Raw genomic sequence first — 110948 nt, 5'->3', positions numbered from 1 at the left:
CGAAACCAAGGGTTTCGACCTTAAACGCAGCCTGCTGGAGACCCTCGTCGCCGGCCTGCTGGCACTCATTGTGTTTGGCCCGGTCGTCGGCGTTGTGCTCGACGGCTACACCTTCAATGCCGAGCCTCGCCGCGTAGCCTGGCTGGTCGGCGGGGTGATGGTGGGGCGCTTCCTGCTCAGCCTGTTCCTGCAGAGCGCCGCTGGCGTGCGCATGCTTCAGGGCTTCGACAGCGGTGGCTCGGGTGTGCATGTGAACGCACCGGACTACAAGTCGCGCTTGCGCTACATCATCCCGGCGCTGGTGGTGATTGCCATCGTCTTCCCGATCTTCGCCAACAAGTACCTGCTGACCGTGGTCATCCTCGGCCTGATCTACGTGTTGCTGGGGCTTGGTCTTAACATCGTGGTCGGCCTGGCCGGCCTGCTCGACCTCGGCTACGTGGCGTTCTATGCCATTGGTGCCTACGGCCTGGCACTGGGTTACCAGTACCTCGGCCTGGGTTTCTGGAGCGTGCTACCCCTGGCGGCCATCGCCGCCGCGTTGGCGGGGTGCATACTGGGCTTCCCGGTGCTACGAATGCACGGTGACTACCTGGCAATCGTGACCCTGGGTTTTGGCGAGATCATCCGCCTGGTACTGAACAACTGGCTGTCGTTCACCGGAGGCCCCAACGGCATGCCGGCGCCTTCGCCAACCTTCTTCGGCCTGGAATTCGGCCGCCGGGCCAAGGATGGCGGGGTGCCGATCCACGAGTTCTTCGGCTTCGATTACAACGCCAACCTCAAGTTCGTGTTCATCTACGCGGTGCTGTTCCTGGTGGTGCTGGCCGTGCTGTACATCAAGCACCGCCTCACCCGCATGCCGGTAGGCCGCGCCTGGGAAGCGCTGCGCGAAGACGAGATCGCCTGCCGCTCGATGGGCCTGAACCACGTACTGGTCAAGCTTTCGGCGTTTACCCTGGGTGCCTCCACGGCCGGCCTGGCCGGGGTGTTTTTCGCCACATACCAGGGCTTCGTCAACCCGTCGTCGTTCACCTTCTTCGAGTCGGCGCTGATCCTCGCCATCGTCGTGCTGGGTGGCATGGGCTCGACCGTGGGCGTAGTGATTGCAGCGTTCGTGCTGACCGTGGCGCCCGAACTGCTGCGCAGCTTCTCCGAATACCGGGTGCTGTTGTTCGGCGTGTTGATGGTGCTGATGATGATCTGGCGACCGCGTGGGCTGATCCGCATCAGCCGTACCGGTGTGACCCCGCGTAAAGGAGTGGCGCCATGAGCGACGATATCATTCTCTCGGTCGACAACCTGATGATGCAATTCGGTGGCATCAAGGCGCTGAGTGATGTCAGCCTGAAGGTCCGGCGCAACCAGATCTTCGCCCTGATCGGCCCCAACGGCGCCGGCAAGACCACGGTGTTCAACTGCCTGACCGGCTTCTACAAGGCCAGTGGCGGTCGCATCGAGTTGAACGTGCGCGGCAGCCACACCAACGTCATCCAGTTGCTTGGCGAGCGCTTCCAGGCGGCGGACTTCGTGTCGCCGGCACGCTTTACCAACCGCTTGTACTACAAGATGTTCGGCGGCACACACCTGGTCAACCGCGCAGGCCTGGCGCGCACCTTCCAGAACATTCGCCTGTTCAAGGAAATGTCGGTGGTGGAAAACCTGCTGGTGGCCCAGCACATGTGGGTCAACCGCAACCTGCTGGCCGGGGTGCTCAACACCAAGGCCTACCGCAAGGCCGAAAGCGACGCGCTGGACCACGCATTCTACTGGCTGGAAGTGGTCGACCTGGTCGACTGCGCCAACCGCCTGGCCGGCGAGCTGTCGTACGGCCAGCAGCGCCGCCTGGAAATTGCCCGGGCCATGTGCACGCGGCCGAAGATCATCTGCCTGGACGAACCGGCGGCGGGCCTGAACCCCCAGGAAACCGAGGCCCTCAGCCGCATGATTCGTGTGCTGCGTGACGAGCACGACATCACCGTGGTGCTGATCGAGCACGACATGGGCATGGTCATGAGCATTTCCGACCATATCGTGGTGCTGGACCACGGCAACGTGATTGCCGAAGGCGCGCCGCAGGAAATCCGCCACAACCCGACGGTGATCGCCGCCTACCTGGGTGCAGATGAAGAGGAACTGGTATGAGTGCACCCATTCTGGAACTGAAGGACCTGGACGTGTTCTACGGGCCGATCCAGGCGCTGAAAAAGGTTTCGATGCACATCAACGAAGGCGAGACGGTCAGCCTGATCGGCGCCAACGGTGCCGGCAAGTCGACCCTGCTGATGTCCATCTTCGGCCAGCCCCGCGCTGCGGCCGGGCATATCGTTTATCGAGGCACCGACATTACCCGCAAGTCGTCGCACTACATTGCGTCCAACGGTATTGCCCAGTCGCCGGAAGGGCGCCGGGTATTCCCCGACATGACCGTCGAGGAAAACCTGATGATGGGCACCATCCCCATCGGCGACAAGCATGCCGCTGAAGACATGCAGCGCATGTACGAGCTGTTCCCGCGGCTGAAGGAACGGCGTACCCAGCGGGCCATGACCATGTCCGGTGGCGAGCAGCAGATGCTGGCGATTGCCCGGGCGCTGATGAGCCGGCCGAAGTTGCTGTTGCTGGACGAGCCCTCGTTGGGGCTGGCACCGATCGTGGTCAAGCAGATCTTTGCGACCCTGCGTGAGCTGGCCAAGACCGGAATGACCATTTTCCTGGTGGAGCAGAACGCCAACCATGCGTTGAAGCTGTCAGACCGGGCGTATGTGATGGTCAACGGGGAGATTCGCATGACCGGGACCGGGCAGGAGCTGCTGGCCAACGAGGAAGTGCGCAACGCCTATCTTGGCGGGCACTGAGTTACATCCGGGGCTGCCAAGCAGCCCCATTCCCATGTGGACAACTTGCCGCGCCTTATTCTCGATACACACCAACACTCCCTCGCAAGCCCTTGTTTCCACAGGCTTGATCTTGTCCACCGATAATGTGGAACCGCCTGTGGAAAACATGGTGGCATCTCGCTACAGCCCTTTGATACCAAGCCCTGCAGAGATGCGATCATTTTTTGATCACATGCTTTCTGTGGATGACTTTTCAGGGTTTTTCACAGGCCCCAAAGCACTTCGAAATCAGGGTCATAGCTGTGGATAACTCTGTGGGAAAACCTTGGACAGACTGCTGCAGGCAGCATGCTTGAAAGCTTTGCATCCTCACCGAGAAGATATCCACCGACCACACAACGCTGAAAGGGTTCCGCACTGTGGACGAGTTGCCCCCAATCCGTGGGGAAAGCCTTGTGGATAACATGCGCATAGCTCGCGCCGAGCCTTCTGCCGCAAGGGTTTGCCGTATATGAACAAAAAATGTACAGCGCCCCGAACGGCTTGCTGCCAGCGCGCCGCGCGGGCATGCTGCAAAGCTGCCGATGACAACCTACCGTGAGGAACAGAGCATGACGTCCACCGTATTCATCACTGGCGCCACATCCGGTTTCGGCGAGGCCACCGCCCGCCGCTTTGTCGAAGCTGGCTGGAAGCTGGTGCTCACTGGTCGCCGCAAGGAGCGCCTGGACGCCCTGTGCGCCGAGCTGTCGGCCAAGACCGAAGTACACGGCCTGGTGATCGACGTGCGTGACCGCAAGGCCATGGAGCAGGCCATCGCCAGCTTGCCGGCCGGGTTCGAGAAGATTCGCGGCCTGGTCAACAACGCCGGCCTGGCACTGGGTGTGGATGCGGCGCAGAACTGCAGCCTGGACGACTGGGAAACCATGGTCGACACCAACATCAAGGGCCTGATGTACACCACCCGCCTGCTGCTGCCACGCCTGATCGCCCACGGTCGCGGCGCGTCGATCCTCAACGTAGGTTCTGTGGCGGGCAACTACCCGTACCCGGGCAGCAACGTGTATGGCGGCACCAAAGCCTTCGTCGGCCAGTTCTCGTTGAGCCTGCGCTGCGATCTCCGTGGCACTGGCGTGCGCGTCAGCAACATCGAGCCAGGCCTGTGCGAGAGCGAGTTCTCGCTGGTGCGCTTCGGCGGTGACCAGGCCAAGTACGACGCCACTTACGCGGGTGCTGAGCCGATCCAGCCGCAGGACATTGCCGAGACCATCTTCTGGATCCTCAACCAGCCGGCGCACATCAACATCAACAGCCTGGAGCTGATGCCGGTGAGCCAGGATTGGGCAGGGTTCTCCATCGACCGTTCGGTCAAGGGCTGATCAACAAAGCGGGGCCGCTTTGCGGCCCATTCGCAGCACAAGGCTGCTCCTACAGGCATTGCGCAGGTTTCAGACGCACTGCTATCCCTGTAGGAGCAGCCTTGTGCTGCGAAAGCGTCAGTTCAGGCGCTGCAACCCTTCCAGGCAAGTCGCCAAATGGTAGGGCGTAGTCGATGGCATATCATGCCGGCTGACGTTGCCCTCACCATCCCGGCACTCATACCAGCCCGCTTCGCGCAAGAACCGCGCTTGCAGCGCCTGCAGCTGGTCAACCAGCTTCGCCTCACTCCCCGCGCGTAATACCAGCGCCCGCAGGTACTCCGCCTGGGCCCAGATGCGTTGTGTGGCATCCAGCACCCGGCCATCCACATCCAGCATCGCCAGCACCGCCGTATCCTTCACCCCGTACTGCTCGGCAAAGCCGAAAGCCCGGTCGATGGACGCATGCAACGGTGTGGCACGCAGCAGCGGTGACGTGTGCAGCAGGTAGAACCACTCAAACTGGTGCCCCGGCTCGAACCAGTTATCCACAGCCCCGCGTGGCTTTTCCAGCATCAGGCCATGGGCCGGTTCGACGAAGTGCGCCTGCAGCGCTTCACACAACTGCAGCAGCGACTGCTGGGTATGTTCATCACCACGCACCGCCAGCACCTGCAGGAACGCCTCGGCCAGGTGCATCTGCGGGTTCTGCAGCGGGCCGCTGCCCAGGTCGGCCCAGTCTTCATCCAGGCTGGCTTCGTACAGGCCGTCGTCACGGGCGAACTGTTGGTCGATGATGTCCAGCGCGGCGTTCAGGGTGGATTCCACCAGGCTTTCGCGCACCTTGCCCCAGTAGTGCGCGCAGGCAAACACGATGAACGCGTGGGTGTACAGGTCCTTGCGCCGGTCCAGCGGCTTGCCTTGGGCGTCGATGCTGTAGAACCAGCCACCGTGCTCGGCGTCGTGAAAGTGCTTTTGCAGCGAGCGGAACAACGCCGCCGCCCGCTCGGCTGCGCCCGGTTGCCCGATACGGCTGCTGAACAGGTACAGCTGGCGTGCGCAGGCCATGGCCCGATAGCGCTGCACCGGCAAGGGCTGGTGCTGGGCGTCCAGCGCCTCGTAGGGCAGGGCCAGGTCGGCATTCCAGCCCGGGCCTTCCCACAACGGCACGATGCATTCGGCGAAGTGCTGGTTGAAGCGGGCCAGTTCAGGCAGGGTGGGGCGGGGGTCGGACATTTCGGCGCTCGTCGCTGTCGGGCAGGGCGCCATGGTAGCAGAACTGGCGTTTTCAGTAGCCTGTGCCGGCCCATCAGCCCGGGTTGCCGAGCCCTTGCCAATGCCGCGCGCCGACGAAGATGAAGCGCAATTGCTGGGTGATCTTTTCCTGCGCCGTCAGTGCCTGTGGATAACCCGAATCGGGGCTGTCGATAAGCTCGGGCAGGGTCGCGAACACGGTCTTCACCACCAGGTCGGCCATCACTGCCAGCGCGGCGTTGTCCAGGTGCTGCCAGCGCTTCATGCGCGCCAGGTCGGTGGCCAGATCGTCGCTGATGTCCTGGCGCAGGCGGGCAATGGCCTGGCGCACGGCCTGTGAGCCACCGTATTGCTCACGGGCCAGAAACAGGAACTGCGCGCGGTGAGCAGCCACCACGTCGAGGAAAATGCGCACCGAAGCATCGGTGATGCCGCCCAGTTCGAATTCGTTCTGGCGCACCAGGCGGATTGTCTGGCGGAAGGTGGTGTCGATTTCGGCCACCAGGGCCAGGCCCAGGGCGTCCATGTCGGGGAAATGCCGGTAGAAGCCGGTGGGCACGATGCCAGCGGTCTTCGCCACTTCGCGCAGGCTGATACTGCCGAAACCACGGCCACTCTCCATCAGCAGGCAGGCGGCATCGAGCAGGGCCTGGCGGGTCTGTAGCTTCTGTTCGGCGCGCGGCAGCATGATGCGGGCTTCTATGACGGTAAGGCTGGGCACTCTAGATAAAAAAACAAAGCCCGGTCAATGGACCGGGCCTGGAGGGGAGCAAGCGGTGTGACAGAGGTTGTTCTTTTCGGCCATGGTGATCAGCTCACACGGCTGAGTTCAACCAGGCGATCCGAGCCACCTTCAGCAACGCGGCCAGCTTGTTCGATCAGGCGATCCGAGCCACCTTCGGCAACGCGGCCGGCTTGTTCTATCAGGCGATCCGAGCCACCTTCGGCAACGCGGCCGGCTTGTTCTATCAGGCGATCCGAGCCACCTTCGGCAACGCGGCCAGCTTGTTCGATCAGGCGATCCGAGCCACCTTCGGCAACGCGGCCAGCTTGTTCGATCAGACGGTCCGAGCCACCTTCGGCTACACGGCCGGCTTGTTCGATCAGGCGATCAGAGCCACCTTCGGCAACGGTTTTCAGCGGCTGGGCGATTTCGGCAGCGCTGGAGCGGGATTCGGCGGTCAGGTGTTGTTCGTCGGCTGGCAGGGCAAAAGCGTTGGCAGCCAGGATGGACAGGGTCAGGGTCAGCAGGTGGCGTTTCATGATTTCGGTGCTCCTCTCGGGGGCTGGAAAGTGGGTACGGAGCCAATGCTACGCTCGGTAACGCCAGAGAGAAGTTCATACGGGTAATGGTAACAATCGACCGCATTGATAGAGGTTGGCAACCGCTCTGGAAAGCGCTTTACCGCTTGGCTGAGGCTGACGTGAAGGTCCTGTTGACGGGTAGCAGGCAGCGCTTGACGCGACGTATTGCTGAGCAAAAGGCCAGGAAAACTTCGCTATCATGGCGCTCTCGATAAAACCCCACGGGTTTTCCACAGTCCGACATATTGACTGCCATAGCTGTACCCGTTTTGTGCCATGCCGCAAGGAGAATCACGCAATGACGCGTCCCGCCAGAATCCTCCTCTGGGCCCTCGCCACCCTGTTAACCCTGCTGGCGATTCTGGTGGTGGTGATCGCTACCTTCGACTGGAACCGCGTAAAGCCCCTGCTCAACGAAAAGGTTTCCGAGGCCCTGCACCGGCCCTTCGCAATCAACGGCAACCTGGCCGTGCACTGGCGCACCGAGCCTGAAGAGGGTGGCTGGCGTGCCTGGGTGCCATGGCCGCATTTCATTGCCGAGGACCTGACCCTGGGCAACCCGGAGTGGCTCAAGGAACCGAAGATGGTGGGCCTGGAGCGCGTGGAATTCCGCCTGGCGCCGTTGCCGCTGGTGTTCCAGCAGATCAGCATCCCGCGCATCGACCTGACCAAACCCACTGCCAGCCTCACTCGCCTGGCCGATGGCCGTGCCAACTGGACGTTCGACTTCGGCCCCAAGGATGAAAACGCAGAACCGTCCAAATGGCAGCTGGATATCGGTGCGATCGGTTTCGACCAGGGTAATGTCAGCTTCGACGATCAAACCCTGAAAACCAGCATGAAGGTGCAGATCGACCCGCTGGGCAAGCCGATCCCGTTCAGCGACATCGTCGGCAAGGCCAGCGCCGAGAAGGCCGGTGGTGCACAGGACTACGCCTTCGGGCTCAAGGCGCAAGGCCGCTACAAGGGCCAGCCGGTGTCCGGTACCGGCAAGATCGGCGGCCTGCTGGCCCTGCAGGACGCCAGCCAACCGTTCCCGGTGCAAGCCGACGTGCGCATCGCCGACACCCATGTGGTGCTCGCCGGCACCCTGACCGACCCGCGTAACCTCGGTGCGCTCGACCTGCGCTTGCGCCTGTCCGGCGCAAGCTTGGGCAACCTTTACCCATTGACCGGGGTGACCCTGCCGGACACCCCGGCCTACTCGACCGACGGCCGCCTCAGCGCCAACCTGCATGCACCGCAAGGCGCGACGTTCAACTACCAGGGCTTCAACGGCAAGATCGGTGACAGCGACATCCACGGTGACCTGGCCTTCGTCGCCAGCCAGCCACGGCCCAAGCTGTCCGGCAACCTGGTGTCCAACCAGTTGCTGTTCAAGGACCTTGCGCCGCTGATCAGCGCCGACTCCAACGCCGAGCAGAAGGCACGTGGTGGTGCCAGCAAGCAGCCAACGGGCAAGGTGCTGCCGGTTGAAGAATTCCGCACAGAGCGCTGGCGCGCGATGGACGCCGATGTCACCTTTGCCGGCAAGCGCATCGTGCATAGCACGCAACTGCCGTTCAACGACCTGTCGGCCCATGTGATGCTCGAAGACGGGCTGTTGCGCCTGGAGCCCCTGCGGTTTGGCGTCGCCGGCGGCAACCTGGCCTCCAAAATCCGCCTGGACGGCCGCAGCGTGCCCTTGCAGGGTCGCGCCCAACTGACTGCCCGAGGCTTCAAGCTCAAGCAGCTGTTCCCCACTTTCGCGCCGATGCAGACCAGCTTTGGCGAGTTGAACGGCGATGCCGACATCAGCGGCCGCGGCAATTCGGTTGCGGCCCTGCTGGGGACGGCCAATGGCGACCTGCGCATGCTCATCAACGATGGCGCGATCAGCCGCAGCCTCATGGAAATCGCTGGCTTGAACGTGGGCAACTACGTGGTCGGCAAGCTGTTCGGTGACGAGGATGTGAAAATCAATTGCGCAGCGGCCGATGTCGGGCTCAAGGACGGCCTGGCGACTACGCGGTTGTTCATCTTCGATACCGAGAACGCGATCATCTACATCAACGGCACGGCCAATTTTGCCTCCGAGCAGTTGGACTTGAAGGTGACCCCGGAATCGAAAGGCCTGCGGCTGTTCTCGCTGCGTTCGCCGCTGTATGTGCGCGGGCCGTTTGCCAAGCCGAGTGCAGGCGTGCAGGCGCTGCCGTTGGCACTGCGCGGGGCGGGTATGGTGGCGCTGGGGGTGGTGGCCGGGCCGGCGGCAGGGTTGCTGGCGCTGATTGCGCCTAGCAGCGGGGATGATCCCAACCAGTGCACGCCGCTGTTGCAGCAGATGAAGGCGGGCAAGGCGCCAGCTGAAGTGAAAGGCAAGAAGTGATGGGGGCCGCGTTGCGGCCCATTCGCGGCACAAGGCCGCTCCTACAAGGGATCGCTTTCCCCTGTAGGAGCGGCCTTGTGCCGCGAATGGGCTGCAAAGCAGCCCCTTGCGATTACAGCCCTTGCAGCAGGTCGGACATGTCGTCCGCGTGCTCTTCTTCCTGGGCCAGGATGTCCTCAAAGATGCGCCGGGTGGTCGGGTCCTTGTCGCCGATGTACTGAATGATCTCGCGGTAGCTATCAATGGCGATCCGCTCTGCCACCAAATCTTCCAGCACCATCTCTTTCAACGAATTCCCCGCCACATACTGGGCGTGGGAATTCTTGGTCAGGTTGTCGGGGTTGAAATCCGGCTCGCCGCCCAGCTGCACGATGCGCTCGGCCAGCTTGTCGGCATGTTCGGCTTCCTGGTTTGCGTGCTCCAGAAACTCCTCGGCAGCCGCGCTGGCCTTGATGCCACTGGCCATGAAGTAGTGGCGCTTGTAGCGCAGCACGCATACCAGCTCAGTGGCCAGCGATTCATTCAGCAGGCGCAGGATTTCCTGACGGTCGGCGTGGTAACCCTCGGTCACCGCGCCTTGCTCCACATGCTGGCGGGCACGTTCGCGCAGGGTTTTCACATCGGTCAGTTCAACATTGCTCATGTTTATCTCCATGCATATCAGGGTCAGGGTGGGGACGCAGGCTCACGCGCCGGGGACGGCGTCGCTGTCCTCTTGGCGTTGTTTACAGGTCTTGAATCCTTTGGCATCGACGTGGCCGGTGGCATCGAAGCGCACGTAGTAGGGCTGTTGCTTGCTGTCGCGGTTGAGGATGTAGTCGTTGCAGGTACCCCCGTGCGGCAGGTCGATCACGTTCGACGGGCTGCCGCCGATGGCGATGACCTTCTGCATGGTCATGCCGTGCTCCACCTGCTTGACCAGCGGTTCGTCGCGGTAGGTGACATAGTCCACCGGGTTTTCCGGGCGGCTGCCGCAGGCGGCCAGGGTGGCGCTTGCCAGAAGGATTGCCAGGGTCTGCTTGTACATGGTCCCGCTCCTTGCAAAGGGTCTGTGTGGTTTGGAACCACAGCGCGCGCCGGGAGTTCGATTGCGATGGTCATGATTGGCGCTGTAGTGTTGGCCGTCGTCCACGGAAAGGGGCTGGGGCAATGCAGCAGGAATTGGCCACGCGATACCCGTTGGTGCTGGTGCCGGGCATGCTCGGGTTTGTCCGGATAGTGCTCTACCCCTACTGGTTCGGCATCGTGCCGGCCCTGCGCAAGGGCGGGGCGCAGGTGTTCCCGGTGCAGGTTTCGCCGCTGCATTCCAGCGAGGTGCGCGGCGAGCAGTTGCTGGCGATCATCGAAGATATCTGCCAGCGCACCGGCGCCGACAAGGTCAACCTCATCGGCCACAGCCAGGGCGCCCTGAGCGCACGTTACGCAGCGGCCAAGCGGCCTGGGCGGGTGGCTTCGGTCACCTCGGTGGCTGGCCCCAACCACGGCTCGGAACTGGCCGACCACCTTGAGCGCACGGCCCCTGGCGATTCACCCCAGGGGCGCATCCTCAAGGCCGTGCTGCATGGTTTTGCCGTGTTGCTGGTGTGGCTGGAAACCGGCTGGCGCCGCGACCCGCTGCCGGTCGATGTGCACGCCTCGCACCAATCGCTGACCACAGACGGGGTGGCGCTGTTCAACCAGGCGTATCCACAGGGGCTGCCGCAGACCTGGGGCGGAGAAGGGGCCTATGAGGTCGATGGCGTGCGCTATTACTCGTGGTCCGGCACCTTGCAGCCCGGCCTGACTGACCAGGGGCGCAACCGTTTTGACGGCAGCAACCGCTTCTGCCGGTTGTTTGCGCGCGGCTTCGTCAAGGAAAAGGGCCATTGCGACGGCATGGTCGGGCGTTTCAGTTCGCACCTGGGGCAGGTGATCGGCGACGACTATCCGCTCGATCACCTGGATATCGTCAACCAGTCGCTCGGCGCCGTGGGCAAGGGCGCCGAGCCGGTGCGGCTGTTCACCGAACATGCAGCCCGGCTCAAGGCTGCCGGGCTTTAGTTCCAGGGCTTCAGCGGCGTATCGGCGTGGTCCAGCGCTCGGCCAGCACTACCCCTGCCAGGGTCAGCAGGCCCCCGACCAGGTGATAGCGCGCCAGTTGCTCGTCGAGCACCACGGCGGCGATCAGTGCGGTGATCAATGGCAGCAGGTTGAAGAACAGCGTGGTGCGGCTTGGCCCCAGCCGATGCACGGCCTGCATCCACAGCAGTGGCGCGATCATCGAGGCCAGCACGCAGGCGTACAGCACCAGGCCGATGTTATGGCTGTTCAGGCCGGTCTTGTCCGACAGAAGGAACAGCGGCAGCAGCACCAGGATTGCCACCAGCACCTGCAAGTAGAGCAACTGCAAGGGTGGCAGGCGCAACTGCCATTTCTTCAGCAGGAAGCTGTACAGCGCGTAGGCCAGGGTGGCCACCAGCATCAACAGGTCGCCGCCGTTCAGGCCCTGTTCCAGCAGGCTGGCGGGGTGCCCGGCACTGACCACTTCCAGCACGCCGAAAAATGACACCACCGCGCCCAGCAGGGCGCCGTAGCTCAGGCGCTGGCCCAGCCAGGCGATGGACAGCGCCAGCGACATCAGCGGCATCAGAGAGAGGATGATGCCCATGTTGGTGGCGCTGGTGATGCCGGCGGCGAAGTAGGCCAGGCTCTGGTACATCGCCATGCCCAGCACGCCCAGCACGAACACTTTGCCCAGTTGTGGGCGAATGGCTGCGCGGTTGCGCCATACGGCGGGCAGCAGGAATGGGGTGAACAGCAACCCGGCCAGCAGCCAGCGGTAGAAGCCGATCTCGGCAGGGTGGATGGCACCGGCGGACATCTTGGTGACCACAGTGTTGCCGGCCCAGATGAGGATGGCGGTGAGGGGGAACAGGTAATTCATGTAGCAGGTACTCGGTATGGCGGTTTTGGGGCGAGTCGTACTGATTGCGCGGTCCCTGTAGGAGCAGCCTTGTGCTGCGAAAGGGCCTGTGTGGGCGAAAGATCTTTCATGGCAGTGCCGGCCTCTTCGCAGCACAAGGCTGCTCCTACAGGGGCTCGGTGTGTCAGCAGGCCCCGGTGCCAGTCATTATCAACTGTCTGTCCATAAGCCTATACTTCTATCCAGACAACCCACCCCGCAAAGCAGACAGCATGCCGCGCAAATACCTCGATATCCCCCAATTCACCCAACTGCCGGCCTCGGTGTACTTCCGCCACGACGAGTTCGTTGCCGACACCCACAGCGCCGTGCACTGCCACGCCTGGGGCCAGCTCAACTACTCGGCTCACGGCGTGATGCACCTGGATGTGGCCGGCCAGCGTTTCCTGTCGCCGCCGCAATACGCCGTTTGGGTACCGCCCGATACCGAGCATGGTTGCTACAACCCTCAAGCCATCATCTACCGCTCCATCTATCTCGACCGCAGCCTGTGCGCAGCCCTGCCACCGCAACCCTGCAGCCTGATGATCAGCGATATCCTCAAGGCCATCCTTGGCGACTTCGCCCGGCGTGACCTGAAGGTGGCCGAAGACGAGCGCGACCAGCGCCTGGTGCAGGTATTGCTCGACCAGTTGCTGCTGGCGCCCACCCAAGCCTGCTACCTGCCGTTTGCCCACAGCGATGGCCTGCGGCAGGTACTCGACGGCCTCAGTGCCGAGCCCGGCGACAACCGCCCGCTGGCCGACTGGGCCGCCCGTGTGCATGTCAGCGAACGCACCCTGGCCCGCCAGTTTTTGCGCGAACTGGGCATCAGTTTTGGCGAATGGCGCCTGCGCCTGCGTTTTCTGCGTGCCATCGAAGCGCTGGAGGCCGGCCTGCCGATTCAGGCCATTGCCTTCGACCTGGGCTACAGCAGCGCGTCGGCGTTCATCGCCATGTTCCAGCGCCAGGCTCAGTGCACCCCCGAGCAGTACCGCCGGCAGGCACGGGCGGGGCGCTGAATTTCTTGGCTACACTCAGCTCGACCCCCGTGCGTCGGGCACGGAGCCAAGGAGACCACTCCATGAAAGTGCTGCAAATTCCATTGCTGGCGTTGGCGGTGTTGTTCAGCGCCCAAGGCTTCGCGGCCAATACCGCGCAGCAGGAAAAAATGAAAACCTGCAACGCCGACGCCACTGCCAAAACCCTCAAGGGCGATGAGCGCAAGGCCTTCATGAGCAACTGCCTGAAGAAAGACGTACCGCAAACCCAGCAAGAGAAGATGAAAACCTGCAACGCCGACGCCACCACCAAGGCCCTGAAGGGTGACGAGCGCAAGGCGTACATGAGCGACTGCCTGAAGAAGAAATGACCTGCGCCTATGCCTGCGCCGCCAAGGCTGGCAGACTGCGGGCACTCCCGCTGTCTGCCGTCGAGGCTGTATGACCTTTACCCCCCGTCAGATCACTCTGGCCAGCCTGATCATCGTCATGGCCGGCCTGCTGCTGGCTTTGCCCCTGAAGTTGTTGCCCAGCCTGCTGGCCGGCCTGCTGGTGTTCGAACTGGTCAACATGCTGACCCCGCGCCTGCAACCCCTGCTGGCTGGCCAACGCGCGCGCTGGCTGGCCGTGGCGCTGCTCGGTACGCTGGTGGTCATTACCTTGACGCTGTTGATTGCCGGTGCCTTCAGCTTTTTGTTGCACGAGGCGGAAAACCCCGGCGCCTCGCTGGACAAGTTCATGGCCCTGGTCGAGCGTGCCCGCGGTCAACTGCCGCCCTTCATCGAAGGCTACCTGCCCGCCAGTGCCGCTGAATTCAAGGTGGCCATCGGTGACTGGATCAAGAGCCACCTGAGCGACTTACAACTGGTGGGCAAGGGCATGGCGCACATGTTCGTGACGCTGCTGATCGGCATGATCCTCGGCGCGATCATCGCCTTGCAGCGTATCCCCGATGTTTCCCGGCGCAAGCCCCTGGCGGCAGCACTGTTCGAGCGCCTGAACCTGCTGGTGAAGGCGTTTCGCAACATCGTGTTCGCGCAGATCAAGATCTCGCTGCTCAATACGGCCTTTACCGGCATCTTCCTGGCGGTGGTGATGCCGCTGTTCGGCGTGCACCTGCCGCTGACCAAGACGCTGATCGTGCTGACCTTCCTGCTCGGCTTGCTGCCGGTGATCGGCAACCTGATGTCCAACACCCTGATCACCATCGTCGGCCTGTCGCTGTCGATCTGGGTGGCGGCGGCGGCGCTGGGCTACCTGATCGTCATCCACAAGGTCGAGTACTTCCTCAACGCGCGGATTGTTGGCGGGCAGATTAGCGCCAAGGCATGGGAACTGCTGTTGGCGATGCTGGTGTTCGAGGCGGCATTCGGGCTGCCCGGCGTGGTGGCGGGGCCGATCTACTATGCCTACCTGAAGAGTGAGCTTAAGCGGGAAGAGTTGGTCTGATTCTCTATTAGCCTGTACCGGCCTCTTCGCGGGTAAACCCGCTCCCACAGGTACTGCACAAGTCTCAAGTACTGTGCGATCCCTGTGGGAGCGGGTTTACCCGCGAAGAGGCCAGTCCAGGCCATAGAGATGAATCAGGCAGCGCCGTAACGCTTGCGGGCTTCGATGGCCAACCCGCTACCAATGCTGCCAAAGATGTTGCCTTCCACATGCCGCGCATTCGGCAACATCGCCGACACACTGTTGCGCAGCGCCGGAATGCCGCTGGAACCGCCCGTGAAGAACACTGTGTCAACCTGGCTTTCGCTCACGCCAGCCTTGGCCAGCAGCTCGTTCACGCTGCCGCGCACGCGCTCCAGCAAACCTTCGATCGCCTCTTCGAACAGCGCACGGGTCAGTTGTGCAGTCAGCTCGGGCTCGACGCGGCGCAGGTCGATGTGGCGGCTGTCCTGCTCGGTCAGCTCGATCTTGCTGGCCTCCACCTCCATCGCCAGCCAGTGCCCGGCGCGCTGCTCGATCAGCTTGAACAGGCGGTCGATGCCGAAACTGTCCTCGATGTCATAGCGCATGCTGCCCAGCGCCAGCTGCGACTTCTGCGAGTACAGGGCGTTGATGGTGTGCCAGGTGGCCAGGTTGAGGTGGTAGCTGGTGGGCATCAGCGCCCCGCTCTTCATGCGGCTGCCATAGCCGAACAGCGGCATCACGCCCTGCAGGCTCAGCTGCTTGTCGAAGTCGGTACCGCCGATGTGCACGCCGCCGGTCGCGAGAATGTCGCTTTGGCGTTCGGCGATCAGGTGGCGCTCGGGCGACAGGCGGATCAACGTGAAGTCTGAAGTACCACCGCCGATGTCGACGATCAGCACCAGCTCTTCACGGCTGATGCCCGACTCGTAGTCGAAGGCCGCGGCAATCGGCTCGTACTGGAACGAAACATCCTTGAAGCCGATCTTGCGCGCCACGTCGGCCAGGGTGTCCTCGGCTTCCTGGTCGGCAGCCGGGTCTTCGTCGACGAAGAACACCGGGCGGCCCAGCACCACCTGGTCGAATTCACGGCCAGCGGCAGCCTCGGCGCGCTTTTTCAGCTCGCCGATGAACATGCCCAGCAGGTCCTTGAACGGCAGGGCACTGCCAAGGACGCTGGTATCGTGCTTGATCAGCTTGGAGCCCAGCAGGCTCTTCAACGAGCGCATCAGGCGGCCTTCGTAGCCTTCCAGGTATTCGTGCAGTGCCAGGCGGCCATACACCGGGCGCCGCTCTTCGATATTGAAGAACACCACCGAGGGCAAGGTGATCTTGCCGTCTTCCAGGGCAATCAGCGACTCCACGCCAGGGCGGTGCCAGCCGACCGTGGAGTTGGAGGTGCCAAAGTCGATGCCCAGGGCGCGGGCCGGGGATACGTCAGACATGGGAAATCAGCTTCCGGAGGGAAAACGGCCGCGCAGTTTATGCCACTTGGCTACAGAATCAAGACCAGTCGTCTGCCATGGCGCAAACCCAAGGCGGTCTTGAAAGGCTATGCTTGACCCCTATCTTCTGTTGCAACACGCACATTCACATTGGTGATCCACAGATGGACTTCAAAGACTATTACAAGATACTCGGCGTAGAGCCCACGGCGGACGACAAGGCAATCAAGGCCGCGTACCGCAAGCTTGCGCGCAAGTATCACCCCGATGTCAGCAAGGAGCGCGACGCCGAGGACAAGTTCAAGGAGGCCAACGAGGCCTACGAAGTGCTGGGCGACGCGCAGAAACGTGCCGAGTTCGACGAAATTCGCAAGTATGGCGGCCAGCATGGCCGGCCGTTCCAGGCACCACCGGGCTGGGAGAGCCGCGGCGGTGGCGGCGGCTTCGAGAGCGGCGACTTCTCCGACTTCTTCAGTTCGGTCTTCGGTGGGCGGGGTGGCAACCCCTTCGGTGGCGCCCGGCAGCAGCAACGCAGTGCCGGCAGGCGAGGGCAGGATGTGGAGCTTGAACTGGCGGTGTTCCTTGAAGAGACCCTGAGCAAGGAGTCCAAGCAGATCAGCTTCCAGGTGCCGCAAACCAATGCCTTGGGCCAACGCACCGGCTTCACTACCAAGACCCTGAACGTGAAGATTCCGGCCGGTGTAACCGACGGCGAGCGTATCCGCCTGAAAGGGCAGGGCGCGCCGGGCAGCGGTGGTGGGGCCAATGGCGACCTGTTCCTGACCATCCGCATGGCACCGCACCCGCTGTTCGATGTCGAAGGACATGACCTGATCATCACTGTGCCGCTGGCACCGTGGGAGGCTGCCCTGGGCACCAAGGTGGCCGTGCCGACCTTGGAAGGCAAGATCAACCTGACCATCCGCCCCGACAGCCAGAGCGGCCAGCGCCTGCGCGTACCGGGCAAGGGCCTGGCGAACAAGAGCGGTGAGCGCGGCAACCTTTATGCGCAACTGAAAGTGGTCATGCCGCCGACCTCCGACGAGGCTGCCCGCGAACTGTGGACCAAGCTTTCCGAGAAAGCGGCGTTCAACCCGAGGACACAATGGAGTAAGTGATCATGAGCAGCACCCTGATCGTTCAATTGGACATGCGTACCTTGTGTCAGGAAGCCGATGTCACGGCCGACTGCGTGATCGAGATCGTCGAGCACGGCATTGTCGAACCCTCCGGGCGAACGCCTGAGGACTGGTTGTTCGACGATCAGGCGCCGTTGGTGGCCAAGCGCGCGGCGAAGCTGCACCAGGAGCTGGAACTGGAGTGGGAAGGGGTGGCGCTGGCGCTGGAGCTGTTGCAGGAAGTGCAGCAGTTGCGCAGCGAGAACAGCATGCTGCGCCAGCGGCTGGGCAGGTTTACCCAGATGTAAGGTTTGCAGGCCCGGCCTCTTCGCGGGTAAACCCGCTCCCACAGAGATCCCACATTGCCCAAGAGATGTGAGGTACCTGTGGGAGCGGGTTTACCTGCGAAGAGGCCAGCACAGCCGACATCAATTTCAGGTCGGTTCGGCCTCGGGGTTCAGCACCAGCTGCATGAAGGTCAGGTCCAGCCAGCGGCCAAACTTCACCCCCACCTGCGGCATCTGCCCGGTCACCACGAAGCCCAGCCGCTCATGCAGGCGCACCGACGCCGCATTGCCACTCTCGATGGCTGCCACCATCACATGCTTGCCACAACCGCGCGCACGCTCGACCAGCGCTGCCATCAACACCGGCCCCAGCCCTTTGCCACGCTGGTCGCCGCGGATATACACCGAGTGCTCCACGGTGTTGCGAAAGCCTTCGAACGGCCGCCAGTCGCCAAACGAGGCATAACCGAGCACGCCCGTGTCGTCCACCGCCACCAGGATCGGGTAACCCTGCTGGGCCCGCGCTTCAAACCATGCTTGACGGTTGCCGAGGTCAACCGGCGTTTCGTTCCAGATCGCCGTGGTGTTGCGCACCGCGTCGTTATAGATGTCGAGGATGCCCGGCACGTCGGTGGGCAGGGCGTCGCGGATTTCGTAACTCATGACAGCGTCTCGCAGGGTCGTTGCTTGCAGATTAAATGGTTACCAGGCCGCGCACACCTTCGGCTTGCATGTTTTCGCCGCGGCCATGCTGCACGATCTCGCCACGGGCCATGACCAGGTACTGGTCGGCCAGCTCTTCGGCAAAGTCGTAGAACTGCTCCACCAGCAGGATCGCCATGTCGCCACGCTGGGCCAGGCGGCGGATGACCGCGCCAATTTCCTTGATTACCGAGGGCTGGATGCCTTCGGTCGGCTCGTCGAGAATCAGCAGCCGTGGGCGGCTGGCCAAGGCGCGGCCGATGGCCAGCTGTTGCTGCTGGCCGCCAGACAGGTCGCCGCCACGGCGCTGTTTCATCTGCTCCAGCACCGGGAACAGTTCGTAGATGAAGGCAGGCACTTCGCGGGCCTCACGGGCCGGGAAGCGTGACAGGCCCATCAGCAGGTTTTCCTCGACGGTAAGGCGCGGGAAAATTTCGCGACCCTGGGGTACATAGGCGATCCCGGCCTGGACCCGTTGCTGCGGTTTGAGGCTGGTGATCGGCTTGCCCTCCCATTCGATGCTGCCGTCACGGGCGGGTACCAGGCCCATCAGGCAGCGCAGCAGGGTGGTCTTGCCCACGCCATTGCGGCCCAGCAGGCAGGTGACTTCGCCGACCTTGGCTTCGAAGGACAGGCCGCGCAGGATGTGGCTGCCGCCGTAGTACTGGTGCAGGGTGTCGATTTTCAGCATGTCATATCCTTGGTGTTTTTGTTGTGGCTGCACCGGCCCTTTCGCGGGGCAAGCCCGCTCCCACAGGTTCACCACAGTTTTTGAATGGATGATTTCCCTGTGGGAGCGGGCTTGTCCCGCGAAAGGGCCGGTGCAGGCTGCCTGAATCATCGGCCCAGATACACCTCGACCACCCGCTCATCCGCCTGCACCTGCTCCAGCGACCCTTCTGCCAGCACGCTGCCCTGGTGCAGCACGGTCACATGGTCGGCAATGCTGCCGACAAAGCCCATGTCATGCTCCACCACCATCAGCGAATGCTTGCCAGCCAGGCCCTTGAACAGCTCGGCGGTAAACTCGGTCTCGGCATCGGTCATGCCGGCCACCGGCTCATCCAGCAGCAGCAACTGCGGCTCCTGCACCAGCAGCATGCCAATCTCCAGAAACTGCTTCTGCCCGTGCGACAGCAAGCCGGCCTGGCGCTGGGCCAGGGGCAGCAGGCGCAAGGTGGTCAGCACTTCTTCGATGCGCTGGCGCTGCTCGCCACCCAGGCGCGCGGCCAGGCTGGCCCACACCGACTTGTCGGTCTTCAGCGCCAGCTCCAGGTTCTCGAACACCGTCAGCGCCTCGAACACCGTGGGCTTCTGGAACTTGCGGCCAATGCCGGCCTGAGCGATCTGGTATTCGCTCATGCGGGTCAGGTCGAGGGTGTCGCCAAAGTAGGCGCTGCCGGTGTCAGGGCGGGTCTTGCCGGTGATCACGTCCATCATCGTGGTCTTGCCGGCGCCGTTGGGGCCGATGATGCAGCGCAGTTCGCCCACGCCGATGTACAGGTTGAGCGCGTTGAGTGCTTTGAAGCCATCGAAGCTGACGCTGATGTCCTCCAGGCTCAGCACCGTGCCGTGGCGGGTGTCGAGGCCGGCCTTGCGGCTTTGGCCCAGGCCGATCGCTTCGCGACCACTGCCGAGGGTGTCGAACACAGGTTCGAGCATGAACTCAGGGTGTACCGGGGGCACGCCTCTCATGGCTGGCTCCTTTTCTTCAACAGGCCGACCACGCCCTTGGGCAGGTACAGGGTGACAAGGATGAACAGCGCGCCAAGGAAGAACAGCCAGAACTCCGGGAACGCCACGGTGAACCAGCTTTTCATGCCATTGACCAGGCCGGCGCCGAGCAGCGGGCCGATCAGCGTGCCGCGCCCGCCCAGGGCTACCCACACGGCGGCTTCGATGGAGTTGGTCGGCGACATTTCGCTGGGGTTGATGATGCCCACCTGCGGCACATACAGCGCGCCCGCCAGGCCGCACAGCACGGCGCTGAGCACCCACACCAGCAGCTTGAAGCCGCGTGGGTCGTAGCCGCAGAACATCAGGCGGTTCTCGGCGTCGCGCACGGCGGTTAGCAGGCGGCCGAACTTGCTGCGGGTCAGGCGCCAGCACAGGTACAGGCTGGCCAGCAGCAGGCCGACGGTGAGCAGGAACAGCACCGCGCGGGTGCCTTGGGCGGCAATGTCGAAGCCGAGGATGGTGCGGAAGCTGGTGAAACCGTTGTTGCCGCCAAAGCCGGTTTCGTTGCGGAAGAACAGCAACATGCCAGCGAAGGTCAGGGCCTGGGTCATGATCGAGAAGTACACGCCCTTGATCCGCGAACGAAAGGCGAACCAGCCGAACACCAGTGCCAGCAGCCCGGGCGCCAGCACCACCAGGCACAGGGCCCAGGCAAAATGCTGGGTACCGGCCCAGTACCACGGCAGCTCGGTCCATGACAGGAAGGTCATGAACCCCGGCAGGCCGTCACCGGCCGCCTGGCGCATCAGGTACATGCCCATGGCGTAGCCGCCCAGGGCGAAGAACAGGCCGTGCCCCAGCGACAGCAGGCCGGCATAGCCCCAGACCAGGTCCAGGGCCAAGGCGACGATGGCGTAGCAGAGGATCTTGCCGACCAGGGTCAGGGTGTAGGCCGACACCTGCAGCGCGTGATCCGCTGGCAGCAGCGACAACAGCGGCAGGGCCAGCAACAGCAGCACGACGAGGGCGCCGATGGCCAGGGTCAGGCGCGGCCCGGCCTTTTGCGTAGCGGTGACAAGCAGTGGCTGGTTCATCAGTCGATTACCCGTCCCTTGAGGGCGAACAGGCCTTGCGGGCGCTTCTGGATGAACAGAATGATCAACGCAAGGATGAGGATCTTGCCGAGCACGGCACCGATCTGCGGCTCCAGCAGCTTGTTGGCGATACCAAGGCCGAACGCGGCCCAGAGGCTACCTGCCAGTTGCCCGACACCGCCCAGCACCACCACCAGGAACGAGTCGATGATGTAGCTCTGGCCCAGGTCCGGGCCGACGTTGCCGACCTGGCTCAGGGCCACGCCACCGAGCCCGGCGATGCCAGAGCCCAGGCCGAAGGCGAGCATGTCGACGCGCCCGGTGGACACGCCGCAGCAGGCGGCCATGTTGCGGTTCTGGGTGACCGCGCGCACGTTCAGGCCCAGCCGCGTGCGGTTGAGCAGCAGCCAGGTGAGCAGCACCACGGCCAGGGCGAAGCCGATGATGACCAGGCGGTTGTACGGCAGCACCAGGTTGGGCAGCAATTGGATACCGCCCGACAGCCACGCGGGGTTGCTGACCTCGACGTTTTGCGCGCCGAACAGCAGGCGGATGGCCTGAATCAGGATCAGGCTGATGCCCCAGGTGGCCAGCAGGGTTTCCAATGGGCGGCCGTAGAGGTGACGGATGACCGTGCGCTCCAGCGCCATGCCCACGCCGGCACTGACAGCGAAGGCCACCGGCAGGGCAATCAGCGGGTAGAACTCGATGGCGCTTGGGGCGTAGCGTTGCACCAGCACCTGGACCATGTAGGTGCTGTAGGCGCCGAGCATCAGCATCTCGCCGTGGGCCATGTTGATCACCCCGAGCAGGCCGAAGGTGATGGCAAGGCCGAGCGCCGCCAGCAGCAGGATCGAGCCCAGCGACAGGCCGCTGAACGCCTGGCCGAGCAGTTCGCCGACCAGCAGCTTGCGCTTGACCTGGGCCAGGCTGGTTTCGGCAGCGGTGCGCACCCCCGGGTCGGCTTCAGCGTCGGGTTGCAGCAGCGCTTCTAGACGGGTGCGAGCCACCGGGTCACCGGTTTCGCCCAGCAGGCGCACGGCGGCCAGGCGCACAGCAGGCTCGCTGGCGCCCAGTTGCAGGTTGGCCAGGGCCAGGCCGATGGCGGCGTGCACGGCGGCATCCGGCTCGCTGGCGAAGCGCCGGTCGAGGAAGGCCATTTGCGCGGGTTGTGCGCTTTTTTGCAGTTGCTGGGCGGCGGCAAGGCGCGTTTCGCTGTTGTCGCTGAGCAACTGGTGGCTGGCCAGGGCGTTGTCGATCAGGCCGCGCAGGCGGTTGTTCAGGCGCACCTTGCGGGTGTCGTCGGTGGCGATTCGGCCCTGGCGCAGGTTGTCCAGCAGCGACAGGCGCGCGGCATCGGGTTGCGCCGCCCAGCTTTCGAGCAGGCGAGCCTGCTCGGCGGGCTTGGCGGTGATAAAGAATTCGCCCTCGCTGGCCTGGGTTGCCAGGGGCAGCAGGAGCAACAAGGTGAGCAGCAGTCTGAGCATGCGAGCAATCCTGGAAATCGGCGGTGGATTCATCGCGAGCAAGCTCGCTCCTACAGGGAGGGCAGTGCATTTGTAGGAGCGAGCTTGCTCGCGATTGGGCCGCATGGCGGCCCCAGTGCACTCAGTTACCTTTCACTGCGTAGTCAGGTCGCTTGTCATTCCCTGGAATGAACGGGCTCCAAGGCTGCGCACGCAGCGGCTGCTCGGTTTCCCACACCACACTGAACTGCCCGTCATCCTGGATTTCGCCGATCATCACCGGCTTGTGCAGGTGGTGGTTGGTCTTGTCCATGGTCAGGGTGAAGCCCGACGGCGCCTTGAAACTCTGCCCGGCCAGTGCTTCACGCACTTTGTCGACATCGGTGGACTTGGCCTTCTCGGCGGCCTGCGCCCACATGTGGATGCCCACGTAGGTGGCTTCCATCGGGTCGTTGGTCACCGCCTTGTCAGCGCCTGGCAGGCCCTTGGCCTTGGCGTAGGCCTTCCAGTCGGCGACGAACTTCTGGTTGACCGGGTTATCCACCGACTCGAAGTAGTTCCACGCGGCCAGGTGACCCACCAGCGGTTTGGTGTCGATGCCGCGCAGTTCTTCTTCGCCTACCGAGAACGCCACCACCGGTACGTCGGTGGCCTTCAGGCCCTGGTTGGCCAGTTCTTTGTAGAACGGCACGTTGGAGTCGCCGTTGACCGTGGAAATCACCGCCGTCTTGCCGCCGGCGGAGAACTTCTTGATGTTGGCAACGATGGTCTGGTAATCGGCGTGGCCGAACGGCGTGTACACCTCTTCGATGTCCTTGTCGGCCACGCCTTTGCTGTGCAGGAAGGCCCGCAGGATCTTGTTGGTGGTGCGGGGGTAGACGTAGTCGGTGCCCAGCAGGAAGAAGCGCTTGGCGCTGCCGCCGTCTTCGCTCATCAGGTATTCCACGGCAGGAATGGCCTGCTGGTTTGGGGCGGCGCCGGTGTAGAACACGTTCGGCGACATCTCTTCGCCCTCGTACTGCACCGGGTAGAACAACAGGCCGTTGAGCTCTTCGAACACTGGCAGCACCGACTTGCGCGACACCGAGGTCCAGCAGCCGAACACCACCGCGACCTTGTCCTGGGTCAGCAGCTGGCGGCTCTTTTCAGCGAACAGCGGCCAGTTGGACGCCGGGTCGACCACCACCGGTTCGAGCATCTTGCCGTTCACGCCGCCCTTGGCGTTGATCTCGTCGATGGTCATCAGCGCCATGTCCTTGAGCGAGGTCTCGGAAATGGCCATGGTCCCAGACAGCGAATGCAGGATGCCAACCTTGATGGTCTCGGCGGCCTGGATGCTCCAGCTCAGGCCCATCGCCGCAATCGATGCGCTGAGGGTAAAAGCCTTGATCAGACTGCGACGCTTCATGTGCTCTCTCCGCTGAGTTTTTTAGAGTGTTGGGCAAGCGGGGAGGGGCGTTGCAAGGGGTGTGCCTAGTGGCGAAAGGCGCGTAATAGAGGGGGTGTGCGAGGTGTTGGGGCGTTTGCGAGGTCCAGGTTGGTGCCTGGGACATTGATGTGCACAGGATTGGGGCCGCTGTGCGGCCCATCGCGACACAAGGCCGCTCCTACAGGAAAATGCGATCCCTTGTAGGAGCGGCCTTGCGTCGCGATGGGCTGCAAAGCAGCCCCAAGGCCATCAGCCGTTACGCACAGCCGAACGCGGATGGCGCCTGCTGCGTACAAACTGATAGGTCACCGCCAGCAGCACGAACCAGATCGGCGTTACCACCAACGCCGAGCGGGTATCTGCCTCCAGACTCAGCAACACCAGAATGAAGGCGAAGAACGTCAAACACACGTAGCACATGAAGCGCCCGCCCGGCATCTTGTACTTCGACGCCTGGTGCAGTGCCGCGCGGTGTTTGCGGTACTTCAGGTACGACAGCAAAATCAGCGTCCACACGAACATGAACAGCACCGCCGAAACGGTAGTCACCAACGTGAACGCCTCGACCACGTTCGGCACCAGGTAGATCAGCACTGCACCGAGCAGCAGGCAGGTGCAGGAGAAGTACAGGCCGTTGGCCGGCACCGAGCGGCTCGAAAGCTTCTCGAACGCCTTGGGTGCATCACCCTCCTGGCTCAGGCCGAAGAGCATGCGGCTGGTGGAGAACACGCCGCTGTTGGCCGATGAGGCCGCCGAGGTCAGCACCACAAAGTTGATAATACTGGCCGCTGCTGGCAGGCCAGCCAGCACGAACAATTCAACGAACGGGCTCTTGCCCGGTACTACGTCGCGCCAAGGCGTCACGGCCATGATCGCGATCAGCGCCAGCACATAGAACACGATGATGCGGATCGGGATCGAGTTGATCGCCCGCGGCAGGGTGCGCTCCGGGTTTTTCGCTTCGGCGGCGGTGGTGCCCACCAGCTCGATACCGACAAAGGCGAACACGGCGATCTGGAAACCGGCGAAGAAACCCATCAGCCCATGGGGGAACATGCCGCCGTCATTCCACAGGTTGGCCAGCTGTGCAGTGCGCCCGCTGGGCGAGGTGAAGCCGGTGATGACCATGTAAAGGCCGGTAGCGACCAGGCCGAGGATGGCGATGATCTTGACCAGGGCGAACCAGAACTCCATCTCGCCGAACATTTTTACCGTCACCAGATTCAGCGACAGCAGCAGCCCTACGCAGGTCAGCGCCGGTATCCACTGTGGCAGGTCGGGGAACCAGAACTGCGTGTAGGCGGCGATGGCGACCACGTCGGCGATACCGGTGACCACCCAGCAGAACCAGTAGGTCCAGCCGGTGAAGTAACCGGCCCAGGGGCCGAGCAGGTCGGCCGAGAAGTCGATGAACGATTTGTAGTTCAGGTTCGACAGCAGCAGTTCGCCCATGGCGCGCATGACGAAAAACAACATGAAGCCGATGATCATGTAGACGAAGATGATCGACGGGCCAGCCAGGCTGATGGTCTTGCCCGAGCCCATGAACAGGCCGGTACCGATCGCGCCGCCGATGGCGATCAGCTGGATGTGGCGGTTGGTCAGGTTGCGTTGCAGGTGCTGCTCTTCTTGTGGTTTTGGTGAAATTGCGGTCATAAGCTGCATTCCCTTGAAAGTCGCCGGCTAGGCTAACACGGGCGTTCCAATTCGAGATCGCGACAGATCGACACGATTTTCAGATGGCAGCTGTGCTTCAGTAGGAAAAGCTCGACACCTGCACTGGCCTCTTCGCGGGCATGCCCGCTCCCACAGGTATCGCGCCACGCCTGAGGGCGGCAGAGATCCTGTGGGAGCGGGCAAGCCCGCGAAGAGGCCAGTGCAGGTTATGCAGGGCTCAGGCGCTGGCCAGCTCCCGGCGGCGGCGCACCACCAGGCTGTCCACCACCCACATCACCACCATCGATACGCCCACCAACGGGAATATCAGCCCCAGCACCAGCATCACCCCCACCGCCGCCTTCCAGCGCGGCAGGCCATGACGCAGCGGTGGCACGCCCAACCCGCCTTCAGGCCGGCGCTTCCACCACATCACCAGCCCGCTCACCGAACCCAGCAGAATCATCAGGCACACCACCAGGATGATGATCTGGTTGAACGCCCCGAACATCTTGCCTTCGTGCAGCATCACCCCCAGCTCGGTGGCGCGGGCGACCGGGCTGTAGTCCTGCCAGCGCACATCGGCCAGGACCTTGCCGGTGTACTGGTCGACATGCAGGGTGGCGTCGTTGCGTGGGTCGTCGGCGAACACGGCAATGGTGAACACACCGTCTGCCGTGGTCGGCAGGGTAATGCTGTAGCCCGGCTCGACCTGGCGGGAGGTGGCGATGTCTTCGACCTGCTGCACGCTCACCTGGGGCGCCGCAGGCATGTCCGACATCATGTGGTGCCCGGCGTGTTCGGCGTGTGCGCCAGACTGCGGCATCGGCGTGTTTTCCATCGCCCAGGGCACGGTCTGGCGGTGCGCGTTGTTCAGCTCACCTGCCTGCTGGTCCGACTTGGGCACGTCGTTCCACATGGCTGCCGGGAAACGGTTCCACAAATCGGCGTACTGCTTGCCCCACAGGCCGGTCCAGGTCATGCCGCTGAGCAGCATCAGCAACAGCAGGGCCGAACCCCAGAAGCCGGTGACCGCGTGCAGGTCGCGCCAAAGCAGCCGGCCGCGTGCCGACAGCCGTGGCCATAGCACGCCAGCGCCATTGCGCCCGCGTGGCCACCACAGGTACAGGCCCGACACCACCAGCACGATGCCCCAGCCTGCGGCCAGCTCCACCAGGCGGTCACCGACCGTGCCGACCATCAGCTCGCCATGCAGGGCGCGGGCGATGGCTTGCAGGTTCTGCTTGCCGTCCTGCTCACCGAGCACCTTGCCGCTGTACGGGTCGACGAACACGTTCAGTTCGCGCCCGCCTTCATGCACCACGAACTGCGCACTGCGCTCGGCGTTGATTGGCGGCAGGTACTGGCCGACGTGGCCCTTGGGGTAAGCCTGGCGCACTTCGGCCAGCATCGCATCGGCGCCCTGTCGGTGGTGGCCGGCTTCGACCACCATCAGGTCGCGGTACAGCAGCGGGTCGAGCTGCGGCTTGAACAGGTAGATGATCCCAGTGATCGCCAACAGGATCATGAACGGGGCCACGAACAGCCCCGCATAAAAGTGCCAACGCCAGGCCAGGTTATAGAAATTGCTGCGTGTTCCTCTCATGGGAACCTCCTGTTTGACCAGCAGAGGGGCGCAACCGAAGCAGCGCCCGTGGTTGTTGTCAGAAGCTGAAGTCGACCTTGGTCCAGAAGGTCCTGCCTGGCTCGTTGACCGGCTGTGGATCGGTAGCCGGGTAGCCGAACCCGGCGTTCCCGGCCAGGTTCAAGTGCTCGGCGTAGGTTTTGTCGAACAGGTTGTCGACCCCCGCGCTGAGCTTGAGGTTTTTGTTCACCTTGTAGGCGCCGTTCAGGGAGAACACGCCGAAGCCGGCGCTCTTGTCGTAGTCCTTGCCGACCACGTTGCCCTGGTTCTCGGCAATGCGGTTTTGCGCCGCCACCAGCCGCCACAGTGCACCGACGCTCCATACATCGCGGCTGTAGGTCAGGCCGAGGCGGCTTTCCAGGGGTGGCATTTGCGGTAGCGCTTTGCCATCACTGCTGTTCTTGCCCCAAGCGTAGGCCAGCGTACCGTCGGCCTTCCAGTTTTCGGTCAGCTGGTAGGCGGCCCCCAGTTCGCCGCCCATGATGCGGGCGTCGATGTTCTGTGCCTGCGAGGTGCTCATGCCCATCATGCCGGTGCGGTAGTCGAACAGGATGTAGTCGCGGATTTGCCCGACATAGCCCGAAGCCCAGGCTTCCAGGCGCTCGGTGCGGTACTGGATGCCGAAGTCGAGTTGGGTGGTCTTCTCTGGCTTGATGCCGTCGAAGGCATTTGCTGCACCGGGCGGTGCCAGCTTGGGCGAGAACAGCTCCCAGTAATCGGGGAAACGCTGGGCATGGCCGAGGCCGATATAGGTGGTGGCCGGGATGGCTGCCAGGTCGTGCTCGTAGCGTATGAAACCGCTGGGCAGGGTGTCGGCGCGGGTATCGCCTTCGGTGGCGCTGCCTTTACGGAAGTCGCGGGCCGAGGCGCGGTCCAGGCGGGCACCGGTAATCAAACGGTCCTCACCGCTGACGTACCAGGTCAGTTCGCTGAAGGCGCCGTAGTTGTGGAAGTCGGCGTCCTTGGTCCAGGCCTGGCCCTTGTGCGCGTCTACGCCCATGCCGCCACGTTGGCGATGTTCGTTGGTTTGCGCGTCGATGCCACTGATCAGCTGCACATCGGCCCAGCGCCAGGTGGCCTTGATGCGTGCGCCCAAGGTGCGACGGTCGACGTTGCTGACCATCGGCATGCCCATCATGCCGCTGCCCGATGGGGTACGCAGGCTGTAGTTGTCCATCACATGGTCGGCGTAGTTGTAGTAGACCTGCGCCTCGACCTTGTCGAGCACCTCGCCAAGGTTGGACTTTTCAAAGCGCAGGCCCAGGCTTTCACGCTTGAACTGCGAGCCGTCCATGCCGCGCCCGGCATAGCGGGCCTCGCCATCGCCCTTGCCGGCCGTCAGCTCCAGCAGGGTGTCCTGGTCGGGTGTCCAGCCGAGGGCGACATCGCCGTTCCATTTTTCCCAGCGCGACGGCACGGTGTCGTTGTTGCCGTCGTGGTAGTCATCCGAGCGCGACTGGTTGCCGACGAAGCGGGCGTAGGCCTGGCTGTTACCGGCGGCGGCATCCAGCACCTTGTCGAAGCGGCCATTGGAGCCGGCCAGCAGGCTGGCGTTTACCCGGCTGCCGAGGGTGCCGAACTTTTCGGGTTCACGCTCGAAGAGAATGGTGCCTGCCGAGCCGCCCGGGCCCCAGATCACGCTTTGCGGGCCTTTGATCACGGTCAGGCGGTCGTAGGTTTCCGGCGAAATATAGGACGTGGGCGCGTCCATGCGGTTGGGGCAGGCGCCCAGCATCAGGCCGCCATTGGTGAGGATGTTCAGGCGCGAGCCGAACATGCCGCGCAACACCGGGTCGCCGTTGGTGCCGCCGGCACGGATCGCCGAAAACCCAGGGATGGTCTTCAGGTAGTCGGCGCCGTCGCTGGCCGGTACTGGCTGGCGCGGGTCTTTCGGGTTGGTGACCACGGTCAGTGGCGAACTCGGGGCCACGGCGGTGATCACCGTCGGGCTCAGCTCGGGTGCGTCGTGCGCATGGCCTTCATGGCCAGGGTCGGCGGCCAGGGCCACGGGCGCAAGCAGCGAGCCGCACACGGCGGCGAGGGCCCCACGCAGGGACAAGGCAAAAACAGGGGTGCAGCCGGACATAATGATTCCAGTCGATCAGTCATGAGTTAGCGCGAAGCCTCCTGGCTCCGTGCGCAAAATGTGGGTTCAGACGCTGATCGAGGATGGTGGGGCGCGGCTGCGCGCACCGGGGAATACAGCCTGCCGGGCATGGCCCTGGTGCGTTGGCGCAAGCAGGTGGGTGGTGGGGACGACGCTGCCGGCGCTGAGCGGGCTGAGGGCCTGGGGCAGGGCCGGGCAGTTGAACAACAGGCTGCAGTAACCGCATTTTTCCCACATCACGTGCAGCTGGCCGTCGCCGCCGTGGCCGTGATGGGTGTCGCCGCCATGCTGATGGGCAGCCGCCATCGGCATGTCCATCGGCATGCTCATGCCAGCGTGGTGGTCCATCGGCATCGACTGGGAAATCAGTGGGCCGATGAAGATCATCCACATGGCGAACAGGCTCAGCCATCCGCCACCGGCGCGCCTGCGGTCAGGGCGGGTGGTACGGCTGATGCTGTTGCGCGGCAGGCTCATGGCGAGTGCCTGTCAGCAGGTGTCAGTGCGCGTGTTCGTGGGCTTGCGGCTGGTCCGCTGGCGCCTGCTTCTGCACGGCCACTTCGACGGTGACGTCGCCGGCCTTTTCGAAATGCAGGGTCAACGGGAAGCGCTTGCCGTCGCTGAGCAGGCTGCGGTCCTTGGGCTGCATCAGCATCACATGGTAGGCGCTGGGGGCGAAGGTCAGGTCCTTGCCGGCAGGCACTACCACGCTGGGTACTTGCTGCATCTTCATGGCACCGCTGGCGCTCATCGCATGCTCGTGCAGTTGCGCGTCATCGCTGATGGGGCTGTCGACGCTCAGCAGGCGGTCATCGGCCTGGCCATTGTTGTGCACCACGAAATACGCGGCGACATTGGGGGCGTTGGGGGGTAGCTGCAGCGACCATGGGTGGGCGATGTGCAGGTCGCCCACGCTGTATTCGTGGGCATTGGCAAAGGCGCCGGGCAGCAGCAGGGCGGCCATGACGAGGGCGTGCTTGAGCATGGTGAATCTCCGTTCTGTTCAGGTTCAGGCAAACAGCGTGATGAACTCAGGCCAGCGGAGAGGCACGGGGGTTTAACGCAGGCCAGAGCTGGCGCGGCGTGGGTTGGTAGTCGGCGGGGGGCGGCAGCAGGCCGGCAACCAGTGTTGGCGGGTTGTGCAGCTGCGGCGGGTAGCCGGGCAGGGCCAGCAGCGGCGCAGCGCCCGAGCAGCACCAGCAATTCATCATGCTGGCGCTGTCGTCGCTTTGCGGGCCGAGGTCGATCTTGGCCAGGGCCTGGACGTCGACCTTGGCCTTGTTGGCCATGCTGGAACAGAAAGCCCCCCACAGCAGCTGCTCGGCCGGGCCCTTGGGCACGGCAGAGGCCAGCGGCATGGCCAGCAGGTTGAACAGCACTGCAAGGCAGGCTATCCAGGCAATGTGCCGACGTGGGGGCATGGAGAGATCCGGTCAGGAATCGTGGTAGGTATTGTAAGGCGGAGTATAGGTAAAAATGGCGGGGTGCGGTGAAGTGACGCAGGCAGGCAGTTGAACCGGTGTCGCCTGCTTCGCGGGCACGCCCGCTCCCACAGGATTACCAACAACCTTGAGAGCTGTGGGGTACCTGTGGGAGCGGGCGTGCCCGCGAAGAGGGTGAAATCAATCTCAAGCCTTGTTACGGCCCATCAGGCCCCGGACGGTTTCCTGCAGGTCCGCCGGCAGCACCACCACCTTGGCGTTGTTGCTGCTCGCCAGGTTCTCCATGGCCCCGACATAACGTTCACCCAGCAAATACATCGCCGGCACGGTCTCGTTGCCCACCGCTTCCTTGACCAGCGAAATCGCCCGCGCCGAGGCCTCGGCCAGGCTGATCTGTGCTTCGGCATCCAGCCTGGCCGCCTGCAGGCGTGCTTCCGCTTCAAGGATCGCGGCCTGCTTGGCACCTTCGGCGCGGGTTACATCGGCCTTGCGCTCACGCTCGGCCGCCGCCTGGCGCTCCATGGCCAGTTGCATGTTTTCCGAAGGCTTGATGTCCTGGATTTCCACCGAGCGCACGGTCACGCCCCAGTCTTCGGTCTGCTCAGACATCGCTTCGCGCAGGCGTGCCTTGATCTGCTCGCGGCTGGACAGCGCTTCGTCCAGGTCCATGGCACCGACGATGGCGCGCAGCGAAGTCATGGTCAGGCTGGTGACGGCGAACGAGAAGTTCTGCACGCCATAGGAGGCTTTCTGCGGGTCGACCACCTTGGCGAAGCACAGGGCGTTGGCGACGATCACGGCGTTGTCCCGGGTGATAATTTCCTGCTGCTGCACATCGAGGATGATGTCCTTGGTCGGCAGGCGATAGGCGACCACATCCATGTACGGGATGAGGATGTTCAGGCCGGGCTTGAGGGTGCTGTGGTAGCGGCCCAGGCGCTCGACGATCCATTCCTCGCCTTGGGGCACGATACGTACCCCCTTGAACACGGTGATCAGGACGAACAGGGCGATGGCGGCGACGACGATAAGGCTGGTCATGATGCGAAATTCCTTTTAGTGCGGGTTCAGGCCCGGATGACGCGGGCAGTGTTGCCCTCAATGGCGGTAAGGCGTACGCGTTCGCCGGCTGCGATCTGGCTGTCGGCGACGCAGGTCCATTCTTCGCTGCCAAGGATCGGCTTCTGGAAACGCACGCGGCCTTTCTGAAACTCCGAAACGCCAGCGGTCAGCAAGCCCACCTCGCCGATCACGCTGTCGGCAGTCCAGCGCACATCTGGCTGCTTGCGCCGGAATACCTTGAACCACAGCGCGGTGGTGACAGACGACAGCAGTACCCACAGCAGCACCTGCATGTCCAGTTGCAGGCTGGGGGCGGCGAGCGAGATGAGCGAGACCAGCACGGCACCGATGCCGAACCAGAGGATGAAGAACGTCGGCAGGACCAGTTCGAGCAGGATCAGCGCGATGCCGAAGACCAGCCAGATCCACCATTGCATTTCCATATGGGTGAAACCTTCCGGGGGAGGGGCGTTGAGTTTACGGCAGCAGGACAACCCAGAGCCACGTGCGGGGCTGAAAGAAAAATCCGAAAGGGCTGTAGGGTAACGGTCACATACAGGTTTTAAGGCTGGCACGGTCTTCTGTGGGAGCGGGCGTGCCCGCGAAGAAGACGACTCGATGTATGGCACCGGCTTCGCCGGTGTTCGCGGGCTTGCCCGCTCCCACAGGGACCTCTAGCGTGCTTGCGAGAGGTGTTGATGCAGGTCGAGTGCTGCTGCCATGTCAGCCTGCGATTCGAATGCGCGGTCAACAGCCGGCAACGCCGGGCGCTTGAGGATCAGCACCGGCACACCAAGCTCCCGCGCCACCTCGAGCTTCGGCTCGGTCGCCACACTGCCGCTGTTCTTGCTGATCAGCACATCGATAGTGCGGCGCTGGAACAACGCCCGTTCATCCACAATATGGAATGGCCCTCGCGCGCCAATCACTTCGCAGCGCTCGTTGCCAAGGCACGCTTCCAGTGCACGCAGCGTCCAGAACTGCTCCGGTGGAATTTCGTCCAGATGCTGCAGGGGCTCACGCCCCAACGTAAACAGCGGTCTGCGAAACGGTTTGAGTGCTTCGATCAGCCCCGCCCAGTCCTCGACTTCGCGCCAATCATCCCCCGCTTGCGCCTGCCAGGCCGGGCGGCGCAAGGCCCAGCACGGTATACCAGCGGTGAGTGCAGCACTGGCCGCATTGCGGCTGATCTGCGCGGCATAGGGATGGGTGGCATCGATCAGCAGGGTGATGCCTGCTTCGCGCAGGTAGCTGGCCAGGCCCTCGGCGCCGCCAAAGCCCCCTACCCGTACCTGGCATTGCAGGTCCTGCGGCACGCGGCCGATACCGGCCAGGCTATAGACATGCTGTGGGCCCAGGCGGCGGGCGATGGCGAGGGCTTCAGTGACACCGCCCAACAGCAGGATGCGCGCAGTCATTGCACACCAGCCCGGCCGACGATGCCGCCCTGGCGGTCGATGGCGAACACTTCCACTTGCACCTGCGCCGGCACGACGCTGCGGGCGAAGGCCAGGGCGTGGGCACACACCGCGTCACCCAGGGCAATGCCGGCCGCATGGGCCAGTGCCAGTGCTTGCTGGCTGGTGTTGGCGCCGATGATGGCCGCCTGCAGGGTTTCGTCAGCGCCAATGTCAGCAGCCCAACCGGCCAGTTGCGGCAGGTCGATGCTGGAATGGCGGCTGTGCAGGTCCATGTGCCCGGCGGCCAGTTTGCTGATCTTGCCGAAGCCACCACACAGGGTCAGGCGTGGCACCGGCACCTTGCGCAGGTGCTTGAGCACTGCGCCGACGAAATCGCCCATTTCGATCAGGGCGATTTCCGGCAGGCTGTAGACCCGGCGCATGGTGTCTTCACTGGCGTTGCCGGTGCAGGCGGCGATGTGCGTGTAGCCGTTGGTGTGGGCCACGTCGATGCCCTGGTGGATCGAGGCGATGTAGGCCGCACAGGAGAACGGCCGCACGATGCCGCTGGTGCCGAGGATCGACAGCCCGCCGAGGATGCCCAGGCGCGGGTTCATGGTCTTGAGGGCGAGTTGATCGCCGCCCTGCACATTGACCGTGACCTCGAAACCACCGAGGTAGCCGCACTCGTCGGCCAGGCGTTGCAGGTGTTCAGTGATCATGCGCCGTGGCACCGGGTTGATGGCCGGCTCACCCACCGCCAGCACCAGCCCCGGGCGGGTCACGGTGCCGACGCCGGTGCCGGCGACAAAGCGGATACCCGGTTCGCCCAGCAGGCGTACCTGGCTGTAGAGCAGGGCGCCGTGGGTCACGTCCGGGTCGTCGCCAGCATCCTTGAGGGTGCCGGCTTCGGCACGCTCGCCAATCAGGCGGCAGAATTCCAGGCGCATCTGCACCACCTTGCCCTTGGGCAGGGTAATGCTGACCGCGTCGCTGCTTTCGCCGTTCAGCAGCAAGCGCGCGGCTGCCAGGCTGGTGGCGGTGGCGCAGCTGCCGGTGGTCAGGCCGCTGCGCAGGGGCGCGGGCTGTTCACGGGTTTCTTCACGCATCGACGGGTTTCACCACTTCCAGCAGGGTGATCGGCAGCGCCTGGCGCCAGGTGTCGAACGCGCCCAGGGGCTGGGCATGGGCGACATGGATGCGGGTCAGCTCACCACCGTGCTGTTCGCGGAAATGCGCCAGGGCCAGTTCGCTTTGCAAGGTCACTGCATTGGCCACCAGCCGCCCGCCAGGGCGCAGGTTGGCCCAGCACAGGTCCAGCACGCCTTCGCGGGTGACGCCGCCGCCGATGAAGATTGCATCGGGCTGCTCCAGGCCTTGCAGTGCCGCAGGCGCCTTGCCGCAGACCAGTTGCAGGCCGGGTACACCCAGTGCGTCACGGTTGTGTTCGATGAAGCCTTGGCGGCCTTCATCGGCCTCGATGGCCAGGGCGCGGCAGGCCGGATGGGCGCGCATCCATTCGATGCCGATCGAGCCGCTGCCCGCGCCCACGTCCCACAGCAGCTCGCCGGGCTGGGGCGCCAGGCGCGCCAGGGTGATGGCGCGGACATCGCGTTTGGTCAGCTGGCCGTCGTGCCGGAATGCGCTGTCTGGCAGCCCGGCCAGCCGGTGCAGGCGTGGGGCATCGGGCGCGGCCAGGCACTCGAGGGCCACCAGGTTGAGCGCTGCGATATCGGCGTGCGGCCAGTCCTGCGCGGTGCCGGCCAACTCGCGTTCTTCCTGGCCACCAAGGTGCTCGAAAACCCGCAGGCGGCTTGGCCCGAAGCCACGTTCGCGCAGCAGTGCAGCAATTGCCGCCGGGCTGTCGCCATCGTTGCTCAGCACCAGCAGGCGCATGCCGCTGTGCAGGTGGGCATTCAGCGCCGGCAGTGGCCGCGCCACCAGCGACACAACCTGCACCTCCTGCAACGGCCAGCCCAGGCGGGCGGCGGCCAGGGCGCAGGAGGAGGGCATCGACAGCACGCGCATTTCAGCGGCAGGCACCTGGCGCGCCAGGCTGGCGCCGACGCCGAAGAACATCGGGTCGCCGCTGGCCAGTACGCACACCGGCTCGCCGCGCAGGGCCAGCACTGGGGCCAGCGAGAACGGGCTTGGCCAGCCCAGCCGTTCGCCGGGCACGCAGCGCGGCAGCAAGGCCAGCTGGCGCGGGCTGCCGAAGACCCGCGCAGCGCCCAGCAGCGCGCGCCGGGCCTGTTTGCCCAGGCCACTGAAGCCGTCTTCGCCGATGCCTACTACTGTCAGCCAGGGTGCCATGTATACCTCTTCAGGATTTTGGGGCCGCTGCGCGGCCCATCGCGACACGAGGCGGCTCCTACAGAGGGTACGGTGACCCCTGTAGGAGCGGCCTTGTGTCGCGATGGGCTGCATGGCAGCCCCAAAATTTCAGCTCAAACTCGAATGATGCTCGACCACCGGCTTTTCATGCCGCCGGACAAAGCAGGCATAATACCGCGCCTTCTACACTCAAGCGCATTTTCACAGATTGCCGGACGCCCCTTTGACGCAGGCCCATGCCCCCAACGTTTCGCCCCGCCCCTCGGCCTGCCCGGGGTTGTGGCGCATTGTCAGTGCCCGTGATGGCGGCATCTGCCGCATCAAGCTGCCGGGCGGCCTGCTGCTGGCCGACCAGGCCGAAGCGGTGGCGACGGCAGCCGAGCGCTTCGCCGGCGGTGTGATCGAGGCCACCAACCGTGGCAATTTGCAGATTCGCGGCATTGGCAACGAGCATCGCGCCCTGGTCGAGACCCTGCTCGCCGCTGGCCTGGGCCCGCGCGACGCGGCCGGTGACGATGTGCGCAACCTGATGCTCAGCCCGCTGGCCGGGCATGACCCGGCGATGCTGCTGGACGCACGGCCTTTGGCGGGGCAGATCCTCGACCTGTTGGAAGGCACCCCGCGCTTTCACCAGCTGTCGGCCAAGTTTGCCGTGCAGCTGGATGCCGGCGAACGCCTGGCCATGCTCGAACACCCCCACGACCTGTGGCTATCGGCCCTGCGTCTGCAGCAGCAGACCTGGCTGGCGTTTGGCCTGGCGGGCTGCCCGGCGGACGGCCAGGTGCTCGGCGCGGTGCCGCTGGCGCAGGGCCTTGTGCTGGTGCGCGCGGTGCTGGAGCGCTTTCTCGACCTGGCAACCGCGACGCAGTCGCGCATGCGGCAGTTGCTCGAGGTGTACTCGGCAACCGATTTCGTCGATGGGCTCGGCCTGGACATCCGCCGCGATGCCGCCGTGCTCGCCTGGCAACGCACACAGCACCGCGCCTCTTGGCTGGGCACGCTGCCGCAGGCAGATGGCGTTGCCCTTGGCGTAGCCCCGCCGCAAGGCCGCCTGACCCCGGCCATGCTGCGCGGCGCAGCGCGGGTTGCCCGTGAACGGGGCGATGGCAGCTTGCGCCTGAGCCCCTGGCAAAGCCTGGTGCTGACCAACCTGCAAGCCGACCACATCGACCAAGCCCAGGCTGAACTGTCGGCCCTGGGCCTGCTGTGCCACGACCATGAACCCCTGGCGCGCATCAGCGCCTGCACCGGTGCCAGCGGCTGCGCCAAGGCGCTTGCCGAAACCAAGGCCGACGCCGCTGCCCTGGCCGCGCTGCTGGGCCCTGGCGTGCCCGCCAGCGTGCACCTGTCTGGCTGCCCCCGTTCCTGCGCCGTGGCCCATGTTGCCCCGGCCACCCTGCTGGCCCGGTCGCCGGGCCGTTATGACCTCTATCTGCGTGACGCGCGCCAGCCGGGCTTCGGCGCCCTGCGCGGCACCGACCTTACCTTGAATGAAGCAGGCGCCATGCTCGACCTGCCGACGGAGCACCTTGATGATTGACTACATCCGCGATGGTCAGGAGATCTATCGCAATTCCTTCCGGATCATCCGTGAGGAAGCCCGACTCGAGCGGATCCCCGCAGACCTCGAAAAGCTCGCCGTGCGCGTGATCCATGCCTGTGGCATGGTCGATGCCATCGATGGCCTGCAGTTCTCCGAAGGCGCCGGCCGTGCCGGGCGAGAGGCGCTGCTCAACGGCGCGCCAATCCTGTGCGATGCGCACATGGTCGCCGAAGGCATCACCCGGGCCCGCCTGCCAGCCGACAACAAAGTCATCTGCACCCTGCGCGACCCAAGCGTACCGGGCCTGGCCAAGGACGCCGGCAACACCCGTTCTGCCGTAGCCCTTGAGCTGTGGCGTCCGTACCTGGAAGGCAGTGTGGTGGTGATCGGCAATGCGCCCACCGCCCTGTTCTACCTGCTGGAGATGATTGACGCTGGCGCACCCAAGCCGGCGCTGATCCTCGGCTTCCCGGTCGGTTTCGTCGGCGCTGCCGAGTCCAAGGCGATGCTCGCTGCCGACAGCCGTGGCGTGCCGTTCGTGATCATGCAAGGCCGCCTGGGCGGCAGCGCGATGGCCGCCGCCGCGGTCAACGCCCTGGCCACGGAGGTGGAGTGATGGCGCCGCGTGGACGTCTGCTGGGCCTGGGCGTGGGCCCGGGCGACCCTGAACTGATCACCCTCAAGGCCCTGCGCCTGCTGCGCGAAGCGCCAGTGGTCGGCTACTTCGTGGCCAAGGGCAAGCGTGGCAATGCCTTTGGCATCATCGAGGCACACTTGCAAGCGCAGCAGACGCTGTTGCCGCTGGTGTACCCGGTCACCACCGAAGCCCTACCGGCGCCGCTTTCCTATGAGCAGGTGATCAGCGACTTCTACGACGAAGCCAGCGTACAGGTGGCCGAGCACCTGGATGCCGGTCGCGACGTGGCGGTGATCTGCGAAGGCGACCCGTTCTTTTACGGGTCCTACATGTACCTGCACGACCGCCTGGCGCAGCGCTATGAAGCCGAAGTGATCCCCGGCGTGTGCTCGATGCTCGGTAGCGCCTCGGTGCTGGGTGCGCCGCTGGTGTACCGCAACCAGAGCCTGTCGGTCTTGTCTGGCGTGTTACCCGCCGAAGAGCTCAAGCGCCGCCTGGCCGACGCCGATGCAGCGGTGATCATGAAGCTTGGGCGCAATTTCCCTAAAGTACGCGAAGTACTGACCGAACTGGGCCTGCACGAGCGCGCGCTGTATGTGGAGCGGGCCACCATGGCCAACCAGAAGATCGTGCCGCTGGACCAGGTCGACCCACAGTCGTCGCCGTACTTCTCGCTGATCATCGTGCCGGGGGAAAAATGGCAGGGCTGAGCATGCACAAGGCACCAGCAATCATCATTCTTGGCCCCGGCAGCCTGGCGACGGCGCAGCGTATCCAGCAGTGTTATCCACAGGCTACGATCCATGGCCTGGAGGGGCGTGTCGAGGGTGCAGACCAATCGTACACCTCGTTCGGCGATACCCTGCGCGGGTTGTACCAGCAGGACACGCCGATCATCGCCCTGTGCGCTGCGGGCATTGTCATCCGCAGCCTGGCCAGCCTGCTCAGCGAAAAGGGCAGCGAGCCGCCGGTACTGGCCGTGGCCGAGGATGGCAGTGCGGTGGTGCCGCTGCTCGGTGGCCTGGGTGGTGTGAACGTGATGGCACGCGAAATCGCAGAGATACTGGGCGTTGCTGCTGCGATCACCACCAGTGGCGAGCTGCGCTTCGGCACTTGCCTGCTGAACCCGCCGCAGGGTTATGCACTGGCGGATATCGAGCAAGGCAAGCGCTTTGTCTCCGACCTGCTGGCCGGCGAGGCGGTGCGCGTCGAAGGCGATGCACCTTGGCTGGAGCAGGCGCAGCTCCCCGCCAGCGAGAGCGCCCGGCGCACCATCCATGTCGGCCATCAGGCACGCCTGAGCAGCCGTGATGAGCTGCTGATCCACCCGCGTTCGGTGGTGGTGGGCGTCGATACCGCTGACCTGCAAAGCATCCGCGCCGCGCTGCAGGCGGCGGGTATCGCCGAACAATCGCTGGCTTGCCTGCTGGCTGGCGAGCACGCCATGGCTGATGCAGCCTTGCACGAGGCCGCGCAGGCCCTTGGCGTGGCGCTGCGTTTTGCGGCCAAGCCTGGCGACCTGCGAGGCATGCTGGCCCAGGCGCTGCCCGGCGCCGAGCTGATCGAGCAGGCGGATACCGTCATCGCCGTGGCCCCGGCGCCGGTGGATGCCGCGCAGGTCGGCCGCCGTCGTGGCCGGCTGGCGGTGATCGGCCTCGGCCCTGGCGCTGCCGAGCTAATGGTGCCGGCGGTCAAGGCCGAGCTGGCACGCGCCGAGGACATCCTCGGCTACGAAACCTACGTGCGCATGGCCGGGCCGTTCCGTGACGACCAGGTGATGCACTGCACCGACAACCGTGAAGAGATGCAGCGCGCCCGGCATGCCTTCGAGCTGGCGGCACAAGGCCGTTCGGTGGTGGTGGTCTCGTCTGGCGACCCAGGCGTGTTCGCCATGGCCGCTGCAGTGCTCGAAGCGCTGCACGAATCCAGTGACCCGGCCTGGCATCGCGTCGACCTCGAGATCCTGCCAGGGGTGTCGGCCTCGCTCGCTACCGCTGCGCAGGCGGGGGCACCGCTGGGGCACGACTTCTGCGTGATGTCGCTGTCGGACAACCTCAAGCCCTGGGCGATCATTGAAAAGCGCCTGGACCTGGCGGCCCAGGCTGACCTGGTACTGGCCTTCTACAACCCGATTTCCAAGTCCAGGCCGCACCAGCTCGGGGTGGCGCTGGAGGTTGTGCGTCGCCACCGCGAGGGGAACACGCCTGTAGTCCTTGGGCGCGACATCGGTAGGCCGGGGCAGACGCTTAAGGTAGTCACCTTGGCCGAGCTGCTGCCGGAAATGGTCGATATGCGCACCATGGTTCTGGTCGGCTCCTCTACAACCTGTGTATTCCCTCGTCTGTCAGGCGGGGTGTGGGCCTACACGCCGCGTTGGTACCCCACCGCCAGCTAGTTGCGTCGGAAACCCTTCAGCGCGCTTCGTGGTAAGCGCGCTGGCTAAGGTGATTGCCCCTGGTTCAAGGGGCAACCATCAAGGAGTTTCCAGATGTCCGATGCAACACAAATCACCACCACCGATGCCGCCATCCTGGTAGAAGGCAACCTGCTTGCCTGCGGCGCGGGCATGTCTGCGCAAAGCCGTCACGATGTGAAAAATGCCTTCCACTTCGCCACATTGGTAGCCGACAAAGCCTTCAATGCCGAAAAGCAGAGCCGGGAGTGGTACGACAAATTCATCGATGTCATGCGTGACCTTGGCTTTACCATCCCACGCCGTACCTTCGACCTTGAAACTTCGGCGGAACTGTCTGTCACCGTAGGCGCCGTGGCCATCCGGGTGATAGGTGTGGTTGGCAATGCGATGTTGGGCGGCACCAAGCTGGGTGAAGTGGCAAAGATGGCCTTCGACAAACTGACCACTGTCGAAAACGACGCCAAGGTGATCGATCACAAGCGCAAGAACAAAGCCAGGGGCATGGTTGGCATGGCCGCCTGCATTGAAACCGAAAACAACGATGTGGTCATGGTAGTGAGCTGCATCCAGGCATCTGCCCCAACACTGGACGACGACGTGCTGGGCATCCAGTGGAAGCTGGACAGGACCGAGTACTACGCCGGCACGGCAGTGCTCACCCTCAATAACTTTGTCTACGACAAAATCCGCGAAACCGTAGAAAACAAACTCGGCGTGCGCAGTGTCGAGAACGTGCTCGAGTACGACATCTGATTGCCCGGCGGCGTAGTCGCAACGCCGCCTTGTTCGGTTCTTTGTGATGAGGTAACACGATGGATAGAGCAGCTGAGCAACTAATGTTGATTGGCGGAACAGCATTGCTGTATTCGCCCGGCGCAGTCGAGGCACAACGCCAGGCCGCTTTCGATTCAGTCCTGTATGCACAGTTGGTAGCCAACAAGCACGCCGGTTCACGCGTTGACAATTATGAAAGCTGGTATGCCGCGTATCGGGAGGCCTACCGCCAACTGGGCTGGATCAAGCTGGCCAGTACCCATGACCTGAAACCATTGGGGCGACCTGTGCGCAACGCGCATATACAGCCACTTGAAGCGTGGCTGAAGATGCGTTCGCTTCGCCATGAGGCCGTGCTGGCGGCGATAAAGACGGGCCTTGGCAAATCTGCCGAAGGCTTCCGGCACTTGCTGAAGTTCTGCGCGCATGATCAGGCGCAGTGCTCCACGCTGGTCATCGAACTTGGCGTACTCAAGCCGGGGCCGGCGCTGGACCTGTGCAGCATCTCGCTGCAAATCGACAAGCCACTGTCGCTCGTTTCGCTGGAGACATTTCTGGGCGAACAAGTACTTGAGGGCGAGGCCGAGTTCAACGGCGTTTCCCTGGCGTTGGATGAGGGGCGCTTCCAACGCCAGCGTGATGAATTGCAGGCCTTGATGAAAACCAAGGATGCACAGGCCGTTTACCGGTTCGACCCTTACGCACAACCTACAGGAGCAGCATCATGAGTGAAGCCACGTCTGCCGTGATCGGCGCTGGGATTGTTTCGTTCTTGCCGGGCATCGACGCCGCGCAGAAAAACAAGGTGAAACTGGCCTTGGCAATGGCCGAAAGAGCCACTGATACCGCTTACAAAGAGGGGCTGATTAAAGACTGGTTCGCTTATTACCGTAACCAGCTCAAATTCATGGGGTGGGATGCGGTAACGGCTGAGCAGATCCATTGGCCGGACAAGACGCGTACGCAACAGACGGATCACGTGCTGCAGACCCTGTCTAAAACTGCCGGGGACAGCTTTGCGTCGTCGGTCAAAGTGTCCATGCAAACGTTGCTGACCAAACCGTCGGTGCTGAAGGAACTCGAGAAAAAGGCATACGAGATGCAGCACTTTCAAGTGTTGGCCTGCGCGCCGGCCGGTAATAACCGTGTCGACATGGTGATTTACCACGAAACGGACAAGCAGTCTGTTTTCAGTGCAGGGTTCATCAGCCGCAAGCGCAGTTACAAGAATGTGCGTGCGGAACTGGTCCGGTTCAATATTCTGGCCTTTGAGAACAGCGTATTGCCGAAAGTGCAGGAAAGCGTCGTCAAGGTATCCCTCGCGCGCATTCATGACTATGCCATCTAAGGCATCAGGTACCCTTTTATCCCGGTAAAGATGATCTGCGCCGCCAGGGCACAGACGAACAGCCCCATCAGACGGCTGACGATCTGCAGGCCCTGGTCGCCGAGGATCCGCTCGATACCGTGCGACAGGTAAAGCACCAGGCCGACAGTGAAGCTGGCCAGCGCGATACTGACGATGGCCAGCAGTTTGTCGTCCCAGTGCGGCTGGCTTACACCCATCACCAACAGTGCACCGATGGTACCGGGGCCAACCGTCAGTGGAATGGTCAGTGGTACGATGGTCACATCCTGCTGCACGTTATCGGCCTGCACCGCCGGCTTGCCCTGGGCCATGCCCAATGCCGAGATGAACAGCACGCTGCCGGCACCGATGCGGAAGGCGTCGGCGGTGATGCCGAAAATGCCGAAGATCACCCGACCGAATAGGTACAGCAGCACGCTGGCGACCAGGGCTGCGAAGGCGACCTTCCAGGCCAGTTGCTTGCGCTCCTTGCTGGAGTGGCCGCGGGTCAGGCTGATGAAGCACGACAACACGAAGAACGGGCTGTAGAGCACGAGCATTTTCAGGTAGACGCTGAACAACTCATGGAGCATTAGCGCTGATCCTTGGCGAATGAGGGGTCATGTAGGAGCGGCCTTGTGTCGCGATCGGGCTGCGCAGCAGCCCCGGTTTCCAGGTTGTAGCATAGACCTTGGGGCTGCTACGCAGCCCGATCGCGACACAAGGCCGCTCCTACAGAAGCACCAGGTGCGGGCTAGGAAGTATGCGCCGGGTCCACCTTGGCTTCCCGGTGATTGGCCCAGTACTGGATCAGTTCGCGCAACTGCGACAGCTCGACCGGCTTGGCCATGTGCCCGTCCATGCCCGCCAGCCGGGCGCGTTCCTTGTGTTCTGTGAGAATGTGTGCGGTCAGCGCCACCACCGGGGTGCGCTGGCGCTGGTTGGCGGTTTCCCAGGCACGCAGCTGCTGGGTGGCCGAGAAACCGTCCAGAACCGGCATCTCGCAGTCCATCAGCACCAGGTCATAGCGCTGGTTTTTCATCGCCTGCAGGGCCTCTTCGCCATTGCACGCGGTGTCGGGCTCAAGGTTCAGCTTGCCAAGCATGCCGCGTATCACCTTGGTCGAAATGCTGTTGTCTTCGGCAACCAGCACGCGGAAGTCGCCGGGCAGGTCCAGCGCCTGCGGGACACCGGGCAGGCTGGCCGGCACTGCCTGATCGCGGCCGCGCTGGGCCAGTTCTTCGGCCAGGGTGGTTTTCAGCGTGTAGCCGGCCACCGGCTTGGCTAGTATCCGTTTCACCCCGGCATTGCGTGCGATGACCTTGCTCGGCGCATTGCTGATGCCGGTGAGCATCACCACCAGGATGTCGTGGTTCAGGCTCGGGTCTTCCTTGATCTTGGCGGCCAGCTGCATGCCGGTCATGCCGGGCATGTTCTGGTCCAGCAGCACCGCGTCGAAGTAGTCGCGCAGGTGTGCCTTGGTACGCAGAAGGGCCAGGGCCTCCTTGCCTGACGGCACCGCGCTGACGTTCATGCCCCAGGCGCTGCATTGTTGCACCAGCACCTTGCGGCAGGTGTCATTGTCGTCCACCACCAACACGCGGGCATCGCGCAGCGGGCTGTCGAGGTCGGCCGGTGGCTGTTCCAGGCGAGAAGGGTCCAGCGGCAGGGTCAACCACAAGGTGTTGCCCATGCCGGTGCTGCTCTTTATGCCGAACTCGCCCTGCATCAGGCCGATCAGCTGCTTGGCGATGACCAGCCCCAGGTGGCCGCCCAGTTTGTTGCTGGACAGGAAATGGTGGCTGTGCAACTCCGCCTGCAACAAGGCTTCACGGTCTGCTGCAGCCAACGGCTCGCCGCTGTCCTGCACGGCGATGCGCAGGCGCGGTACCTCACCCCGTTGGTCCAGCGCCACCACCAGCAGGATCTCGCCCTGGTCGGTGTTTTTCAGGGCGTTTTCCAGCAGGCTCGACAAGGCTTGGCGCAGGCGTGTCGGGTCGCCGCTGATCACCCGCGGTACTTGCGGCTGGGTGAAGCTGATCAGCTCGATGTTCTGCTGCTCGGCCTTGGCGCGGAAGATGTTCAGGCAGTCCTCGATCAGCGCATTGAGGTCGAATTGCACGTCATCCAGTTCGATCTGCCGGGATTCGAGCTTGGAAATGTCGAGAATCTCGTTGATCAGCGTCAGCAGCTCGTTGCCGGCGCTGTGGATGGTCTGCACGTAGTCACGTTGTTTGACGGACAGCGGTGTGCCCAGCAGCAGTTCGGTCATGCCCAGCACGCCGTTCATGGGGGTGCGGATTTCGTGGCTGATCTTGGCCAAGAACTCGGCCTTGGCGTTTATTTCGGCATCGCTTGCGGCCAAAGCCCGGCTGGCGCTGAAGCGCTCCTCGCTCATGCGGCGTAGGCGCTCGCTGACTGCCAGGTTGAGCAGCAGGCCGCTGGCCACGGCCAGCCCCAGCAGGACGCACAGCAGCCAGGGCGTCGAGGTGCGGGTCAGGCCCAGCAGTGCCGGCAGCAGCACCAGGCCGCCCAGGTTGAACACCACCATGGCCAGGCTGAACAGGCGGCCAGGTGCGTAGCCCCGGTACCAGTGGTAGCTGCTGACCAGCAGCATGCTCACGCTGCCCAGGGCCATCAGGGCGTAGGTCATCAGGTTGAGCGGCAGGGTGTCGACGAACAACAGCACCAGCCCGCTGAGCCCGACCACCAGCATTTCGCCCTGCAGCAGACGGTTGATCCGCGGGGCGTTGCACGGGGTGAAGAAGTGCTGGGTGAAATACAGCCCCGCCAGGCCGGCCAGTACCAGTGTCAGGTAGGCGGCCGGGGTTTGCGCGTTGTGCCACACGTGCCACCAGGGGCCGCTGAGGTTCAGTAGGATCAGCCCGCTGAGCAGCATCAGCCCGTGATACAACGCCAGGATCAGGGTGGTGGTGGAGCGGCTGTAGAGGAAGCGGATCAGGTTGTGCAGGATCAACATGACCAGGCCGCCGAACAGCATGCCGAACAGCAGTGGCTGGCTCTGGTCCGAGGCGGCTACGGCCGCAGGTTCCAGGCTGATGGCCGGGCGCAACTGGTGCTCGGAGACCAGGCGCAGGTAGATGTCCAGCGGTTGCCGGCTGTTGGGCAGGGGCAGTACATGGTCGCTGCCACGCAGGGTCGGGCTGGCAGTGCCGGCCTGGCGCCCGTGGTGCAACTGACGCAGAAGTTGGTCGCCTTCGAGGGCGTAGAGGTCAAGGCCAGACAGGTCGGGCGCGAATACCCGAAGCAGTTGCTCCTGGTCGCCGGGTTCCAGGCGGTAGTGCAGCCACAAGGCCTGTTCCGGCGGCGCGGCATCCAGCTCGGCAAGCACCAGCGGGCTGAACTGGTTGCGGTAGCGCTCGGAGCGCACATCGCTCAGTTGCAGGTTGGCCTGTTCGTCGAGCAGAACGGTCCAGCCTCCGTCATGCTCGGCGGCAGCCGGTAACATGCAGAGCAAGGTCAGCAAGGTGACGATCAGAGCTGAGGCAATCCGAAGCCGACGCACTACGAGATCCCTTCTTAGCCGATGTGCCGGGTACTAACTATGCGCGGCGCGCCAAGTCGAAAGCAAGGCCCGTGCCGGGCCTTGTCGACGAGCCGGATGCCGTGCGCCGGGCGGTTGACAGCCCTTTGCGGCACGGCGTTCCGGTAGTGCTTACTGCTGGTGCTCACCGCGCTCGCGGGCGATAGCCCGGTAGCCGATGTCGGTGCGGTAGAAGCTGCCGTTCCAGCTCACTTCCTTGGCCAGGCGGTAAGCCTGCTGCTGCGCATCGGCAACCGTGCTGCCCATTGCCGTGGCGCACAGTACGCGCCCGCCGTTGGTGGCCACTTGGCCGTCCTTGAGCGAAGTACCGGCATGGAACACCTTGCCTTCGATCTTGGCTGCTGCGTCCAGGCCGCTGATCACGTCGCCCTTGGCGTAGTCGCCCGGGTAACCGCCAGCCGCCAGCACAACGCCCAGGCTCGGGCGTGGGTCCCACTGGGCTTCGACCTTGTCCAGCGCCTTGGCGAACGCGGCTTCGATCAGCAGCACCAGGCTCGACTCCAGGCGCAGCATGACCGGCTGGGTCTCTGGGTCGCCGAAGCGGCAGTTGAACTCGATGACCTTGGGGTTGCCTGCCTTGTCGATCATCAGGCCAGCATAGAGGAAGCCGGTGTAGACGTTGCCTTCCTCGGCCATGCCGCGCACGGTTGGCCAGATCACCTGGTCCATCACGCGCTGGTGCACGTCGGCGGTAACGACCGGGGCAGGGGAGTAGGCACCCATGCCGCCGGTGTTCGGGCCGGTGTCCTGGTCGCCGACGCGCTTGTGGTCCTGGCTGGTGGCCATGGGCAGCACGTTGTGGCCGTCGACCATGACGATGAAGCTGGCTTCTTCGCCGTCCAGGAACTCTTCGATCACCACACGCGAACCGGCTTCACCGAAGGCGTTGCCGGCCAGCATGTCACGCACGGCGGCTTCGGCTTCTTCGAGGGTCATGGCGACGATCACGCCTTTGCCCGCAGCCAGGCCGTCGGCCTTGATCACGATCGGCGCACCTTTTTCTTGCAGGTAGGCCAGCGCCGGCTCGATTTCGGTGAAGTTCTGGTAGTCGGCGGTCGGGATCTTGTGACGCGCCAGGAAGTCCTTGGTAAAGGCCTTGGAGCCTTCCAGCTGGGCGGCACCTTTGTTTGGGCCGAAGCAGTCCAGGCCACGGCTGCGGAACAGGTCGACCACACCGATGACCAGCGGTGCTTCCGGGCCGACGATGGTCAGGTCGACGTTTTTCTCGGCGAAGTCGGCCAGTTGTTCCAGGGCGCACACGTCGATGGCGACGTTCTCGCACTTGGCTTCAATGGCGGTGCCGGCGTTGCCTGGGGCAACGAAGACTTTCTCGACGCGTGGGTCCTGGGCAACTTTCCAGGCCAGGGCGTGCTCACGGCCGCCGCTGCCGATGATCAAAACTTTCATGTCAAAACCTCGAATTCTGTTTGGCGCCGATCCCGCTTCCTGTAGGAGCGGCCTTGTGTCGCGAAAGGGGCGCGTAGCGGCCCCAGGGTTTCAGCTTCGCCGCAGAAATTGCCGGGGCCGCTCTGCGGCCCTTTCGCGACACAAGGCCGCTCCTACAAAGAGGGCCAGGGTCGGCCTGACAATTGTTTAGTGGCGGAAGTGGCGCATACCGGTGAACACCATCGCGATGCCGGCTTCGTCAGCGGCGGCAATCACCTCGGCATCACGCATCGAGCCACCCGGCTGGATCACGGCGCTGATACCCACTTTAGCCGCATTGTCGATGCCATCACGGAACGGGAAGAACGCATCCGATGCCATGACTGCGCCTTGCACTTGCAGGCCAGCATGCTCGGCCTTGATTGCAGCAATGCGGGCGGAGTTGACGCGGCTCATCTGGCCAGCGCCGACGCCGATGGTCTGGCGCTGCTTGGCGTAGACAATGGCGTTGGACTTGACGAACTTGGCCACTTTCCAGGCAAACACCAGGTCGTGGATTTCTTGCTCAGTCGGGGCACGCTTGGTGACGATCTTCAGGTCGTCTGCGGTGATCATGCCGATATCGCGGCTTTGCACCAGCAGGCCACCGTTGACGCGCTTGAAGTCCCAACCGGCAGCGCGCTCAGCTGGCCACTCGCCGCACTCCAGCAGGCGTACGTTCTGCTTGGCAGCTACCACGTCGCGGGCAGCCTGGGAAATTTTCGGGGCGATGATCACTTCGACGAACTGGCGCTCGACGATGGCCTTGGCGGTTTCGCCGTCCAGTTCGCGGTTGAAGGCAATGATGCCGCCGAAGGCCGACTCGGTATCGGTGGCGTAGGCCAGGTCGTAGGCCTTGCGGATGCCGCCTTCGTCTTCAGGCACAACGGCCACGCCGCACGGGTTGGCGTGCTTGACGATGACACAGGCGGGCTTGACGAAGCTCTTCACGCACTCCAGCGCGGCGTCGGTGTCGGCCACGTTGTTGAACGACAGCTCCTTGCCCTGCAGCTGGATGGCGGTGGAAATGCTGGCTTCGCCTTTTTTGGCTTCTACGTAGAACGCCGCGCTCTGGTGCGGGTTCTCGCCGTAGCGCATTTCCTGGGCCTTGACGAACTGGCTATTGAAGGTGCGCGGGAATTCGCTGCGTGCGGAAGTCGAAAGGGTGTCCTTGGCCTGGTCGATGGTGCCCATGTAGTTGGCGATCATGCCGTCGTAAGCCGCAGTGTGCTCGAACGCCTTGAGCATCAGGTCGAAGCGCTGGGCGTAGGTCAGGCCGCCGGCCTTGAGGCCTTCGACGATGCCGGCGTAGTCACTGGCGTTGACCACGATAGCAACGTCTTTGTGGTTCTTGGCTGCCGAACGGACCATGGTCGGGCCGCCGATGTCGATGTTCTCGATGGCGGTCGGCAGGTCACAGCCAGGCTTGGAAATGGTGGCTTCGAACGGGTACAGGTTGACCGCAACCAGGTCGATCGGCTTGATGCCGTGCTCGTTCATGATGGCGTCGTCGGTGCCGCGACGGCCGAGGATGCCACCGTGGATTTTCGGGTGCAGGGTCTTGACCCGGCCATCCATCATTTCGGCAAAGCCGGTGTAGTCGGCCACTTCCACCGCGTTCACGCCGTTGTCCTTGAGCAGCTTGTAGGTGCCGCCGGTGGACAGGATCTCGACACCGAGCTGCTGCAGCTCACGGGCGAATTCGAGGATACCGGTCTTGTCGGAGACGCTGATCAGGGCGCGGCGGACTGGCAGGCGGGTAGTCTGGTCGGTCATTTCGGGTTCCAATAACGCGGTGGAGTCTGCAAAAAAGGCGCCTCTGTTCAGGGAGCCGCCTTTTCTGGTTGGGATTCTGGCTTACAGCAAGTCGTACTGCTTGAGCTTCTTGCGCAGGGTGCCTCGGTTCAGCCCGAGCATCTCGCTGGCCTTGGTCTGGTTGCCCTTCACGTAGTTCATCACGCTTTCGAGCAGGGGCGCCTCCACTTCGGAGAGCACCAGGTTGTACACGTCCGTGACGGTCGCGCCTTCCAGGTGGGCGAAGTAGTTGTGCAGCGCCTTCTCGACGCTGTCGCGAAGGGTCTGGCCCTCTTCGCTCGGCGTGTTGAGGTGCTGTTTCAGGTTGGCGTTGTCGCTCACGGGCGTTGTTCCACTCACAAAATTCTCGGTCATCATCGTCATGCGGCCACCCCTTGTCCGTCCTCTGTCTCAAGGCTCTGTCGACGCTCGCTGAAAAACGCACGAACGTTGGCGCACTGCGCTTGTGTGTCTTCCAAAGCGTTGAACCGGGAGCGAAACTCCTTGCCGCCGGGTCGTGTTGCCAGGTACCAGCCAACGTGCTTGCGGGCGATACGTACGCCCATCACATCGCCATAAAAGGCATGCAACGCGGCCAGGTGCTCCAGCAGGATGCGTTCCACTTCGTCCAGTTGCGGCGCTGGCAGGTATTCGCCAGTGCGCAGGTAATGCTCGATCTCGCGAAAGATCCATGGCCGCCCCTGGGCAGCCCGGCCGATCAACAGGCCGTCGACCCCGGTGGCATCCAGCACCGCCCGGGCCTTTTCTGGCGAAGTGATATCGCCATTGGCAAACACCGGGATAGACACCGCTTGCTTGATGGCCGCGATGGTGTCGTATTCGGCTTCGCCGGTGTACAGGTCGGCGCGTGTGCGGCCATGCACCGCCAGCGCCTGGATGCCGGCCTGTTCGGCGATCTTCGCCACGTTCAGGCCGTTCTTGTTTGCCCGGTCCCAACCGGTGCGGATCTTCAGGGTCACCGGGACGTCCACAGCGCCGACCACGGCGTGGAGAATCTCGCTGACCAATGCTTCATCTCTCAATAAAGCAGAGCCTGCAGCTTTGTTGCAGACTTTTTTTGCCGGGCAGCCCATGTTGATGTCGATGATCTGGGCACCCGCTTCGACGTTGGCCTTTGCTGCCGCAGCCATCATCTGCGCATCACCACCGGCGATCTGCACCGAGCGTGGCTCGGGATCACCTTCATGGATGCGGCGCAGGCTCGACTTGCGGCTGTTCCACAGGCTCATGTCGCTGGAGACCATTTCCGATACCACCATGCCCGCGCCCAGGCGCTTGCAAAGTGTACGGAAAGGTTGGTCCGTGACCCCGGCCATGGGCGCGAGGATCAGGTTGTTGCGTAGTGTGTATGGGCCGATGCGTACCGCCGACATAGGTGATCCCTGTTGTGGGGCCGAATCTTGGAGTTCGAAAAAGGGTGGGCATGATACCCGCTCTCGGTGACCGGATAAAGATGGATTTGGATAAAATCTGAACAGTTGTCGGCTTATGACTTTTGGTATGAGCCAGGACCCGGGTATCGCGCGGCCCCCTGTGGGAGCGGGCGCGCCCGCGAAGCAGGCGCCGCGGTGCATGGCACGGGCTTTTTGCCCGTGTTCGCGGGCATGCCCGCTCCCACAGGGTTGTGCTGACTATTCCGGCGAACGGAAGCTGAGGCTGTAGTTCACGGCCTTTGGCCCCGGGTCGAGGATGTCCAGGGCGATATGGATCGGCGTCTGGCTTGGCATGTCGCCACGCCCGGCCAACTCACCGGACAGGTACTCGCTGGGCTTGAAGCGCCGGCTGGCGATCAGTTGGCCATTGAGGTCGGCAAAACGCAGTTCCAGCAGCGGGAACGGTTGAGCGAACGGCGCACGGTTGTAGATGATCGCGTCGACGATCAGGGCGCCTTTGAAGTCCGGGTGGCTGCGCACCACCAGGTTGCTGCTCTTGATTCTTGCGATATCGACGCGGGTCGGCACCTGGCACCCGACGATCGGGCAAATTTGCTGGAAGATCGGCCGGTACTGGTCCTGGCGGGCCATTTCGTCGAAGTGGAACCATACATACTGGAACGCCAGCAGGCCAGCCGCCAGCAGGGTCAGGAAGCCCCATAGCAGGCGCTTGCCCCAGTTGGGCGCGGGTTTTTCCCAGCCCAGTTGCAGCGGGTCGTCCACTACATCGACCAGCGGCTCCTTGCGCACCGGGCGTTCGGGCTTGCTGGCAAGGCCTGGCTCCAGGCGTTCACCCGGCAGCGGCTCGACAGGGTCGTCGTCGCGCGCCGACAGGTGCAGCGCCAGCGGTTCATCGTCGCGGGCGCTCAGGCCTTTTTCCGGGTTTTCATCATCGCTGGCGTGCAGCGGTTCGCTGAATGCGGGCTGGTCATCGGCTTCGGCTGCGCGGTGTACGGGCGGCTCGTCATCGATGTCCATGTCAAGGTTACTGCCCAGGGTCGGCTCGGTGCGCTCGCCGGGTGCAGGCTCCAGGTCCAGTTCCAGCGGCTGCGGCTCCAGCAACACAGGTGCGGGCTCTGCCGGCGCTTGCGGCTCGAAGGGCTCATCGGTGGCGTTGCCGAACAAGTCGTCCGCATGCTCGTCCGGGTGCAGTTCGTCACGCCGCGCCTGCAGCCCGCCATCCAGGTTGGCGGGGCGTGCGGGGGCCGGCTGGCCGCGCCGCTCCAGGCGTGCCAGTTCCTGGTCGAGGTCGAGTGCGTCCAGCGCCTGGGCGGTCAGGGCCCAGTCCTCGTCAGGCGTGATGCTGCGCTCGCGGGTGACAGGCTCGGGCGTAATCGGCGGCTCGACCACTGGCTCGGCAGGTGCCGCTTGCACAGGCGCCGGTACCGGCAACTCAGGTGCGCTGGCACGGTTTTGCTCCAGCAGTTGCTTGGCGGCATTGAACACCTGCAGGCAATGGCCGCAGCGAACCACGCCGCGGGCCACGCTCAACTGGTGGTGGGTGACGCGAAAGCTGGTCTGGCAATGCGGGCACTGGGTGACGAAACTGTCGGTCATGCGGCAATCCGGGAGCTGTGCAGAGAGATATTCTAGGCCCGCTTAGCGGCGGCGACCACTGATGCGCACCCAGCCGTCGCGAACCACTATCGGGTCCAGCTCGAAGTCGGTGGCGTAGGCTGCAGCCACGTCGTCACCCTGTTCGGCCAAAATGCCGGACAGCGCCAGCAGGCCACCTGGGCGGACCAGGCCGGACAACTGCGGCGCCAGCGACACCAGCGGGCCGGCGAGGATGTTGGCGACCAGCACGTCTGCCTGCATGGCCGGCATGTGCTCGGGCAGGTACAGCGCCAGCTTTTCATCGGCGATGCCGTTGCGCTGGGCATTGTCCCGCGAGGCCTCGATGGCCTGCACGTCGATGTCGGTACCCACCGCTTCACGGGCGCCCAGCAGCAGCGAGGCGATGGCCAGGATGCCCGAGCCGCAGCCGAAGTCCAGCACCTGGGTGCCTTCGAGCTGCTGGCCATCGAGCCATTCCAGGCACAGGGCAGTGGTGGGGTGGGTGCCGGTGCCGAAAGCAAGGCCCGGGTCCAGCAGCAGGTTGACTGCGTCCTTTTCCGGGGCGTCGTGCCAGCTGGGCACGATCCACAGGCGGCGGCCAAAACGCATGGGCTGGAAATTGTCCATCCAGCTGCGCTCCCAGTCCTGGTCCTCGATCACCTCGGCCTGGTGCTGCGGCAGCTCGGCGCCAGTCAGCAGGCGCAGGTGGGCAAACACCTGCTCGGGCTCGGCATCGGCCTCGAACAGCGCCAGCAGATGGGTGTGCGACCACAGCGGGGTGGTGTTGAGGTCTGGCTCGAAGATCGGCTGATCTTCGGCGTCCATGAATGTGACCGAGACGGCGCCTACTTCGAGCAGGGCATCTTCGTAGGTTTCGGCTTGTTCCGGGCTGATGGCCAGGCGTACTTGCAGCCAGGGCATGGCGGGCACCTTTGCTAAACGACAGGGGCAGCCCGAGGCTGCGCGAAGGCTGGCAGTCTACGCGAGTGCGGGGGATTTGTGGATCGGGGGCTGCTGTGCAGCCCATTCGCAGCACAAGGCTGCTCCTACAGGAGATCGCATACCCCTGTAGGAGCAGCCTTGTGCTGCGAATGGGGCGCATAGCGCCCCCGGGGATAAATCAGACGAAACAGAGCGAGAGCGACTCAGCTATATAGGCAGGTTTTTCTTCACCCTCGATTTCCAGCGTGGCAATCGCCTTGAGCAACCACTGCCCCGGCTTCTTCTCCACCACTTCGGCCAGGTCCACTTTCAGCCGAACCTGGCTGTTGACCTTGACCGGCTGGATGAACCGTACGCTGTCCAGCCCATAGTTCACCACCATCTTCAGCCCTTCTGGCAGGACCAGGATGTCCTCTATCAGCTTGGGGATCAGTGACAATGTCAGGAAGCCGTGGGCAATGGTGCCGCCAAACGGGGTTTTCGCCGCCTTTTCAGGGTCGACATGGATGAACTGGAAATCGCCCGTCGCCTCGGCGAACAGGTTGATGCGCTGCTGGTCGATTTTCAGCCAGGCGGAGCGGCCCAGTTCCTTACCAACATATTGCGAAAGCTCTGTAACCGGTACATAGGGCATCGCGGACTCTCCAGGTTGTCAGTTGGTACGAAAGTGCAAGATCAGCACGGCGAACCGTTTCAGTCAAGTTGTCTGCTTTTCGGCGAATATCGGTATATAGCTGCCCGTGCTTATAATGGCGGCCATGCCCGAGGGAGATGCTTATGCTGTTGCGTGGTTTGACCTGGCTGGTGCTGTTCCAGCTGCTGGGGACGGCAATCAATCACCTGTTGGTGCCGTTTCTGCCGGGGCCGATCATCGGCCTGGTGCTGCTGTTGTTCTTCCTTATGGCCCGTGGTGAGGTAGGCAAGCCGCTGAACGAGGCGGCCAGCAGCCTGCTGCGCTACCTGCCGCTGTTGCTGGTGCCGCCGGCAGTGGGGGTTATGGTATACGCCAAGGACATTGCCGCTGACTTCTGGGCGATTGCCGGTGCCTTGCTGATTTCGTGCCTGGTGACGCTGGTGTTTGTTGGTGTGCTGATGCAAAAGCTCATCCATCGCCAGGGCAAGCAGGAGGAGCAGCCATGATGCTCGATTGGCAAGGCGCGCTGAATGCCGTGGTGCACCATCCTTTGTTCGGTATCGGTATCACGCTCGGTGCCTACCAGGTGGTGCTGGCGGCCTACGAGAAAACCCGCTGGATCTTCCTGCAGCCGGTATTGGTTTCGATGTTGCTGGTAATTGGCGTGTTGCTGCTGTGCGGCATCGAATACAGCGAGTACCGCAAGAGCACCGAAATCATGAACATCCTGCTGGGCCCCGCCACCGTGGCGCTGGCTGTGCCGCTCTATCTCAACCTGCGGCGCATCCGGCAGCTGTTCTGGCCCACATTTACTACGCTGGTAATCGGGGGGCTGTTCGCCACGCTCTGCTGCCTGTTGCTAGGCTGGTGGTTCGGTGCCGAGCACATGATCCTGATGACCATGGCGCCCAAGTCGGTGACCTCGCCAATCGCCATGCTGGTGGCGGAGCAGATTGGCGGCGTGGCGGCCCTGGCGGCGGTGTTCGTGCTGATCACTGGGGTGATCGGCGCCATCTTCGGACCGGCGCTGCTCAGCCGCTTCGGCGTGCATAGCCCTGAGGCGCGCGGCATGTCACTGGGCGTTACCGCGCATGCGGTGGGTACTTCGGTCGCCCTGCAGGAAGGTGACGAATGCGGCGCTTTTGCCGCGCTGGCGATGAGCTTGATGGGGGTGGCCACGGCAGTGTTCCTGCCGCTGGCGGTCAGCCTGGTGGCTTGAGGAGTTGTGATGACACTACCGCTGTTTCCGCTCAATACCGTGCTGTTCCCGGGCTGCTTTCTCGATTTGCAGATTTTCGAGGCGCGTTACCTGGACATGATCGGGCGCTGCATGAAGCAGGGCGAAGGCTTTGGGGTGGTTTGCATCCTGGAGGGCGAGCAGGTTGGCAAGGCGCCACCGATGGTCGCGTCGATCGGCTGTGAAGCAGTGATCCGCGACTTCGTGCAGCAGGACAACGGTTTGCTGGGGATTCGCGTCGAGGGCGTACGGCGCTTCAACCTGGAAAGCACCGAAGTGCAGAAGGACCAGTTGCTGGTGGGGCAGGTGCAATGGCTACCGGAGCAGGCGGACAGCCCGCTGCTCGAGGCCGATGACGACCTGCTGGCGCTGCTGGTGGCGCTGGGCGAGCACCCGATGGTCGAGGCGCTGGACATGCCGCGCCCGGTGGACGGGCGCCAGGCGCTGGCCAATCAGCTGGCCTACCTGCTGCCGTTCATGGAAGAAGACAAGCTGGACCTGCTGACCCTCGACTCGCCGCAGCAGCGGCTGGGGGAAATCCAGAAGCTGCTGGAGCGGATTCAGGGTGAGCTGTTTGCCTGACACTGATGTGTTGACTGTGCCGGCCCCTTCGCGGGTAAACCCGCTCCCACAGGTACTGCACAGCTCTCAGGGCTGATGAAACCCCTGTGGGAGCGGGTTTACCCGCGAAGGGGCCAGCACAGGCAATATCAATATTGGTATCTGAGCAAAGCCTGAGGCAGCGCATGCATGGCGAAGAACGCCAGCAGCGCGATACATGCCGGCAACACCAGCCACCACACCCGCAGCGGCATGGCTGGCAGCGTCTGCCGATGCTGTACCACTGTCAGGCTAAGCGCACATACACAGCACGCCAGCAAAGCCCCGGCGAGGATGTCGGTCGGCCAGTGCGCGCCCAGGTAAACCCGCGACAGGGCAATTGCCAGCGCCGGAATGCAACCCAGCATCACCCAGGTCAGGCGCATCCGCGGCGGCTGGCCGCGCCCTGCCAGTACCGCGATCACCAGAAAGAACGCAAACGACGCCGAGCTGTGCCCGCTGGGCATGCTGTAGCTGGTCAGTGGGTCGGTCAGCACTTCCGGCCGTGCGCGGGCGAACAGCCATTTAAGCGTACCGTTGGCGATTGCCGTGCCCATCAGTGCGCCAGCGGCAAAAAAGGCGTGCCGCCATTGCCGGGCAAGCAGCAGCAGGCCGGTCAGCAGGGCGCCAAGAAACAGTTGCGTGCGGAAATCGCCCAGCCGGGTCACCAGTACCACAGCGCTGTCGATGGCCTGGCTGCGGTGCTCCTGCACCAGGGTCATCACGCCCTGGTCGAATTCGTGCAGGTAAGGCCAGCCGAGGAATACCCCAGCCAAGGCAAGGAAGCTCATACCGGCGATCAGTCGTGTTCCATGGCGCTGGTCACGAATGCTGGTGGTCAGGCTAAGGCCGATGATGACAGCCAGGGTGCCGGCGATGATGCCAGCATCCAGCCAGAAGCCCTCCGGCAGCGGCAGGCGCATGGCCGCGCCGGTGGCCCAGCCTGGCAGCAGGTAGGCCACCGACCAGCCGGCGCCGGCCACCAGGCTGACGGCGATGAAGCGCGGCAGGGGCATGTCGAACATGCCGGCGACCATTGGCAGCATGGGCCGCAGCGGCCCGATGAAGCGCCCCACCAGCAGGCTGGCGATGCCGTAGCGCTGGAAGTAGGTTTCGGCGCTGCCGATCCACTCAGGGTGATGGCGCAGCAATGGCAGGCGGCGGATGTTCTGGTGGAAGTACTTGCCCAACGTGTACGACACCGCGTCGCCCAGCAAACCGCCGAGAAAACCCAGTAGTAAGGTTTCGCCCAGGCTGAAGGCGCCACTGCCGGCCAGTACCGCGACGGCGAACAGCAGCACGGTGCCAGGCACGATGATGCCGGCAATGGCCAGGCACTCGATGCAGGCCACCAGGAAAATCGCCAGGCCAAGCCACTGCGGGTTGGCGCTGAGCCAGCCGGTCAGGCTGTCGAGCCATTGGCCCATGTTCAGCTTCCTTGTTCGAGAATGAAGAAGTCACGGCCTTCGACTTGGCCCCGACGTAACGGGTTCCGCGTGCAGAACCGAGCGTACTCGGCGTCGACAAAGCGGTAGGGCAGGTGCTCGTCGCGCCCGTGCGGGATGCCCAGCCTTGCGGTCTGGATCACCCTTGGTACGGCATTGCCGCAATCGTCCACGTACAGCCGCTCGGCGTCAAAGCGCTGGGCGTCCCAGTGGGGCACTTTCAGGCCTAGCGCCCGGCACAGCAGGGTCTGGCCGGCGCACAGGCGCGCATCCGGGCGCAGCTTGCCGCTGGCGTCGGGATTGTTCAGTTGCATCTGCGCCAGGCTGTTGGGGCCCGACCGGGCGTCCTGCCAAGGGTAGGCAGACTTGATCAGCACCGCGTTACCCGGGCCTTGGGCGCTGAAGTTCAGCGAGTCGCCGCCGCGGGCGTAGTACATGTAGATGTGCCCGCCACCGAGGAACAATGCCTTGCGCTTTTCGGTGTAGCCGAGCGAGGCGTGGCTGCCCTTGTCAGTGAGGTAGTAGGCCTCGGTCTCAATGATGCGCGCAGCCAGCCACAGGTCGCCGTGGCGGTGGCGGATTACCTTGCCCAGCAGGGCCTTGGCCACGGTCTGGGCATCACGGTCGAAAAAGCTGTCGGGCAGGGCTGGCATGCGGGCAGTTCGTGGCTGGGGAGGCGGGGATGATAGCAATGAATGGCTTAATCTTGGCTGAACCTGTGGGGCGATTGATTGGTATCCATATGTTTCGTTGGTAGCGGCTGCAAGGGGTTCGCCTTGATGTGTTTGGTGCCCGTGAGATCGAGCGCCGCCCGCGCGGCGCATCGCGAGCTGAGCTCGCTCCTACCTTTGTTTCGGGCCAATCAGTCCTGTGGGATTTGCGCGCGAACGCCTTGGCGCATGGCTCGATATCGTGTCTTACGAACAGGGCCGTCGCGCGCGTTGGCGCAGGCGTTACTGGCCCGAAACAAACGTAGGAGCGAGCGCAGCTCGCGATGCGCCGCGCGGGCGGCGCTCGATTTCACAGGCGCAGATATCCGTGAGACGAACACCCATTTTCTACCATCCGCCACCCGCCGCTGGGCGTACACCTGCGCGGCAGTTATAATCAGCCGATTTCCCCTTCGCCAAGACACCGAACCCATGACTGAGTCCGTTCTTGACTACATGACCCGTTTGGGTCGCGCTGCCCGTGAGGCTTCCCGGGTGATCGGCCGTGCCAGCACCGCGCAGAAGAACCGCGCCCTGCAAGCCGCTGCCGATGCGCTGGATGCTGCCCGTGCCGAACTGACTGCCGCCAACGAGTTGGACCTGGCCGCCGGCCGCGCCAATGGCCTTGAGCCGGCGCTGCTCGACCGCCTGGCGCTGACCCCTGCGCGCATCGACGGCATGATCACCGGCCTGCGCCAGGTAGCCAGCCTGCCGGACCCGGTCGGCGCCATCCGCGACATGAGCTACCGTCCATCCGGTATTCAGGTCGGCAAGATGCGCGCACCGCTGGGGGTGATCGGGATCATCTACGAGTCGCGCCCGAACGTGACCATCGATGCTGCCAGCCTGTGCCTGAAGTCGGGTAACGCAACCATCCTGCGTGGCGGCTCCGAAGCCATCCATTCCAACCGCGCCATCGCCACCTGCATCCAGCGTGGCCTGGCCGCTGCGGGCCTGCCGGCCGCCGTGGTGCAGGTGGTCGAGACCACCGACCGCGAAGCCGTGGGTGCGCTGATCAGCATGCCGCAGTTTGTCGACGTCATTGTGCCGCGTGGCGGCCGTGGGCTGATCGAGCGCATCAGCCGCGATGCCCGCGTTCCGGTGATCAAGCACCTGGACGGCATCTGCCACATCTATGTCAGCCAGCATGCCGACCTGGACAAGGCCTGGAACGTTGCCTTCAACGCCAAGACATACCGTTATGGCATCTGCGGCGCCATGGAAACCCTGCTGGTCGACCAGCATGTGGCCGAGCGCTTCCTGCCGGAAATGGGCCGCCGCTTCCAGGAGAAGGGCGTGGAGCTGCGTGGCTGCGAGCGTACCCGCGCGCTGATCGACGCCAAGCCGGCCACTGAAGACGACTGGCACACCGAGTACCTGGACGCGATCCTGTCGATCCGTGTCGTCGATGGCCTGGACCAGGCCATCGAGCACATCAACCACTATGGCTCGCACCACACCGACTCGATCATCAGCGAACACCAGGGTGAAGCCCGCCAGTTCATGGCTGAGGTCGACTCGGCGTCGGTCATGCTCAACACCCCGACCTGCTTCGCCGACGGTTTCGAGTACGGGCTGGGTGCGGAAATCGGTATTTCCACCGACAAGCTGCATGCCCGTGGCCCGGTCGGCCTGGAAGGCCTGACCTGCGAGAAGTACGTAGTGATCGGCGACGGCCAGCTGCGCGGTCAGGAGTCCTGCTGAGTTGAGCAAGGCCCAGGCAGTCCGGCGCATCGGCATTCTAGGCGGCACCTTCGATCCCGTGCACATCGGCCATCTGCGCAGCGCGCTGGAAGTGGCCGAGTTCATGGGGCTGGACGAGCTGCGCCTGTTGCCCAATGCCCGGCCGCCGCACCGCGACACCCCGCAGGTGGGTGCGCAGGATCGCCTGGCCATGGTCCGCGAAGCGGTGCAGGGCGTTGCTTGCCTGAGCGTCGATGCTCGCGAGCTGGAACGGAACAAGCCGTCGTACACCATCGATACGCTGGAATCGATCCGCGCCGAACTGGGCGGCAACGACCAGTTGTTCCTGGTGCTGGGCTGGGATGCCTTCTGCGGCCTGCCTGGTTGGCACCGCTGGGAAGAATTGCTGCAACATTGTCACATCCTGGTGCTGCAACGCCCGGATGCCGACGTAGAACCCCCTGACGAGCTGCGCAACCTGCTGGCTGCGCGCTCGGAGAGCGATCCCGCCGCCATGTCCGGCCCGGCGGGAAATATTTCGTTCGTCTGGCAGACGCCGCTTGCGGTGTCGGCTACACAGATCCGACAGCTGCTGGCCAGCGGCAAATCGGTGAGGTTCCTGGTGCCGGACGCCGTACTGGCCTACATCGAGGCGCACGAACTGTATCGTGCGCCTAACTGACGGTGCCTCTGGCGCCTCATCCAACGAGTTGAACGAGTTTTATATGAGCAAGCAGAAAACCAATGGCATCAGTGGCGAAGAACTGGTCAAACTGACCATTAGCGCTCTGGAAGACGTCAAAGCCCAGGACATCCAGGTTATCGACGTGCGCGACAAGCACAGCCTGACCGACTACATGATCATTGCCACCGGTACCTCCAACCGCCAGATCAACGCGATGCTGGAAAAGGTCCGTGAAGCTGTCAAGAAGCAAGGCGCGCAGCCGCTGGGCGAAGAAGGCAAGGGCGACAGCGACTGGGTGCTGCTGGACCTGAATGACGTCATCGTGCACATGATGACTGCCGCTGCCCGCCAGTTCTACGACCTGGAGCGTCTGTGGGCGGGTGCCGAGCAGAGCCGTGCTGCTGATGCCAAGCATCACAGCCCGGAAAACGCCAGCGCCTACTTCGATGACAAGATCAAAGACCGGGAATAAGGAAGCGTCGTGCGTCTGCGCTTGATCGCGGTCGGCTCGCGCATGCCGAAGTGGGTCGAGGAAGGCTGGCATGAATATGCCAAGCGCCTGCCCGCCGAGCTGTCGCTGGAGCTGGTGGAAATCCCGCTGAATACCCGTGGCAAGAATGCCGATGTCGCCCGCCTGATCCGTCAGGAGGGCGAAGCCATGCTGAGCAAGGTTCAGCCTGGGGAACGCATTGTCACCCTCGAGGTCCATGGCAAGCCCTGGAGCACCGAGCAGCTGGCGACCGAGCTGGACCGCTGGCGCCTGGATGCGCGCACGGTGAATTTGATGGTCGGCGGCCCGGAAGGCCTGGCGCCTGAGGTTTGCGCGCGCGCCGAGCAACGCTGGTCGCTGTCGCCGCTGACCTTGCCGCACCCGTTGGTAAGGATACTCATCGGCGAGCAGATCTACCGCGCCTGGACCGTGTTGTCCGGGCACCCTTACCACAAATGAGCCTGTAAGCAGTCAGATGTCGCAGCCGATCCGCCTCAAGGACCACGAGAAAGACGCCCGCCTGGTGCGCAACCGCGTCGTGGTCGGCGCGGTGGCGATCGTGCTGCTTATTTGCGTGCTGATTGCGCGGCTGTACTACCTGCAGATCATCCAGTACGACTACCACTCGACGCTGTCGGAGAACAACCGGGTGCATGTGCAGCCGATCCCGCCGACCCGCGGGCTGATCTTCGACCGCAACGGGGTGATCGTTGCCGACAACCGGCCCAGCTTCAGCCTATCGATGACCCGCGAACGTGCGGGTAACTGGCAGGAAGTGCTGGACACCATCGTCGAAGTGCTGGATTTGACGGCCGACGACCGGGCCCTGTTCGAGAAGCGTATGCGCCAGGGCCGTCGGCCGTTCGAGCCGGTGCCGATCCTGTTCGAACTCAACGAAGAGCAGATCGCCCGGGTGGCGGTGAACCAGTTCCGCCTGCCAGGCGTGGAAGTGGTGGCCCAGCTGGTGCGGCATTACCCGCAGGGTGCGCATTTCGCCCATTCGGTGGGTTATGTGGGGCGCATCAACGAGAAAGAGCTGAAAACCCTCGACCCGGTGAACTACAGCGGCACCCACCATATCGGCAAGACCGGCATCGAGCGCTTCTACGAAGACGACCTGCACGGCCAGGTCGGCTACGAGGAAGTCGAGACCAACGCCCGGGGCCGCGTGCTGCGGGTGCTCAAGCGCACCGACCCGAAACCGGGCAAGGACATTGTGCTGAGCCTGGACATCAAGCTGCAGGAAGCCGCCGAGGCCGCCCTGGGTGGCCGGCGTGGCGCAGTGGTCGCACTCGACCCACGTACTGGCGAGGTGCTGGCGATGGTCAGCCAGCCAAGCTTCGACCCCAACCTGTTCGTTACCGGCATCAGCTTCAAGGCCTACGCCGAACTACGCGACTCGATCGACCGGCCGCTGTTCAACCGCGTGCTGCGTGGCCTGTACCCGCCGGGCTCGACCATCAAGCCGGCGGTGGCCATTGCGGGTTTGGACAGTGGTGCAGTCAATGCCAGCAGCCGGGTGTTCGACCCGGGCTATTACCAGCTGCCCAACTATGACCACAAATACCGTAACTGGAACCGCTCCGGCGATGGCTGGGTCGACCTGGACACCGCGATCATGCGCTCCAACGACACCTACTTCTACGACCTTGCGCACAAGATGGGCATCGATCGGCTGTCCAGCTACATGAACAAGTTCGGCATCGGCCAGCGGGTTTCCCTCGACATGTTCGAAGAGTCCGCCGGGTTGATGCCGTCGCGCGAATGGAAGCGTGCCACCCGCCGTCAGGCCTGGTTCCCCGGTGAAACCCTGATCCTCGGCATTGGCCAGGGCTACATGCAGGCCACGCCGCTGCAGCTGGCCCAGGCCACCGCGCTGATCGCCAACAAGGGCGTGTGGAACCGCCCGCACCTGGCCAAGACCATCGAAGGCCAGCAGCCTGTGGACGAAAACCCCATGGAAAACATCGTGCTGCGTGACAAGTCCGACTGGGCCAAGGTCACCCATGGCATGGAGCAGGTAATGCACGGCGCCCGCGGTACCGCGCGCAAGGCTGCCGCCGGCGCCCAGTACCGCATTGCCGGCAAGAGCGGTACCGCCCAGGTGGTGGCGATCAAGCAAGGCGAGAAGTACGATCGCAACAAGCTTCAGGAGCGCCACCGCGACCACGCCTTGTTCGTCGCCTTTGCCCCGGCCGAAGCCCCGAAAATCGTGGTATCGGTAATGGTCGAGAACGGTGAGTCCGGCTCGGGCGTGGCTGCGCCCGTGGTACGCCAGATCATGGACGCCTGGCTGCTCGACGAAAATGGCCGGCTCAAGCCCGAGTTCGCGCCTGCCACCGTTACCCAGGAATCGGCCCTGTGATGAACAATTTCGATCGCATGCTCTCCAGTGAGGATGTGATGCGTCGGCGCGCCAGCTTTCTGCAGCGCATCCATATCGACGGCCCCTTGCTGATCATTCTGCTCACCCTTGCGGCCGGCAGCCTGTTCGTCCTTTATTCGGCCAGTGGCAAGAACTGGGACCTGCTGCTCAAGCAGGCCACCTCGTTCGGCATCGGCCTGGTGTCGATGTTCGTCATCGCCCAGCTGGAGCCGCGCTTCATGGCACGCTGGGTGCCGCTGGCGTACCTGACCGGGGTGCTGTTGCTGGTGGTGGTGGACGTGATGGGCCACAACGCCATGGGCGCCACGCGCTGGATCAACATTCCCGGGGTGATCCGCTTCCAGCCCTCGGAATTCATGAAGATCATCATGCCGGCGACCATCGCCTGGTACCTGTCCAAGCGCACCTTGCCGCCCCACTTGAAGCACGTGGCAATCAGCCTGGTGCTGATCGGCGTGCCGTTCATCCTGATCGTGCGCCAGCCCGACCTGGGCACGGCGCTGCTGATTCTCGCCTCCGGCGCCTTCGTGCTGTTCATGGGTGGCCTGCGCTGGCGCTGGATCCTCAGTGTGCTGACGGCGGCGGTGCCGGTGGCGGTGGCGATGTGGTTTTTCGTCATGCACGACTACCAGAAGCAGCGGGTACTGACCTTCCTCGACCCGGAAAGCGACCCGCTGGGCACGGGCTGGAACATCATCCAGTCCAAGGCGGCGATCGGCTCGGGCGGAGTGTTCGGCAAGGGCTGGCTGCTCGGCACCCAGTCGCACCTGGATTTTCTGCCGGAAAGCCACACCGACTTCATCATCGCCGTACTGGGCGAGGAGTTCGGCCTGGTCGGTATCTGCCTGCTGCTGATTGTCTACCTGCTGCTGATCGGCCGTGGCCTGATGATCACCGCCCAGGCGCAGACCCTGTTTGGCAAGCTGCTCGCGGGCAGCCTGACCATGACCTTCTTTGTATACGTGTTCGTCAATATCGGGATGGTCAGCGGCCTTCTGCCTGTGGTGGGCGTGCCGCTACCTTTCATCAGCTATGGCGGAACATCGTTGGTGACGCTGCTTTCAGCGTTTGGCGTTCTGATGTCGATCCACACGCACCGCAAATGGATCGCGCAGGTTTGAATAAGGTGAAGAATTTCATGCAAGCAGTGCGTAACTGGGCTGCCCGTTGTGCGCCGTGGATTGGCGCGGTGGGCCTGTTCGGCGCTGTACAGCTGGCCCATGCCGGCGATTACCAAAGCTCACCGCAGGTGGCCGAGTTTGTTGGCGAAATGAGCCGCGACTATGGTTTTGCCCCTGAGCAGCTGATGGGCGTGTTCCGTGAAGTGCAGCGCAAGCAGTCGATCCTCGACGCCATCTCGCGCCCGGCGGAAAAGGTCAAGCCGTGGAAGGACTACCGGCCGATGTTCCTCACCGACGCGCGCATTGCCCGGGGTGTGGATTTCTGGCGCCAGCACGAGGCCGTGCTGGCCCGTGCCGAGCAGGAATACGGCGTGCCTGCGCAGTACATTGTTTCGATCATCGGTGTGGAAACGTTCTTTGGCCGCAACACCGGCAACTACCGGGTGATCGACGCGCTGTCGACGCTGGGCTTCGACTACCCGCCGCGGGCCGAGTTCTTCCGCAAGGAACTGCGCGAATTCCTGCTGCTGGCCCGTGATGAACAGCTCGACCCGCTGACGCTCAAAGGCTCCTATGCCGGCGCCATGGGCCTGCCGCAGTTCATGCCGAGCAGTTTTCGCAACTACGCGGTGGACTTCGACGGTGATGGCCACATCAATATCTGGAATAACCCGGACGATGCCATCGGCAGCGTCGCCAGCTACTTCAAGCGCCATGGCTGGGTGGCGGGCGGGGGCGTGGTCAGCCGCGCCTGGGTGGATGGTGCACGTGCCGACCAAGGCCTGACCACCGGCATCGAGCCGGCGAAGACGGTAGGGGAGTTGCGCGCGCTTGGCTGGTCGGTTCATGATTCGCTGCGCGATGATCTGCCGGTTACTGCCTTCCGCCTTGAGGGCGACAATGGCCCCGAGTACTGGGTGGGCCTGAAGAACTTCTACGCGATCACTCGCTATAACCGCAGCGTGATGTATGCCATGGCGGTGCATCAGCTTGCGCAACAGCTGGTTCAAGCACGGGGCGTCAAGTAATGCGCGCAATCATCTCTGCCAATTCCTTCAAACTGCTGACCTGCCTCGCCGTTGGCGTGGTGCTGGCCAGCTGTTCATCCAGCCGCCCGCCCCAGCAAAGCAGTGGCAACGTCGTGCGTGCCCAGCCGGGGCTGGACATCAACCGTGCCCACAAGGACGGCGCGCCTTGGTGGGATGTGGATGTGAACAAGATCCCCGACGCCACGCCGACCGTGCACACCGGCAACTACAAGGCCAACCCCTACACGGTGCTGGGCAAGACTTATTACCCCATGCAGGACTCGCGCAATTACCGCGCCGAGGGCACCGCGTCGTGGTACGGCACCAAGTTCCACGGCCAGAACACCGCCAACGGCGAGCTGTACGACCTGTATGGCATGAGCGCGGCGCACAAGACCCTGCCGCTGCCGGCCTACGTGCGGGTGACCAACCTGGCCAACGGCCGTAGCGTGATCCTGCGGGTGAATGACCGTGGCCCGTTCTATTCGGACCGCATCATCGACCTGTCCTACGCGGCAGCGAAAAAGCTCGGCTATGCCGAGACCGGTACCGCGCATGTGCGCGTCGAGGGCATCGACCCGCAGCAGTGGTGGGCCCAGCGTGGCCAGACGCCGCCGATGGTGCTGAAAGAGCCGCAGGTGGCCCAGACCCAGGCGCTCCCGGCCAGTACCGGGCGTATCGAGCAATGGACCCCGCCGGCACAGCAGCATGCGGCGCCGGTGGTGCCGGTGCAGGTGGGTGGCAACAACGTACCTGGCGGCAATGGTGGCAGCTTCCTGCAGGTGGGCGCCTTCGCCAACCCGGACGCCGCCGAACTGCTGCGCTCCAAGCTCAGCACCATGGTCAGTGCACCGGTGTTCATCAGCTCGATTGTGCGCAATCAGCAGACCCTGCACCGCGTGCGCCTGGGGCCGATCGGCAGCCAGGGTGAGATCCAGCAAGCACAAGACAGCATCCGCCTGGCGAACTTGGGGCAGGCCAAGCTGGTCACAGCTGACTGACCGCGTCGTCTTCTTCGCGGGCACGCCCGCTCCCACAGGGGTATGCGACACCCTGTGGGAGCGGGCGTGCCCGCGAAGAAGGCAACACCAAACTGTCGGTTTTGTCATGAATTGCCGGGCGCGGCCATGTACAATGACGGCTTTTGCCCGCAGCGACATAAAGCCGCACGTTCGTGGGTCAGGCCAACGGCCATAAAACTAGACTGACTGGCGCTGGGCACACGATCTTGCCCAGGGAACATCTCAGACCATTAGCGATTTTCGAGAGACGGATGAACATCACCAACCTTGCCAAACGACTTTGCCTGCCTGTACTGCTGATGATCACGCCTGCCGCCTTCGCGGCAGAGCAGATGACGCCGGCGCCACCGCAACTGGCAGCCAAGTCCTACGTACTCATGGACGCGTCCAGCGGCAACGTGCTGGTCGAGAACAACGGTGACGAGCGTCTGCCGCCAGCCAGCCTGACCAAGCTGATGACCGCCTACATCGCCACCCTGGACATCCGCCGCGGCCAGATCGGTGAGAACGACCCGGTTACCGTCAGCGAAAACGCCTGGCGTACCGGCGGTTCGCGCATGTTCATCAAGGTCGGCAGCCAGGTGACTGTCAGCGACCTGCTGCACGGCATCATCATCCAGTCCGGTAACGACGCCTCGGTCGCCCTGTCCGAGCACATCGCCGGCAGCGAAGATGCCTTTGCCGACATGATGAACAAGACGGCTGCCGACCTGGGTATGACCAACAGCCACTTCATGAACCCGACCGGTCTGCCGAACCCGGAGCACTACTCGTCGGCTCACGACATGGCTACCCTGGCCCGTGCGATCATCACCGTCGACCCGGCCCACTACGCCATCTACTCGCAGAAAGAGTTCTTCTGGAACAACATCAAGCAGCCTAACCGCAACCTGCTGCTGTGGCGTGACAAGACCGTCGATGGCCTGAAGACCGGCCACACCGACGAAGCCGGCTACTGCATGGTGGCTTCGGCCGTTCGCGATGGCCAGCGCCTGATCGCCGTGGTGTTCGGCACCAACAGCGAGCAGTCCCGTGCTGCCGAAACCCAGAAGCTGCTGACCTACGGTTTCCGCTTCTTCGAAACCCAGACCTTCTACCAGAAGGGCACCGAGCTGACCCAGGCCCCGGTCTGGAAGGGCGCCACCAGCCAGATCAAGGCTGGCCTGGCCGACGACCTGACCATGACTATGCCTAAAGGCCAATTGAAGCGCCTGCAGGCTTCGATGACCATGAACCCGCAGCTCACCGCGCCAATCGCCAAAGGTGACGTGATCGGCAAAGTGGAAGTCAAACTGGACGAGAAAGTGGTTCACAGCGCCGACCTGATCGCCCTCGATGGCGTCGAGGAAGGTGGTTTCTTCCGCCGTATGTGGGATAGCATCCGTCTATTCTTCTTCGGGTTGTTCAACTGATACGTGACCTGCAAGCCCCCGCGTATCTAGCGGGGGTGTTGTTGTTGCCACGGCTTACGAGGCCGTTTCCGCCATGAGCGAACCAGACGTCAAGTCGCACAAGATCGAATTCCCTTGTACTGATTACCCGATCAAGGTGATCGGCGATACCGTTGTCCATTTCAAGGACACGGTCGTCGAGATCTTGAAGAAATATGCTGAGGTCGACATGAAGACCTTGGCTGAGCGCCAGAGCAAGGAAGGCAAGTACACCACCGTGCAATTGCACATCGTCGCCACCAGCGAAGACCAGTTGCACGACATCAATAGCGCCCTGCGCGCTACCGGCATCGTGAAAATGGTGCTCTGATGTCCGCCTGTCTCGGTTTTCGCGAGCTTGGCCTGCAGCCCTATGAACCGGTGCTGGAGGCTATGCGTCGCTTTACCGAGCAGCGCAGCCCGGACAGCCAGGATGAAATCTGGCTGGTCGAGCACCCCGCAGTCTTCACCCAGGGCCAGGCCGGCAAGGCCGAGCACCTGCTGGTGCCGGGCGACATCCCGGTGGTGCAGACCGATCGCGGTGGCCAGGTGACCTACCATGGCCCCGGTCAGCAGGTGGCCTACCTGCTGCTGGACGTGCGCCGGCTGGGCTTTGGCGTACGCGAGTTGGTCAGCCGTATCGAACAGGCCCTGATCGGCCTGCTCGCCAGTTACGACGTGCAGGCATCGGCCAAGCCCGATGCCCCGGGCGTCTATGTCGACGGAGCGAAGATCGCCTCCCTCGGCCTGCGAATTCGCAACGGCCGTTCGTTCCACGGCCTTGCCCTGAACGTGGACATGGACCTTGCGCCATTCCGCCGAATCAACCCCTGCGGCTATGCGGGGCTGGCCATGACCCAGCTGCGCGATCTGGCAGGTCCGATCGAACTCGACGAGGTCAGGACAAGGCTGCGCGGACAGCTGGTCAAGCACCTCGACTACGCTGAGCAGACGACCCTCACGGGCGGAATCGACTGAATATGACAACTGTGCAAGAAGCCGTGCCGAACCTGATACCTACCCTGGACACCACCCCGCGCCAAGCGCCGAAAAAGGTGGAAGCCGGGGTCAAACTGCGTGGTGCCGACAAAGTCGCGCGCATCCCGGTAAAGATCATCCCGACCGACGAGCTGCCGAAAAAGCCTGACTGGATCCGCGTGCGTATTCCGGTTTCGCCCGAGGTAGACCGCATCAAGCAACTGCTGCGCAAGCACAAGCTGCACAGCGTGTGCGAAGAGGCCTCCTGCCCGAACCTGGGCGAGTGCTTCTCTGGTGGTACCGCCACCTTCATGATCATGGGTGACATCTGCACCCGTCGTTGCCCGTTCTGTGACGTTGGCCACGGCCGACCGAAACCGCTGGACCTGGACGAGCCGAAAAACCTGGCGGTCGCCATTGCCGACCTGCGCCTGAAGTACGTAGTGATCACCTCGGTGGACCGCGACGACCTGCGTGACGGCGGTGCCCAGCACTTTGCCGACTGCATCCGCGAAATCCGCGCGCTGTCGCCGGGTGTGCAGCTGGAAACCCTGGTACCGGACTACCGTGGCCGCATGGACGTTGCGTTGGCAATCACCGCGCAAGAGCCGCCAGATGTGTTCAACCACAACCTCGAGACCGTGCCGCGCCTGTACAAGGCCGCGCGCCCGGGTTCCGATTACGACTGGTCGCTGGACCTGCTGCAGAAGTTCAAGCAGATGGTGCCGCACGTACCGACCAAGTCGGGCCTGATGCTCGGCCTGGGCGAGACTGACGAAGAAGTGATCGAGGTGATGCACCGCATGCGTGAGCATGAAATCGACATGCTCACCCTCGGCCAGTACTTGCAGCCATCGCGTAGCCACCTGCCGGTGCAACGTTTCGTTCACCCGGACACCTTCGCCTGGTTCGCCGAGGAAGGTTACAAGATGGGCTTCAAGAACGTCGCCTCCGGCCCGCTGGTGCGTTCTTCGTACCACGCTGACCAGCAAGCTCACGAAGCCAAGATCAAGCTCTGAGCCAAAGGCAGAGCTACGTATGCCGATGCACGCCGAAAGGTGGCATCGGCATTTTTATTTGTGCCACCTGCGCTGCAAGGAGCCGCGATGAATTGCGCCGAAACTGTCCAACCCAGCCTGCCAGCTGCGCTGCCGGCTAACGCCTGTTTTGCCATTGTCGCGCCGGCGGGCGCGGCGCGTCTGGATACGCACAAGGTCAGCGAGTGGTTTGCTGACCGCGGCTACCGTTGCCGTATCTACCCGGGTGCCCTCCAGGCGCAGGGTTATCTGGCAGGGCCGGACCAACAGCGCCTGCAGGACCTGCACGATGCTTTTACCGACCCGGGCATCGACGCCATCCTGTGCATGCGCGGGGGCTATGGCAGCATGCGTTTGCTCGATCAGCTCGACTTCGAGCTCATTCGCCGCAACCCTAAACCGTTGATCGGCTACAGCGACATTACCGCACTGCACACTGCGATCTACCGGCATTGCGGCGGGCTGGTTACCTTCCACGGGGGGATGCTGAATGCCGATCTGCTGGGGGCCAAGTTGCCGCCGACCGAATCGTCGTTGTTGGCACAGTTGAGTGGGCTTGTGCGGGGCGGCGAGCAGATCGCGCACCCGGCGGACTATGCCTTGACCACGGTGTTGCCGGGTGTGGCCAGCGGGCCGCTGCTGGGCGGCAACCTGTCGATGCTGGGGGCGACCATGGGGACGCTTGCCGAGCTGGATACTCAAGGCTGCATCCTGTTCATCGAGGACGTCAACGAGCCGTTGTACCGGGTGGACCGGCTGCTGACCCAGTTGCGCCTGGCGGGCAAGCTGGAGGGGGTGAAGGGCTTGCTGGTGGGGGACTTTGCCGGGATTACCACGGCGGCGTTGGCGCCGTTGCTGGAGCAGACCTTCGCGCCGCTGGGTGTGCCGGTGCTGGCGGGGTGGCGCAGTGGGCATTGCGACCCGAATGTGTGCTTGCCGTTGGGGGCTCGGGTAAGGTTGGACAGTGATCGGCAGAGCCTGGTGTTGGAGCAGGATCTGTTCAAGGCTTGAGGTTGTCGGGGCTGCTTTGCAGCCCATCGCGACACAAGGCCGCTCCTACAGGCGATTGCGATACATTGCAGTTACGCGGTCGTCTGTAGGAGCGCCCCCGGCAATCTCACGGCTGGCGCAGGCTCTCAAGCAGCTTGTGGGTCGGATAGCCATCTGCTGGCCACCCCAGCCCCTGCTGGGCAGTGCGAATGGCCTTGCGGGTATTGGCGCCGATAATGCCATCGGCATTCCCGGCCTCGTGCCCACGGCTGTTCAACAGGTTCTGCAGCTCCATGCGCTCGCTGCGGCTCAATGGCAGGTCTTCTTTCGGCCAGCTGCCGGCAATGAACCCCCAACCACTGAAGCGATCCCCCAGCAGGCTCACCGCCAAGGCATAGGACGACGAGTTGTTGTACTTGAGGATTGCGCGGAAGTTGTCCAGCACCAAAAATGCCGGGCCACGTGCGCCCGCTGGCAGCAGCAGGGCGGCAGACAGCTGGTTGCTGTTGGCGGGTAACTGCGTGCCTGCAGGCAGTGTCACACCCATCGCCAGCCACTCGCTCACCGGTTTGCGCAGCGCGCCATCGGCTTGCCAGAAATCGAAGCCAGCCGGCACTTGTACCTCGAAGCCCCATGGCTGACCACGCTTCCAGCCCGAGCTTTGCAGGTAATGCGCCGTCGAGGCCAGGGCATCCGGTGTACTGTTCCAGATGTCGCGGCGGCCATCACCGTCGAAGTCCACGGCATGGGTGTTGTAGGTGGTCGGGATGAACTGGGTCTGGCCCATGGCGCCGGCCCACGAACCACGCATGGCTTCAGGCTGGATGTCGCCATGCTGGATAATTTGCAGCGCGGCGATGAGCTGGTCCTGGGCGAACTGCGGGCGGCGGCCCTCATAGGCCAGCGTGGCCAGCGAGCGAATCACCGACTTGTTGCCCTGGAACTGGCCAAAGTTGCTTTCCATGCCCCACACCGCGACCAGCACCTGGCGGTCAACGCCGTAGCGTTGCTCGAGGCGGGTCAGCAGCTCGGCGTTCTGCTCCAGCAGCTTCTTGCCATTGCGCACGCGCAGAGGCGACAGGGCGCCTTCGAGGTATTCCCATACCGGGCGAGTGAACTCTGGCTGGCTGCGGTCAGCCTTGATCACGTCCATGTCGGGGGTGACGCCAAGGAAGGCGCTGTCGAACGTGCTCGGCGAGATGCCGGCTTGCAGGGCTTGCTGGCGGAAGCCTGCCTGCCATTGGGCGAAGGTTTGCAGAGGCTGGATTTCAGTGCTGACGTCAGGCGTTGTGCCGGGCACAGTCACCACTGGAGCGGGTTGGGCAGGGGCCAGCGGCAGTGCGTCGGCAGCGGTGGGTTTTTCCGCGCAGGCCACGAGCAGGATGAAGCTGGAGGCCGCGATCAGCTGGCGGGTTTCCCAACGGGGGAGAAGACGGAAGAGCATGCACAGATCCAGAATTGCAGGTCAGGTGACGACCATACCATGCCTGCGCTTGCGATGCTTTCATGCTGCCAAAAAGTAGGAAGCCTCCCAATCTCTCGATTGGAAGGCTTCGCGGCGGTAGCTGCCTTTGCCCTTGTCCGGTTGTTCCTGGCGGCAGCGGAACAGGGGTTGGGCGACGATGGACTTGGCCTTGTTGGGGCCGTGCTTTTTCGGCTTTTTGCTCATGGCGGGCTTCCCGGGTTGGGTGGGTTTCGGGGCGCACTGTAGGGCTTGGTGCGGGGTGGGGCCAATTGATTGTGTTTATGGCTTGGATCTTGGGGCCGCTTCGCGCCCCATCGCGGCACAAGGCCGCTCCTACAAGGGATCCGGGACTGCTGTAGGAGCGGCCTTGTGCCGCGAAAGGGCCGCAAAGCGGCCCCGGCTATTGCGAAGGTAACGACAGGCGCTGTCCCGCCATCAACAGCGACAAGCGCGCAAGCCCCGTCCAGGGCGAGCCCTCGGCCTGGCCCTTGATCTGCGCATCGATACGCTGGGCATCCTGCAGCAACTGCCCCCAGCGCTGCGCCGACAGGCGCTGCAGGGCTTTGCTGACCAGCGGCCGGCGTTTGTCCCAGATCGGCGGGCGGGCCTGGCTGAAGGCCTTGTCCAGCGGCACCCCTTGGCTGAACTGTTGGGCCAGCCCAGCCAGTTGGCGCAGCTCGCGGGCCAGGGCCCAGAGGATCACGGGCGGCTCCACGCCTTCACCACGCAAGCCTTCGAGCATGCGCAGGGCATGCGCCGCTTCGCCGTTGAGAATGGCATCGACCAGGCCGAAGACATCGAAGCGGGCGCTGTCGGCGACCGCAGCCTGCACGGTTTCCACGGTGATCTGGTTGCCGTCGGCAAGCAGTTTAAGCTTTTCGATCTCCTGCGCGGCGGCCAGCAGGTTGCCTTCCACGCGCGCAGCGATCAGGTCGACAGCGTCACGTTGCGCCGACAGGCCGGCTTGCTGCAGCCGCTGGTTGATCCACTGTGGCAGCTGGTGCACATCCACCGGCCAGATCTGGATGAACTGGCAGTGGGCACCTTCGATCAAGGCCTTGCCCCATTTGGTCTTCTGCGCGCTGCCATCGAGCTTGGGCAGGCTCACCAGCAGCACGGTGTCTTCGGCGGGCCTGGCGCAGTATTCCATCAACGCGGCGGCGCCCTTGTCACCAGGCTTGCCCGAGGGCAGGCGCAGTTCCAGCAGGCGGCGCTGGGCGAAAAGCGACAGGCTGGCGCCAGCCTGGAGCAGGGTGCCCCAGTCGAAGTTGGCGTCAGCACTGAACACCTGACGCTCGTCGAAACCTTGCTGACGTGCCGCGTTGCGGATGGCGTCAGCGGCTTCCTGGCACAGCAGCGGGTCGTCGCCGCTGACCACGTAGACCGGTGCCAGGGCGCCTTGCAAGTGCTTGTTGAGTTGGGCGGGGGCGAGTTTCATGGGAAACAGGCGGGGCACCCGAGGGTGCCCCACGCGGGCTTAGTTGCCCGGCACTTCCAGTGGCGACTGCTGAGGCGTTTCGGCCTGCTGACGGCGGGCGGCCTCCAGCGCGTCGGCTTCGGCCTGGGCGCGTTCGTCGGCTTTACGCTGCAGCTCGTCCAGCTGGGACGGGCTCAGCATCTGCAGGCGCACGACCATGGCGTTGACCAGGTCGCGGCGCATTTCTTCACGGGCGCGGTTGGCTTCCTGCTCGGAGCCGGTGATGTTCGAGCCGTCACGCACGTAGATCTTGCGCACTTCCAGCTTGTCGCTCAGCAGTTCCAGGTTGTTCAGGCCCTGGATGCTGTAGTTCAGCTCCGTGGTCAGCTCGTACTCGGCGGTACGGTTGCCGCTGTTGTAGGTTGCCGAACGCTCGCGCTCCTGCTCGTTGGTCAACACCAGGCGGTAAGGTGCGCCGGCATGCACGTTGACACCGCTACGCTCCAGTACCTCTCGGAGCTGGACCACGGTCGGGCCGTAGGCATTGCGTGCGCTGACGTCCATTTCCTTCACACTCAGCTCGGTGGAGCCGGTGCCGCGCAGCTGGAAACCGCAGGCGCTGAGCATGACCGCCAGGCCGATTACCAGCAAATTGCGTTTGATCATGTTGTTGCTCCCTTGTGGGCCTGTACCGCCCACCCGCAGCCACTGCGGGTGGGCGTTTTCATCAGTTGGCGACGATGTTGACCAGCTTGCCCGGTACCACGATGACCTTGCGGATGGTAAGGCCATCGATGAAGCGCAGGACATTCTCGTTGCTGCGGGCGGCGGCTTCGACTTCTTCGCGGCTGGCCGCGGCAGGCATCTCGACCTGGCCGCGCAGTTTACCGTTGACCTGAACCACCAGGGTAACGGTGTCCTGCACCAGTGCCTGCTCATCGACGCTTGGCCAGGCGGCATCGATCACCGACCCTGCATGGCCCAGGTGCTGCCACAGCGCGTGGGAGATGTGCGGGGTGATCGGCGACAGCAGCAGGGTGACGGCTTCCAGGCCTTCGTGCAGCAGGGCACGGTCCTGCTCGCTGGCTTGCGGGGCCTTTTCCAGCACGTTCATCACGGTCATCACCTGGGCAATGGCGGTGTTGAACTTGTGGAACTGGCCTACATCGTTGCTGGCCTGCTTGATGGCGGCGTGGATGGCGCGGCGGATGACCTTTTGTGCGTCGTCCAGGGCGGCGACATCCAGCTTGCCCGGCAGGCCCTGGCTGACGTGAGCCTGGGCCAGGCGCCAGACACGGCGCAGGAAGCGGCTGGCACCTTCGACGCCGGAGTCGGACCATTCCAGGCTCATGTCGGGCGGCGAGGCGAACATCATGAACAGGCGGCAGGTGTCAGCACCGTAGGCTTCGATCATCGATTGCGGGTCGACGCCGTTGTTCTTCGACTTCGACATCTTCTCGGTGCCGCCGATTTCCACCGGCAGGCCGTCGGTCTTCAGGCGGGCGCCGATGATCTTGGCCTTGGCATCGCGCTCGATTTCGACATCGGCCGGGTTGAACCAGTCCTTGCCGCCATTGCTGGCCACGCGGTAGTAGGTTTCGGCGACCACCATGCCCTGGGTCAGCAGGTTCTTGAACGGCTCGTTCGAGGTGACCAGGCCTTCGTCGCGCATCAGCTTGTGGAAGAAGCGCGCGTACAGCAGGTGCAGGATCGCGTGTTCGATGCCACCGATGTACTGGTCGACAGGCAGCCAGTGGTTGGCGGCTTTCGGGTCGACCAGGCCCTTGTCGTAATTAGGCGAGGCGTAGCGGGCGAAGTACCAGGACGATTCGACGAAGGTGTCCATGGTGTCGGTTTCGCGCTTGGCCGCGGTGCCGCATTTCGGGCAGGTGCATTCGTAGAATTCAGGCATGCGCGCCAGTGGCGAGCCGGCACCGTCCGGTACCACGTTCTCGGGCAGGGTGACCGGCAGCTGGTCTTCCGGCACCGGTACGTCGCCGCAGGACGGGCAGTGGATGATCGGGATCGGGCAGCCCCAGTAGCGCTGGCGGCTGATGCCCCAGTCGCGCAGGCGGAACTGGGTACGCGACTTGCCGAGGTCCTTGCGGATCAGGGCGGTTTCGATGGCGTCGAAGGCGCCGGCGAAGTCCAGGCCATCGAACTCGCCGGAGTTGATCAGCTGGCCGTGCTCGTTGTAGGCAGCCAGCCATTCGTTGCCGACGTCATCGCCTTCGCTGGTGCGTACCACCGCCTTGACCGGCAGGTTGTATTTGCGGGCGAACTCGAAGTCGCGCTCGTCGTGGGCCGGCACGGCCATTACCGCGCCATCGCCGTAGTGCATCAGCACGTAGTTGGCGACCCATACCGGCAGCTTCTCGCCAGTCAGCGGGTGCTCGACCAGCAGGGAAGTGGCCATGCCCTTCTTCTCCTGGGTGGCCATGTCAGCTTCGGCAACGCTGCCGCTCTTGCACTCGTCGATGAACGCCTGCAGCGCCGGGTTGCCCTGGGCGGCCTGGGTGGCCAGCGGGTGCTCGGCGGCGACGGCGACGTAGGTCGCGCCCATCAGCGTGTCCGGGCGGGTGGTGAAGACCTTCAGGGTGCCTTCGTGGCCGATGCTGGCCTGGTCGTACGGGAACTGTACTTCCATGCCGCGCGACTTGCCGATCCAGTTGCGCTGCATGGTCTTGACCTGCTCAGGCCAGCCCGGCAGCTCGTCGAGGCTTTCCAGCAGCTCGTCGGCGTAGTCGGTGATGCGGAAGTAGTACATCGGGATTTCGCGCTTTTCGATCAGCGCGCCCGAACGCCAGCCACGGCCGTCGATGACTTGCTCGTTGGCCAGTACGGTCTGGTCTGCCGGGTCCCAGTTCACGGTACCGTTCTTGCGGTAGATGATGCCTTTCTCGAACAGGCGGGTGAACAGCCACTGCTCCCAACGGTAGTAGTCGGGTTTGCAGGTGGTCACTTCACGTGCCCAGTCGATGGCAAGGCCCAGGCTCTTGAGCTGGGTCTTCATGTAGTCGATGTTTTCGTAGGTCCACTTGGCCGGGGCGACGTTGTTTTTCATCGCCGCGTTTTCCGCGGGCATGCCGAAAGCGTCCCAGCCCATCGGCTGCAGGACGTTCTTGCCCAGCATGCGCTGGTAGCGGGCAATCACGTCGCCGATGGTGTAGTTGCGCACGTGGCCCATGTGTAGCTTGCCGCTCGGGTACGGGAACATCGATAGGCAATAGTAGGTGTCTTTGCCTGGCTGTTCGGTAACAGCGAACGATTGTTGCTCGTCCCAGAAGTTCTGGGCGGCGGCTTCGATATCACGGGGCGTGTATTGTTCGTGCATGGCTACTTTTGGCTGAGAGAGAAGAGACCTTGTTCCAGGCAGCGGAACTTCGCTGCAACCGGTACTCCGGTGTCGTTTAGAGTGAACGCCGTAGCATACAGCAGCGTTGCGCATCGTGGGAAACCTTCGTTGCGAATGCCCGCTGGTCGCGGCAGGCGGCTGCTTTTCATTGCGCCGCTAAGCTCAGGTGTGGGGGGAGATATTCTTTATCTTCAATGAGGTGAACGGATGGGAGAGACGCAGCTACCCGCAATCAAGCCGGAGCTTTACGAACGTCTGATCGACCGGCTTGGCCTGGCGCTGGAAACCGCCAGGACCTCGGTGCGATTGCGCGACGAGATGCCGGCCGAGCTGGAATTGCGCGGCCTGAGCCACGCAGAGTTCGAAGTGATCAAGGCCTACCTGGAATCGCTCCCGGTGCGCCAGAGTGCCTGTGCCGGCAGTTACCCACAAGCGGAGCCGACATCGGCCAAGATCATCTGGCTCAAGGACAAGAAACGCCCCGCCAATACGGCGAGATCCAGGACGCTGCCACATCGCTAGCCGTTCGGGATGCCAGCCGCAGGCCATCGCGCGCCGGTTCTTCAATATTACACAGCTCACGATTGGCGCCGGTCGCACCCTTGTTGACCGGCGCCGATCCTTTTAGGCTGCACCCCTGCCAAGGAGGTGTGGCCGATGCCGATCCGATTCTTCATCAAACAATGGCTGATGCCGCCGGGCATCCTGTTGCTGCTGTTGCTTGCGGCGTGGTGGCTGCGTGCACGGCGGCCACGGCTGGCGGCGCTGTGCTTTGCCGTGGGGCTGGGTGGCCTATGGCTGATGAGCCTGCCGCTGGTAGTGCAGGAAACCGCCCGTATGCTGGAAAGCGAGCCGCCGTTGGCCGTCAGCGACTGGGCCGGCCTGGCGAGCCGGGCGGATGCGATCGTGGTGCTGGGGGCGGGACGTGAACGGGGCGACCCGGCCTGGGGCGGTAGCGACCAGCCCACGGCCACGGCGCTGGAGCGCATGCGCTTTGCCGCGCGGCTGGCCAAGGCCTCAGGTTTGCCGGTGCTGACCAGTGGTGGGCTGCACTATGGCACGCCGCCGAGCGAGGCGCGGTTGATGGCGGATCGGCTGCGGGAGGACTTTGCGGTCGAGGTGAAGTGGCGTGAAGAGGCCAGCCGCACGACCTGGGAAAATGCTCAGCTCACGGCCAACGTGCTGAAACCGTTGGGCATTCATCGCGTAGTGGTGGTGACCCAGGCCTGGCACATGCAGCGCTCGCGCTGGAGCTTTGAGCAGGCGGGGTTCGAGGTGGTGTCGGCGCCGGTGGGGTTCCTGGGGCGCGATCATGCGCGGCCGTTTGCCGGGTTGCTGCCGGAGAGCCGGGCGATGTGGCAGAGCGGGCAGTTGCTCAATGAAGTGGCGGGTTTGGTGGGGTATCGGGTGTTCTACTGAGCCAAGGGTGCACTCGATCCCTTGTAGGAGCGGCCTTGTGTCGCGATGGGCTGCGTAGCAGCCCCTGAATTCAGCGTTCACACCAAGAATGCCGGGGCCGCTTTGCGGCCCGATCGCGACACAAGGCCGCTCCTACAGGGATCTGTGTCGCCTGGTTAGACGGTTTTGGCTATGCGCCCTGCCAGCAACGCCCAGCCCAGCAGCAGCGCACACACAATCGCCAGCGGCCACGAGCGCCATTTCAGATACGGCGTCAATTGCTGCATCGGCACCACTTCGCCATACAGCACCGCCTGCTCGAACTGCGGCACTTGCGTGGTAATGCGGCCAAACGGGTCGATAAGGGCGGTGACGCCGTTGTTGGTTGCGCGGATCATCCAGCGGCCGGCTTCCAGCGCGCGCATCTGTGCCATCTGCAAGTGCTGCAAGGGGCCGATCGATTTGCCGAACCAGGTGTCGTTGCTGATGGTCAGCAGCAGGTCGCTGCGTGCGGCCAGGCCTGCGGCAAACTCGGGGTAGACCACTTCGTAGCAGATGTAGGGCGCAATCTGATAACCCTTGGCTTGCAGCAGCGGCTGATCTTCCGGCCCGCGGGCGAAGTCGGACATGGGCAGGTTGAAGAACTCGATCATACCCCGCAGCATGTCCTGCAATGGCACGTATTCACCAAACGGCACCAGTTTCTGCTTGAGGTAGGTGCCATCGCCTTCACCGGCGACGGTGATGCCGTTGTAGTAGCGGCGCTGATGATGCACCACTTCACGCACCGGCACGCCGGTGATCAGCGCCGAATGCCTCTCGGCAGCGAAACGCCCCATCACGTCGATGTAGCCCTGTGCCTGGTCCTTGAGCACCGGTACTGCGGTTTCTGGCCAGATCAGCAGGTCCACAGGTTTGGAGCTGAAGCTCAGGTCACGGTACAGCGCCAGTTGCGCGTCGATGTGCGCCGGGTCCCATTTCAGGTCCTGCTCGACGTTGCCTTGAATGGCTGCCACTTTCAGCGGGTCACCTGCCGGTTTGGTCCAGGCATGGCCCTTGAGCGCCAGGCCCAGTGCCCACGGGGCCAGCAGCAGCAAGCAGGCCACGGCAAGGAACGAGGGGCGGGCGCGCAGACGGTGCAGGTTGCACAGCAGGGCCGCAGTGAGCGCCAGGGTGAAGGAAACCAGCCACACGCCGCCCAGTGGTGCCAGCCCGGCCAATGGGCCATCCAGCTGGCTGTAGCCGGCATAGAGCCAAGGGAAACCGGTCAGGAACCAGCCGCGGAAGGCCTCTTGCAGCAGCCAGAGGGCGGCGAAGCACAAGGCGTCGGCCAGTGGCGCTTCATTGCGCCTCAGCCAGCGTGCCCACAGCCAGGTGGGCAGGGCAAAGAACCAGGCCAGTGCGGCGAAGAACGCCAGCAGTAGCAGAATCGCCAGCAGCGGCGAGGCGCCGCCGTAGGTGTTCATGCTGACGTAGATCCACCAGGTGCCGGCGCCATACAGGCCGAAACCGAACCACCAGCCCCGCCACATGGCCTGGCGCGGGCTAAGCTCGCGCAGGCCAAGGTAGAGCACGGCGATGGACAATATGGCCAGCGGCCAGATGTCGAACGGCGCCAGGGCCAGAAGAGTGGAAGCACCGGCCGCCAGGGCCAGCAGGTTACCGGGCCAGCCGGGGCGGGTGATCCAACGCATGTTTGTCCTTAACGGCTGATCGGGGTCAGGCGCAGCAAGTGTATCCGCCGGCTGTCGGCGTTGAGAATACGGAACTTGTAAGACCCTATCTCGGTGGTTTCGTTGCGCTTGGGCAGGTGGCCAAAGGCGCTCATCACCAGCCCGCCAACCGTGTCGAACTCGTCATCGGAGAACTCGCTGTCGAAGAACTCGTTGAAGTTCTCGATCGGGGTAAGCGCCTTGACCAGGAAGTCGCCGCTTGGCAGCGGCTTGATGTAGCTGTCTTCCTCGACGTCGTGCTCGTCCTCGATATCGCCGACAATCTGCTCCAGCACGTCTTCGATGGTGACCAGGCCTGCCACACCGCCATATTCGTCGATGACGATGGCCATGTGGTTATGGTTGGCGCGGAACTCGCGCAGCAACACGTTCAGGCGCTTGGACTCGGGCACGAAGGTGGCCGGGCGCAGCAGGTCCTTGATATTGAAGCTGTCGCCGTTCTCCTTGAGGATCAGCGGCAGCAGGTCTTTGGCGAGCAGGACCCCGAGCACATCGTCGTGGCTTTCGCCGATCACCGGGTACCGCGAGTGCGCGGCGTCTATCACCGCTGGCAGAAACTCGCGCGGCGACTGGCCGGCCTTGATGCTGTTCATCTGCGAGCGCGGCACCATGATGTCGCGCACCTGCAGGTCGGCGACCTGGATGGCGCCTTCGACGATGGTCAGCGCTTCGCTGTCCAGCAATTTGTTCTGATGGGCTTCGCGCAGCAGCTCAAGGAGCTCCTGGCGGTTTTTCGGCTCATGGGCAAAAGCCTGGGTCAGTTTGCCCAGCCAGGACTTTTGCCCGTTGCTCGATCGATCTTCGCTCATGGCGGTTCTCGTGATCCTTCGTGTTTCAGTGTGTGATTGAGTCGGTTTCATCGTCGGCATACGGGTCGGGGTGACCCAGTTCTGCCAGCAATTCCCGTTCCAGGCCTTCCATTTCTTCGGCTTCCACATCATCGATGTGGTCGTAGCCGAGCAGGTGCAGGCAACCGTGAATGACCAGGTGCGCCCAGTGGGCTTCGAGCGACTTGCCTTGTTCGGCCGCTTCGCGCTCGACCACTGCGACACAGATCACCAGATCGCCCAGCAGCGGGATATCGAGCAGGTCATCGGGCACATCGGCCGGGAACGACAGCACATTGGTCGCGTAGTCTTTATGCCGGTAGGTGTGGTTCAGCTCACGGCCTTCGGTTTCGTCGACCAGGCGGATGGTCATTTCCGAGTCGGCGCTGCGCTGGCGCAGGGCCAGCTCGCACCAGCGGCGGAAGGCGGCGTCATCCGGGGCGGCAGCGTCCGTGGCCCGTTGGATATCAAGTTCAAGCATCTTTGCCGGGCGCCTCGGGCTTGGCCTGGCGGGCTTCGAAGCGGTCGTAGGCTTCGACAATACGCTGCACCAGTGGGTGACGAACCACATCTTTGGGTTGGAAGTGGGTAAAACTGATGCCCGGAACGTCCTTCAGCACCTCGATGACGTGTGCCAGGCCCGACTTGGTGCCACGTGGCAGGTCGACCTGGGTGATGTCGCCGGTAATCACCGCGGTGGAGCCGAAACCGATGCGGGTGAGGAACATTTTCATCTGTTCCAGCGTGGTGTTCTGGCTTTCGTCGAGGATGATGAAGCTGTTGTTCAGGGTGCGGCCACGCATGTAGGCCAGCGGGGCGATCTCGATCACCTGGCGCTCGATCAGCTTGGCAACGTGTTCGAAGCCGAGCATTTCGTACAGGGCGTCGTACAGCGGGCGCAGGTACGGGTCGATCTTCTGCGCCAGGTCACCGGGCAGGAAACCAAGCTTTTCGCCGGCCTCGACCGCAGGGCGCACCAGCAGGATACGGCGCACCTGTTCGCGCTCCAGCGCATCCACGGCGCAGGCCACGGCAAGGTAGGTCTTGCCGGTACCGGCCGGGCCGACGCCGAAGTTGATGTCGTTGGCCAGTATTTCCTTCACGTAGCGCTGCTGGTTGAGCCCGCGCGGGCGGATGTTGCCCTTGCGCGTACGCAGCGACACGCTGACCTCGTTGACGGCCGGGTTGTCGATGTTCTCGACAGCCGACTCCTGCAGGTACAGGTGCACGGTTTCCGGCGACAGGTCGGTGGCCTTGGTCTCGCGGTAGAGACGGCGCAGCAACTGTTCGGCCGCAGAGGTGGTCTTGGGTTCGCCGATCAGTTCGAACTGATTGCCGCGGTTGCGGATTTCGATGGCCAGGCGCTGTTCGATCAGGCGCAAGTGCTCGTCGAACTGCCCGCACAAGTTGGCGAAACGGTGGGCCTCGAAGGGCTCGAGGATGAAACGATGGGGTTCTATGGGTGCGTTCAAGGTCGTTTTTAGCCGCTCGACGGCAATGGGTGTGAACTCAAGAATAACCCTTGAATGCCAGTGGCGAAAGCACTGAAACGTTCAACGGTATGTACTGCCTGTTCTGGCCTCTTCGCGGGTGAACCCGCTCCCACTGGTTGTGTGCATGACCTGTGGGAGCGGGTTCACCCGCGAAGAGGCCGGAGCAGGTATCATGCCTGCCTTTTCTTACGCATGTGTTATCCCTCCCATCATGAGCAAACGCGAACCTGCCATCTATAAAGTGATCTTCCTCAACCAGGGGCAGGTCTTCGAGATGTATGCCAAGCAGATCTATCAAAGCGACCTGTGGGGCTTCCTGGAAATCGAGGAGTTCGTGTTCGGCGAGCGCTCGCAACTGGTGGTGGACCCGAGCGAGGAGAAGCTGAAGAACCAGTTCGAGGGGGTGATCCGCAGTTTCGTGCCGATGCACTCGATCGTGCGCATTGATGAAGTGGAGCGGCTGGGCACGGCAAAGATCAGCGAAGCCAAGGGCGGCGGCAATGTGATGCCGTTCCCGATGCCAATGCCGGAAAAGTAACCGTCAGGGGAGTGGCGAGAACGGCGTGCGCCCTTCGGCGTTCTGCAGTTCCAGCAGGTATTTGCGGAAGATCTGGCCGAGCACCTGGGTGGCATGCTCCAGCTCGTCGCGGGGCATTTGCTCGGTGACTTCGTCGGCCATGTCCAGTGCATCTTCGGCGCCGTTGACTGCGGCCATCTTCAGCAGGATGTAGGCCTGCACGTTGTTGGCCTTGACCCCTTCGCCATGGAAGAACATCGCACCCAGACGGTACTGGGCGTCGGCCTGGCCTTGCAGCGAAGCCTTCTGGAACCAGTCCAGGGCTTTGTCGAGGTTTTTCGGGGTTTGCGTGTAGTAGTACTCGCCCAGTTCGAATTGTGCCTGGGCATCCCCCGCGGTAGCCGTCTGCTCGCAGGCCTTGAGGGCGTTTGCCAGGTCTTCAGGCTGAACATTCAAGGTGCAGCGGCCCGTCGCCGGAATCAGCAACGAGTTACCGCCCTCCGCCAAGGCCAGCAGGGGCTGAAGAAGCAACAGGCAGCCCAGGGTCAGGGCGCGGCCGGTGCGGTTCATGGGGATCGACTTACCTCTGCAAAGCTGCGGCCAATGTCTCTGGTGGCACATTATGGGATAAGCAGCGCCAACCTTACAAAGTTTTACTCGAATTTCTGCTTGGTTGGGGGAAGTCAGCTGATTGTGCATGCGTAATTATTGCCTGTACCGGCCTCTTCGCGGGGCAAGCCCGCTCCCACAGAGGCCGGTGCAGGCTGGCAATTACTTCAATGCAGCAAAGGCCTTTTCAGCCGCATCCAGGGTGATCTGCAGCTCCTTGTCGCCGTGGGCGATGGAGGTGAAGCCCGCCTCGAACGCGCTCGGTGCCAGGTACACGCCGCCTTCCAGCATCAGGTGGAAGAAGCGTTTGAAGCGTTCGGCATCGCTGCTCATCACGTCTTCGAAGGTGACGATGTCGTCGGCGCCGCTGAAGTACAGGCCGAACATGGCACCGGCCTGGGTAGTGACGAACGGTATGCCAGCGGCATCGGCACGTTGCTGCAGGCCATCGAGCATGCGGCTGGTGTAGTCGGTCAGCTCATCGTGGAAGCCCGGGCGGCTGATCAGCTTCAGGGTGGTCAGGCCAGCGGCCATGGCCAGCGGGTTGCCCGACAGGGTGCCGGCCTGGTAGACCGGGCCGAGCGGGGCGATGCAGCCCATGATTTCGCGCTTGCCGCCGAAGCAGCCAACCGGCATGCCACCACCGACGATCTTGCCGAAGGTGGACAGGTCCGGCTTGATGCCGTAGTGGCCCTGGGCCCCGCCCAGCGAGACGCGGAAGCCGGTCATCACTTCGTCGAAGATCAGCACCACGCCGTGTTTGTCGCACTGCTCGCGCAGGCCTTCAAGGAAGCCCGGCGCCGGTGGGACGCAGTTCATGTTGCCGGCCACGGGCTCGACGATGATGCAGGCCACGGTCTGGCCAACGTCGGCCAGGGTTTTCTCGACTGCGGCGATGTCGTTGAACGGCAGGGTCAGGGTGTGCTTGGCGAAGTCTGCCGGCACGCCGGCCGAGCTTGGCACGCCTTGGGTCAGCAGGCCGGAACCGGCTTTTACCAGCAGGCTGTCGGAGTGGCCGTGGTAGCAGCCTTCGAACTTGATGATGGCGTCACGGCCGGTGTAGCCACGGGCCAAGCGAATGGCACTCATGGTGGCTTCGGTGCCCGAGCTGACCATGCGCACCATTTCCATGGACGGCACCAGCGAGCAGACCAGGTCGGCCATGTCGGTTTCCATGGCGGTCGGCGCGCCGTAGGACAGGCCATGCTCCAGCTGCTTGCGCACCGAGTCCAGCACGTCCGGGTGGCCGTGGCCGAGGATCATCGGGCCCCAGGAGCCGACGTAGTCGACATAGCGCTTGTCGTCTTCGTCAACGACGTAGGCGCCTTCGGCATGCTTGAAGAACAGCGGCGTGCCGCCCACGCTTTTGAAAGCGCGCACTGGCGAGTTGACGCCGCCTGGGATGTGCTTCTGGGCTTTGGCGAACAGGTCTTCGGAACGGGACATGAAAGGCTCTCTCGAAATCAGGATGCGAACAAGGCATTGAAGGCGCGGGCGCGGCGGGTAACTTCCTGCGCGCTGTCGGCACCGAACAGGCCATGGATCACCGCCAGCAGGTCGGCGCCGTGGGCGACCAGCGGGGCGGCGTTGTCGAGGGTGATGCCGCCGATCACGGCAATCGGCAGTTTTACCTGGGCACGCGCCTGCTCCAGCAGTTCGACGTTGGCGGCGGGCGCGCCCGGCTTGGTAACGGAATTGAAGAAGCGGCCAAAGGCCACGTAGCTGGCGCCTTCGCTGGCGGCCTGGGCGGCCAGCTCGAGGCTGGCGTGGCAGGTGGAACCGATGATCGCCCGGCGGCCGAGCAGGGCGCGGGCCGGGGTCAGCGGGCCGTCGGTCTGGCCCAGGTGTACACCGACGCCCAGGCGTGCGGCCAGTTCGGCGTCATCGTTGATGAGCAGCTGGGTGCCGTAGCGCTCGCAGAGCTTCATCAGCCCTTCGGCTTCACGCAGGCGGCGCGCCGCGTCGTCACTTTTGTCGCGGTACTGCAGCAGGCACACGCCGCCTTCCAGTGCCGCCTCGACATGGGACAGGAACCGGCCGGCGAGCAGCTGGCTGTCGGTGATTGCATACAGACCGCGTAGCTTCATTGAAAGCCTCGTATCAGGAACAGAAGTCCAGGGGCAGGCGGCGCGGCACGTACTGGCCCCTGCCCAACTGCTCGGCGTCACGCAGGGTGCGCCAGGTGTAGTCCAGGGCGCTGCGCACGGCGCTTTCCAGCTGCTCGCCGAGGGCCAGGCGGCCAGCCAGGGCGCTGGCCAGGGTGCAGCCCGAGCCATGGTAGCTGCCCGGCAGGCGTTGGCAGGTCCAGGTGTGGAGCTGGCCGTCCTGGGTGTACAGGCGGTTGTGAATTTCGTCTTCGTCGCCGTGACCGCCGGTAATCAGCAGGTGTCTACAGAACGGCAGCAGCTTTTCGGCACATTCGTCGGCGGTGCCTTCGGGCAGTTCGGCGAGGATGCGGGCTTCAGGCAGGTTCGGCGTGGCGATGGTCGCCAGTGGCAGCAGGCGTTCGCGCAGGGCGTAGCCCACTTCGTCCTTGCCCAGGCGGCCACCGCCGCCGGCACGCAGCACCGGGTCGCAGACCAGCGGCAGGTGCGGGTGAGCGGCCAGCAGTTCGGCGACGGTGTCGACCATCTCGATCGAACCGAGCATGCCCAGCTTGACGGCGGCCACCGTGGAGTCGGCCAGCACGGCATTGGCCTGGGCCAGTACCCACTCGCGGTCGAGCACGCGGAAGTCGGAAACGTTGACAGTATCCTGCACGGTCAGGGCGGTCACTGCGGGTGCAGCGTGACAGCCTTGGGCGATCAGGGCTTCGATATCTGCCTGCAGGCCGGCGCCGCCACTGGGGTCGTGGCCGGAGAGACAGAGGACAACGGGGCGGGAGCTGTAGGTATTCATGGTCGGCGAGCTTACCACCAAACCTGTTTGGGCGGATCGTCCGACAAACGAGTTTTACTGATCGATCGGTCAGATTCTGATTTGCTGACCTTCTGAAAGTATTGATTTAGAGCCTTTTCTTTGGTTTTTGATATGGCCGATTGCCAGGTTGCGAAGCTATGCTAGAGTGCTCGGATAACTCGACAAACGGGTTCTGCCGGATCACGTCGTCTCAAACGGATGGGAGGCTACCGCGACGCGACCGGACAGGCCATGCTGGGGCTGTATGCGCTATTTGCTGATTGTGCTTCTGGGCTTGCTGCCCGTGCTGGCCGGAGCGGTCGATTTCGACGACGCTACCCGGAATCTTCCATTGGGCAAGGCCATGCAGGTTTACGAAGACCACGATGGCAGTGCCAGCATCGCCCAGGTCAGTGCCCCCGGGTTTGCCAAATTCTTCCGCCCCCACCATGAAGACGTGCTGAACGCCGGTTATTCCACCTCGGTGTTCTGGCTCAAGGTCGAGCTGCGCCCCGTTGCCCCGCCCGGCGCTGCCCCGCGGCAGTGGCTGCTGGAGCTGGCCTACCCGCCGCTGGACCACCTCGAGCTGTACTTGCCTGACGGCAGCGGCGTATACCGCCTGGCGCAGCGCACCGGCGATGCCTTGCCCTACGACAGCCGGCAGATACGGCAGAACAACTACCTGTTCAAGTTGCAGTTGCCCCCTGGCCAGGTGACCACCGCCTACCTGCGCCTGCACAGCCAGGGTTCGGTACAAGCGCCGTTGGCACTCTGGTCCCCTGAAGCCTACCTGGAAGAGCAGCCCACGCGCCTGTATGTGCTGGGGATCATCTACGGCGTGTTACTGGTGATGCTGGTGTACAACCTGTTCATCTACCTCAGCGTGCGCGACGTCAGCTACCTTTACTACATCCTCTATATCGCCTCGTTCGGTTTCTACCAGGTATCGGTGAACGGTGCAGGCGTGGCCTACTTCTGGCCGGACAGCCCCTGGTGGGCGAACGCCTCGACGCCGCTGTTCATTGGTGCGGCGGGCCTGTTCGGCTGCCAGTTCGCCCGGTACTTCCTGCAAATGGGCAACATAAGCCGTGGTTTCGACCGGCTGCTGCAGCTGCTGATGCTGGGCGGCGCGCTGGTCATGGTAATGGCGGTGAGCATGCCCTACGGCATTGCCCTGCGCATGGCCACGCTTCTGGCGTTGCTGTTCACCGTGAGCATCTTCAGCGCCGGCTTGTACGCCTGGTGGCGTGGCTTGCGGGTGGCGCGCTGGTTCATCATCGCCTGGACGGCGTTCCTGCTTGGCGGGCTGGTCAACACCCTGATGGTGCTGGGCTACCTGCCAAATGTATTCATCACCATGTATGCCAGCCAGCTCGGTTCGGCGCTGGAGGTAGCATTGCTGTCGCTGGCGCTGGCCGACCGTATCAACAGCCTGCGTGAGCAACAGGCGCAGACCTTGCGCGAGACCGGGCGCACGCTGGAGCAACTGAACCTGCAACTGGCCAGGAGCAACCGCCTGAAGGACGAGTTTCTGGCCAGCGTGACCCATGAGCTGCGCACCCCGATGAATGGCGTGATCGGCTCGCTGGAGCTGATGCACACCCTGCCGATGGAAGCCGAAATGGCCCAGTACCACCGCACGGCGGTGGGGTCGGCGCAAGGCATGATGGACATGGTCGACGCCATTCTTACCCTGTCCGAGCTGCAGGCAGGCCGCCTGCGCGCGCAGCCGGCGCCGTTCAGCCTGCGCGCACTGCTGCAGGGCTTGCGCGCCGGTTATGCCGGGCAGGCCCTGCGCAAAGGCTTGTACCTGAGCCTGGACATACCGGCCGACCTGCCGGACGGGCTGCTGGGCGACGGGCAGAAGCTGGCCCAGTGCCTGGGCTGCCTGGTAGACAACGGTTTGAAGTTCACCCATCAGGGCGGGGTGATGATCCAGGTGCGCGGCCGCCGGTTGGGGCCGGGCGACCTGGCTTTGACCTTTACCGTCAGTGATAGCGGTATCGGCTTCGATGACCTGGAGCAGTCGACCCTGTACCAGCGGTTCTTCCAGGTCGACGGTTCGATGACCCGGCGGTATGGCGGCTTGGGGATTGGCTTGTCGATCTGCCGACAGATGGGGGAATTGCTGGGGGCGCGGTTGGCGCATGAGTCGACGCGCGGGTTGGGGAGCCGGTTTGAATTGAGTTTGAACATGGCGATTTCGCAGGTGCAGATGAGCCCGAACATGCTGCAGACGCGGCGCTCGCTTTGAAGGCATAGCGTTGGTGAGGGCTGGCAGGTGTTCGCCGTGGCAGGTGCAGCGCCTATGAGATCGAGCGCCGCCCGCGCGGCGCTTCGCAGCACAAGGCTGCTCCTACATTTGTTTCGGGCCAGTAACACCTGGGCCAACGCGCGCGACCGCCTGGTTTGCCCGGCACGATATCGAGGTGAACACCAGGGGGGGGGCGCGCGCCTCTGCCTCAGGAATAACTGGCCCGAAACAAATGTAGGAGCAGCCTTGTGCTGCGAAGCGCCGCGCGGGCGGCGCTCGGTCTCATAGGCGCTGAATGTGTTGTGACGAGCACCTGCCAGCCCTGATGCCTGCCCAAGACATGCGCCACCCCCACCACACGTTTAGTCATTAATGCCCCTTTGACTCCCCCGCAAGCAGTGCTTCACTGGGTCTCTCAAGCCTACCCGGATCCAGGAGCCCCCCGATGAACCTGCACCAGTACGCTGAAACCCACGAAGTCACCAACCAGCCGCCGTCCCTTGACGGCGCCAACCTGTACCGCCTCGACCTGCCATTGCAGGAGTGGTCACGGCGTTTCGGCGCGGGCTGGGCAGAGTCGCGGATCGATGCCTACGGCGCCCTGGCGGGCGGCCCGCTGATGCAGGCAGGTTTCCTGGCCAACGCGCACAAACCTGAATTCATCAGCCACGACCGCTATGGCCATCGCATCGACCTGGTCGAGTTCCACCCGGCCTACCACGAGCTGATGCGCACCGCCGTCGAGCACGGCCTGCCTTCTTTACCATGGGCCGAACCCCGCGCTGGCGCCCATGTGGCACGCGCGTCGATGACTTACCTGCACAGCCAGGCCGAAGCCGGTACTGGCTGCCCGCTGACCATGACCTTCGCCGCCGTGCCGGCGCTGCGCCTTCAGCCCGAGCTGGCCGAGTACTGGCTGCCGAAAATTCTTGCCTGTGAATATGACCCGCGCAACGTCGGCTACCGGCACAAGGCCGGGGTCACCCTGGGCATGGCCATGACCGAGAAGCAGGGCGGCACCGATGTGCGCGCCAATACCACGCGGGCCTATCCGGTAGGCGCACCTGGCCCGGGCCAGCCGTATGAGCTGGTCGGGCACAAGTGGTTCTGCTCGGCGCCCATGTGCGATGCCTTCCTCACGCTGGCGCAAACCGAAAAAGGCCTGAGCTGCTTCCTGCTACCGCGCCACCGCCCGGATGACAACCGCAACCAGTTCTATATCCAGCGCCTGAAGAACAAGCTGGGCAACAGCTCCAACGCCTCCAGCGAGGTGGAGTTCCGTGGTGCGCTGGCATGGATGATCGGCGAAGAAGGGCGGGGTGTGCCGACCATCATCGAGATGGTCGCCATGACCCGTTTCGACTGCATGGTCGGCTCCAGCGCCCTGATGCGCCAGGCGCTGACCCAGGCGGCCCACCACTGCGCACACCGCAAGGTCGGCGGGCGGGTGCTGAACGAGCAGCCATTGATGCAAAACGTGCTGGCCGACCTGGCCCTGGAAAGCGAGGCTGCACTGGCCTTGAGCCTGCGTATGGGGCAGGCGCTGGAGCAACTCGACGATCCGCAGCAGGCGCATTTCGCCCGGCTGGTTACGGCAGTGGGCAAGTACTGGATCTGCAAGCGCGCGCCGGCCATGATCAACGAGGCCGCCGAATGCCTGGGCGGTGCGGGTTATGTGGAGGACAGCATCCTGCCACGGCTGTACCGCGAGGCACCGGTCAATTCCACCTGGGAAGGCTCTGGCAACGTACAGTGCCTGGATGTGCTGCGGGCCTTGTCCAAGGAGCCGGGCGTGCTCGATGCATTGTTCGCCGAATTGGGCGACGGGCATGGGGATCCGCGGCTGGCGGCGCATATCGGCAACCTCAAGGGGGCATTTGCCGACACCGGCGACATACAGTACCGCGCGCGGCAGCTGACCGAGGATATCGCGCTGGCGCTTCAGGCCAAGCTGTTGCTGGAGGCGGGCAATGCGGTGGTCAGTGACGCGTTTATCGGTAGCCGGCTGACGGGTGGTGGACGAGTGTACGGGGCGCTGCCACGGGGTGTGGATGTGCAGGCACTGGTGAGCAGGGCAACACCAGCCTGGCCGAGTTGAGGTGGCTTTGAGGGGCTCATCGCCTGCAATGCAATTGCCACAGTTAATGCACAAGGTTCGATAGCGGTGGAGTACTTGTGGGAGCTGGCTTGCCGGCGATGAGGCCGGTACTGACCGCCGGGGATGTAATTGCCATGAAACGCAGGCAAGATGGTTCACATGCATGTCCAGACAGGAAGCACAGTGTGAGCCACGCTTTTGTAGTCGTTGATACCCCCGAACAGGCCGTCGACCGTCTGGCGGCCCTGCATGAACAGGCCACCGGGGCCCTGAGCCAGGCCCTCAAGCGTTACCTGAAGGACCGTACCGAGCCGGGCGCCGATGAGCGCGACCTGTTCCGCTACCCGGCGCTGCGCCTGACCTACTACAGCCACGGTGAGGTCGCCGCCACCACGCGGGCCTATGCCAAGGTGCAGGTGGCCGGCACCTACAGCGTCACCGTCACCCAGCCCGCTGCGTTCCGTGGCTACCTGCTGGAGCAGTTGCGCCCATTGATGCACGACTATACCGTCACGGTAGAGGTGGGCATCAGCGAGCAGAACATTCCATACCCTTACGTGGTCGACCAGGGCGACGAACTGGCCGGCAGCGGCATTACCGCCGCGCAGCTGGCTCGGGTGTTCCCCAGCACTGACCTGTCGGCCGCCACCGACAACATCGCCGATGGCCTGTACGACTGGGACCGTGCCGAAATCTTTCCGCTGGCGCTGTTCGATGCCGCGCGCGTCGACTTTTCGCTGCGCCGCCTGGTGCACTACACCGGCAGCGACTGGCGCCATGTGCAGCCGTGGATCCTGCTGACCAACTACCACCGTTATGTTGACCAGTTCATCAGCCACGGTCTGGAGCAACTTCGCGACGACCCGCGCTTCGTGCGCATGGTGCTGCCGGGCAACGTGGTGATCGAAAAAGCCATGGACCACGGCGAGACCCAGGCCCTGGTCGCCAGCGTGATCTGGCACCGCTACCAGATGCCGGCCTACCACCTGATCGCCGCCGACGGCGACGGCGTGACCTTGGTCAACATTGGTGTCGGCCCGTCCAACGCCAAGAACATCACCGACCACCTGGCTGTGCTGCGCCCGCACTGCTGGCTGATGATCGGCCACTGCGGCGGCTTGCGACAGTCGCAAACCATTGGCGATTACGTGCTGGCCCACGCCTACATGCGTCGTGACGGTATTCTCGACCGGGTGGTGCCGCCGAACATCCCGATTCCAGCCCTGGCTGAAGTGCAGATGGCCTTGCAGGAGGCTGCTGCGCAGGTCACCGGCGAGCGTGGCGAACAACTCAAGAAGCGCCTTCGCACCGGTACCGTGCTGACTTACGACGACCGCAACTGGGAGCTGCGCTGGGCCCAGGAACGCCCGCTCATCAACCTGTCGCGCGCAGTGGCAGTGGACATGGAAAGCGGCACCATTGCCGCCCAGGGTTATCGTTTGCGCGTGCCGTACGGCACCCTGCTGTGCGTGTCCGACAAGCCGCTGCACAGCGAGATCAAGCTGCCGGGTTCGGCCAACGCCTTCTACAACCGGGCGGTCAGCCAGCACCTGAAGATCGGCATTGCTGCCCTCGACCTGCTGCGCACCGAGCTCAACTCGCTGCACTCGCGTAAACTGCGCAGCTTCGATGAGCCGCCGTTCCGCTGAGGATCCATGTCACTGCCACCCCGTAACAAGCCGCGCCGCCCCCAGGCGCGGCCTGCCGCCGGCCCGCGTCGCCAGCCCAAGGCGCCACCGGCCGAGCCGCGCCTGATCCTGTTCAACAAACCGTTCGACGTGCTGACCCAGTTCAGCGACGGCGAAGGGCGCGCGACCCTCAAGGACTTCATCGACATCGCGGGCGTGTACCCGGCCGGGCGCTTGGACCGCGACAGTGAAGGCCTGCTGTTGCTGACCAATGATGGCGGGCTGCAGGCGCGTATTGCCGACCCCAAGCACAAGCTGGCCAAGACTTACTGGGTGCAGGTGGAAGGGGAACCGAGCGACGAGCAGTTGCAGCGCTTGCGTGACGGCGTGGAGCTGAACGATGGGCCGACCTTGCCGGCCGAGGCACGGCGGCTGGAAGAACCCGACCTGTGGCCACGCAACCCGCCGGTACGCTTTCGCAAGAGCGTGCCGACCAGCTGGCTGGAACTAGTGATTCGCGAGGGGCGTAACCGGCAGGTACGGCGGATGACGGCGGCAGTGGGGCTGCCGACCTTGCGCCTGGTGCGGGTGCGGATTGGTGACTGGGCGCTGGACGGGCTGGAGCAGGGTTGCTGGCGCGAAGTGCCGGCGAAGTTGCAGCGCTAGCCGGGGGCCGCTTTGCGGCCCATCGCGACACAAGGCCGCTCCTACAGGTACATGGCCAGCCTCAGGCATGTGTATTCCCTGTAGGAGCGGCCTTGCGTCGCGAAAGGAGCGCAAAGCGCTCCCGGCATTCCTGAGCCTTACACGCCTTCGAGAAACCCCACCACAACGCTCTTGATGATAAAGGCCAGCACTCCCAGCCCCAGCACGAAGAACAGGATCAACGTCCCGAACTTCCCAGCCTTGGACTTTTTCGCCAGGTCCCAGACGATGAAGCCCATGAAACCGATCAATACGGTGACCAGGATGATCATCATCCACTCTTCGAATACGGCGGGATCCATCTGTGTTCTCCAGGCAGGCTGAGCAGCCGAGTATACGCCGGCTACCGTGGGCGTTTAACGCAGGTGGGTCAATGGCAGCTCGGTGCTGGCCAACACCTGGTTGAGCACGAAGCTCGAACGCACGCTAGTGACGCCTTCGATACGGGTCAGGCTGCCTAGAAGCAGTTTCTGGTAATGGTCCATGTCTGGCACCACCACTTTGAGCTGGTAGTCGGCATCCATCCCGGTGACCAGGCTGCATTCAAGCACCTGCGGCAGGATACGGATGGCCGCCTCGAAGGTTTCGAAGCGCTCCGGGGTGTGGCGGTCCATGCCGATCAGCACGTAGGCGGTGAGGCTCAGGCCCAGCTTCTTGCGGTCGAGCAGGGCCACCTGGCGCGAGATGTAGCCGTCGTCCTCCAGTTGCTTGACCCGACGCGAGCATGGCGAAGGCGACAGGCCAATGCGTTCGGCCAGTTCCTGGTTGGAAATGCGCGCATCGCGCTGCAATTCGGCGAGGATGCTCAGGTCGTAGCGGTCAAGTTTGCTCATGGCATTTGCCCTTTTCTGTTCGTATTGCGGCGAATTATCAATCCAGGGTGAAAAATTGCGCAAGTGCTATTTATCTGAGCAATCTTCGCAATCCTCTGCCGCAACCTGTCCGGTATCTTTATCAACAGAATCACTGCCCGGACATCAGTCCACGGCGACGCGCCCTAGGCCGGCGGTCGCGGCCAGCCATCCAACAGGATGCACTCGGCCCCCGGGCTACACACCCTCCAGAAGACGGTGTGAGGTGAGCCGGCGCCACAAGTGCCGAGCACGGACGACAATTTCAGAAGGGAGGCCCTGTGGCCTCCCTTTTTTCTGTCCGGAAATTTAATTGGCCTGTGGTGCCGTCACGGTAGACTGGCTGTAGTTGCCGTATTTTCTACCGTGAGGAACACCATGAAGTCGCGCATCTGGCAGTTGGCAGGTGTTGGTTTGCTGGGTTTGAGCATCAGCCTGGGGGCCTTGGCCGAAGGACCGGGTGAGGGGCATGGCGAGCGAGGCCAGCAGGGGCAGGCAGAAGGCACGCCCGGCCGCTCGCTGAACTCGCGCGACGAAGTGCGCCAGACCCAGCCGCCAAGGCAGGGTTACTACCAGGACATCCCCCGGCGCCACGGCGATAACCATCAATGGGAGGCTGGCGGCCCGGGGCAACGCCCCGGTGGCGACTGGCAGGGGCGCCCGGATGGCCACGGCAATGGCTGGGGGCCTGGGCCGCAGTATCGACCGGGTCACACTGTCGATCATTTCCCTGACCGCTACTGGAAAGTGCCTTACCGGGGGGCGGACTACTTCTACTCCGGTGGCTACTGGTATCGCCCCCATGGTGGCAGTTACATCGTGGTGACCCCGCCTTACGGGGTGCGAGTCAATTACCTGCCGCCCTATGCGCAGGAGGTCTGGATGGGTGGGGCGATGTTCTTCCTGGTGGCCGACACCTATTACCAGTACCTGGCTGACAGCCAGGAATATGTGGTGGTCAACCCGCCCGTCGGCGCCCCTGCGCCTGTACCGGTGGCACCGGCAAACGGCGGGTATGACGTGGTGGCTTACCCGATGAACGGGCAGGGGCAACAGCAGCAGGAGCAGGACCGCTACCAGTGCCATCGCTGGGCGGTGAGCCAGTCGGGGTTCGACCCGGCGACGGCGACCTACGCACCGGCGGCCAATGTGCTCGACACCTACCGGCGGTCGCTGGGCGCCTGCTTCAGTGGCCGGGGTTACAGCATCAACTGAGCCAGATGTGTTGTCTGTCCCGGCGATAGGGCCCTTGCAGATTCATACCGGGTCGGCGTGCACCATCACATCCGCCTGTGGATAACGCTGGCGGATCACCCGCGAGGCCTCCACGCACAACCCATGCGCGTCATGCAGCGGCAACTGCCCCGGCAGCTCCAGGTGCAGCTGCACAAACCACTGGTTGCCCGACACCCGCGTACGCAGGTCATGCACGCCTTTCACGCCGGGTATGGCCAAGACCAGTGTGGTCATGTCCTCGCCAACATCACCGGGCAGCTCCTTGTCCATCAGGATCGCCGTACTCTCGCGGGCAATCTGCAACGCGCTCCAGAGGATGTAGAAGGCGATGCCCAGGCCGAACAGCGCATCCAGCTGCGGCCAGCCGAAGCGTGCCAGCAGCAGGGCCAGCAGAATGCTGCTGTTGAGCAACAAGTCCGAGCGGTAGTGCAGGGAGTCGGCTCGCACTGCAGTGGAGCCAGTCAGGCGGATGACTTTGTGCTGCAGGCTCAGCAAGGCGACGGTCAGCCCAAGTGACAGCAGCATCACCGCGATGCCGATGCCGGTATCGCCCAAGGGTTGCGGGTCTTGCAGCCGTTCAACCGCTTGCACACCGATCAGCACCGCACTGACACCGATAAACAGCGCCTGCGCCATGCCGGCCAAGGCTTCGGCTTTACCATGGCCGAACCGGTGGTCGTCGTCGGCGGGTCGCAAGGCGTAGTGCACGGCCAGCAGGTTGAGAAACGAGGCAACGGCATCCAGTGCCGAGTCGGTCAACCCGGCCAGCAGGCTCACCGAGCCGCTCAGCCACCAGGCCAGCGCCTTGCTCAGCACCAGGATACTGGCCACCGCCAGTGAAGCGCGGGTGGCAAGGCGTAGCAGGCGCTGGTGTTCGGCCGAGGTGATCATCCCTGGTCAATGTCCGTGCGTGGGGTTCAGGCTGCCGGCACCAGGCCCAGGCTGGCCAGCTGTTCGACGCTGCCGCGGTGCTGGATCAGCCGTGGGTCGTTCAGCGGCAGGCGCTGGCCCAGTTCGCTTTCGATAATGGCCTGCAATTTCAGGTTGTCGACCTTGCCGTCGGGGCTGACGGCCTCTTGCAGCTTGGCCGGGTCGACCTGGGCGGTGCGGCCCCCGGGGTAGTAGATGGCGCCGGTGGCAAAGTCGATGCCGAAGGCAATCAGCCCCGGGATCACGTAGAACAGGATGCCGATGGCGTCCATGGCGGCTACCACGGGGTCGATCTTACCGCCGATCTGGCCGCGCCGGTCCGGGTAGAAAATGGTACCGCAGGCCGTCAGCTGGGTCAGCATGGTGGCGATGAGGGCGCCGCCGATGACGCGGGATGGGATGCGCATGTAAATCTCCGAGAAGGTATTCAGCAGGGCAAGCGAAGCGCCTGCGCCTGAAGCTTAAGACCATGATAGAGCAGGCTGGGTTCGCCGTTATACTCGCCAGATTGTTCGAGGACCACCATGATTTCATTACCGATCGATGCAGTCTTGCCTGCTTTGCGCCAAGCCCTGGAAAAACGTGACGAAGCCGTGCTCGAAGCGCCACCCGGCGCCGGCAAGACCACCCGCGTGCCGCTGGCGCTGCTGAACGAGCCGTGGCTGGCCGGGCAGACCATCCTCATGCTCGAACCGCGGCGCCTGGCGGCGCGGGCGGCAGCCGAACGGCTGGCCAGTGAACTGGGCGAGCAGGTGGGTGAAACGGTGGGTTACCGTATCCGCCTGGACAGCAAGGTCGGCCCGAAAACTCGTATCGAGGTGGTCACCGAAGGCATTCTTACCCGCCGCCTGCAAGCCGACCCGGCGCTGGAAGGCGTGGGCTTGCTGATCTTTGACGAATTCCACGAACGCAGCCTGGATGCCGACCTGGCCCTGGCGCTGAGCCTCAACGGCCGCGCGTTGCTGCGTGACGACCCGCCGCTGAAAATCATGCTGATGTCGGCAACCCTGGAAGGCGAGCGCCTGTCGCGGCTGCTGGACGACGCCCCGGTGGTCAGCAGTGAGGGCCGCATGCACCCGGTGGATATCCGCTGGGGGCGGCCCTTCCAGCCGGGCGAGTTCATCGAGCCACGGGTAGTGGACAGCGTGCTGCAGGCGCTGGCCGACCAGACGGGCAGTATGCTGGTGTTCTTGCCGGGCCAGGCCGAAATCCGCCGGGTGCACCAGAGCCTGCAGGAAGCACTGGGCGAGCGGCCGGAGATTTTGCTGTGCCCGCTGCATGGCGAACTTGACCTCAATGCCCAGCGCGCGGCCATCGACCCGGCGCCCAAGGGCCAGCGCAAGGTGGTGCTGGCCACCAACATTGCCGAAACCAGCCTGACCATCGACGGCGTGCGCGTCGTGATCGACGCAGGCCTGGCCCGGGTGCCGCGTTTTGACCCTGGCAGTGGCATGACTCGGCTGGACACCCAGCGTATCTCCCGCGCCAGCGCCACCCAGCGCGCCGGTCGTGCCGGCCGCCTGGAGCCGGGCGTGTGCTACCGGCTGTGGTCCGAAGCCCAGCATGACCAACTGGCTGCCCATGGCAGCGCCGAAATCCTCCAGGCCGACCTGGCAGGCCTGGCCCTGCAACTGGCGCGCTGGGGCGTCGCCCCCCATCAGTTGAGGTGGCTCGACCAACCGCCCAGCGCAGCGTTTACCCAGGCTCAGGACCTGCTGGCGCGCCTGGGTGCATTCAAACCGGGCAGCCGCGATAACCTCAGCGAGCACGGCCAGGCCATGGCCGAGCTGCCGGCCCACCCCCGTATCGCCCATTTGTTGCTGCGGGGTCAGGGCCTGGGGTTGGCCGTCATGGCCTGTGATGTGGCGGCGTTGCTCGGTGAGCGGGATATCCAGCGTGGCGGCGGTGCCGACCTGCACAGCCGGCTGGCCCTGGTCAGCGGCGAGAGCAAGGCCGGCCGCGGCGGCCAGGGTGGCGTGCAGCGCGCCCGGCAGCTTGCGCGCCAGTACCGTGGGCTGTTGCGCGGCAAGGCCGGGGCCGTCGTCGCCGACCCCGACCATCCGCGTTGGCTTGGCGCCTTGCTGGCGCTGGCCTATCCCGACCGGGTCGCGCAGCAGCGGCGTGCAGGGGGCGCCGAGTATCGCCTTGCCAACGGCCGTGCTGCCTTGTTCGGCGAGGTCGATGCGTTGATGAAGCACCCGTGGTTGGTGATCGCCGACCTGGGCAGCCGCCAGGGCCAGCGCGAAGAGCGCATCTACCTTGCGGCAGAATTCGACCCGGCGCTGCTCGATGATGTGCTGGCCGAGCAGGTCGAGCGTGTCGATTTACTGGACTGGGACGAGCGCGAGCAGGTGCTGCGTGCCGAACGCCAAACCAAAGTCGGTGAGCTGATACTGAGCCGTGAACCACTGACTGGTCTGACTGACGAAGCGCGCGCCAAAGCGCTGCTCGGCCTGGTACGACGCAAAGGCCTCAACCTGCTGACATGGACCCCGGAACTGCGCCAGTGGCAGGCGCGGGTGGCACTGTTGCGCCAGCTGGACCTGGACCGGGACGGGCAAAGCGAATGGCCCGACCTGGGTGACGAGGCGCTGCTCGCCAGCCTGGAAGACTGGTTGCAGCCCTACCTTGGCAAAGTGTCCCGGCTCAGCCACTTCAGCGCGCTGGACCTGCCGTCGCTGCTGCGCAACCTGCTGCCCTGGCCGCTGCCGCAACGCCTGGAAGAACAGGCCCCCGCGCATCTGGCCGTGCCGTCCGGTTCGAACATTCGCCTGGACTACAGCGAAACCCCGCCGATTCTCGCCGTGCGCTTGCAAGAACTGTTCGGCCTGGCCGATACCCCGCGCATCGCCAATGGCCGGCAGCAGGTCAAGTTGCACCTGCTGTCCCCGGCACGCCGACCGGTGCAGGTGACCCAGGACCTGGCCAACTTCTGGCGCACGACCTATGCCGAAGTGAAGAAAGACCTGAAAGGGCGGTACCCCAAGCATTACTGGCCGGACGACCCGTTGGTGGCCGAAGCTACGGCGCGGGCCAAGCCTCGGGGTACCTGATTACGGTGCCGCCTGGCCGAACGGCGGGCCTGGGCATTACGCCTCGGCTTCGCCCTCCAGCAGCATGAACAGGCGGTACAGCACCACGGTGCTGAACAACTGCAGGAAGCCGCTGAGGCTGTCCATGGCCAGCTCCATGCCGGGCGATGGCTCGGGGAAGGCCATCAGCAGCAGCCCGTCGATCAGCCAGATCGGTGCCAGCACGGCCACCACGCAAATCATGATGCGCATGAAGTGCCCGGTGGTCATGCGTGCGCTTTCGCGCATTGCCTGCACCACCGGCAGGCCGCGCAGCACCAGCAGGTACTCGGCGAACACCAGGTTGATCATGATCCACACGCCCGGGAAGATGAACAGCGCCAGGCCGGCCATGATCAGCAGCGAGCTGATCAGGATCAGCAGGGCCAGTTGCGGCCATAGCTGCAGGGCGCGGGCGAACAGGTCGCGCTTGCCGATGTCCTGGCCGTTGCTGCGCGTGTGCAGGTAAAGAATCAGTGCCGCGCTGTACAGCGGGTAGAACAGCAGGCTGACCAGCATGCCGTAGGCCGGCGAGGCCTGGTCGCCCATCTGCCGGTACAGCAGCTGGGTAAGCAAGGCTTCCAGCACCACCAGCGGCAGGCACAGCTGGAGAATGCTCGGCAGGTGGCGGCGGAAGAAGTACAGGGAGTCGCGCAGAACGCTCAGCGGATTCATCAGTCAACATCGCATGGCAGTAAAATCAGGGGCATAACTTTAGCCCAAAGCGGGCGTGGGGCTGTCACTTGCTGAAAAAAGTTTCACGGCGCCCGTGATTGAATCCCGTGCCGCTACACCCCATCTTTGACGCTGTCCGTTGTCCCGCTACCCCATGAGGTCGCCCCATGAACACTGAAGAACAAACCCTGATCGACGGCCTGTTCGGCCGTATCAGGCAAGCCGAAGACCCAAGCCAGCCGCGTGACGCGCAGGCCCAGGCGTGCATCGAGCAACACCTGCGCCAGCAGCCGGCGGCGCCTTACTACATGGCCCAGGCGATTTTGGTGCAGGAGGCGGCAATCAAGCGCCTCGACGAGCAGAACAAGCAGCTGGAAGCCGAGCTGAAGCAGGCCCGCGCCCAGGCTGAGGCCGCCCAGGCTGCTAGCAGCGCGCCAGGCAACGGTGGTGGGGGCTTTTTGTCCAGCATCTTCGGCTCGGGCGGGCGCAATGCGGCCCCGGCTGTGCAACCTCAGCGTCCTTCGGCGCCGCCTGCACCGTCCGGTGGTGGCTGGCGCGAGCCTTCGGCACCAGGCTTCTCTGCGCCGCAACCGCAGCAGCCAGGCTTTGGCGCGGCGCCGGCGCGCGGCGGTGCCAGCAGCTTCCTCGGTGGGGCCATGCAGACCGCAGCCGGTGTGGCCGGTGGTGTGTTGCTGGCCCAGGGCATCAGCAGCCTGTTCAACCACAACTCGCAGCCCGAGGAAGTGGTCGAGGTAATCAAGGAAGAGCCAGCACCGGCCAGTGACAGCGGTGGCTGGAACGACCAGGGCGGGCAGCAGCAAGTGGCTGACAACGGTGGCTGGGGCAGTGACCAGGGCGGTTATGCCGACACCGATTACGGCAGCGACGATGGCGGGTTCTTCTCGGACGACGATTCGTACGTGTGACAGGTCTGGCATACTGCTGGCAATTTTGGGGGCGCTTTGCGCCCCTTCGCGGGCACGCCCGCTCCCACGGTGACCTGTACGACACCTGTGGGAGCGGGCGTGCCCGCGAAGGGCTGCGCAGCAGGCCCCGGTATTCCAGGCCAGACATGAGGTTCCCAGGTGAAAAAGATCGCGCTGTTCGCCGATGTGCAGAACCTCTACTACACCGTGCGCCAGGCCCACGGCTGCCATTTCAACTACACCGCGTTGTGGGCCGACGTCAGCCGTGAAGGCGAAATTGTCGAAGCGGTGGCCTATGCCATCGACCGTGGCGACAGCAAGCAACAGCAGTTCCAGCAGATATTGCGCAACCTGGGATTCGATGTGCGCCTCAAACCCTTCATCCAGCGCAGCGATGGCTCGGCCAAAGGGGACTGGGATGTGGGTATTACCCTGGATGTGATCGACGCGGCCAGCCGGGTCGACCAGGTGGTGCTGGCCTCTGGCGATGGTGACTTCGACCTGTTGCTGGAACGGGTGATCCAGCGCCACGGTACAGAGGCCGTCGTGTATGGGGTGCCTGGGCTTACCGCATTGTCGTTGATCCGTGCGGCCACCCGTTATGTGCCCATCGAGGGTAAGCTATTGCTCAAACATTGAGGCCCTTTGATGGAACGTATTGCTGTAATCGACTTTGAAACTACCGGCATCAGCCCTGGCGCCGGCTGCCGCGCCACCGAAGTGGCGGTGGTGATGCTGGAAGGCGGGCGCATCGTCGAGCGCTACCAGAGCCTGATGAACGCCGGCGTCCCGGTACCTGCCTTTGTCGCCGGGCTGACCGGGATTACCACCGCCATGCTGCGCAGCGCACCACCGGTGGACAAGGTAATGAACGAAGTGGCCGAGTTTGTCGGGGGCACCCCGTTGCTGGCACACAACGCGGCGTTCGACCAGAAGTTCTGGGACTACGAACTGGGTCGCATCGGCCGTAGCCGCAGCCAGTCGTTCGCCTGCTCCCTGCTGTTGTCGCGGCGCCTGCTGCCGATGGCACCGAACCACAAACTGGGCACCCTGACTCGCTGGGCCGGCCTGCCGGATACTGGTACCGCGCACCGGGCCATGGCCGATGCCGAGATGGCGGCCAACCTGCTGCAACACCTGGTAGGCGAACTGCGTCAGGCCCACGGTATCCAGGATCTGTCCCACGGCCTGCTTTGCCGTCTGCAGAAAGTGCCTGCCGCGAAGGTTCGCGAGACCCTGGCCAAGTTCCGGTAAGGCCACCGTCCAAGCCGGGCGCACCAAAAGTGTGCCGCTCATTTGAGCCCGTTCTGTAACGTAACTCCACCCAGGCAGGCCGTTAAACTGAATCACCCGTAAACGGATTTCGAGTTTTTCCCATGCCTGCCGCCCGTCGCTTCCCGCTGTTGCTCATTGGTGCATTCCTGGCCTTGTACCTGGTCTGGGGCTCTACCTACCTGTTCATTCGCATTGGGGTGGAGAGCTGGCCGCCGATGCTCATGGCTGGTGTGCGCTTCGTGATTGCTGGGGGGCTGCTGTACGGTTTTCTGCGCTGGCGCGGTGCGCCGGCGCCGACCTGGGCGCAGTGGCGGGCGGCAGGGGCAATCGGCTTTCTGCTGCTCAGCTGTGGCAACGGCGGTGTGACCGTGGCCGAACATGCCGGGGTGGCATCGGGCGTGGCGGCGCTGGCGGTGGCGACAGTGCCCTTGTTCACCTTGCTGTTCGGCCTGTTGTTCGGCCACCGCAACTCGCGGCTGGAATGGGCGGGGATAGCCCTGGGGCTGGTGGGTATCGGCCTGCTGAACCTGGGTTCCAACTTGCAGGCAAGCCCGATGGGTGCGGCCCTGATTGTTTTCGCGGCGGCGTCGTGGGCGTTCGGCTCGGTGTGGAGCAAGACCTTGCCCTTGCCCCAGGGGCCGATGGCCAGCGCGGCGGAAATGCTGGTGGGTGGCGCGGCGCTGTTGCTGGGCAGCGTGCTGTCTGGCGAGCGTATGACGCAGATGCCGACCGCGGCCGGCTGGGGTGCGTTGGCCTACCTGGTGTTCTTTGGCTCGATCCTGGCGTTCAGCGCCTACATGTACCTGCTCAAAAACGTACGCCCAGCGGCGGCCACCAGCTATGCCTACGTCAACCCGGCGGTTGCCGTGTTGTTGGGCATCGTCTTTGCCGGCGAACAGATCGGCGCCGAGGAGTGCGTGGCCATGGCGGTGATCATCGGTGCGGTGGTGCTGATCGGCCTGCCACAGTGGCGCAAGGCACCTGCGCCTGCGCAGCCGCTGGAAGGCGAAATCTGCAAGTAGGCTGGGGTGATGCGGTAAACTTGCCGCCTTCGCTGAACCCCCTGACGGTATTGCCATGAATTTCGCCAAACTCGGCCTGATCGAACCGCTGCTGCGCACCCTGCAGCAGCTGGACTACACCACCCCGACCCCGGTGCAGGCCAAGGCCATCCCCGCCGTGCTGGCCGGCCGCGACCTGATGGCCGCAGCCCAGACCGGCACCGGCAAGACCGCAGGCTTTGCCCTGCCCGTGCTGCAGCGCCTGGCGCTGGAGGGCGAGAAGGTGGCCAGCAACTCGATCCGCGCGCTGGTGCTGGTGCCAACGCGCGAGCTGGCCGAGCAAGTGCACAACAACGTGCGCGAGTACGCCGAGAACCTGCCGCTGAGCACTTACGCGGTGTACGGCGGCGTCAGCATCAACCCGCAGATGATGCGCCTGCGCCGTGGCGTCGACCTGTTGGTGGCCACCCCGGGCCGCTTGCTCGACCTGTTCCGGCAGAACGCGGTCAAGTTCAACCAGGTGCAGACCCTGGTGCTGGACGAAGCCGACCGCATGCTCGACCTGGGCTTTGCCGAAGAGCTGCAATCGGTGTACGCCGCGCTGCCCCGCAAGCGCCAGACGCTGTTGTTTTCTGCCACGTTCTCTGACCAGATTCGCGTGCTGGCCGGGCTGGCCCTGAACGACCCGCTCAGTATCGAAGTGAGCCCGCGCAACGCCACCGCGACCAGCGTCAAGCAGTGGCTGGTGCCTGTGGACAAGAAGCGCAAGGAAGACCTGTTCTGCCACCTGCTGCGCAAGCAGCGCTGGACGCAGGTGCTGGTGTTTGCCAAGACCCGTAACGGTGTCGACCAGCTGGTGGCGCGCTTGCTGGCCGAAGGCGTGAACGCCGACGGCATCCACGGTGACCGCCCGCAGGCCACCCGCCAGCGTGCGCTGGACAGCTTCAAGGCCCGCGAGATTCAGGTGCTGGTGGCGACCGACGTGGCGGCCCGTGGCCTGGATATCGACGACCTGCCGCTGGTGGTCAACTTCGACCTGCCGATCGTCGCCGAGGATTACGTGCACCGCATCGGGCGTACCGGGCGGGCGGGTAACAAGGGCGAGGCGATTTCGCTGGTGTGCGCGGATGAAGTGCAGTTGCTGGGGGCTATCGAAGTGCTTACCCGGCAGACCCTGCCACGCCACGAAGAGCCGGATTTCATCCCTGATCACCGGGTGCCGATGACCGACGCCAGTGGCCAGGTGATCAAGAAGCCGAAGAAACCCAAAAAGCCGAAAGAGAACAGCGCCAAGCGCGGGCTGGGGCGCTGGATGGACAGTGGGGACCCGGAGCCGGCTGTGAAGGCAGTGCGCAAGGTGCCGAGCTTCAATGGTGGGCCGCGTAAGCGTAAGCCTTGAGATTTTGGGGCTGCTTTGCAGCCCTTTCGCGGCGCAAGGCCGCTCCTACATAGGCATTGTGCGCACCCTGTAGGAGCGGCCTTGCGCCGCGAAAGGGCCGCAAAGCGGCCCCAAAAATCTGTCAGGAAACCCGCGTAACCCAATCCGCCGCCGCCCGCCCGGCGCGCAACCCGCTGGCAAAGCAAGCCGTCAGCAGATACCCCCCGGTCGGCGCCTCCCAGTCCAGCATCTCGCCGGCACAGAACACCCCCGGCATGCCCTTGACCATCAACCCCTCATCCAGCCCCTCGAAGCGTACCCCGCCGGCACTGCTGATCGCTTCATCCAGTGGCCGCGTACGCACCAATGTGATCGGCAAGGCCTTGATCGCCCGGGCCAGCACCAGTGGGTCGGCAAAGGTCGCCTGATCGGTCAGCTCGCGCAGCAGCGCCGCCTTGACGCCGTCAATCCCCAGCTGGCTGTGCAGATGCTTGGCCATGGAGCGCGAACCGCGTGGCTTGGCCAGTGCCTGGGCAATCTTGTCCACAGGCTTGTCCGGCAGCAGGTCGAGCAGCAGTATGCCTCGGCCTTCGCGGTTGATCGCCTCGCGCACCGGTGCCGACCAGGCATACACCAGGCTGCCTTCCACACCTTGGGCGGTGAGGATGAACTCGCCCTTGCGCGGCGCGCTGCCGGGGACGCTGAGGGCAATGTTCTTCAGCGGTGCGCCGGCGAACTTGTCCTTTAGCAACGCGCTCCAGCCTTCCACCTCAAACCCGCAGTTGCTGGGCTGCAAAGGCGAGATATCCACAGCCCGTGCGGCCAGCAATGGCTGCCAGGCGCCATCCGAACCCAGTCGCGCCCAACTGCCGCCACCCAGCGCCAGTATCACCACGGCAGCCTTTACCGCGCGCTCGCCCTGTGGATAAGCAATCCGCAAGGTACCGTCGGCATTCCAGCCCAACCAGCGGTGCCGGGTGTGGATAACTACCCTGGAGTCGCGCAGCCGCTTGAGCCAGGCGCGCAGCAGGGGGGCGGCTTTCATGTCGGTGGGGAACACCCGCCCCGAGGTGCCGACGAAGGTTTCGATGCCCAGGCCGTGAATCCACTGGCGCAAGGCGTCGGCGTCGAAGCCGCGCAGCAGCGCATCGACTTCGCCCTGGCGCTCGGCATAGCGTGAAACGAACGCTGGGTATGGCTCGGAGTGGGTGATGTTCATGCCGCCAACCCCCGCCAGCAGGAACTTGCGCCCCACCGAAGGCATGGCGTCGAACACCTCGACCGCCAGGCCTGCCTGGGCCAGCGCTTCGGCGGCCATGAGGCCGGCGGGGCCGCCACCGATAACGACGGCGAGGGGAGAGGGGGCGGGGTTCAGATCGGGCATGGTGGGCAGCAGGCTGTGGAAAAGATGCGCATTCTAGCGCAGCGCTGCCCATGGAAGCACTGATCAAAAAACGATCAGACTGCTGCAGGCCTTGCAGGAAAAGGGCTACAGCGCCTTTCGCGCAGGTTATCCACAAGCGGTTCCACAGTCATTGTGAACAACCCATGACACGTGCCGCGCTGTGGTGAAGGATGCCATGGCGCCTGGCCAACGCCGCGCGGTCTTTGCTGTAGCCGCCGCCGATTACGCCAACCACCGGGATGTCACGGCCCAGGCAATGGCGCAGCACCGCTTCGTCACGGGCGGCCAGGCCGGCGTCGGTCAGTTGCAAGTAGCCCAGGGCGTCGTCCTTGTGCACGTCGACGCCGGCGTCATACAGCACCAGGTCGGGTTGATAGAGCGGCAACAGGTAGTTGAGGGTGTCGTCCACCACCTTCAGGTAGGCCGCATCGCCCATGCCACGGGGCAGGGGAATGTCCCAGTCGCTCTGCGCCTTGCGGGCCGGGAAGTTCTGTTCGCAATGCAACGACACGGTGATGGCCTCTGGGGTGTCGTGCAGGATGCGCGCGGTGCCGTCGCCCTGGTGCACATCGCAGTCGAAGATCAATACCCGGTGTACCCGGCCAGCCTCCAGCAGGTAGCGGCTGATCACGGCCAGGTCGTTGAAGATGCAGAAGCCGGCGGGGTGGTCGTAATGGGCATGGTGGGTGCCACCGGCGAGGTGGCAGGCGATGCCATGTTGCAGCGCCATCTCTGCGGTCAGCAGCGAGCCACCCACTGCCCGCACCGTGCGCCGGGCCAGGGCTTCGCTCCAGGGCAGGCCAAGGCGACGCTGGTCCTCGCGGGACAGGTCGCCGTTCATGTAACGCTCGATGTAGCCACGGTCGTGGGCCAGGGCGAGGATGTCGTTGGGGCAGATGTCCGGGCGCAGCAATGCCTGGTCGGTGGTCAGCCCGCTGTCCACCAGGTGGTCATGCAGCAGGCGGAACTTGTCCATCGGGAAGCGGTGTTCGGCGGGGAACTCCGGGCTGTAGTCTTCGTGGTAGATCAGCGGCAACGGCATGGGTGGGGTCGCAATCAGGGCCAGTGCTGATCTTGCCATGGCCGGGGCCGCTTTGCTGCCCAATCGCCTGTAGGAGCAGCCTTGTGCTGCGAAAGGGCCGGTATGACAAACAGGTTTCTGTGGCAGTAATGGCCTCTTCGCAGCACAAGGCTGCTCCTACAAGGGAGTTGTGATTGCCTGCATCACTTGGCGGTGCTGGCCAATACCCGTTGCCAGTCAGGTTCGTTCAGTCGCCCGAGGATGCGTGCTTTGCCATTGCCATCCACCGACACGAACAGGGCGCTGGCATAGCCACTCTGGCGCTCGCCACCGGTAACGTTCTGCTGGCGGGCGAAATGGTCGATGCAGCCGTTGTGGGTCACCAGCACCAGGTTGTGGCTGGGGCGCTTGCGTGACAGTGCTTCACTGGCAAACTGGTTATCACAGCCTTCCAGCCAATCCTCGCTGGCCACCGCCTGGCCGAGGATGAAATGTGCGGTTTGCCGGGTGCGCAGTTTCGGGCTGCTGAGCATGTCGGCGTTGTTCAGGCCCAGTTGGTGCAGCCCCTGGCCAACGCGGCCAGCGGCCTGGCTGCCGGCCACGGTGATGCCGGTGGGGTCGTCCAGGCAGGGCCCGGGGGCGCTGTCGCAGCGTTCTGCGTGGCGGATCATCACGATCACAGCCCCGTCGGCCCAGTCCTGCAACAGGCCGCTGTCACTCAGTTGTTGCTCGTTACCAAGGTCCACGATATGCGTCCTCGTCGCCAGCCAGGTGGTCAACGCCGCCACGACCATGCACAGGCCAAGGGCGGCACCGAGGGCCTTGCGTGACAGGCGTCGCTTGCGCCGGGCGTGAATGGCAGGGTGCCCCAGGGTGTTGCTCGATAGCATGGGTTGCTCCGTTGACAGTGCCGCGGCTGGCGCGGAGGTGGATGGCGGCATCCTGCCAAGCGGCCTGTCGGGGGCCGGTGAAGGGCGTGTGAAAATTGCATTCGGCTGCTGCCGGTTGGGTGAAACCCGCGCCCGCGCCTACGCTGTAAACTGCAAGGCGGTAAACCGGAGCAGGCCCCATGACCCCCATTCTCCAACTGGAAAGCGCACGGCTGGTGCTGCGCCAATGGCATGACGATGATTTGCGCGAGTTCGCCGCGCTGTGTGCCGACCCCCAGGTGATGCGCTACTTTCCGGCGCCGCTGACGCGGGTTGAGGCGGCTGCGTTGATCGGCCGTGTGCGCGGGCATTTCAATGAGTACGGCTTTGGCCTGTGGGCGCTGGAGCGCAAGGACAGCGGCGCGTTCATCGGTATGACCGGGTTGCTCAACGTCAACTTCGACGCGCCTTTTGCCCCGGCAGTGGAAATCGGCTGGCGCCTGGCACGCCGCCACTGGGGCCTGGGCTTTGCCAGCGAGGCGGCGTGGACCTGCCTGCGTTGTGCTTTCGCCCAATTGCGCCTGGAAGAGGTGGTGTCGTTCACTAGCGAGAGCAACCTGCCGTCGCAGAAGGTGATGCAAGCCATCGGCATGCAGCAGGACCTGAACGGCAGCTTCGAACACCCCCGCCTGCCCGTGGGCCACCCGCTGCGCCCGCACGTGCTGTACCGCATCGACCGCGCGCACTGGGAGCGCACCCTGCGCGCCTGAATGCAGGGCCATGCCCGGCGCGAATGACAAACCCTGTATCATTTGCCCACCTGGAAGGCGCTTACCGAAACACTCTTCAGCGCCTGTGAGATCGAGCGCCGCCAAGGCGGCGCATCGCGAGCAAGCTCGTTCCTACGGAGAACCCCCAATGAGTCATGTGTTGGACGACCTGGTCGACCTGTTGAGCCTCGAGTCCATCGAGGAGAACCTGTTCCGTGGACGCAGCCAGGACCTTGGCTTCCGTCAGCTGTACGGTGGGCAAGTGCTGGGCCAGTCCTTGTCGGCGGCCAGCCAGACGGTCGAGGACGCTCGCCATGTGCATTCGTTGCACGGCTACTTTCTGCGCCCGGGCGATGCCAGCCTGCCGGTGGTGTACTCGGTGGACCGCGTGCGCGATGGCGGCAGCTTCAGCACCCGTCGGGTAACGGCGATCCAGAAGGGCCAGACCATCTTCACCTGCAGCGCGTCGTTCCAGTACGACGAGGAAGGTTTCGAGCACCAGGCACAAATGCCAGACGTGGTCGGCCCGGAAAACCTGCCCACCGAGGTGGAGCTGGCCCGCGCCATGGCCGACCAGTTGCCCGAGCGTATTCGCGACAAGGTGTTGTGCGCCAAGCCGATCGAGATCCGCCCGGTTACCGAGCGCGACCCGTTCAACCCCAAGCCCGGCGACCCGGTGAAGTACGCCTGGTTCCGCGCCGACGGCAACCTGCCCGACGTACCCGCCCTGCACAAGTACCTGCTGGCCTATGCCTCGGACTTCGGCCTGCTGACCACGGCGTTGCTGCCCCATGGCAAGTCGGTGTGGCAGCGCGACATGCAGATCGCCAGCCTCGACCATTCGCTGTGGTTCCATGGCAACCTGCGCGCCGACGAGTGGCTGCTTTACGCCACCGACAGCCCCTGGGCCGGGAATTCCCGCGGTTTCTGCCGCGGCAGCATCTTCAACCAGGCCGGGCAACTGGTGGCATCGTCGAGCCAGGAAGGCCTGATTCGCCATCGCAAGGACTGGGCATGAGCCTGGGCGAGGTGCGTAACTGGGTGTTCGACATGGACGGCACCCTGACCGTGGCCGTGCATGATTTCGACGCCATTCGCGTGGCGTTGGACATCCCCGCCGAGCACGACATCCTCACCCACCTGGCGGCCTTGCCGGCAGACGTGGCAGCGGCCAAGCATGCCTGGTTGCTGGAGCACGAACGTGACCTGGCGGTTGCCTCCACGGCGGCCACCGGCGCGGTGGAGCTGGTGCGCGAGTTGGCCGGGCGCGGGTGTCGGTTGGGTATTCTGACCCGCAATGCCCGCGAGCTGGCGCATGTGACGCTGGAGGCCATCGGCCTGGCAGACTGCTTCCCCGAGGAGCACATTCTTGGGCGTGACGAAGCGGCGCCCAAGCCAAGCCCGGATGGGCTGCTGAAGATTGCCAGTGCCTGGGGCGTGGCGCCGGGCGAGCTGGTGATGGTGGGGGATTACCGTTTTGACCTGGACTGTGGGCGTGCTGCAGGCGCACGCACGGTGCTGGTGAACCTGCCAGATAACCCATGGCCGGAGCTGGTGGATTGGCATGCGGCCGATTGCCGAGCGCTGAAGGTGATGCTGGGCTGAGCCCATCTTGGCCGGCACGCGCAGGCTCTTGTAGGAGCGGCCTTGCCGGGGCGCCGGACCGGTCGGAAAGGGCTGCGCAGCGGCCCCAGGATTTCAGCCTCACCACGAGAATGCCGGGGCCGCTGCGCAGCCCTTTCGCGACACAAGGCCGCTCCTACAGGGGTTCGCGTAGCCTTTGAAACCGGTAGGGCCGGACCTGTCTATGCTGAACCCCATTCTTTCCTCTGATACGGAGACCCACCCATGACCAGCAAGGCCATCTACGTACAACCCGGCGGCGGCTACGACAAGGTCGAGGTCGGCACCAGCGAGGCCCAGGCCCCCAAGGCCGGCGAAATCACCGTGCGCCTGCACGCCAGCTCCCTCAACTACCACGACTTCGCCGTGGTCAGCGGCATGTGGGGCCCGAGCGAGCGGCGTATCCCCATGGCTGATGGCGCTGGCGAAGTGGTTGCGGTAGGCGAAGGTGTCAGCGAGTTTCAGGTCGGCGACAATGTGGTCAGCACCTTCTTCCCCGACTGGCTCGACGGCCAGGCCAATGTCGAGGGCTTCGCCAGGGTGCCGGGCGACGGTATTGATGGCTATGCCCGCGAACAGGTGACCGCCCGCGCTAGCGCATTCACCATGGCGCCCAAAGGCTTCAGCCATGCCGAAGCCGCTACCCTGACCACGGCCGGCCTCACCGCCTGGCGTGCGCTGATGAGCGACGACCACCTCAAGCCTGGCGACACGGTATTGGTGCAAGGCACCGGTGGTGTGTCGATCTTCGCCCTGCAGTTCGCCAAGCTGGCTGGCGCCACCGTGATCGCCACGTCGTCCAGCGACGCCAAGCTGGAGCGTCTGAAAGCGTTGGGCGCCGATCACCTGATCAACTACAAGAGCACCCCAGCCTGGGGTGAGAAGGTGCGCGAGCTCACCGGCAACCGCGGCGTCGACCATGTGATCGAAGTGGGCGGCCCGGCGACGCTGGAGCAGTCGATGATTGCCGCGCGCATCGGTGGGCATGTGTCGCTTATCGGCATCCTTACCGGCGTGGCCGGGCAGCTGCCGCTGGTGCAGGCGCTGGTGCGGCAGATTCGCCTGCAAGGTGTGCTGGTGGGCTGCCGCGCCCAGCAGCAGGCGATGGTGCGGGCGATCGATGCCAACGGCCTGCGGCCGGTGGTGGACAAGCATTTTGAACTGGAGCAGATCGTCGAGGCGTTCCGCTACCAGGAAAGCAACCGGCATTTCGGCAAGATCTGCCTGACGTGGTAATGCCCATACGCGGTA

At 64.0% G+C, this 110948-nt stretch carries 108 protein-coding genes (1 of these 108 running past the window's edge); 52 read left to right on the top strand and 56 right to left on the bottom strand.

Annotated features, from left to right (window positions below; all coding sequences use genetic code 11):
* The 4 genes from livM to ABI582_RS11785 all read left to right on the top strand — a co-directional run.
* Positions 1-1273 carry the 3' portion of a high-affinity branched-chain amino acid ABC transporter permease LivM gene (gene livM / locus ABI582_RS11800; protein ID WP_016489421.1) on the top strand. Its footprint begins 29 nt before the window's first position, so the window shows 1273 of its 1302 coding nt (coding positions 30-1302); its start codon lies off the left edge, out of view; its stop codon occupies positions 1271-1273.
* Positions 1270-2145: an ATP-binding cassette domain-containing protein gene (locus ABI582_RS11795; RefSeq protein WP_442119263.1), complete on the top strand. Its 876-nt coding sequence runs from the start codon at positions 1270-1272 to the stop codon at positions 2143-2145. The genes livM and ABI582_RS11795 overlap by 4 nt, the downstream gene beginning before the upstream one ends.
* Positions 2142-2858, top strand: a complete 717-nt coding sequence (locus ABI582_RS11790; RefSeq protein ID WP_442119262.1) for an ABC transporter ATP-binding protein — start codon at positions 2142-2144, stop codon at positions 2856-2858. Before ABI582_RS11795 ends, ABI582_RS11790 begins: the two co-directional genes overlap by 4 nt.
* Before the next feature lie 593 nt (positions 2859-3451).
* Complete coding sequence (locus ABI582_RS11785; protein ID WP_442119261.1) at positions 3452-4219, top strand: SDR family oxidoreductase; 768 nt, start codon at positions 3452-3454, stop codon at positions 4217-4219.
* A 117-nt stretch (positions 4220-4336) separates the two neighbouring features.
* Here ABI582_RS11785 and ABI582_RS11780 read toward each other — a convergent pair whose 3' ends face one another.
* The 3 genes from ABI582_RS11780 to ABI582_RS11770 all read right to left on the bottom strand — a co-directional run bounded on the left by ABI582_RS11780 (position 4337) and on the right by ABI582_RS11770 (position 6715).
* Positions 4337-5434 carry an AGE family epimerase/isomerase gene (locus ABI582_RS11780; RefSeq protein WP_442119260.1) on the bottom strand — a complete coding sequence of 366 codons (1098 nt, stop codon included), beginning with the start codon at positions 5432-5434 and terminating at the stop codon, positions 4337-4339.
* A gap of 73 nt (positions 5435-5507) precedes the next feature.
* Positions 5508-6140 (bottom strand): TetR family transcriptional regulator, encoded by a 633-nt coding sequence (locus ABI582_RS11775; protein ID WP_086977225.1) that lies wholly within the window; start codon positions 6138-6140, stop codon positions 5508-5510.
* Positions 6141-6262: 122 nt separating this feature from the next.
* Entirely contained in the window at positions 6263-6715 is a 453-nt protein-coding gene (locus ABI582_RS11770; RefSeq protein WP_338745397.1) for a phage infection protein, read from the bottom strand.
* 340 nt (positions 6716-7055) lie between these two features.
* Between ABI582_RS11770 and ABI582_RS11765 the strand changes: the two genes are divergently transcribed.
* A complete protein-coding gene (locus ABI582_RS11765) occupies positions 7056-9122 on the top strand; it encodes an AsmA family protein (protein ID WP_442119259.1) in 2067 nt (688 codons plus the stop codon).
* A 112-nt stretch (positions 9123-9234) separates the two neighbouring features.
* Here the strand turns inward: ABI582_RS11765 and ABI582_RS11760 are convergent, their stop codons facing one another.
* Entirely contained in the window at positions 9235-9765 is a 531-nt protein-coding gene (locus ABI582_RS11760) for a ferritin-like domain-containing protein (protein ID WP_016501855.1), read from the bottom strand.
* Positions 9766-9807: 42 nt separating this feature from the next.
* Positions 9808-10149: an osmotically-inducible lipoprotein OsmE gene (gene osmE / locus ABI582_RS11755; RefSeq protein WP_442119258.1), complete on the bottom strand. Its 342-nt coding sequence runs from the start codon at positions 10147-10149 to the stop codon at positions 9808-9810.
* Positions 10150-10271: 122 nt separating this feature from the next.
* Between osmE and ABI582_RS11750 the strand changes: the two genes are divergently transcribed.
* Complete coding sequence (locus tag ABI582_RS11750; RefSeq protein WP_442119257.1) at positions 10272-11162, top strand: alpha/beta fold hydrolase; 891 nt, start codon at positions 10272-10274, stop codon at positions 11160-11162.
* A gap of 10 nt (positions 11163-11172) precedes the next feature.
* On the opposite strand, the gene ABI582_RS11745 is transcribed toward ABI582_RS11750, so the two are convergent.
* Positions 11173-12045 carry a DMT family transporter gene (locus ABI582_RS11745; protein WP_442119256.1) on the bottom strand — a complete coding sequence of 291 codons (873 nt, stop codon included), beginning with the start codon at positions 12043-12045 and terminating at the stop codon, positions 11173-11175.
* A 251-nt stretch (positions 12046-12296) separates the two neighbouring features.
* Between ABI582_RS11745 and ABI582_RS11740 the strand changes: the two genes are divergently transcribed.
* The 3 genes from ABI582_RS11740 to ABI582_RS11730 all read left to right on the top strand — a co-directional run bounded on the left by ABI582_RS11740 (position 12297) and on the right by ABI582_RS11730 (position 14513).
* Positions 12297-13085 carry an AraC family transcriptional regulator gene (locus tag ABI582_RS11740; protein WP_442119255.1) on the top strand — a complete coding sequence of 263 codons (789 nt, stop codon included), beginning with the start codon at positions 12297-12299 and terminating at the stop codon, positions 13083-13085.
* Between the two features lie 62 nt (positions 13086-13147).
* Complete coding sequence (locus ABI582_RS11735) at positions 13148-13435, top strand: PsiF family protein (RefSeq protein ID WP_442119254.1); 288 nt, start codon at positions 13148-13150, stop codon at positions 13433-13435.
* Between the two features lie 70 nt (positions 13436-13505).
* Positions 13506-14513 (top strand): AI-2E family transporter, encoded by a 1008-nt coding sequence (locus ABI582_RS11730; protein WP_016501849.1) that lies wholly within the window; start codon positions 13506-13508, stop codon positions 14511-14513.
* Positions 14514-14647: 134 nt separating this feature from the next.
* Here the strand turns inward: ABI582_RS11730 and ABI582_RS11725 are convergent, their stop codons facing one another.
* Entirely contained in the window at positions 14648-15919 is a 1272-nt protein-coding gene (locus ABI582_RS11725) for an Hsp70 family protein (RefSeq protein ID WP_442119253.1), read from the bottom strand.
* Between the two features lie 164 nt (positions 15920-16083).
* On the opposite strand from ABI582_RS11725, the gene cbpA reads away from it, so the two are divergent.
* Together cbpA and ABI582_RS11715 are read left to right on the top strand one after the other, a co-directional pair.
* Positions 16084-17037, top strand: coding sequence for a curved DNA-binding protein (gene cbpA / locus ABI582_RS11720; RefSeq protein ID WP_442119252.1), 954 nt, complete (start codon positions 16084-16086; stop codon positions 17035-17037).
* A 2-nt stretch (positions 17038-17039) separates the two neighbouring features.
* Positions 17040-17345 carry a chaperone modulator CbpM gene (locus ABI582_RS11715; protein WP_019473593.1) on the top strand — a complete coding sequence of 102 codons (306 nt, stop codon included), beginning with the start codon at positions 17040-17042 and terminating at the stop codon, positions 17343-17345.
* Positions 17346-17471: 126 nt separating this feature from the next.
* On the opposite strand, the gene ABI582_RS11710 is transcribed toward ABI582_RS11715, so the two are convergent.
* The 17 genes from ABI582_RS11710 to cbiE all read right to left on the bottom strand — a co-directional run bounded on the left by ABI582_RS11710 (position 17472) and on the right by cbiE (position 35317).
* Positions 17472-17987 carry a GNAT family N-acetyltransferase gene (locus ABI582_RS11710; RefSeq protein WP_442119251.1) on the bottom strand — a complete coding sequence of 172 codons (516 nt, stop codon included), beginning with the start codon at positions 17985-17987 and terminating at the stop codon, positions 17472-17474.
* 31 nt (positions 17988-18018) lie between these two features.
* Complete coding sequence (urtE, locus tag ABI582_RS11705; RefSeq protein ID WP_043200837.1) at positions 18019-18717, bottom strand: urea ABC transporter ATP-binding subunit UrtE; 699 nt, start codon at positions 18715-18717, stop codon at positions 18019-18021.
* Positions 18718-18863: 146 nt separating this feature from the next.
* Positions 18864-19721, bottom strand: coding sequence for an urea ABC transporter ATP-binding protein UrtD (gene urtD / locus ABI582_RS11700; protein WP_442119250.1), 858 nt, complete (start codon positions 19719-19721; stop codon positions 18864-18866).
* Positions 19718-20797, bottom strand: a complete 1080-nt coding sequence (gene urtC, locus ABI582_RS11695) for an urea ABC transporter permease subunit UrtC (RefSeq protein ID WP_338745387.1) — start codon at positions 20795-20797, stop codon at positions 19718-19720. The genes urtD and urtC overlap by 4 nt, the downstream gene beginning before the upstream one ends.
* Entirely contained in the window at positions 20797-22317 is a 1521-nt protein-coding gene (urtB, locus tag ABI582_RS11690; RefSeq protein ID WP_442119339.1) for an urea ABC transporter permease subunit UrtB, read from the bottom strand. Before urtB ends, urtC begins: the two co-directional genes overlap by 1 nt.
* A gap of 88 nt (positions 22318-22405) precedes the next feature.
* On the bottom strand, positions 22406-23671 hold the full coding sequence (urtA, locus tag ABI582_RS11685) for an urea ABC transporter substrate-binding protein (protein WP_016395201.1): 1266 nt from the start codon (positions 23669-23671) through the stop codon (positions 22406-22408).
* A 270-nt stretch (positions 23672-23941) separates the two neighbouring features.
* On the bottom strand, positions 23942-25348 hold the full coding sequence (gene cycA / locus ABI582_RS11680; RefSeq protein ID WP_442119249.1) for a D-serine/D-alanine/glycine transporter: 1407 nt from the start codon (positions 25346-25348) through the stop codon (positions 23942-23944).
* Between the two features lie 238 nt (positions 25349-25586).
* A complete protein-coding gene (locus ABI582_RS11675) occupies positions 25587-26954 on the bottom strand; it encodes a PepSY-associated TM helix domain-containing protein (RefSeq protein WP_442119248.1) in 1368 nt (455 codons plus the stop codon).
* A 58-nt stretch (positions 26955-27012) separates the two neighbouring features.
* Positions 27013-29079, bottom strand: coding sequence for a TonB-dependent copper receptor (locus tag ABI582_RS11670; RefSeq protein ID WP_442119247.1), 2067 nt, complete (start codon positions 29077-29079; stop codon positions 27013-27015).
* A 66-nt stretch (positions 29080-29145) separates the two neighbouring features.
* A complete protein-coding gene (locus ABI582_RS11665) occupies positions 29146-29577 on the bottom strand; it encodes a DUF2946 domain-containing protein (protein WP_132844125.1) in 432 nt (143 codons plus the stop codon).
* A gap of 22 nt (positions 29578-29599) precedes the next feature.
* The gene (locus ABI582_RS11660; RefSeq protein ID WP_063422750.1) at positions 29600-30085 is read right to left on the bottom strand and encodes a copper chaperone PCu(A)C; all 486 of its coding nucleotides are present in this window, start codon (positions 30083-30085) and stop codon (positions 29600-29602) included.
* A 46-nt stretch (positions 30086-30131) separates the two neighbouring features.
* Entirely contained in the window at positions 30132-30521 is a 390-nt protein-coding gene (locus ABI582_RS11655) for a DUF2946 domain-containing protein (protein ID WP_019473766.1), read from the bottom strand.
* A gap of 207 nt (positions 30522-30728) precedes the next feature.
* Positions 30729-31583 (bottom strand): SPFH domain-containing protein, encoded by an 855-nt coding sequence (locus tag ABI582_RS11650; protein ID WP_016501834.1) that lies wholly within the window; start codon positions 31581-31583, stop codon positions 30729-30731.
* Between the two features lie 26 nt (positions 31584-31609).
* Positions 31610-32047 (bottom strand): NfeD family protein, encoded by a 438-nt coding sequence (locus ABI582_RS11645; RefSeq protein WP_019473767.1) that lies wholly within the window; start codon positions 32045-32047, stop codon positions 31610-31612.
* 231 nt (positions 32048-32278) lie between these two features.
* On the bottom strand, positions 32279-33022 hold the full coding sequence (locus ABI582_RS11640; protein ID WP_442119246.1) for a cobalt-precorrin-6A reductase: 744 nt from the start codon (positions 33020-33022) through the stop codon (positions 32279-32281).
* Entirely contained in the window at positions 33019-34113 is a 1095-nt protein-coding gene (locus ABI582_RS11635) for a cobalt-precorrin-5B (C(1))-methyltransferase (protein WP_442119245.1), read from the bottom strand. Before ABI582_RS11635 ends, ABI582_RS11640 begins: the two co-directional genes overlap by 4 nt.
* Positions 34106-35317 (bottom strand): precorrin-6y C5,15-methyltransferase (decarboxylating) subunit CbiE, encoded by a 1212-nt coding sequence (gene cbiE / locus ABI582_RS11630; protein ID WP_442119244.1) that lies wholly within the window; start codon positions 35315-35317, stop codon positions 34106-34108. The genes ABI582_RS11635 and cbiE overlap by 8 nt, the downstream gene beginning before the upstream one ends.
* Before the next feature lie 229 nt (positions 35318-35546).
* Between cbiE and cobG the strand changes: the two genes are divergently transcribed.
* The 7 genes from cobG (at position 35547) to ABI582_RS11595 (ending at position 42056) form a co-directional block, all read left to right on the top strand.
* Positions 35547-36878, top strand: coding sequence for a precorrin-3B synthase (gene cobG, locus ABI582_RS11625; RefSeq protein WP_442119243.1), 1332 nt, complete (start codon positions 35547-35549; stop codon positions 36876-36878).
* On the top strand, positions 36871-37497 hold the full coding sequence (locus tag ABI582_RS11620) for a precorrin-8X methylmutase (RefSeq protein WP_016489386.1): 627 nt from the start codon (positions 36871-36873) through the stop codon (positions 37495-37497). The genes cobG and ABI582_RS11620 overlap by 8 nt, the downstream gene beginning before the upstream one ends.
* The gene (locus ABI582_RS11615) at positions 37497-38228 is read left to right on the top strand and encodes a precorrin-2 C(20)-methyltransferase (protein WP_442119242.1); all 732 of its coding nucleotides are present in this window, start codon (positions 37497-37499) and stop codon (positions 38226-38228) included. Before ABI582_RS11620 ends, ABI582_RS11615 begins: the two co-directional genes overlap by 1 nt.
* Positions 38216-39913, top strand: a complete 1698-nt coding sequence (gene cobJ, locus ABI582_RS11610; protein ID WP_442119241.1) for a precorrin-3B C(17)-methyltransferase — start codon at positions 38216-38218, stop codon at positions 39911-39913. The genes ABI582_RS11615 and cobJ overlap by 13 nt, the downstream gene beginning before the upstream one ends.
* A gap of 93 nt (positions 39914-40006) precedes the next feature.
* A complete protein-coding gene (locus ABI582_RS11605; RefSeq protein WP_338745375.1) occupies positions 40007-40687 on the top strand; it encodes a hypothetical protein in 681 nt (226 codons plus the stop codon).
* 59 nt (positions 40688-40746) lie between these two features.
* On the top strand, positions 40747-41436 hold the full coding sequence (locus tag ABI582_RS11600) for a hypothetical protein (RefSeq protein WP_338745374.1): 690 nt from the start codon (positions 40747-40749) through the stop codon (positions 41434-41436).
* On the top strand, positions 41433-42056 hold the full coding sequence (locus tag ABI582_RS11595; RefSeq protein WP_338745373.1) for a hypothetical protein: 624 nt from the start codon (positions 41433-41435) through the stop codon (positions 42054-42056). The genes ABI582_RS11600 and ABI582_RS11595 overlap by 4 nt, the downstream gene beginning before the upstream one ends.
* Here ABI582_RS11595 and ABI582_RS11590 read toward each other — a convergent pair.
* The 9 genes from ABI582_RS11590 to ABI582_RS11550 form a co-directional block, all read right to left on the bottom strand.
* A complete protein-coding gene (locus ABI582_RS11590) occupies positions 42053-42649 on the bottom strand; it encodes a MarC family protein (RefSeq protein ID WP_338745372.1) in 597 nt (198 codons plus the stop codon). The two genes, ABI582_RS11595 and ABI582_RS11590, sit on opposite strands and share 4 nt — an antisense overlap.
* Before the next feature lie 161 nt (positions 42650-42810).
* Entirely contained in the window at positions 42811-45582 is a 2772-nt protein-coding gene (locus ABI582_RS11585; protein ID WP_442119240.1) for a response regulator, read from the bottom strand.
* Positions 45583-45732: 150 nt separating this feature from the next.
* Positions 45733-47028 carry a phosphoribosylamine--glycine ligase gene (gene purD, locus ABI582_RS11580; RefSeq protein WP_442119239.1) on the bottom strand — a complete coding sequence of 432 codons (1296 nt, stop codon included), beginning with the start codon at positions 47026-47028 and terminating at the stop codon, positions 45733-45735.
* Positions 47029-47214: 186 nt separating this feature from the next.
* A complete protein-coding gene (gene purH, locus ABI582_RS11575; protein WP_306379819.1) occupies positions 47215-48822 on the bottom strand; it encodes a bifunctional phosphoribosylaminoimidazolecarboxamide formyltransferase/IMP cyclohydrolase in 1608 nt (535 codons plus the stop codon).
* Positions 48823-48903: 81 nt separating this feature from the next.
* Positions 48904-49224, bottom strand: coding sequence for a DNA-binding transcriptional regulator Fis (fis, locus tag ABI582_RS11570; protein ID WP_003249693.1), 321 nt, complete (start codon positions 49222-49224; stop codon positions 48904-48906).
* Positions 49221-50234, bottom strand: a complete 1014-nt coding sequence (dusB, locus tag ABI582_RS11565; RefSeq protein WP_016501818.1) for a tRNA dihydrouridine synthase DusB — start codon at positions 50232-50234, stop codon at positions 49221-49223. The genes fis and dusB overlap by 4 nt, the downstream gene beginning before the upstream one ends.
* Positions 50235-50492: 258 nt before the next feature.
* Positions 50493-51851, bottom strand: coding sequence for a DUF3426 domain-containing protein (locus tag ABI582_RS11560; RefSeq protein WP_442119238.1), 1359 nt, complete (start codon positions 51849-51851; stop codon positions 50493-50495).
* 42 nt (positions 51852-51893) lie between these two features.
* Complete coding sequence (gene prmA, locus ABI582_RS11555; RefSeq protein ID WP_442119237.1) at positions 51894-52772, bottom strand: 50S ribosomal protein L11 methyltransferase; 879 nt, start codon at positions 52770-52772, stop codon at positions 51894-51896.
* 199 nt (positions 52773-52971) lie between these two features.
* On the bottom strand, positions 52972-53427 hold the full coding sequence (locus ABI582_RS11550; protein ID WP_049275586.1) for a MaoC family dehydratase: 456 nt from the start codon (positions 53425-53427) through the stop codon (positions 52972-52974).
* 143 nt (positions 53428-53570) lie between these two features.
* Between ABI582_RS11550 and ABI582_RS11545 the strand changes: the two genes are divergently transcribed.
* Genes ABI582_RS11545 through ABI582_RS11535 form a run of 3 tightly spaced genes read left to right on the top strand, consistent with a single transcriptional unit; the run spans position 53571 to position 55246 of the window.
* Positions 53571-53933: a CidA/LrgA family protein gene (locus ABI582_RS11545; protein ID WP_258909619.1), complete on the top strand. Its 363-nt coding sequence runs from the start codon at positions 53571-53573 to the stop codon at positions 53931-53933.
* Positions 53930-54646, top strand: coding sequence for an LrgB family protein (locus ABI582_RS11540; RefSeq protein ID WP_016501813.1), 717 nt, complete (start codon positions 53930-53932; stop codon positions 54644-54646). Before ABI582_RS11545 ends, ABI582_RS11540 begins: the two co-directional genes overlap by 4 nt.
* Positions 54647-54655: 9 nt before the next feature.
* Positions 54656-55246, top strand: coding sequence for an LON peptidase substrate-binding domain-containing protein (locus tag ABI582_RS11535; RefSeq protein WP_016501812.1), 591 nt, complete (start codon positions 54656-54658; stop codon positions 55244-55246).
* Between the two features lie 128 nt (positions 55247-55374).
* Here the strand turns inward: ABI582_RS11535 and ABI582_RS11530 are convergent, their stop codons facing one another.
* Entirely contained in the window at positions 55375-56691 is a 1317-nt protein-coding gene (locus ABI582_RS11530; RefSeq protein ID WP_442119236.1) for a bifunctional DedA family/phosphatase PAP2 family protein, read from the bottom strand.
* A gap of 2 nt (positions 56692-56693) precedes the next feature.
* A complete protein-coding gene (locus tag ABI582_RS11525; RefSeq protein WP_442119235.1) occupies positions 56694-57362 on the bottom strand; it encodes a DNA-3-methyladenine glycosylase in 669 nt (222 codons plus the stop codon).
* A 489-nt stretch (positions 57363-57851) separates the two neighbouring features.
* On the opposite strand from ABI582_RS11525, the gene ABI582_RS11520 reads away from it, so the two are divergent.
* The 13 genes from ABI582_RS11520 (at position 57852) to ABI582_RS11460 (ending at position 70290) form a co-directional block, all read left to right on the top strand.
* A complete protein-coding gene (locus ABI582_RS11520) occupies positions 57852-59123 on the top strand; it encodes a glutamate-5-semialdehyde dehydrogenase (protein WP_442119234.1) in 1272 nt (423 codons plus the stop codon).
* A gap of 1 nt (position 59124) precedes the next feature.
* Positions 59125-59784, top strand: a complete 660-nt coding sequence (gene nadD / locus ABI582_RS11515; RefSeq protein ID WP_442119233.1) for a nicotinate-nucleotide adenylyltransferase — start codon at positions 59125-59127, stop codon at positions 59782-59784.
* Between the two features lie 43 nt (positions 59785-59827).
* The gene (gene rsfS, locus ABI582_RS11510; protein ID WP_338745362.1) at positions 59828-60259 is read left to right on the top strand and encodes a ribosome silencing factor; all 432 of its coding nucleotides are present in this window, start codon (positions 59828-59830) and stop codon (positions 60257-60259) included.
* A 9-nt stretch (positions 60260-60268) separates the two neighbouring features.
* Complete coding sequence (gene rlmH, locus ABI582_RS11505) at positions 60269-60736, top strand: 23S rRNA (pseudouridine(1915)-N(3))-methyltransferase RlmH (protein WP_003249722.1); 468 nt, start codon at positions 60269-60271, stop codon at positions 60734-60736.
* Positions 60737-60752: 16 nt separating this feature from the next.
* A complete protein-coding gene (gene mrdA / locus ABI582_RS11500; protein WP_368977665.1) occupies positions 60753-62642 on the top strand; it encodes a penicillin-binding protein 2 in 1890 nt (629 codons plus the stop codon).
* A 38-nt stretch (positions 62643-62680) separates the two neighbouring features.
* Positions 62681-63784: a rod shape-determining protein RodA gene (rodA, locus tag ABI582_RS11495; RefSeq protein WP_258657774.1), complete on the top strand. Its 1104-nt coding sequence runs from the start codon at positions 62681-62683 to the stop codon at positions 63782-63784.
* Between the two features lie 17 nt (positions 63785-63801).
* Positions 63802-64812 carry a lytic murein transglycosylase B gene (gene mltB, locus ABI582_RS11490; protein WP_442119232.1) on the top strand — a complete coding sequence of 337 codons (1011 nt, stop codon included), beginning with the start codon at positions 63802-63804 and terminating at the stop codon, positions 64810-64812.
* Positions 64812-65813 (top strand): septal ring lytic transglycosylase RlpA family protein, encoded by a 1002-nt coding sequence (locus ABI582_RS11485; protein ID WP_442119231.1) that lies wholly within the window; start codon positions 64812-64814, stop codon positions 65811-65813. The genes mltB and ABI582_RS11485 overlap by 1 nt, the downstream gene beginning before the upstream one ends.
* A 272-nt stretch (positions 65814-66085) precedes the next feature.
* Positions 66086-67246 carry a D-alanyl-D-alanine carboxypeptidase family protein gene (locus tag ABI582_RS11480; protein WP_086977163.1) on the top strand — a complete coding sequence of 387 codons (1161 nt, stop codon included), beginning with the start codon at positions 66086-66088 and terminating at the stop codon, positions 67244-67246.
* 73 nt (positions 67247-67319) lie between these two features.
* On the top strand, positions 67320-67595 hold the full coding sequence (locus tag ABI582_RS11475) for a DUF493 domain-containing protein (protein WP_442119230.1): 276 nt from the start codon (positions 67320-67322) through the stop codon (positions 67593-67595).
* Positions 67595-68242: a lipoyl(octanoyl) transferase LipB gene (gene lipB, locus ABI582_RS11470; protein ID WP_012274372.1), complete on the top strand. Its 648-nt coding sequence runs from the start codon at positions 67595-67597 to the stop codon at positions 68240-68242. The genes ABI582_RS11475 and lipB overlap by 1 nt, the downstream gene beginning before the upstream one ends.
* A gap of 2 nt (positions 68243-68244) precedes the next feature.
* Entirely contained in the window at positions 68245-69261 is a 1017-nt protein-coding gene (lipA, locus tag ABI582_RS11465; RefSeq protein WP_258654119.1) for a lipoyl synthase, read from the top strand.
* Positions 69262-69348: 87 nt separating this feature from the next.
* Positions 69349-70290 (top strand): S66 peptidase family protein, encoded by a 942-nt coding sequence (locus ABI582_RS11460; protein WP_442119229.1) that lies wholly within the window; start codon positions 69349-69351, stop codon positions 70288-70290.
* Positions 70291-70396: 106 nt separating this feature from the next.
* Here the strand turns inward: ABI582_RS11460 and ABI582_RS11455 are convergent, their stop codons facing one another.
* The 5 genes from ABI582_RS11455 to leuS all read right to left on the bottom strand — a co-directional run bounded on the left by ABI582_RS11455 (position 70397) and on the right by leuS (position 76485).
* The gene (locus ABI582_RS11455) at positions 70397-71713 is read right to left on the bottom strand and encodes a lytic murein transglycosylase (RefSeq protein WP_410931854.1); all 1317 of its coding nucleotides are present in this window, start codon (positions 71711-71713) and stop codon (positions 70397-70399) included.
* 60 nt (positions 71714-71773) lie between these two features.
* Positions 71774-71938, bottom strand: a complete 165-nt coding sequence (gene arfA, locus ABI582_RS11450; protein ID WP_016501800.1) for an alternative ribosome rescue factor ArfA — start codon at positions 71936-71938, stop codon at positions 71774-71776.
* Between the two features lie 196 nt (positions 71939-72134).
* Entirely contained in the window at positions 72135-73172 is a 1038-nt protein-coding gene (holA, locus tag ABI582_RS11445) for a DNA polymerase III subunit delta (protein ID WP_229609594.1), read from the bottom strand.
* Between the two features lie 39 nt (positions 73173-73211).
* On the bottom strand, positions 73212-73817 hold the full coding sequence (locus ABI582_RS11440; protein WP_338745357.1) for an LPS-assembly lipoprotein LptE: 606 nt from the start codon (positions 73815-73817) through the stop codon (positions 73212-73214).
* A gap of 61 nt (positions 73818-73878) precedes the next feature.
* Entirely contained in the window at positions 73879-76485 is a 2607-nt protein-coding gene (gene leuS / locus ABI582_RS11435; RefSeq protein ID WP_049276284.1) for a leucine--tRNA ligase, read from the bottom strand.
* A gap of 228 nt (positions 76486-76713) precedes the next feature.
* On the opposite strand from leuS, the gene ABI582_RS11430 reads away from it, so the two are divergent.
* Positions 76714-77028, top strand: a complete 315-nt coding sequence (locus ABI582_RS11430; RefSeq protein ID WP_063422775.1) for a hypothetical protein — start codon at positions 76714-76716, stop codon at positions 77026-77028.
* Between the two features lie 135 nt (positions 77029-77163).
* Complete coding sequence (locus ABI582_RS11425) at positions 77164-77925, top strand: YdcF family protein (protein WP_338745354.1); 762 nt, start codon at positions 77164-77166, stop codon at positions 77923-77925.
* 155 nt (positions 77926-78080) lie between these two features.
* Here ABI582_RS11425 and lnt read toward each other — a convergent pair whose 3' ends face one another.
* Genes lnt through ABI582_RS11405 form a run of 4 tightly spaced genes read right to left on the bottom strand, consistent with a single transcriptional unit; the run spans position 78081 to position 81936 of the window.
* Positions 78081-79598 carry an apolipoprotein N-acyltransferase gene (gene lnt, locus ABI582_RS11420; RefSeq protein WP_258654113.1) on the bottom strand — a complete coding sequence of 506 codons (1518 nt, stop codon included), beginning with the start codon at positions 79596-79598 and terminating at the stop codon, positions 78081-78083.
* 8 nt (positions 79599-79606) lie between these two features.
* A complete protein-coding gene (locus ABI582_RS11415; protein ID WP_338745353.1) occupies positions 79607-80446 on the bottom strand; it encodes an HlyC/CorC family transporter in 840 nt (279 codons plus the stop codon).
* 25 nt (positions 80447-80471) lie between these two features.
* Entirely contained in the window at positions 80472-80945 is a 474-nt protein-coding gene (gene ybeY, locus ABI582_RS11410; protein ID WP_442119228.1) for an rRNA maturation RNase YbeY, read from the bottom strand.
* On the bottom strand, positions 80938-81936 hold the full coding sequence (locus tag ABI582_RS11405) for a PhoH family protein (protein ID WP_016501791.1): 999 nt from the start codon (positions 81934-81936) through the stop codon (positions 80938-80940). The genes ybeY and ABI582_RS11405 overlap by 8 nt, the downstream gene beginning before the upstream one ends.
* Before the next feature lie 232 nt (positions 81937-82168).
* Here ABI582_RS11405 and ABI582_RS11400 point away from each other — a divergent pair, with 232 nt between their 5' ends.
* Positions 82169-82495 (top strand): DUF1820 family protein, encoded by a 327-nt coding sequence (locus ABI582_RS11400; RefSeq protein WP_041167902.1) that lies wholly within the window; start codon positions 82169-82171, stop codon positions 82493-82495.
* 3 nt (positions 82496-82498) lie between these two features.
* Here the strand turns inward: ABI582_RS11400 and ABI582_RS11395 are convergent, their stop codons facing one another.
* The 4 genes from ABI582_RS11395 to ABI582_RS11380 all read right to left on the bottom strand — a co-directional run bounded on the left by ABI582_RS11395 (position 82499) and on the right by ABI582_RS11380 (position 85981).
* Positions 82499-83044: a tetratricopeptide repeat protein gene (locus ABI582_RS11395; protein ID WP_016489345.1), complete on the bottom strand. Its 546-nt coding sequence runs from the start codon at positions 83042-83044 to the stop codon at positions 82499-82501.
* A 201-nt stretch (positions 83045-83245) separates the two neighbouring features.
* Positions 83246-84529 carry a glutamate-1-semialdehyde 2,1-aminomutase gene (gene hemL, locus ABI582_RS11390; protein ID WP_258654112.1) on the bottom strand — a complete coding sequence of 428 codons (1284 nt, stop codon included), beginning with the start codon at positions 84527-84529 and terminating at the stop codon, positions 83246-83248.
* Positions 84530-84546: 17 nt separating this feature from the next.
* Positions 84547-85170, bottom strand: a complete 624-nt coding sequence (thiE, locus tag ABI582_RS11385; protein ID WP_016489343.1) for a thiamine phosphate synthase — start codon at positions 85168-85170, stop codon at positions 84547-84549.
* 13 nt (positions 85171-85183) lie between these two features.
* A complete protein-coding gene (locus tag ABI582_RS11380; RefSeq protein ID WP_049275631.1) occupies positions 85184-85981 on the bottom strand; it encodes a hydroxymethylpyrimidine/phosphomethylpyrimidine kinase in 798 nt (265 codons plus the stop codon).
* Between the two features lie 265 nt (positions 85982-86246).
* Here ABI582_RS11380 and ABI582_RS11375 point away from each other — a divergent pair, with 265 nt between their 5' ends.
* From ABI582_RS11375 to ABI582_RS11360, 4 genes are all read left to right on the top strand, one after another.
* The gene (locus ABI582_RS11375; protein WP_442119227.1) at positions 86247-88235 is read left to right on the top strand and encodes a sensor histidine kinase; all 1989 of its coding nucleotides are present in this window, start codon (positions 86247-86249) and stop codon (positions 88233-88235) included.
* A gap of 445 nt (positions 88236-88680) precedes the next feature.
* Positions 88681-90333: an acyl-CoA dehydrogenase family protein gene (locus ABI582_RS11370; protein ID WP_442119226.1), complete on the top strand. Its 1653-nt coding sequence runs from the start codon at positions 88681-88683 to the stop codon at positions 90331-90333.
* 134 nt (positions 90334-90467) lie between these two features.
* On the top strand, positions 90468-91982 hold the full coding sequence (gene amn, locus ABI582_RS11365; RefSeq protein WP_259375049.1) for an AMP nucleosidase: 1515 nt from the start codon (positions 90468-90470) through the stop codon (positions 91980-91982).
* 6 nt (positions 91983-91988) lie between these two features.
* Positions 91989-92627 (top strand): pseudouridine synthase, encoded by a 639-nt coding sequence (locus tag ABI582_RS11360; RefSeq protein ID WP_442119225.1) that lies wholly within the window; start codon positions 91989-91991, stop codon positions 92625-92627.
* Between the two features lie 137 nt (positions 92628-92764).
* On the opposite strand, the gene ABI582_RS11355 is transcribed toward ABI582_RS11360, so the two are convergent.
* Positions 92765-92968: a DUF2788 domain-containing protein gene (locus tag ABI582_RS11355; protein ID WP_003249787.1), complete on the bottom strand. Its 204-nt coding sequence runs from the start codon at positions 92966-92968 to the stop codon at positions 92765-92767.
* A 54-nt stretch (positions 92969-93022) separates the two neighbouring features.
* The gene (locus tag ABI582_RS11350) at positions 93023-93499 is read right to left on the bottom strand and encodes an Lrp/AsnC family transcriptional regulator (protein ID WP_016501780.1); all 477 of its coding nucleotides are present in this window, start codon (positions 93497-93499) and stop codon (positions 93023-93025) included.
* A 396-nt stretch (positions 93500-93895) separates the two neighbouring features.
* Here ABI582_RS11350 and ABI582_RS11345 point away from each other — a divergent pair, with 396 nt between their 5' ends.
* Positions 93896-94732 (top strand): DUF6515 family protein, encoded by an 837-nt coding sequence (locus ABI582_RS11345; RefSeq protein WP_442119224.1) that lies wholly within the window; start codon positions 93896-93898, stop codon positions 94730-94732.
* A 42-nt stretch (positions 94733-94774) separates the two neighbouring features.
* Here ABI582_RS11345 and ABI582_RS11340 read toward each other — a convergent pair whose 3' ends face one another.
* On the bottom strand, positions 94775-95644 hold the full coding sequence (locus tag ABI582_RS11340; RefSeq protein ID WP_258654108.1) for a cation diffusion facilitator family transporter: 870 nt from the start codon (positions 95642-95644) through the stop codon (positions 94775-94777).
* Between the two features lie 26 nt (positions 95645-95670).
* A complete protein-coding gene (locus tag ABI582_RS11335) occupies positions 95671-96090 on the bottom strand; it encodes a hypothetical protein (protein WP_019471731.1) in 420 nt (139 codons plus the stop codon).
* Between the two features lie 117 nt (positions 96091-96207).
* On the opposite strand from ABI582_RS11335, the gene hrpB reads away from it, so the two are divergent.
* Positions 96208-98736 (top strand): ATP-dependent helicase HrpB, encoded by a 2529-nt coding sequence (gene hrpB / locus ABI582_RS11330; protein WP_442119223.1) that lies wholly within the window; start codon positions 96208-96210, stop codon positions 98734-98736.
* Positions 98737-98772: 36 nt separating this feature from the next.
* On the opposite strand, the gene ABI582_RS11325 is transcribed toward hrpB, so the two are convergent.
* Positions 98773-99429: a YciC family protein gene (locus ABI582_RS11325; protein WP_258654106.1), complete on the bottom strand. Its 657-nt coding sequence runs from the start codon at positions 99427-99429 to the stop codon at positions 98773-98775.
* Positions 99430-99596: 167 nt separating this feature from the next.
* On the opposite strand from ABI582_RS11325, the gene ABI582_RS11320 reads away from it, so the two are divergent.
* From ABI582_RS11320 to ABI582_RS11300, 5 genes are all read left to right on the top strand, one after another.
* On the top strand, positions 99597-100355 hold the full coding sequence (locus ABI582_RS11320; RefSeq protein WP_442119222.1) for a DUF2076 domain-containing protein: 759 nt from the start codon (positions 99597-99599) through the stop codon (positions 100353-100355).
* Between the two features lie 159 nt (positions 100356-100514).
* The gene (locus tag ABI582_RS11315) at positions 100515-100994 is read left to right on the top strand and encodes an NYN domain-containing protein (RefSeq protein ID WP_016501691.1); all 480 of its coding nucleotides are present in this window, start codon (positions 100515-100517) and stop codon (positions 100992-100994) included.
* Between the two features lie 9 nt (positions 100995-101003).
* Entirely contained in the window at positions 101004-101609 is a 606-nt protein-coding gene (locus tag ABI582_RS11310) for a 3'-5' exonuclease (protein WP_442119221.1), read from the top strand.
* A 122-nt stretch (positions 101610-101731) separates the two neighbouring features.
* On the top strand, positions 101732-102652 hold the full coding sequence (gene yedA / locus ABI582_RS11305) for a drug/metabolite exporter YedA (protein WP_442119220.1): 921 nt from the start codon (positions 101732-101734) through the stop codon (positions 102650-102652).
* 55 nt (positions 102653-102707) lie between these two features.
* Entirely contained in the window at positions 102708-104030 is a 1323-nt protein-coding gene (locus ABI582_RS11300) for a DEAD/DEAH box helicase (protein WP_132844301.1), read from the top strand.
* Between the two features lie 121 nt (positions 104031-104151).
* On the opposite strand, the gene ABI582_RS11295 is transcribed toward ABI582_RS11300, so the two are convergent.
* The 3 genes from ABI582_RS11295 to ABI582_RS11285 all read right to left on the bottom strand — a co-directional run bounded on the left by ABI582_RS11295 (position 104152) and on the right by ABI582_RS11285 (position 107325).
* Positions 104152-105393: a TIGR03862 family flavoprotein gene (locus ABI582_RS11295; protein ID WP_442119219.1), complete on the bottom strand. Its 1242-nt coding sequence runs from the start codon at positions 105391-105393 to the stop codon at positions 104152-104154.
* Positions 105394-105541: 148 nt separating this feature from the next.
* Positions 105542-106456 (bottom strand): histone deacetylase family protein, encoded by a 915-nt coding sequence (locus ABI582_RS11290; RefSeq protein ID WP_442119338.1) that lies wholly within the window; start codon positions 106454-106456, stop codon positions 105542-105544.
* Positions 106457-106638: 182 nt separating this feature from the next.
* Positions 106639-107325, bottom strand: a complete 687-nt coding sequence (locus ABI582_RS11285) for a histidine phosphatase family protein (protein WP_442119218.1) — start codon at positions 107323-107325, stop codon at positions 106639-106641.
* 179 nt (positions 107326-107504) lie between these two features.
* Here ABI582_RS11285 and ABI582_RS11280 point away from each other — a divergent pair, with 179 nt between their 5' ends.
* The 4 genes from ABI582_RS11280 (at position 107505) to ABI582_RS11265 (ending at position 110933) form a co-directional block, all read left to right on the top strand.
* On the top strand, positions 107505-108074 hold the full coding sequence (locus ABI582_RS11280) for a GNAT family N-acetyltransferase (protein WP_442119217.1): 570 nt from the start codon (positions 107505-107507) through the stop codon (positions 108072-108074).
* Between the two features lie 148 nt (positions 108075-108222).
* Entirely contained in the window at positions 108223-109092 is an 870-nt protein-coding gene (tesB, locus tag ABI582_RS11275) for an acyl-CoA thioesterase II (protein WP_028614112.1), read from the top strand.
* On the top strand, positions 109089-109679 hold the full coding sequence (locus ABI582_RS11270; RefSeq protein ID WP_132844310.1) for an HAD family hydrolase: 591 nt from the start codon (positions 109089-109091) through the stop codon (positions 109677-109679). Before tesB ends, ABI582_RS11270 begins: the two co-directional genes overlap by 4 nt.
* A gap of 243 nt (positions 109680-109922) precedes the next feature.
* The gene (locus tag ABI582_RS11265) at positions 109923-110933 is read left to right on the top strand and encodes a zinc-dependent alcohol dehydrogenase family protein (RefSeq protein ID WP_442119216.1); all 1011 of its coding nucleotides are present in this window, start codon (positions 109923-109925) and stop codon (positions 110931-110933) included.
* The last annotated feature ends 15 nt before the right edge of the window (positions 110934-110948 follow it).

Source organism: Pseudomonas sp. SAS7, from assembly GCF_052112345.1.
GTDB classification, from domain to species: Bacteria; Pseudomonadota; Gammaproteobacteria; order Pseudomonadales; family Pseudomonadaceae; genus Aquipseudomonas; species Aquipseudomonas putida_Q.
This window is presented reverse-complemented; position numbering and strand designations above follow the sequence as displayed.

What these genes read in the sequence shown, in the direction of transcription:
- ABI582_RS11795 (WP_442119263.1), top strand. Translation starts at nt 1,270, where the DNA reads ATGAGCGACGATATCATTCTCTCGGTCGACAACCTGATGATGCAATTC.
- ABI582_RS11790 (WP_442119262.1), top strand. Translation starts at nt 2,142, where the DNA reads ATGAGTGCACCCATTCTGGAACTGAAGGACCTGGACGTGTTCTACGGG.
- ABI582_RS11785 (WP_442119261.1), top strand. Translation starts at nt 3,452, where the DNA reads ATGACGTCCACCGTATTCATCACTGGCGCCACATCCGGTTTCGGCGAG.
- ABI582_RS11780 (WP_442119260.1), bottom strand. Translation starts at nt 5,434, where the DNA reads ATGTCCGACCCCCGCCCCACCCTGCCTGAACTGGCCCGCTTCAACCAG.
- ABI582_RS11775 (WP_086977225.1), bottom strand. Translation starts at nt 6,140, where the DNA reads ATGCTGCCGCGCGCCGAACAGAAGCTACAGACCCGCCAGGCCCTGCTC.
- ABI582_RS11770 (WP_338745397.1), bottom strand. Translation starts at nt 6,715, where the DNA reads ATGAAACGCCACCTGCTGACCCTGACCCTGTCCATCCTGGCTGCCAAC.
- ABI582_RS11765 (WP_442119259.1), top strand. Translation starts at nt 7,056, where the DNA reads ATGACGCGTCCCGCCAGAATCCTCCTCTGGGCCCTCGCCACCCTGTTA.
- ABI582_RS11760 (WP_016501855.1), bottom strand. Translation starts at nt 9,765, where the DNA reads ATGAGCAATGTTGAACTGACCGATGTGAAAACCCTGCGCGAACGTGCC.
- osmE (WP_442119258.1), bottom strand. Translation starts at nt 10,149, where the DNA reads ATGTACAAGCAGACCCTGGCAATCCTTCTGGCAAGCGCCACCCTGGCC.
- ABI582_RS11750 (WP_442119257.1), top strand. Translation starts at nt 10,272, where the DNA reads ATGCAGCAGGAATTGGCCACGCGATACCCGTTGGTGCTGGTGCCGGGC.
- ABI582_RS11745 (WP_442119256.1), bottom strand. Translation starts at nt 12,045, where the DNA reads ATGAATTACCTGTTCCCCCTCACCGCCATCCTCATCTGGGCCGGCAAC.
- ABI582_RS11740 (WP_442119255.1), top strand. Translation starts at nt 12,297, where the DNA reads ATGCCGCGCAAATACCTCGATATCCCCCAATTCACCCAACTGCCGGCC.
- ABI582_RS11735 (WP_442119254.1), top strand. Translation starts at nt 13,148, where the DNA reads ATGAAAGTGCTGCAAATTCCATTGCTGGCGTTGGCGGTGTTGTTCAGC.
- ABI582_RS11730 (WP_016501849.1), top strand. Translation starts at nt 13,506, where the DNA reads ATGACCTTTACCCCCCGTCAGATCACTCTGGCCAGCCTGATCATCGTC.
- ABI582_RS11725 (WP_442119253.1), bottom strand. Translation starts at nt 15,919, where the DNA reads ATGTCTGACGTATCCCCGGCCCGCGCCCTGGGCATCGACTTTGGCACC.
- cbpA (WP_442119252.1), top strand. Translation starts at nt 16,084, where the DNA reads ATGGACTTCAAAGACTATTACAAGATACTCGGCGTAGAGCCCACGGCG.
- ABI582_RS11715 (WP_019473593.1), top strand. Translation starts at nt 17,040, where the DNA reads ATGAGCAGCACCCTGATCGTTCAATTGGACATGCGTACCTTGTGTCAG.
- ABI582_RS11710 (WP_442119251.1), bottom strand. Translation starts at nt 17,987, where the DNA reads ATGAGTTACGAAATCCGCGACGCCCTGCCCACCGACGTGCCGGGCATC.
- urtE (WP_043200837.1), bottom strand. Translation starts at nt 18,717, where the DNA reads ATGCTGAAAATCGACACCCTGCACCAGTACTACGGCGGCAGCCACATC.
- urtD (WP_442119250.1), bottom strand. Translation starts at nt 19,721, where the DNA reads ATGAGAGGCGTGCCCCCGGTACACCCTGAGTTCATGCTCGAACCTGTG.
- urtC (WP_338745387.1), bottom strand. Translation starts at nt 20,797, where the DNA reads ATGAACCAGCCACTGCTTGTCACCGCTACGCAAAAGGCCGGGCCGCGC.
- urtB (WP_442119339.1), bottom strand. Translation starts at nt 22,317, where the DNA reads ATGAATCCACCGCCGATTTCCAGGATTGCTCGCATGCTCAGACTGCTG.
- urtA (WP_016395201.1), bottom strand. Translation starts at nt 23,671, where the DNA reads ATGAAGCGTCGCAGTCTGATCAAGGCTTTTACCCTCAGCGCATCGATT.
- cycA (WP_442119249.1), bottom strand. Translation starts at nt 25,348, where the DNA reads ATGACCGCAATTTCACCAAAACCACAAGAAGAGCAGCACCTGCAACGC.
- ABI582_RS11675 (WP_442119248.1), bottom strand. Translation starts at nt 26,954, where the DNA reads ATGAGAGGAACACGCAGCAATTTCTATAACCTGGCCTGGCGTTGGCAC.
- ABI582_RS11670 (WP_442119247.1), bottom strand. Translation starts at nt 29,079, where the DNA reads ATGTCCGGCTGCACCCCTGTTTTTGCCTTGTCCCTGCGTGGGGCCCTC.
- ABI582_RS11665 (WP_132844125.1), bottom strand. Translation starts at nt 29,577, where the DNA reads ATGAGCCTGCCGCGCAACAGCATCAGCCGTACCACCCGCCCTGACCGC.
- ABI582_RS11660 (WP_063422750.1), bottom strand. Translation starts at nt 30,085, where the DNA reads ATGCTCAAGCACGCCCTCGTCATGGCCGCCCTGCTGCTGCCCGGCGCC.
- ABI582_RS11655 (WP_019473766.1), bottom strand. Translation starts at nt 30,521, where the DNA reads ATGCCCCCACGTCGGCACATTGCCTGGATAGCCTGCCTTGCAGTGCTG.
- ABI582_RS11650 (WP_016501834.1), bottom strand. Translation starts at nt 31,583, where the DNA reads ATGACCAGCCTTATCGTCGTCGCCGCCATCGCCCTGTTCGTCCTGATC.
- ABI582_RS11645 (WP_019473767.1), bottom strand. Translation starts at nt 32,047, where the DNA reads ATGGAAATGCAATGGTGGATCTGGCTGGTCTTCGGCATCGCGCTGATC.
- ABI582_RS11640 (WP_442119246.1), bottom strand. Translation starts at nt 33,022, where the DNA reads ATGACTGCGCGCATCCTGCTGTTGGGCGGTGTCACTGAAGCCCTCGCC.
- ABI582_RS11635 (WP_442119245.1), bottom strand. Translation starts at nt 34,113, where the DNA reads ATGCGTGAAGAAACCCGTGAACAGCCCGCGCCCCTGCGCAGCGGCCTG.
- cbiE (WP_442119244.1), bottom strand. Translation starts at nt 35,317, where the DNA reads ATGGCACCCTGGCTGACAGTAGTAGGCATCGGCGAAGACGGCTTCAGT.
- ABI582_RS11620 (WP_016489386.1), top strand. Translation starts at nt 36,871, where the DNA reads ATGATTGACTACATCCGCGATGGTCAGGAGATCTATCGCAATTCCTTC.
- ABI582_RS11615 (WP_442119242.1), top strand. Translation starts at nt 37,497, where the DNA reads ATGGCGCCGCGTGGACGTCTGCTGGGCCTGGGCGTGGGCCCGGGCGAC.
- cobJ (WP_442119241.1), top strand. Translation starts at nt 38,216, where the DNA reads ATGGCAGGGCTGAGCATGCACAAGGCACCAGCAATCATCATTCTTGGC.
- ABI582_RS11605 (WP_338745375.1), top strand. Translation starts at nt 40,007, where the DNA reads ATGTCCGATGCAACACAAATCACCACCACCGATGCCGCCATCCTGGTA.
- ABI582_RS11600 (WP_338745374.1), top strand. Translation starts at nt 40,747, where the DNA reads ATGGATAGAGCAGCTGAGCAACTAATGTTGATTGGCGGAACAGCATTG.
- ABI582_RS11595 (WP_338745373.1), top strand. Translation starts at nt 41,433, where the DNA reads ATGAGTGAAGCCACGTCTGCCGTGATCGGCGCTGGGATTGTTTCGTTC.
- ABI582_RS11590 (WP_338745372.1), bottom strand. Translation starts at nt 42,649, where the DNA reads ATGCTCCATGAGTTGTTCAGCGTCTACCTGAAAATGCTCGTGCTCTAC.
- purD (WP_442119239.1), bottom strand. Translation starts at nt 47,028, where the DNA reads ATGAAAGTTTTGATCATCGGCAGCGGCGGCCGTGAGCACGCCCTGGCC.
- purH (WP_306379819.1), bottom strand. Translation starts at nt 48,822, where the DNA reads ATGACCGACCAGACTACCCGCCTGCCAGTCCGCCGCGCCCTGATCAGC.
- fis (WP_003249693.1), bottom strand. Translation starts at nt 49,224, where the DNA reads ATGACGATGATGACCGAGAATTTTGTGAGTGGAACAACGCCCGTGAGC.
- dusB (WP_016501818.1), bottom strand. Translation starts at nt 50,234, where the DNA reads ATGTCGGCGGTACGCATCGGCCCATACACACTACGCAACAACCTGATC.
- ABI582_RS11560 (WP_442119238.1), bottom strand. Translation starts at nt 51,851, where the DNA reads ATGACCGACAGTTTCGTCACCCAGTGCCCGCATTGCCAGACCAGCTTT.
- prmA (WP_442119237.1), bottom strand. Translation starts at nt 52,772, where the DNA reads ATGCCCTGGCTGCAAGTACGCCTGGCCATCAGCCCGGAACAAGCCGAA.
- ABI582_RS11550 (WP_049275586.1), bottom strand. Translation starts at nt 53,427, where the DNA reads ATGCCCTATGTACCGGTTACAGAGCTTTCGCAATATGTTGGTAAGGAA.
- ABI582_RS11545 (WP_258909619.1), top strand. Translation starts at nt 53,571, where the DNA reads ATGCTGTTGCGTGGTTTGACCTGGCTGGTGCTGTTCCAGCTGCTGGGG.
- ABI582_RS11540 (WP_016501813.1), top strand. Translation starts at nt 53,930, where the DNA reads ATGATGCTCGATTGGCAAGGCGCGCTGAATGCCGTGGTGCACCATCCT.
- ABI582_RS11535 (WP_016501812.1), top strand. Translation starts at nt 54,656, where the DNA reads ATGACACTACCGCTGTTTCCGCTCAATACCGTGCTGTTCCCGGGCTGC.
- ABI582_RS11530 (WP_442119236.1), bottom strand. Translation starts at nt 56,691, where the DNA reads ATGGGCCAATGGCTCGACAGCCTGACCGGCTGGCTCAGCGCCAACCCG.
- ABI582_RS11525 (WP_442119235.1), bottom strand. Translation starts at nt 57,362, where the DNA reads ATGCCAGCCCTGCCCGACAGCTTTTTCGACCGTGATGCCCAGACCGTG.
- ABI582_RS11520 (WP_442119234.1), top strand. Translation starts at nt 57,852, where the DNA reads ATGACTGAGTCCGTTCTTGACTACATGACCCGTTTGGGTCGCGCTGCC.
- rsfS (WP_338745362.1), top strand. Translation starts at nt 59,828, where the DNA reads ATGAGCAAGCAGAAAACCAATGGCATCAGTGGCGAAGAACTGGTCAAA.
- mrdA (WP_368977665.1), top strand. Translation starts at nt 60,753, where the DNA reads ATGTCGCAGCCGATCCGCCTCAAGGACCACGAGAAAGACGCCCGCCTG.
- rodA (WP_258657774.1), top strand. Translation starts at nt 62,681, where the DNA reads ATGCGTCGGCGCGCCAGCTTTCTGCAGCGCATCCATATCGACGGCCCC.
- mltB (WP_442119232.1), top strand. Translation starts at nt 63,802, where the DNA reads ATGCAAGCAGTGCGTAACTGGGCTGCCCGTTGTGCGCCGTGGATTGGC.
- ABI582_RS11485 (WP_442119231.1), top strand. Translation starts at nt 64,812, where the DNA reads ATGCGCGCAATCATCTCTGCCAATTCCTTCAAACTGCTGACCTGCCTC.
- ABI582_RS11480 (WP_086977163.1), top strand. Translation starts at nt 66,086, where the DNA reads ATGAACATCACCAACCTTGCCAAACGACTTTGCCTGCCTGTACTGCTG.
- ABI582_RS11475 (WP_442119230.1), top strand. Translation starts at nt 67,320, where the DNA reads ATGAGCGAACCAGACGTCAAGTCGCACAAGATCGAATTCCCTTGTACT.
- lipB (WP_012274372.1), top strand. Translation starts at nt 67,595, where the DNA reads ATGTCCGCCTGTCTCGGTTTTCGCGAGCTTGGCCTGCAGCCCTATGAA.
- lipA (WP_258654119.1), top strand. Translation starts at nt 68,245, where the DNA reads ATGACAACTGTGCAAGAAGCCGTGCCGAACCTGATACCTACCCTGGAC.
- ABI582_RS11460 (WP_442119229.1), top strand. Translation starts at nt 69,349, where the DNA reads ATGAATTGCGCCGAAACTGTCCAACCCAGCCTGCCAGCTGCGCTGCCG.
- ABI582_RS11455 (WP_410931854.1), bottom strand. Translation starts at nt 71,713, where the DNA reads ATGCTCTTCCGTCTTCTCCCCCGTTGGGAAACCCGCCAGCTGATCGCG.
- arfA (WP_016501800.1), bottom strand. Translation starts at nt 71,938, where the DNA reads ATGAGCAAAAAGCCGAAAAAGCACGGCCCCAACAAGGCCAAGTCCATC.
- holA (WP_229609594.1), bottom strand. Translation starts at nt 73,172, where the DNA reads ATGAAACTCGCCCCCGCCCAACTCAACAAGCACTTGCAAGGCGCCCTG.
- ABI582_RS11440 (WP_338745357.1), bottom strand. Translation starts at nt 73,817, where the DNA reads ATGATCAAACGCAATTTGCTGGTAATCGGCCTGGCGGTCATGCTCAGC.
- leuS (WP_049276284.1), bottom strand. Translation starts at nt 76,485, where the DNA reads ATGCACGAACAATACACGCCCCGTGATATCGAAGCCGCCGCCCAGAAC.
- ABI582_RS11430 (WP_063422775.1), top strand. Translation starts at nt 76,714, where the DNA reads ATGGGAGAGACGCAGCTACCCGCAATCAAGCCGGAGCTTTACGAACGT.
- ABI582_RS11425 (WP_338745354.1), top strand. Translation starts at nt 77,164, where the DNA reads ATGCCGATCCGATTCTTCATCAAACAATGGCTGATGCCGCCGGGCATC.
- lnt (WP_258654113.1), bottom strand. Translation starts at nt 79,598, where the DNA reads ATGCGTTGGATCACCCGCCCCGGCTGGCCCGGTAACCTGCTGGCCCTG.
- ABI582_RS11415 (WP_338745353.1), bottom strand. Translation starts at nt 80,446, where the DNA reads ATGAGCGAAGATCGATCGAGCAACGGGCAAAAGTCCTGGCTGGGCAAA.
- ybeY (WP_442119228.1), bottom strand. Translation starts at nt 80,945, where the DNA reads ATGCTTGAACTTGATATCCAACGGGCCACGGACGCTGCCGCCCCGGAT.
- ABI582_RS11400 (WP_041167902.1), top strand. Translation starts at nt 82,169, where the DNA reads ATGAGCAAACGCGAACCTGCCATCTATAAAGTGATCTTCCTCAACCAG.
- ABI582_RS11395 (WP_016489345.1), bottom strand. Translation starts at nt 83,044, where the DNA reads ATGAACCGCACCGGCCGCGCCCTGACCCTGGGCTGCCTGTTGCTTCTT.
- hemL (WP_258654112.1), bottom strand. Translation starts at nt 84,529, where the DNA reads ATGTCCCGTTCCGAAGACCTGTTCGCCAAAGCCCAGAAGCACATCCCA.
- thiE (WP_016489343.1), bottom strand. Translation starts at nt 85,170, where the DNA reads ATGAAGCTACGCGGTCTGTATGCAATCACCGACAGCCAGCTGCTCGCC.
- ABI582_RS11380 (WP_049275631.1), bottom strand. Translation starts at nt 85,981, where the DNA reads ATGAATACCTACAGCTCCCGCCCCGTTGTCCTCTGTCTCTCCGGCCAC.
- ABI582_RS11375 (WP_442119227.1), top strand. Translation starts at nt 86,247, where the DNA reads ATGCGCTATTTGCTGATTGTGCTTCTGGGCTTGCTGCCCGTGCTGGCC.
- ABI582_RS11370 (WP_442119226.1), top strand. Translation starts at nt 88,681, where the DNA reads ATGAACCTGCACCAGTACGCTGAAACCCACGAAGTCACCAACCAGCCG.
- amn (WP_259375049.1), top strand. Translation starts at nt 90,468, where the DNA reads ATGAAACGCAGGCAAGATGGTTCACATGCATGTCCAGACAGGAAGCAC.
- ABI582_RS11360 (WP_442119225.1), top strand. Translation starts at nt 91,989, where the DNA reads ATGTCACTGCCACCCCGTAACAAGCCGCGCCGCCCCCAGGCGCGGCCT.
- ABI582_RS11355 (WP_003249787.1), bottom strand. Translation starts at nt 92,968, where the DNA reads ATGGATCCCGCCGTATTCGAAGAGTGGATGATGATCATCCTGGTCACC.
- ABI582_RS11350 (WP_016501780.1), bottom strand. Translation starts at nt 93,499, where the DNA reads ATGAGCAAACTTGACCGCTACGACCTGAGCATCCTCGCCGAATTGCAG.
- ABI582_RS11345 (WP_442119224.1), top strand. Translation starts at nt 93,896, where the DNA reads ATGAAGTCGCGCATCTGGCAGTTGGCAGGTGTTGGTTTGCTGGGTTTG.
- ABI582_RS11340 (WP_258654108.1), bottom strand. Translation starts at nt 95,644, where the DNA reads ATGATCACCTCGGCCGAACACCAGCGCCTGCTACGCCTTGCCACCCGC.
- ABI582_RS11335 (WP_019471731.1), bottom strand. Translation starts at nt 96,090, where the DNA reads ATGCGCATCCCATCCCGCGTCATCGGCGGCGCCCTCATCGCCACCATG.
- hrpB (WP_442119223.1), top strand. Translation starts at nt 96,208, where the DNA reads ATGATTTCATTACCGATCGATGCAGTCTTGCCTGCTTTGCGCCAAGCC.
- ABI582_RS11325 (WP_258654106.1), bottom strand. Translation starts at nt 99,429, where the DNA reads ATGAATCCGCTGAGCGTTCTGCGCGACTCCCTGTACTTCTTCCGCCGC.
- ABI582_RS11320 (WP_442119222.1), top strand. Translation starts at nt 99,597, where the DNA reads ATGAACACTGAAGAACAAACCCTGATCGACGGCCTGTTCGGCCGTATC.
- ABI582_RS11310 (WP_442119221.1), top strand. Translation starts at nt 101,004, where the DNA reads ATGGAACGTATTGCTGTAATCGACTTTGAAACTACCGGCATCAGCCCT.
- yedA (WP_442119220.1), top strand. Translation starts at nt 101,732, where the DNA reads ATGCCTGCCGCCCGTCGCTTCCCGCTGTTGCTCATTGGTGCATTCCTG.
- ABI582_RS11300 (WP_132844301.1), top strand. Translation starts at nt 102,708, where the DNA reads ATGAATTTCGCCAAACTCGGCCTGATCGAACCGCTGCTGCGCACCCTG.
- ABI582_RS11295 (WP_442119219.1), bottom strand. Translation starts at nt 105,393, where the DNA reads ATGCCCGATCTGAACCCCGCCCCCTCTCCCCTCGCCGTCGTTATCGGT.
- ABI582_RS11290 (WP_442119338.1), bottom strand. Translation starts at nt 106,456, where the DNA reads ATGCCGTTGCCGCTGATCTACCACGAAGACTACAGCCCGGAGTTCCCC.
- ABI582_RS11285 (WP_442119218.1), bottom strand. Translation starts at nt 107,325, where the DNA reads ATGCTATCGAGCAACACCCTGGGGCACCCTGCCATTCACGCCCGGCGC.
- ABI582_RS11280 (WP_442119217.1), top strand. Translation starts at nt 107,505, where the DNA reads ATGACCCCCATTCTCCAACTGGAAAGCGCACGGCTGGTGCTGCGCCAA.
- tesB (WP_028614112.1), top strand. Translation starts at nt 108,223, where the DNA reads ATGAGTCATGTGTTGGACGACCTGGTCGACCTGTTGAGCCTCGAGTCC.
- ABI582_RS11270 (WP_132844310.1), top strand. Translation starts at nt 109,089, where the DNA reads ATGAGCCTGGGCGAGGTGCGTAACTGGGTGTTCGACATGGACGGCACC.
- ABI582_RS11265 (WP_442119216.1), top strand. Translation starts at nt 109,923, where the DNA reads ATGACCAGCAAGGCCATCTACGTACAACCCGGCGGCGGCTACGACAAG.